Raw genomic sequence first — 113,206 nt, 5'->3', positions numbered from 1 at the left:
GGACCGGAATCCCGGTAGCGCGGCTACAGGAGGGCGAGCGCGAAAAGTTGCTACGGCTCGATGAAATCCTGCACGAGCGAGTGATCGGGCAGGAAGAGGCGGTCCAACTTGTCGCCGACGCGGTGATCCGGGCTCGGTCGGGAATCCGCGATCCGCGCAGGCCGATCGGGTCGTTCATCTTCCTCGGACCCACCGGCGTCGGCAAGACCGAACTCGCGAAGACTTTGGCCGCCACGCTTTTCGATAGCGAAGACAACATGGTGCGCTTGGACATGAGCGAATACCAGGAGCGGCACACGGTGAGCCGGTTGATCGGCGCGCCGCCCGGCTACGTCGGTTACGACGAGGGCGGGCAGCTCACCGAGGCGGTGCGCCGTAAGCCGTACTCGGTAGTGTTGTTCGACGAAATCGAGAAGGCGCACGCTGACGTGTTCAATACGTTGCTGCAAGTGCTCGACGACGGCCGGATCACCGATTCACAAGGCAGGCAGGTGGATTTCCGCAACACCGTGGTCATCATGACCTCGAATATCGGCTCCCACCATCTCCTCGACGGCGTCACCGCCGACGGCGAGATCAAACCCGACGCACGGGATCGGGTGCTCGCCGAGCTACGGGGACACTTCCGCCCCGAGTTCCTCAACCGCGTCGACGACATCGTGCTGTTCACCCCCCTCACGCTGCCCCAGATCGAGCACATTGTGCTGCTGCAGCTCGAAGAACTCCGACAACGCCTGGCCGAACGACAGATCGGGCTCGACATCACCGCGGAGGCCCGCAGGCTCATCGCCCGACACGGATTCGATCCGGTCTACGGTGCGCGGCCGTTACGCCGCTACATCGCACACGAAGTCGAGACGAAGATCGGGCGGGCACTCGTGCGCGGCGATATCGGTCAGGGCGGCACCGTCACTGTCACCGTGACCGGTGACGATCTCGCCGTCGCCTACACCGCGCCCGCGGTCGCGGCCTGAAACGAGGTAGGACTATGGAAACCGCGAAGATCAAATGCCCCAACTGCGGAAAGTTCAACCGGGTTCCGGCCGCGGCGGCGGGCACACCGCGATGCGGCAACTGCCACGAACCGCTGCCGTGGATCGTCACCGCAGGCGACGACGACTTCACCGAGGTGACCGAAAATTCCTCGGTGCCGATCCTTGTCGACCTCTGGGCGAGCTGGTGCAGGCCCTGTCTGCTGGTCAGCCCGGCGCTCGAACAACTCGCGACCGAACGCGCCGGCCGACTGAAACTGGTCAAGGTCGACGTCGATGCCGCACCCCGCACCGCCGAGCGGTTCGTCGTGCGGGCGGTGCCGACGTTGCTCGTACTCGACCACGGCGAGGTGCTGGCCCGGCAGGCCGGCGCCGCTCCGGTGTCGGAGTTGCGGAGATGGCTGGACCACAACCTGTCTGATCGAGCGGAGAAGGACGTGAGTGCATGACTTCGATTGATGCGGATCCCCACGTCGCGGCGATCCGGCCGGTGGTGCCGCGGACTCCGCAGGGCTGCGAAGAGTGTCTTCGGCTCGGCACACCGTGGCTGCACCTGCGGCTGTGCCTGAGCTGCGGGCACGTCGGCTGCTGCGACTCGTCCCCGATGCGGCACGCGCGAGCACACGCCGCCGGGGCCGCCCACCCCATCGTCGAATCGATGGAACCCGGCGAGAATTGGCGCTGGTGCTACGTTCACCAGAACTTCGTCTGATGAACGTCGAAACCCCCGACGATGTCGGCGCGTATCCACGATTGTCGGACGCGCAGGTGGCGACGCTCGCCGTCGGCGGCACACGGCGAGCGGTGCGCGCCGGAGAGAGGCTGGTTCGCGCGGGCGCGCCCAGCGATGAGTTCTTCGTGATCGTGTCCGGCACCGTCGCGATCGTCGACGACGCGGGGCGCGTGCTGCGTGTCCACGGGCCCGGCCGATTCCTCGGCGAGCTGGGCCTGCTGGAAGGGCAGGTCGCGTTCTACAACGCGCGGATGATCGAGGACGGCGAGGTGCTGGTCGTCCCGGTCCGCCGGATACGCACACTGGTCGAACACGATCCGATGCTCAGCGACCTCATTCTGCGCACGTATCTGATCCGCCGCTGCCGGCTGCTCGATATGGTCGCCGGGTTCCGAATCATCGGTTCCCGCTACTCACCCGACACCCGGCGGCTTCGCGAATTCGCCGTACGGAACCGGCTGCCGCACGACTGGATCGACCTCGAGCGAGACAGCCGGGCCGAACGACTCCTGCGTGACCTCGGTGTCGCCGTCGAGGACACTCCCGTCGTCATCTGGGGTGGCGAGCGCGTGCTACGCAATCCGACGAATGCCGAGTTGGGGAGCCTCGTGGGCCTGCCCGTGCCGGACACAGCGCGCGAAGTGTGCGATCTGATCGTAGTGGGTTCGGGCCCGGCCGGCCTGGCCGCCGCGGTGTACGGCGCTTCGGACGGGCTCGCCACCTCGGTGCTGGAGGCGATCGCGGCGGGCGGGCAGGCGGGCACCTCCTCGTGCATCGAGAACTATCTGGGCTTTCCCGCCGGCGTCTCCGGCACGGAATTGGCTGAGCGGGCGGTCATCCAGGCCGGGAAGTTCGGCGCTCGGTTGCTGGTGTCCGCGGAAGTAGTCGAGTTGGCAGCCGCGGATGGATACCACCTGTTGCGGTTGGCCGGCGGTTCCGCGTTGCTCGGCCGCACCGTTGTCCTGGCCACCGGCGCCCGCTATCGCAGACTTGCCGTGACCGGGATCGAGCGCTTCGAAGGCACCGGCGTGTACTACGCCGCGACCCACCAAGAGGCGTCGATGTGTGGCACGGATCCAGTGGCGATCGTCGGCGGCGGCAATTCGGCCGGGCAGGCAACGGTGTTTCTCGCCGGCCGCGTCGAGCACGTGCACCTACTCATCCGAGGCGGCGATCTCGGCAAGAGCATGTCCCGGTATCTGGTCGAACGGATCGAGCAGCATCCGCGCGTGACGGTGCACCACAACACCGAGGTACGCCAAGTAGCCGGGGACAACGAACTCGACGCAATCGTGGTCGAGAACAACCACACTGCAGAACGGGAGACGCTCACGGTGCGTGCCCTGTTCGTCTTCATCGGAGCCATGCCGTGCAGCACGTGGTTGCCGGACTCTGTAGCACTCGATTCCCACGGATTCGTCCGCACCGGCCCGGACGCGGTGTACCCGGCCGAGGGCCAGCGCGATTCCGGGCGGCGGCCGCTACCGCTCGAAACAAGCAAACCTGGCGTCTTCGCGGTGGGCGATGTCCGTAGCGGCTCGGTCAAACGAGTCGCGTCCGCCGTCGGTGAAGGCGCGATGGTGGTACGCCACATTCACGAATACCTAGAACGGAGCTGACCGAAACGCCCGCAATGGGCGTCGTCGTGTCCTGAGCGCGGCGAGATTCCATCTACTGCTTCGATGCAGTATTGGTTCAAATTCGTCCAGAGTCACAAACGTTGGGTTGACGGGTGTAATCTCAATAATCAACGTCCGCAGAATTAATACGTACCTAGATTTTGTCATTCGAAGTGGATCGGTGCGCGTGACGGTTGATCGGCCCAGAATTCGAGGGTGGGCGTGGCATGAGCCGCCGCAACGTCGGGTCCGACCGCGGATGGGTCAAACCCACCATGAATCAGAAATTGCCGAGTTATCCCATTGTCGGTGGGTTGGCGCATGCCCAACTGTTGTCACTGCGCGGGCTGTGCGCGCTGTCGGCGACGCTGTCGAGCGAGCACGAAGCCCTGGAGATACTTCGCACAGCAGGTGCGGCAGTCCCGTCTCTCGGCTCGTGTCGCATGATGGCGAGCTATCGCCGGGTAGATGGCGAACTCCAGCAGTACCCGCAGGCCCGACCCGCGCAGCCCGGCCTGGACGAGCAAGTCAGCGCCCTGGACGGCGCGGGCAGTGTGAAACTGGCCGATGAGAAATGGGGCTGGGCGTTCGCCCTGGGGAGCCTGTCCGGGGCGGTCGGTTCGCTCATCGTCGGTTCCGACAGCGCGCCGCGGCCGGACGAGATAACCCTATTGGAAGTGCTGGCTCAGGTCACCGGAGCCGCGCTGGCCAATGCGAATACCCATGAACGTAGCTCTACCCACGCGACCGAACTCACCGAGATCAACGAGCGCTTGGTCGCCACGGTGTCGCGCCTCGAACGGCAGACACGAGCACTTGAAGTGCTTTCGGGCGCCGCTGCCTACGGAGAGGGTGAACAGGGTATCGCCGACGCGGTCGCTCAGCTGACCGACCTGCCCGTAGCAGTCGAGGACCCCTTCGGCAATCTGCGGGCCTGGTCTGGACCAGGCCGACCGCAACCCTATCCCAAAGCACCGTCGGAGCAGCACGATCAGCTCCTGCGTCGGCTCGTGACCCACAACGCGCCGCTGCGGGTGCGCGGTCGGGTGATCATGCTGGTGAAGCCACGTGCCGAGGTCCTCGGCACTCTTGCACTGATCGACCCGGACGACCGGGTCGCTGAGGCTCAGCTGTTCGCGCTGGTGTATGGCAGCACTATGCTCGCACTCGAACTCGCACATCAACGCAATCTCGCCGAGATCGAACTTCGACTGCGCCGCGATCTTGTCGACGATCTCGCCTCCGGCACCGACAACGACAGCGCCTACGCCCGGGCAGAAGCCTTGGGACATGATCTGCGCGGACCTCACTACGTCGTCTTGGTGCACAGCGCGGGTCGCGCCGACGCGATCGCCGAGACCGTGAGCCGCGTCGCGTCGGCCCTGAGTCTGCAATCCATCCAGGGCCGCCAAGGCGGCATGATCGTGTTGATCACCGACCGCAGACCGGATCCGATCCGCTTCCATAACGCGCTCCGCGAAGGCGTCGACGCCACGCCGGTGGCTATCGGTATCAGCGGCCGATGCGAGCAGCCCAGCGATTTCGCCCGATCCTTCGCCGATGCGCACCGAGCACTCAACCTTCGGCGACGGTCGCGCACCCCGGACGGCGCGACGGCATTCGACGAACTCGGCTTCTACCGCCTGGTCGACGTGGCACACGTCGAGGAATTCGTCCGCGAATGGCTCGGCGCCCTAATGGATTACGACCACAAGCGGCACTCCGACCTCGTCTACACCCTGGCTCAGTATCTCGAATGCGGCGGCAACTACGACGAATCCGCCGCTGTCCTACACATCCATCGCAGCACCCTGCGCTATCGCCTTGGTCGCATCCGCGAACTCACAGGATTCGACCTACGCGATGTGAATATCCGCTTCAATCTGCAAGCGGCGACGCGCGCCTGGCAATTCCTCTCCGTCGTCCCGGAGCTGTGACGAAGCGAGCGCCGGCCATGCCCGGGTTGGGTGACGAGTAGCGGTGGGTACGGAGCACGACGCTCCCGGTGCGTGCCGAAACCAATTCGAGGAAGTCGAGGGGCGCCGTCGGGCACGACGTCTCCAGGGCACCGGATGAGGCGGGCGGCAGTGGCGATGGCATCGGCGCAGCTCCAATCGGTCGGGTTGATCGCCGAGCTGATACAGGTTTCGGAATCCTCTGTGCGGCAGGTGATCTACGACTTCAGCACATTTGGATTCGAGGTGCTGGACCCGCAAAGGAAAGGGACAGCCGACGAAGACCGATCAAGCGACGCGTGATCGGATTAATCGAATCGCGCGGCGTTGCCCCGTGATCTGGGTTGGCGTTCAGTGTGTGGAGTCGAAGCGGGTAGAAGTGTTGCGAGTCAACGAGATCGCCGAGTTTCAGAGCTTATTGGCGAGCACGTCGAGCTCGCTGATTTCGGGCGGGATAGCGAAGAGCTCGTCGGCGCGTTCGCCGAGGGCCTTGCCGACCGGCCCGTCGAGATGGGTTTCACGGGCGGCCTGATCTGGGAATGCGTCGATGATGCCGAACGTCGAGGGGCCGAACCGTACCGCGAACCAGGGTTTCGTGCCAGGCTCTTGCTCGACGAGTGGCAACGCTGATCGGAGGAATTCCTCGACTGCGTTTTCCTTGCCGGGTTTGGCTTCGAGTCGGACCAGCAGCGCCTTGGTGGCCATTTCGGATCTCCTGTTCGAGGTGGTGGACATGGTCCAGCATCACACCATTTACCTGGGAAGGGAAGGAGTCGCCTGAGCCCTCGAATAAATAAAACAATTCTCAACCCCTAGCGATCGCGGAGCTATAAGAGGAGACTTCGTGGTGGAGGGAATGCGACGCCCGAATGCACCCACTGCTCGTCCGCGGTGACACGAAACATGGTGCGTGAAACGTTTTGGTGTGGTTGTCATTCCGTGCGTTGTCGCGTCGTCTGCCCTCAAGAGCACGATTCATTTGGCCGGTCGCTCGCATGTAGCCCCCTGGGGTCGCCGGGCCGGGCATCAACCGGAAACACTCATGTGAGGGAGTGTCGAGATGAAAGCGCTTGTGTACGACGGGCCACGTGAGGTCCATGTGAGGGATGTGCCCGATGCGAGGATCGAGCGGCCGACCGATGTGCTGGTGAAGATCACCAGCACAAACATTTGCGGGTCGGATCTACATATGTATGAGGGCCGCACCGATCTGGAGCCCGGGATGGTCCTCGGTCACGAAAATTTGGGGATCGTCGCTGAGGTTGGCAATGCGGTGGTCAAGGTCTCGGTCGGGGATCGGGTGTGCTTGCCGTTCAACATCGGCTGCGGTTTCTGCCGAAACTGCGAGGAAGGACTGACCGCGTTCTGCCTGACGGTGCACCCGGATCCGAAGATGGCCGGCGCCGCGTTCGGTTTCGCCGGGATGGGACCGTTCTGGGGCGGACAGGCGGAGTATCTGCGGGTGCCATTCGGCGACTTCAACTGTCTTGTCCTGCCCGAGGATGCGCAGGACAAGGAAACCGACTACGTGATGCTCTCCGACATCTTTCCCACCGGATGGCACTGCACCCGCTTGGCCGACATGCAGCCCGGCAATTCGATGGTGATCTACGGGGCCGGGCCGGTCGGTCTGATGGCGGCATACTCGGCGATGATCCAGGGCGCGAGCAAGGTGATGATCGTCGACCGTCACTCCGACCGGCTGCGGCTCGCTGAGCAGATCGGGGTCATACCCATCGACGACTCCATCGGCGACCCGGTCGAGCAGGTCCTCGATCTGACCAACGGGCGCGGTGCCGACAAGGGGTGTGAGTGTGTCGGGTACCAGGCGCACGACCCGCAAGGTCATGAAGACGCCGCGATGACGATGAACCGGCTCGTCGACTCGGTGCGCTTCACCGGCCACATCGGCGTGGTCGGCATATTCCTGCCCCAGGACCAAAACGGCCCCGACGAACTCGAACGCCACGGCAAGATCGTCTTCGACATGGGCAAATTCTGGTTCAAGGGGCAGAAGGTCGGGACCGGACAGGCCAACGTCAAGCACTACAACCGGCAGCTGCGCGACCTGATCCACGAGGGCCGAGCCACACCGTCCTGGATCGTCTCTCACGAGCTCCCGTTGGCCGAGGCCGAGTCCGGATATCAGCACTTCGATGCCCGGGACGACGGATGGACCAAGGTCGTCATGCATCCGTGAGCCGCCCAGGACCGACATGAGCACAACCATGGCAATACCTACAACCATGGCAACGACACTGCAGGCCAAGCGGATCTCGAAACACGTTGCCGCCGGGCCGACGTCGGCGCGGAGTCCACGACGCCTCAAAGGAGCAGATCATGACAGTGAACCAGACCTCGTTGACCCTCGACGATGCGCAGAGGTTGATCGCCGCCGGACAGGCCAAAGCCGACGAGATCGAGTCGCCGTCGAACATTGCGGTGGTCGATGCCGGCGGCAACCTCGTGGCCCACGTGCGAATGGACGGTGCCTGGATCGCCAGCATCGACATCTCGATCAACAAGGCGTTCACCTCGCGGGCGCTGGACATCTCGACCGAGGACCTCGCGGCCGCCGCCGGTCCGGGCGAGCAGTTCTACGGGATACACGCCTCCAACGGCGGGCGCATCATGATCTTCGCCGGCGGTGTACCGCTGCGGCACAACGGCCAGGTCGTCGGAGCGGTTGGCGTCAGCGGTGGCACCGGAGAGCAGGACAAGACCGTCGCCGAGGCTGCCGTGGCCGCGATGTGAGCAGTGAACTACGTCGACACCGTGTTTGCTTGGTCGACGTGGCACGTGGCACCGAGCTGAACGGCGCCAGCCACGCACTGCCCTTCACCGACGTCTGACCACGGGCGTGGCTCAGGCCGTGTGGCGGTCGCAGGTGGAACGGACAGCGGGCAAGGGATGTGACGCACAGCGGTCAGCGGTGGGGGTGCGCGTCGTCTCCATCAGGGTCTCGACCCTGGGCCAGAACACCATTCGTCAACTCGCCGGGATCGACGTCGAACACGTCTTGGCCGACAAGGACGCCACCGACCCGCTCTCGATGAGGTGCTGCCCCTTGACGAACTTGGGCTGCCGCTGGGCTGCGAGCCGGATCGACTGCGGTCGCGCCAATCGTTACTTCGGTTTGACGCGTAGTCGATCGCGTTCGGCGGTCAGGCGAGCGACGGTGTCTTCGAGTTCGAGTATGCGAGCCACCGCGGTGAGATTTACCCCGTCGCCGGTAAGGGTGGTGATGCGGTGCAGCCGCGTCAGGTCCTCGCCGCTGTAGCGGCGGGTGCCACCGGCGCTACGGGCGGGGGTGACCAGCCCGTGCTGTTCGTACAGGCGCAGGGTCTGGACCCCGATGCCGGCCAACTCCGCGGCAACGGAGATCGCATACACCGCCTGCGCTGGTGACGGCCTTGAGTTGTGTGGGGAGACCATCTGCGTCCTCTCGCTTCCACTGATTCTCTCCCAGATTACTTGTTTCTGGTACTTGCACTCATCTAGGTAGAATGCTAGAAAATATCTATGTCAGATGACAGAGGTTATCTGATCATCATCCTAGTGAGAATGGAGTGAGTTGGAGGTGGCGACCATGTTGATGCGCACCGATCCGTTCCGTGATCTGGACCGGTGGACCCAGCAGATGTTCGGCACAGCGGCACAGCCGGCAGCGATGCCGATGGATGCTTGGCGCGACGGTGATGAGTTCGTGGTCGAGTTCGATCTGCCCGGAATCGACCCGGAATCGCTGGATTTGGACGTCGAACGCAATGTGGTAACGGTGCGCGCCTCGCGGCCCAGCCTGGACGCGAATCGGTCGATGATCGCCGCGGAGCGCCCGCGCGGGGTGTTCAGCCGTCAGTTGTTCCTCGGCGAGAGCCTCGATACCGATCAGATCCGCGCGGACTACCGCAGCGGTGTGCTGCGGTTGTCGATCCCGGTCGCGGAGAAGGCCAAACCCCGCAAGATCGAGATCGCTCGCGATCACGACCGTGAACCCCAGGTGATCAACGCCTGAGTCCGTGAGAGAGGTCGACGATGTCAGCCCCGACTACTGACCTGCCTGGTCGAGCGTGGTGGGTCGATACCGCGCTGGTGGCGCTCGATCCCGACTACGTCGCGTTGATCGCCGAGATCGACCTCATCGGTGTCCGGGCAGGTCGGTCCCTGTGTCGCTTGCGGAAGCCGCCGCGGCATCGCGTGAGAACGCCGACGTTGTCGAGGCGCTGGTCACCGAGGTGGCCGGTCGCGGTAGCGCCCACTCAGCGCAGCCCTCCTCGTGCAATGGCATAGCAGCTATAGCGTCATCCGATTCGCGACCACTGAGTACCGACAGTGAGGGAGGTGACGGTATCGAACGATCTCCGAAGACCTTTCGCATGAGCTGAATTCGACTTCCTGCAAGCCGGTGGCCGGGCCTACGGACCCGGCCACCGACTCCGCCCGTCCAACTATCGACCGATTCGAGGAGGACCCGATGACCGTTTTACCGACCGCTTCCGCGGTCTACGCTGACGAGTCCGAGCATGGCGCCGACCTCGCCGACTCAGCCGACCGTATCGACCAAGCCCGGAGTATCCCCTGTGCCGACGACGATGAGCTCTCCTGCCTCGCCTACTGAGCGCCGCGCGCACCCGGACCCACACCAGCACGAGGCCGGGAAAACCCAGTACTGGCAGCCCGGTCACGTGTCCTGGTTCGACACCGCGAAAGGGTTCGGGTTCTTGACCCCCGACCAGGGCGGACCGGCGGTGTTCTGCGACTACACCGCCATCGCCTCACCGGGTTTGAAGATTCTGCACGCGGGTCAACGCGTGATCTTCACCGTGACCGACACCGGTCGCGGACCCGAAGCCATCCAAGTACTGACCTATGACGAGCCCGGCACCGACACTGCGGTCCCGGTTTCGCGGCCACAGGCGTGGGCGCGATCGCGGGTGCTGGCTCGCAAGGGCCGATGACACCGAGCGCACGCAGCCTGATCTCTTGCGGAGGAACAGCAATGCCCACCGATGACGTCGCCGATCGGCAGGAACCAGCTACGCCGACAACCGAAACGACCGTAGTCCGGTGGCCCGAGCCCAGCCCTCTCGACGTGTGGTGGACCGAGATCATGGATGGTGTCTCTCCAGTACACGAACCGCGATTCCGTCGCTGACCGCCACGACACGACCCTTTCGGTGCGGCAACCCGCCTGGACTGTCGCACTTTGGTCAGGTGGTGTTCACCGGTGCCGTGCGTGGAGCGACGACGGGCGGGAGGCGGCTTTCGTGTGGAGCTGAGCAAGGGTGCTGCGCCGTCGCGGTGGGCCTCGGCGGTGCGGCTGGCCGTATTGCTCGGCCGGGCTCGGATACCGTATTCGGCGCACGCTCCTGCGGGGTGAACACAACTGAGTTCGTCTCTGTGGACCCGGCCGTGGTGGCGCTTCATAAGTAGCAGCGCGATGACCGATCTGCCGCGGTTCACGCTGCGGTCTCCGACCCGCCACCAGGCCGACTACCGACTGGCCTGCTTACGCGGGCGCCATGGCTTGCGCCTTGATCGAGCGCCGAAACGCTCACTGCGTCTGCGAAGGGCGCGACGCAGTGAGTATCCGATACACCGTGCATTCGGTCAACGGGGCGGCGACTTCTGACGGTCACGTTTCCGCAGCCACAGTTCAGCTGTTAGTCCAGAGACGCAGTTTCTCCGGGTTGCGGATTGCCCAGATGCGGGTGATGCGGTTGCCGACGATGTCGAAGGCGTAGACCGAGATGACAGTGTTACCAAGCTGGGCGACCAGACCGGGCTGACCGTTGACTGTGCGCTCGAGCAGCTCTACCCGGGGGCCGCGGGTGGCGATTTCGATCCAGGCGCTGGCGATGTGTTCGCTGCCGGTGATCGGGTCGCGGAAGGCCGGAGCGAGACCGCCGCTGTCTGCGGTCGCGATTGCGGTCGGGTCGAGCAATCCGATCAGGGCCTGCATATCGTTTGTTTCCCAAGCTCGTTTGAAGTCCTTGACTACGTCGGCGCGCTGGGCGCTCGATGGGCGCTGCAAGGTATCGATGCGGCGGCGGGCGCTGTAGGCGAGCTGGCGGCATGCCGCGGGGGTGCGGCCGACGATGTCGACGATCTCGGCGAAGGAGTAGCGGAACACGTCGTGCAGGACGAACGCCACTCGCTCGGCCGGCGTCATGGAATCGAGCACGACCAGGAAGGCCATCCCGATCGACTCGTCGAGGGTGACCCGGTCGGCGGGGTCGCCAGGGGCGAGACCACCCAACCACTCGGAGTAGTTGGGTATCGGCTCTGGAATCCATTCGCCCACATACTGTTCCCGCCTGACGCGCGCCGAGCCGAGCAGGTCGAGACAGATGCGGTTGGCGACTGTCGTCAACCACGCCCCAGGGGTCACGACGTCTTGTCGCTGTCGCTCGGAGAGCGCGTACCACCGCACGTAGGTCTCCTGCACCACATCCTCGGCTTCGGCCAGCGAGCCGATCAGGCGGTAAGCGAGATTGATCAGCTGACGGCGTTTGTCGATCACCGCGCGCAGGTGCGGATCGGTCATGGTGTTGGGCTCCTCGTGTCGATGGCACTCACTTATCCGACGAAACAGCGACTCGAAGTGTGAGACCTGACATTTCACCCGGCTACATCGTCGGAAGGTAGTAACGCTTTCAGCAGAGCAGGAGTTTCCGGAAAATGACCAAGATCGGCATCATCCTCGGCAGTACCCGGTCCAACCGCAATGGCCCGCAAATCGCCCAGTGGGTTCTGGACACGGCATCGCGGCGTGGCGACGCCGAGTTCGACCTGATCGACCTACGCGATCACCCGCTACCGCATCTTGACGAGTCCGCGCCGCCGATGTTCGGCCCGTCGGCGCACGCGCACACCCGCGCGTGGGCCGAGCGGATCGGCCCGTTCGAGGGCTTCGTGATGGTGACCCCGGAGTACAACGGCGGCATCCCCGGAGTGCTGAAGAACGCAATCGATCACCTGTACGCGGAATGGACCGACAAGGCGGTCGGCTTCGTCTCCTACGGGGTGAGCGGCGGCGCCCGTGCCGTGGCGCAGCTGCGGGTGGTCTGCAGCGGGCTCGGTATGGCCGATGTGAGCCGTCCGGTAGAGATCTCACTGCTCACCGATTTCGAGAACCACGTCACCTTCATACCGGGCGACCACCACATCGCCGCGCTGAACAAAACGCTGGATCAGGTCATCGCCTGGAGCACTGCGCTCGCGCCGCTACGGGCGGCACAGAAGCAGTCCATCGGGAGTAGATCATGACCGCATCCAACGACTTTCAGTCACGCGCTGACCGTGTCGAGGCCGATGAAGTCGAGATTCGGCGGCAAATCGACAAGGCGATCGAAGGAGTACGAGCAAAGGATCTCGAGGTCCTGAAATCGCTGTACACAAGTGACGTCGTGTCCTTCGATCTCGAGCCGCCGCACCAGCACGTCGGGATCGCGGCGAAACTCGAGAACTGGGCGAGAGTGTTCCTGTTCTTCGAGAATGTGACCTATGAAGTTCGCGATCTGACGCTCAGAGTCGGCGATGGTGTGGCCTTCGGGCACGCCTTTGCACGTCTGCGCGGCACACTGAAGAACGGCGAGGCAACGAACGGTATATGGGTCCGGGTCACCTACGGACTGCAGAAGATCGCCGACACCTGGTTGATCGCACACGACCAGGTCTCGGTGCCACTCGACATGGCGAGCGGCAAAGGCGTGGTCGACCTCGATCTAGGGGGCGCCGAGCACCCCTAATGACCGGTCAGCGACCCGACTGGCGGTGTGACCGGCTAGCACGCTCGTCGCCGAATGCTAAGTCGATGCCGGGATAGGGTTTGCTCGGCTTCGAGGCCGCGGTGGGTGAGCATCCGATGCTCACCCTCCGCGCGGACCTCGCCGAGGTATAGGCCCGACACTGCTGCGACTGTCCTCGGCCACGGGTTGGCGGTTTCTCGGCGCGCCGTGCGGCTAGGAGGGCTCCCGGAGGAGTCATCCACCAGTGCTATGACGGCTTTGGGTGTGGGGATCTTCACGTGTTTCCGGTTGGCGCCGTTCGCCGTGCAATATTGCAGCCCAACGTTGCCTATCGGTGCGTACATCTGCGCGATCGCGATGACAGGCAAAGTTTCTGGTCGATGCTGATTATTCGAGGTGGGAGCGGGTTTCGGTGTCCTGGTGTCGGCCGGTTCGAAACCAGCTGGGACCACCATAAAGTGCAGGTCAGAGCCTTTTTGGTGATGGTCGTGCAATATACGTGTAATAGCGTTCAGGGTCCGGGGCTTCGACGCTGACGGGCAGGGTAACCGAACTTGCTCGACAAGCCCGCCGAGGCGTGGTGCCCGTCACAATCGCTTTCGTCTGCCCGCTCCGCGCGGTGCATCATGCTCGGTAACTTCAGCCGACGAATTGGCCTAACTCGGCGCGGCCGTGTGACGAAATGCGTTGTATCCCAACTCATTGTGGCGGATCGGCCACACCGCTGCGTTGATGTCTTCGATTGCTATCCGGATCTGCTCTCGGAGTCCTCCGTCAAGGGTCGGCACGCCGACTCAACGTGCTGGCCACAAGTCTTCCTGGGTCTGCTGGCTTGAAACCAGCTGGGACGGCACGAAATGGCTGTTCAGGCATGGTTGTCATGTCGGTCGGCCATTCTTGTGCAAAATACGTGCAGAATCGCTTCCCGCGAAACTGCGGTTTCCAGAATTTTGTAGGCAATATGGAACCGGGTGTGTGATTGCAGTCGCACCAGCTGAGTTGCTGCGACCCCGGGACCTTCCCTGCGTGCGGGGCTATTGCGCGCGACCATGGCCGCGCAGCTGCCCAAGCGGCTGAGGTCTGTGGCGCCACGATCAGGCGGGAAAGAATCGGAGCCGGGGATCATTAAATGAGTCGAATCGGTAGTCGACACCGTGCACTTGCCTGCTGGGGTGAGCGCCGACCGGGATTCGGGAGTCGACCGCTCAGTCAGTTGCGGTTAAGGCCGTCGGGCTTGAGCATGCCTCGTCAGGGGCATGCGCGGCGACCGGCGGCTGCACAACTCACAGGGGCCGACCTGACTAGGTGATCAGGCGGTCCCGCAGCGGGCCTTCCGGCGAAGTCTCCACTACCGGTGGCAGCAAATGTTCGATGGTGGGCGGTCGAAGTTGCATCGCGTTGTCGAAATGCCGGTACAAGGTGCCGGTCTCGTTGCAGTGTGGACGCCAGGCGACGCCGCGCCATCCCGGCCGTCGTTTCGGAGCCTGTCAATGCACAACGGGGGATTGCGGCCGAGAATACCGGCTGAATCGACCACGGGTAACCGTGTTACTCTCTTTCGGCCATGTGACAGGCATCATGCTCTGCTTGTCCGGCGATCTGGATCACTGCGGCGACGATGCCGTCAGTGGTGTCGACTGAGAGGTTCTCGATGAAGCGACAGGATCTTCGACGGATGCGGCCGCAGGCCGGGCGCATCGTCGCGGTGTTGGTCTTGGCCTGCGCTACGGCGGTGGCCGGTGTGGTGACGGATGCGGGGGAGGTCTCGGCCGAGCCGATGAACTCGTTCTACACGCCGCCGGCCCAGATTCCGCAGGAACCGGGCGCGATCATCAAAACCGCGCCGATGACCTTGGTCATGACTCCCCCGACCGAGCAGGGATGGCCGGGCCGGGCGCAGCACGTGATGTACACGACGAAACTGCAGGACGGGTCCCCTGTCGCCGTGAGCGGGACCTACATCGAACCGGCCGTTCCGTGGCAGGGAGCCGGCCCACGGCCGACGGTGGTCATCGGGCCCGGCACCTCGGGTCAGGGCGACCGTTGCGCGATGTCGATGGCGTTCTCGACAGGGATGACGGTGTCCACCGAGCCGTTGGGGCTCTCGGCGAACCAGGAGCTGCCGTCGTCGGTGGTGTGGAGCGGGCTGGGCGCGCGAGTGCTGGTGACCGATTACGTCGGCTTGGGCACACCCGGCATTCACACCTACGCCAATCGGTTCGAGAGCGGACACGCGATTCTCGACGGAGTTCGGGCGGCCAACAACCTGGGCGGGGTCGGACCGGAGACCCCGGTGGTGCTGTGGGGCTACTCCCAGGGCGGTGGCGCTACCGCGGCCGCTGCGGAGATGCAGCCCAGCTACGCGCCGGAACTGAACCTCAAGGGCACCTGGGCCGGTGGGCCGGTAGCCGACCTGCCTGCGATCCTGGAAAAGATCGATGGCGCGCTGATCGGCGGCGCGATCGGGTTCGCTGTCAACGGCATGCTCGCGCGCTACCCCGAGCTGCAGCGTGCGGTGGACCAGGTCATGAGCCCGAGCGGGCGCGCGATGCTCGATACGTTGAGCAATGCCTGCATCGTCGACTTGATCACCACCTACCCCTTCCTGAAGACCAACTCGCTGACCAACGATGGTCGCTCACTGACCGAGCATCTCAGGGAAATGCCCGAAGCCGCCCCGGTTCTCGCGGAATTACGTATCGGCAACTCCACCCCGGCCACCCCGGTCCTCATCACCAGTGGTCTCAACGACGACACCGTCCCCTATGGGCAGGCCCGCCGCCTTGCGGAAGATTGGTGCGGCAAGGGCGCCACAGTTACCTTCCGGACTAACGATCTGCCGCCGATCCTGCCTGGAACCACCATCCCGAATCATTTCGGGCCGGAGATCATCGACGGTTTCGGTCCTGACAACGCGTTCACCTATCTTCTCGATCGCCTTGCGGACAAGCCGGTCTCCGGCTGCAGTATCGACTAGATGCGGATCTGTGCTGAACCTTTTCGCCCTGCTCGTTACTGACGGCCGAGGCAACGACGAGTGGGCTGCTGCTGGGTGGTTGTTCGGCGGGTGCGCCGATCGCCCTGCGGGCCCACCGTCATTGCGTGACTTATGAAGCCATCGAGCGGTGGTGATCGGTCGGGTTTGGCGGGGGTGTCAGGCGCAGGCCGGCGTCACAGTGATGGCTCTGGAGTGAGTCGGCGGTGGCCCATTGTTGCAGTGGTCCGTATTGCGAGATCTTCTCCGCGCACCCCGGACAAGCGATTGTTGTGGTGCCACCTCGTAGCCGAGGGTTTCGGAATCTGGATCTCAGGTCGAATCGCTGCGGAGGCACGACAAGCCGAATGGATTATGATGGCGCCGTGGTGAGTAGAGGTGCCGCTGATCCCGCGCGCAAGATCACCGAAGCCACCCTGTCGTTGCTCGAATCGGAGGGGTATGACGCAGTTCAGCTGCGACGGGTTGCCCGCGTCGCCCAGGTGTCGCTGACCACGGTCTACAAGCTGTACCCCACCCGCGACGAACTCGTCCTCAGCGCGATGGCGCAGTGGATGGCCACGAACACCTACACAGCACTCGACCCGCCGCGAGCCAATGAATCGCTCGCCGACGTGTTGAAACGGCTGACCCGCTACGTATTCGAGCCGTGGGAGCGCCACCCCCAGATGCTGGCTGCCTATTACCATGCCCGCTCCGGTCCAGGCGGGCAGCGACTCGATGCGCAGGGTTTCGCAGCGGTGTTGCCCGCGGTTAGCACGATGTTCGCAAGTCTCGACGAGGACTACGTCGCCGATCTCGCGCTCGTCCTGACCAATATGATCTATGCCCTGCTGGGACGTTTCGCGCACGGCCATTTCGCGATCACCGAGATCTTGCCCGCGCTCGAACGCGCTATCGGCCGGTTGACACAGAACAACGCTCCGCTGGCCGCGGCCGCCGAACGAACTCCCGTCCCGCTTGCTCCCCCTTTTGAATGGACTCCCGGCTTCAGCTCCCCGTTCTTGCCGGGAAGCGATACCGACGCGTCGTAATCGTGCTTTGCGTAGAAATTGGCATGCAACAGCGGCACTTTTGTTGAGTCGAGCCGTGAACGGCGACCAGGTGGGGTGGGCACATCACAAGCAAGCCAACTCGCCAGGGCGACAGGCGGTTCACGAGTCGGCCCACCCGATCTCCTGCGGCAGGCTAAGGGAGAGCTGACGCCGAACTACGCGACCGGCCCATCAGACAAGTCGGCGATGCAGGTGGGGCGCTACACCTGGAGTAACTCAAGTAACCGTGTTACTGTACGACGACTTTGCTGTGACGCACCTCATGGTCGACAGCAAACGAGCACACCGAAGCAATGAAGCAAGCGGGTGGCGTACAGGGAGCGTGTCGTATGTGTCGGTTGAGTCAGCGCGAGTTTGCGATGGCAGGACGGCTCGGCGCAGTGGTAACTATTCGCCGTACCTCCGCGGTGTCGGCGGTCGGGGCTGTCGCTGTTAACACGCCTCCGGCCACCCCGTCTGCGAATACTCGACGAGGACACCTTCCTGCTCGGCAGTCTCCCGAGCGACTACTCACCGGCTGACTTTCCGCTGATCGACACCGGGCCGCGGACGCGATCAGTGGAACGCGCGAAGCCCCGAATAACCAAATCCGCTCTGCCCGCTTTTTCAGACAATATGAAGGATCTCGTGATGCCTGCTTTCTCGCGCCGCTCCCTGCTGGGCGGTGTCGCCGCGGCCGGTGCTCTCGCTCTCGGCGCTCGCTCGGTCGGTTCGGCTGCCCCGGCCGCCGCGCAGCCCGGCACTGTCCCGCTGACGCGCGAAGAGCACAGGGTCGTGGTCATCGGCTCGGGATTCGGCGGAGGTGTCAGCGCCCTGCGACTAGCGCAGGCGGGGGTGCCGGTGACGGTGCTCGAACGTGGACTGCGCTGGCCCACCGGCCCCAACGCCGAAACCTTTCCCCGGGCCTCATCTCCGGACAAACGACTTCTCTGGTATCGCTCCAGTCCGAACCTGTTCGGCCGCCCTATGATCTTCGAGCCCTATACCGGCCTGGTCGAAGCCGTGCCGGGAGTGAACATGACCGCCCTGTGCGCGGCGGGCCTCGGCGGCGGTTCCCTGGTCTACCAGGGGATGTCACTCCAGCCCACCAGGGAAGTCTTCGACACCCACTTCCCGGCCGAACTCGACTGGGCGCTGATGGATCGGGTGCACTATCCGCGGGTGGCCAGGATGCTGAAACTGGCCGAGGCTCCCGACGAATTGGTCGCGAGCGAGAACTACCGAGCAGCAAGGGTTTTCGCCGAACGTGTACAGCGCGCCGGCATGCCGCTGTCGAAGATCCCCATGCCCATCGACTGGGATTTCGCGCTTGCCGAACTGCGCGGGGAGATGAAACCGTCCTACACCAACGGTGACGGGGCGATGGGCGTGAACAACGGCGGCAAACATTCGGTCGACGTCACCTACATCGCGGCCGCCGAGGCCACTGGGCTGGTGAAGGTCGAGACGCTGCACGAGGTGACCGATGTCGAACGCGGCGCCGACGGCCGGTGGATCGTGCACGTGCTGCGCCTGGACACCACCGGCGCGGTAGTCGAGAACAAGATCCTCACCGCAGGCACCCTGATCATGGCCGCGGGCAGCCTCAACACGACTCGCTTGCTGGTTCGCGCGGGCGCCAAGGGGCAGATCCCCGATCTACCCGACGGACTCGGCCAGGGATGGGGGACCAATGCCGACCGAATCTATGTCTGGACCGACCCGTCGGCCGAATTCGGCGCGCCCCAAGGTGGTCCGGTGGTCTACGGCAGCAAGAACTGGGACGATCCGCATTCGGCGCACACCGTCATCCAGGCGTCTCTCCCGCCGCTGTCGCTCGACCCGCGCAGCACCATGATGGTCGGTTACGGAGTCAGCGACAGCCGCGGCGCCTTCGCCTACGACTCGGGTCGCGACGACGCGATCCTGCACTGGCCCGCCGACGGCGACAGCTACATTCAGAACGCTCACATCAGCCCCGCCGTGCACCGCATCGCCGGACCCGACGGCATGCTCCTCGATACCAACGCGCTGTTCCCGTCCACCTGGCACCCCTTGGGTGGGGCGAGCATGGGCGCGGTCTGCGACCTCGACGGCCGCGTACACGACCAACCTGGACTCTATGTCCTCGATGGTGCCCTGATGCCCGGAAATACCGCGGCCTGCAACCCGTCGATGACTATCGCCGCGGTCGCCGAACGGGCACTGGACAATATCGTCGCCCGCGATATCGGCACCCTCATCTGACCCATGATTTCCGGAAGACAAGAAATCGTGAAAATTCCCTTGGACGATCGGCCGAAAGTGCGAGTTCGATGATGAAATCCTCCGATATGACAACCCGTCCGCCTCGGCAACGGACCTCATCGGCCTGGCGCGTGCCCTTCGCCGTCGTCGCCACAGCAAGCACCATGGTCCTGGGAGCAATACAACCCGCCCTCGCGCAAGCCCGAGAATACGGTTGCGGTGCAGAACATTTCGTAGCGTCCTGGGCGGCCAGCCCTACCGATTCGGTCACGCCGTTGGATGCATCCGGTGGGCCTATCCCGATGACCGTGAACAATCAAACATTTCGGATGGTCATCACCCCACATTTGGGTGGCACACAGCTACGTGTCCGTCTGACGAACCGATTCGGGCTCACACCTGTCACTTTTGACACGGTCAGCGTCGGTGATCAGGTGTCGGGTGCGGCCGCAGCGAACATCGCGCCGGTTCTATTCGGCGGTCAGCGTTCGACCACGCTCGCTGCCGGTGCCGATCTGCTCAGTGACCCAGTGCCGTTCACTGTCGCCTCGTTCAGTCCGCTGGCGGTCAGTATCCACATAGCCGATCCGGTCGGTCCGCCGACCAAACACTGGAATTCCAACGCCACCTCCTACTATTCCTCCGCCGGTAGTGGCGACCTGACAGGACAACCCGACCCCACGCACTTCACCTCCACGACCAACGCCTGGTTCTATGTCAATGCCCTGGATGTGCTCGCACCCGCCGAGACCCGAGCCATAGTCGCGTTCGGCGACTCCATCACCGACGGCTTCGTCGGTACCACCGCGGCTGCGGTCCCCGCCGACCGCGCGGTGGCCGATACGAATGGGCGCTACCCGGACTTGCTTCAACGGCGACTCGATGACGCGCGCATTCCCCTTTCGGTCGTCAACGCCGGAATCGGCAGCAATCGGCTCTTGACCAGCGGCGAACCGTTACTGCTCGGCCCCAGTGGCCTTTCCCGGTTCGAACGAGACGCACTCGAACAAGCAGGAGTCAGCGGAATCCTTGTCCAAGAAGGCATCAACGACCTCGGCCTGCCGCCACAGGCCGACGCGGTATCAATGATCGCGGGATATCAGCAACTCATCACCACAGCGCGGCAGCACGGCAAGAAGATCTGGATCGGCACATTGCTTCCAGCCTCCGACGCCGGCGTCAACGGCGTCCAGTTGGCCCCCCGCAGCGAGGTCGACCGTCAGCAGATCAACACGTGGATTCGCAGCCAAACCCTCGCCGACGGCATCGTCGACTTCGACGCTGCCCTCCGTGATCCTGCCAATCCCGCAGTCCTGCGAGGCATTTATGCCAGCCCGGACCGCCTACACCCCAACCCCGCCGGTTATCGGGCAATGGCGGAAACGATCCAACTGTCCATGCTCGCGGATACTCGTCCCCCCGCTTGCTGACGCCGCCGACGTGGCGCACCGGCACATAAGTCTGTGAGGCTGCGGGTGCCTGGCATTCGCGGGCTCCTCACGGCCCTGGATGCCGGGTACCGCAGGTGCCCGAGCTCGCTGATCTGACATTGCCCGGTTGGGTGAAGCTCATCGATGTATCCGACGATCTGAGCGGCGACGGCAGCTCCGCGTTTCCGGTGTCGGCGTGCCAGCGGTGATAGTCGGATAGGCCGACAGCGCGGGTCCGGCTCACCGGAGCGGCGAATTCCTCGACGGTCGCCCGGCTCGCTAGCAGGTGTCGAATTTCGAGTGGTGGTGTCGTCTACGCCGGCACGAGGTTGCCGCGCAGACAACGGGTTTGACGACGCATTCATCTATCAGCGCTTGCCTCCATATGGTGGCGATTCATCCCGAAGAAGGAGCGACAGCAGGTGTCCGAAACGACGAGCATGCAGTCCGATGTCGTCAAGACCGAGGTGCGCGGGAACGTGCTTCTGATCGGGCTGAACCGGCCGGAGAAGAAGAACGCGCTGACCGGGGAGATGTTCCAGGCGCTGGCCGAGGCGTATGAGCGCTACGACCGAGATGACGATCTGCGCTGTGCGGTGCTCTACGGCGAGGGCGGGGCATACTGCGCGGGCGCGGATATGACGCAGTTGCGGGAACTCGTCGAGAGTGGCGCGCTTGTCTACGGCGACGGAGACTACGACCCTTTCGGTACCGCGGGTGTCAGGTTGTCGAAGCCGTTGATCGCCGCCGTGCACGGCGTCTGTTTCGCGGGAGGGTTGCAGCTCGCCCTGAGCGGTGAATTCATCGTCGCCGCCGAAGGCACCCTGTTCGGTCAGCCCGAGGTGTTGCGCGGCGTCTTCGCCTTCTTCGGCGGCGCGGCGCGCTGGGTGGAGACCGTCGGCTACGCGAACGCGCAACGGTATCTCCTCACCGGCCACCACCTCGATGCCAGGGAGGCGCACCGGATCGGCTTGGTGCAGGAGGTGGTTCCGGCGGAGGAACTTCTCGACCGGGCACTGCAGCTGGCCGATGAGATTGCGGCCGCGGCACCGATGGGCGTTCGCTACTCGCTGGCCGTCTCCCGCCGCGCCGCCGAAGCGGGGGTTTCGGCAGCCTTCGATCTCGTTCCCCGATTGCGGGCCGAGATCGTCGGCACCGATGACGCCGCCGAAGGCATCCTGTCGTTCAAGCAACGCCGAGCAGGCGTATACACCGGTCACTGAGCCGGAACGTGCCGAGTCCCTGCGGATACCCACCTACGAGCTCGACCTACGGGTCGCAAGTGCGCCGCTCGTCGTCGAGCAGAAAGTTGTGTTATGCGTCAATCATCAACTGTCACCGCGATGCTGTCCGCAGTGGTCTCGGTGCTGGCTCTCACCGCTCTTGCGGCGCCCTCAGCGGCCGAAGACCTTCCCGCGTTACCGGCGGATTTCGAGTTCGGGGTCGCTCAATCCGGTTTCCAGTCCGAAGGTTTCAACCAGGACTCCAACTACCTGCGCTACGGCAACGAGGGGAAGTTGCACGAGCCGGTGGGTAACGCCGTGGACTTCTTCCATCAGTACGAGGGCGATGTCGACAGGGCGGCCTCGATCGGGGTGGACAACTATCGGTTGTCGGTGGAGTGGTCGCGCATCGAACCGCGGCCCGGTGTCGACGACCCGGCCGGTTGGGCGTTCTACGATGCGGTGATCGGTCGCATCGTGGCCTCGGGCATGCGCCCCATGATCACGTTGAATCATTGGGTCCATCCCGGTTGGGCGGTCGATCGTGGGGGGTGGAACAACCCGGACATGGCCGCTGCCCTGACCGCCTTCGGGCGACGTGTCGTCGATCGCTACACATGGGCCGAGCCGATCTGGATAACGTTCAACGAGCCGAGCGAATACGTCCGGCGGGAACTGACCTACGGTGGTCTGGCACCAGCCGACACCGGGATCATTATCGACGGGATCATCGCGGCTCATCGGGCGATCACGACCTACATCCATGCCGTCCAGCCCGGTGGCCAGGTCTCCTCGAACATCGCCTACATCCCGCTGCCCGGTGTGGAGCCGGCGCTGGAAGCCGTGTTCTCCGACCGTATGGTCGATTCCTTCGACTTCATCGGCGTCGACCAGTACTACTCGATCGCGCCGTCGGAACTCACTCCTAGTGGTGTGTCGATGCTGGGCAACTTCAGCCGACAAACGACGCAACGCAGCGCGACTGAGTGAAATACATTGTGTCCCAACATATTCCGTCGGATCTGCCACATCGCTGCGTTGATGTCTTCGATTGCTATGCGGATCTGTTCTCGGAATCCTGCGTCAGGCGTCGGCGAGCCGCCTCGACGTGCTGGCCGCAAGCCGTCGTGAGGTCTGCTGGCTTGAAACCAGCTGGGACTGCACGTAATAGCTGTTCAGGCATGGTTGTCATGTCAGTCGGCGGTTTTCGTGCAATACGCGGACAGAATCGCTGCCCACGAACCTGTGGTTTCCAGAACCGGTAGGCGATATGGAACCGCACGGTATGTGTTTGCGGTCGCGCCAGCTGAGTTGCTGCGATCCTGGAACCTTTCTCGCGCGCGGGGGTTGGGCGGCTGGGTATCGGAGGAGGCTCGGATCAGGGAGCGCGATGGGAGGACCGAAATGTGCCCGCTGCGCGTTGGTCGGAGGCTCTGAGTGCTGATAAGCGTTCTTACCGGTGGTCGGCGAGCCTGATCCCGTTGTCATCAAGGTCGGCGGCGTGAGCGGTTGACCGTGGTGAGCCAAGAAGGTAACGGTTCGCGAGCCGCGAGCCAAGTCTGGGGTACGCCGGTTTCGGTAGCGGTGCCGGTGTAGGCCGCGACGATGCCACCGGTGATCGCGCAAGTGGTGTCGATATCGCCGTCTGCTTCGATGCACGCGGCGACGGCCGCCGGGTAGTCGTCGAGATATGTTGCGGCGGCCCATAACGCGAATGGCACTGTGTCTTGCGCCTTCACCCTGGATCCGTTGCCCAACTGGTGTGCGGCCTCGGCGATGGTCGCGCCGAGCAGGGCGTGAGCGCGACGGACGCCGTGCGTTGTCTCACTGGGTTCGAGATGGCCTAGGATGGAGGTGAGGAATTCCGTTGGCGTGGGCAGATTTCGGGTGTGGCGGGCGTGAGCGGCCTGTCCCGCGGCGACCGCTACCGCGACGGCGCCGGTCACACCTTCGGAGTTCATGTGTGTGACTTGTGCCGATCGGACGGCTTCGGTGACGGCCCGTTGTGGATCGCCGGCGTAGTACGCCCCCAGCGGGGCGACCCGCATGGCAGCACCGTTGCCGCAGGAACCCCGGCCCTCGAATGCCGCGCCTGCTGTCTCTTTCCAAGGTTTGCCGTCGCGGATTCGCCGAAGCGTCGTGACCGTTGCGTGTCCGTAGTCGCGCTCTGGTGAGAACCGGCGCGCGAAACCAGCGGCGAGTCGATCCTGGTCGATCTGCTGGTGCCGGTGGACCTCGGCGACCACACTGCAGGCCATCTCGGTGTCATCGGTCCAGTCCCACGGTCCCAGCGGGGGATTGCCCGACCGAAGACTCGACAGCGATCGTCCCATGATGAAGAACTGAGCTCCCAGCGCATCGCCGACGGACAGTCCGTCGAGCGAGTCGAGCATCAGTCCGACACGATCAATGGCGGGGGACGAACGCCACTTCCATCTCGTCACGATGTCGAGAGCCTTTCAGGTGCGGATACGCTGACCGGCCTGCGCCCTCCGCCGCCGGTACTCGCACGGTGGTTGGGGTGAGCCCTGTGTTGTCAGGAGTTGATCGGGTTGCCGATGGGGTCGAACACACGGCGCCCATCGGGGGCGAGCCAGAAGCCTTCGCTATCGCGGCGGTAGACCACCGCACCGTTCTCATCGCGCCATTCACGTCCGTCGTGTGAGACCGTCCAATTCTCCTGGGGGGTGCCGGACCGGCCGTCATCTTTGATGTAGGTGACGTCGCGTGGGGCGGTGGGATCCAACGCACGCCGTCGCACCTGGGCACGCATCTGTTCGAACTCGTCCAATTGCCGCACTGCCCGTGCGTATTCTTCGTCGTGGGGGGTCGTCATGACTACGGTTACCTCTCGACCATCTGGATCACGACCCGGCCCGTCGCGGGATCGAAATACTTGTTGTGCACGGTGAATTGGCTGTTCGACGGGAACAGTACTTCGTCGTCGGTGCCGAACGGCATGCCAGTGTCAGGGTCGGAGTAGGTCCGGCCGTTCTTGGACACAATCTGCATCTCCACGTTCCGGTTCTCGGCGAAGACGTCGGAGACCCCGCCGGGCTTGTTCGACGAGGACATGAACCCGGGGTCTGCCCATGAACCGCCCCGTTCGAACTCGGCGAGCTGTTCGGGGGTCATGTTGACGTGTCGCACAACCGGACCCTCGTGTTTGGGCAGCTTCTCCAGTGCTTCATTCAAACCATCGATCTGACGTTGCTGCTCCCGCGTCCAGCCCAACCGTGCTGTAGATGACGATCTCCGCTGTGGCCAACTTGGTTGGTACTGGGGGTGGATGGTGCGGGTTGTTAGTGCCAGATTCGAGGTGGAGACCGTAGGGGGTTGTCATCAGAGGGTCATAGCCGATGGCGAGGTTTGGCTTGGGGGCGTCGTGGGCCAGCGAAGAGTTGGATGAGCCAGAGCGCATCTCTTGACATGACGTCTTGCGGCCCGTGATCGAGATTGGTTGATGTCGAACAAGATTCGATACCTGGGCCTGCGGGGCACTGTCCAGTAGTCTGCCCGGTACGGCATCCGTCACGCGGGGGCAGGGGCTGTAGGGAGGGTGAGTGTGGCTGGTAATGCGATCTCGGCGCTAGCTGTTATGGCGGGGGTTCTGCTCGGCGGGTGGTTGACCATCCGGAATCACGACCGGCAGTGGCGTCGTGAGCATCAGCGTGAGTGGCGGGTGATCCGTCTGCGGACCTACAACGAGTTCGTTACTGCGTACCGGCAGTATGTCGCGTTCGCGGTTGATCCGACGGCGCACATCACGGCTGTGCCGCATCCCTGGCACGCTGGCCAACTCATGCCGTTCTTCGACGAAGCGGGACGCCCATACAAGGAGCGACTCGAGTCGGCGTGGGTCTCCACCAGGCTGACCTACGAGTCGATGGAAGCCGCGAGTGCCAGCTTGCGTGTGCTCACCGCCGCGCGGCAGGTCGCCGCGGCGAGGGGGACGTCGGGCGCCAGCGATATTCCTTCAGAGCTGTTCAAGGAGCTATGGGCTGCGCAGGACGCATTCGTCGCTGCGGCAAGGACTGAGCTCGGTCTTGCGGTGCTAGCTGAGGCTCAGGGCGCTAGTTCCGAGGGGCTTACGCCGTAGTCCGCTCGGCGTCGGCCGTCGACCTTTCTATGCCTGCGTAGAGGCATCTCAGCGGGGAGCGGGCGAGCTGAAAGAGGACCCCAGGGGGAGTAATGCGCTAGTGCTATCAAGTCTTTTGGCAAGCGGGGATCTCTACCTTGGGCTAGTTGGCGCCGTTCGTCGTGCAACATACGTGCAATAGCGCAGCCCAATGTTGCCTATCGGTGCGTACATCTGCGCGATCGCGATGGCAGGCAAAGTTCCTGGTAGATACCGGTTGTTCGAGGTGGGAGCAGGTTTCGGTCTCCTGGTGTCTGCCGGTTCGAAACCAGCTGGGACCACAGAAAAATGCAGGTCAGCACCAATTCTGGCGCTGACCTGCATTTTTTGTGCCAGTTTCATGTCGATCGATCGCGGTGTGTAGACCCGGAGGCGCCGACAGTCTCGGTATTAATGCGATTCAAATCATAGTTAGTCCCGTGGCTGAATCGAGGGGCGCAGTTGCCGTCAGCCGGGCACGATCGCGAGCTGACGGGATTGGGCAACGAGGTCGGCGAAGGTAGCCTGCACCCGCATGACCTGCTTGTCGTCCTGGACGAGAGTCGCCGTGCCGCAGGAGGTCCGCCGTCCGGCACGGGCCACTTCGGTGCGGATGCTCGCGGGACCGACGGTCCCGGGCCGCAGAAAGTGGGCAGAGGCGGCCAGTGCGTCGGGGTGAGGTAGTTCCCCGGCGAGCGCGCGTAGGCATGTCGCCAGCAGGAAACCGCCGTTGACCTTGCCGCCCAGGGAGATCCATCGATCCGGCAGCCGCACGTCATAGGCGCCCTCGCCGACCGGGTGTGGCATCGAATCCTTCGCGAACATCGTCGCTGCTTCAGTCATGTCATCCACCGTGCCCGGACCGGCGCGGCTGGTCGATTACCTCACAGGTAATGGCCGGGGTACCGCTCGGCACTACCATCGATGACCGTGACTCCGGAATCGGTCGGCTCGATGGTGCGGCGCTGGCGCCGGGAGCGCCGCCTCAGTCAGCTCGACCTCGCGCTCGGGGCAGGCACGTCGACGCGGCATCTGAGTTTCATCGAAAACGGTAGGGCCACACCGAGTCCCGCGATGCTGGCGCGGCTCGGCGAGCACCTCGACCTCCCGCTGCGCGACCGCGACCGCCTTCTCCTGGCCGCCGGGTTCGCGCCCGTCCACGGTGTGCTCGAGCTGGATTCGGCGGAGATGACCCCGATTCGCGACGCGGTTCGCCAGATTCTCGACGGCTACGCACCGTTTCCGGCGATCGCTGTCGACGGTGACTGGACCATGGTCGATGCCAATGCCGGAGTGTGGGTCTTCCTCGAAGGTGTGGAATCGGAGATCCTCACACCGCCGATCAATGCTTTGCGTCTCACCCTTCACCCCAGGGGTCTCGCGCCCCGCATCGCCAATCTCGCGCAGTGGCGCGGACACGTTCTGGGCAGGCTCATCAGGCAGATCGCCGCGACCGGCTCGGCGGGCCTGGCCGACCTCTACACCGAACTCGCCGCCTATCCCGGTGGCCGTGCCGAACCGGATCAGCACTCGCCGGTGGTCCCGCTGCGGCTGCGCCACGGCGATCACGAACTCGTGATGCTCAGTGCCACAACCGTTTTCGGTGCGCCGCACAATGTGACGACGGCCGAGTTGGCCATCGAATCGTTCCTTCCCGCTGACCCGGAGACCCGAACGATTCTGTCCGGTAGGCACTAGAACTGCACCAACACCCAGGTGTGTGGGTGGCCTCGTCTCCAGTGTCCAGGTCGATCGACTCGATCTCGTCGGAGAGCTGGCCTTCTGCTCGTTCCTTGTGTCGAATGTGCGAGGCGCTAAGTAGATGACCGGATCAGGACCGCTGTACCTGGCCTTCCGGTATGGGAACCGTGAGGCGCGCACCCGACTACAGATGAGTGGCGGGTTCCCGATTACCTTCCTCGCAGGATCGTCGCGGTGGGCGCGGCCGCGACGATGGGGGTGACTGCCGCTTCGGTGGAAGCGGGGTAGTAGTCGGCGGTCTCGGTGCCTGTGAGGAAGTCGCCGGTCCAGCCGAGTGCGAGTGTTCGGAGCATCGTCGTGTTCGCGATGCTCGGTGTGCCGCACAGTAGCGTCCCCAGTGAATCCGAACTGGTGCCTTCGGCGTCGGTGTGCATGCCGTCGCTCACGCTGACGCCGAGGAACGGTCGATGAAGTTGTTGCTGGACTGCCGTGGTGCCACTGCCGAGGTTGTTGCACAGCGACGGTGCCGCGGCGATCGTCAGGATGGGCAGGGCGGTGGGGTCGAGGTCGGCGAGTGCGCGGTCGCTGTTGTCGCCGAGGAAGGATTTCACCGGATCCAGCAGCACCAGGCCGCGCAGGCGCGCGAACACCTCCGGGTGCGCGACATGGAGGCGATGTGCGACGAACGCGACCGCTTCGGCGCCGGCGGAGTGTCCGATGAAAACAAAGTCGCTGGGCAGTGGTGGGGCGACTCGGCCCGCGTGTGCGGCCGCGGCTGTGAGGCTGCGCGCGAGTGCGCCGTCGGGGTCGGTGGCGGTACCGAACAGGGTTGCGACGTTGTCGAGGAATCCGGTGTTGTCGCCGAGATTCTGCAGCGTGCATCCGGCCAGATCCAGGAACGGCAGGGCGGGCGCGAAGACCAGATAGCCGCTGTCGGCGAAGGCGGTCGCCAGCTGTGCGAGGTTGCTGTTGGTGCGGGCGAAGCCGTGCTGGATCCAGACCATGCCCTTGGGGGTGCCGGTCGGCAGGTACCAGTCCGCGCTCTGTTGCAGCGTCGTCGCTGAGCAGGGGATATCGATGGTGCCGGGAAGTCGCGACGCGTCCGCTCCGGCGGTCGGTGCGGAGATGACAAGGGTGCAGGCGGCGATGACGGCGGCGCTTGCGGCGGCCAGGGCCGAACCTCGAAGACTCATGGTGACTCCAACAACGGCGCAATGCTGTTTCGCTCTGCGGAATGTCGTTTCTTGACTGCGATGCTTTATTAGCTCCCCATAGGGGTGTCGATGTCAAGTGTTGGCTTGGCGACGTGTGGTTCGGAATCGGTGCTGGACTGCGCCGGTGTGAATGCGATAAGTTTCGATAGGTGAAACGCTGTTTCGTAATATGAGAGGTGCGGTGAGCGGGTGAGATCGGCGCTGTATGTCCCCGGTAACCGACCGGAACTGTTCGACAAGGCGCTGGCCGGTCCCGCCGACATCGTGCTGCTCGACCTGGAAGACGCCGTCCCGCTGGGACAGAAGGCGACGGCGCGAGCCGAGGTCTCCGCGTGGCTGCGCACGGTCGCCGATGCCGGACAACGGATCTGGGTGCGGGTGAACTCCGGTTCGCTGTGCCGGGACGACTTGCGGGCGGTGGCGCTGCCCGCGGTATCCGCGGTATGCCTGGCGAAAACTGAATCAGCGGAACAGGTTCGGGCGGCGGACGAGGTATTGCGGGAGTACGAACCGCGCGCCGGTGCGATTCGGGTGTGCCCACTGTTGGAGAGCGCTGCCGCCGTGCTCGACGCCAAGACGATCGCCGCCGCCCCTCGGGTATGGCGGCTGCAACTCGGGGAGGCGGATCTGCGCGCCGAGCTGGGGATCGAAACCAGTTCCGACGAATGCGAACTGCTGGCCATCCGCACCCACGTGGTCCTCGCCAGCGCGGCGGCGGGGATCGCGCCGCCGCTGGGGCCCGTCGACACCGATTTCCGCGATCTGAACCGGCTGCGTGAGCGGACGAAAGCGTTGGCGCGGATGGGGTTTCGCGGGCGTGCCTGCATCCATCCGGCGCAGCTACCCGTGGTCAACGAGGTGTTCACCCCCGCCGCGGCCGACCTGGAGCGGGCCCGCGTACTCGTGGGCCGATTCGAATCCGCCGCCGGTGGCGTCCTGCTCGACGAGGGCGGCAAAATGGTCGACGCGGCCGTGATCCGGCAAGCGCGACGCCTATTGGAGGATTGACACGACATGCCGAATTATCTGGGAGTTCTCGCGTGATCGTTTCGGTCCTGTTCGGCCTGCTCGGCCTCGGCCACCTCGTCCTCGCGTGGATCGGTCTGTCCGGGATTCGTGCCGGTGACGGCCGGATGTTAATGCTCCCGACGGTGTTGTGTATGGCGCTGGCCTACGACAACGCCGTCATCGCCATGGGGAGCACAGTGGGGGCCGGGCGACTGCTCGAAACGTTGAGCTGGCCGCGCTTCGCCTTGCACGCGGTGCTCACACCGCTGCTGGTGCTGTGGGCCCGCGCCGCGGTCGACCACGCCGGCGTGCCCGCGGCGCGGCGGACTGGTGTGCGGGTCGGCGCGATGGTACTGACCGCGGCGCTGATCGCGATCGGGATCTGGCACGGCGTCCTCGGGCTCGTGCTGGAGCCGAAGTGGTGGGCCGGGACGCTGCGTTACGGGTACACCGGCGGCTCGGTTCTCGGCGCGTTGCCCGCGATCATCGCGGCGCTGGTCGTGCTCGCGGCCGGGCTCGTGCTCTGGCGTCGGCGCAGCTACCCGGTGCTGGCGGTCGCGGCGGCGACGATGACCCTGGTCGCGGGCGCGACGCCGGTGGTGCCGGTGCTCGGCAATGCGGGCGAGCTGGTACTCGCCGCGGGACTGGTGAGCACCGGTCTGTGGTTGCGCCGAGAATTCAGTGATCCCGCAGCAGCGAACCCGCTCCCTCGATCCGGTCGTTGATGCCGTTGTCGCGCAGTGCCATCCACCAGGTCGCGGCATTGATGGCGATCACCGGTTTACCCAGCCACCGTTCGGCCTCATCGGCCAGTCTCACCATGGACAGGTTCGTGCCGCACTGGACGAGCGCGTCGATATCGTCGCCGTCCACTGCGCGCAGGGCGTCGCGCAGCGTGTCCTCGGTGACATGGGCGATCGATACCGCCGTGGGGCAACGCAGCCCGGTGATCGCGGCGACGTCGAAGCCGAGCTCGCCGAAGAACCGGACCACGTTGTCGTCGCCGATCGGCTGATAGGGCGTGACGACGCCGATTCGCTTCGCGCCGTTGAGCGTCAGCGCTCTGCGGCATGCCTCGGCCCCGGTGGCGACCTCGAGTCCGGTCGCCTCGTGGATCTGCTGGATGAATTTGCGGTTGCCTTCGACGCCGCCCCAGAAGGTTTCGGCCGACATCCCCATCACCATGTAGTCCGGTTCGCAGGTCATGATCCGCGCACAGGTCTCGTCCATTTCGGCGCGGATCTGGTCGAGCAGATGGGACATGCCCGCGTCGTCGCTCATGTTCTGGTCGCGGATGTGGATGCGGCCGAAATGCGCGGTGACCCCTGGCACGCTCATGCGCCCGAAATCCGGTTCGACCACGGTATTCGTCGAGGGGGCGAGTACGCCGAACTTGCGACGCCAACCCAGTACGTCAGGCATTACTTATCTCCGGTTGCTACGGCTTTGTCGGAGGCCGCCAGCCGCCAGGCGGCGGCCAGGAACGCGGCTTGGGCCGCGGTGTTGCACAACTGCTCGATCCACTGCAACGTCACCGTCTGGTCCGGGCGGGAGGCGAGCGGACCGAGGACGTAGAAGCTCAGCAGCTGCACGCCGAACAGGCCCGCGGCCACGGTGTCGCCACGATCGCGGGCGATGCCGATCAAGTAGATGCCCGTGATGGTCGCGAACACCGTGGTGCTCACCAGCATCGGGATCGAATCGCGGGCCAGCAGGGCACCGAGACCACAGGCCACGATGAGCCCGACGACCAGGTACCGGAGCCAGCGCGGCGAGGTTCCCGTTTTGGTGCGGGCCGCGGCTGTACACAGCAGGGCGAATCCCAGCGTCAGCAACGGAAACAACATCTCGCTCAGCCACGGCAAGGCTGGCCCGTCGGCCGCGGCGATCAGTTTCGCACCGGCCTTGGCGAGTCCGCCCGCGCCGATGAACACCGCGGCCGCGACCGGTGCCGGTCCGCCGCCGAGCACTCGGCGCAGCAGCAGTACGCCCGCGGTGGTGAACAGCACCGGCGCGAAATCCTCGATCGCCAGCGAGATCGGGTAGTCGATGGCGTCCGTGCTCATCCGGCGAACAGATCGCGTCGTCGGAAGCCTGCGGTGGCGAAACGGCCGATCACCTTCGGTGTGGTGAGCCAGCGGACGTGGGCGCCGTTGCGTCGGTGAGTCAGGGCGCGCTCGGCCAGCCAGGGCGTCACGGTCTCGACGCGGTCGGCGAGGATGTTGAAGATCTTGCGCGCCTTGGCCAGTTCCTCGGGATCGGCGTAGCCGTGGGTCAGCAGGTCGGTGACCACCATGCCCGGGCTGAGCAGGCCGACGGACACCCCGGCGGGGACCTCTTTCGCCAAGGCCTTGGTCAGGTAGGTCAGCGCCCGTTTGCTGGCGCCGTAGACCGACAGTCCGGGCACCGTGCGACCGTCGCTGCCGAGGCCTTCCATATTCCAGACGTGTCCGCCGCCCGCCGCCGCCATCCCCGCGATCGCGACCGCGGAGCCGTTGATGGCGCCGAGCAGGTTGGTCGAGACCACCTTCGCGGCATCGGCGGCGGGCAGCTCCCACACGGGTGCGCGGGTGTGCGAGATGCCGGCGTTGTTGATCCAGACGTCGACGGCCCCGAAGCGCGCCACCGTCGCGTCCCAAAGTGCTTGCAGCTGCTCGCGGTCGGTGACATCGGCGGGCACCACCAGCAGTTCGGTCTCGGGCAGTTCCGCGCGCAGCGCGTCGATCCGCTCGGTATCGGTGCCGCACACCGCGACTCGATGGTCGCGTCGCAGCAGCGCGCGGGCGATGCCGAGTCCGATGCCGCGGGTGCCGCCGGTCACCACGATGGTGCTGCTCGTCGGCCCGCTCATGCGCGCACCAGCACCCCGTGCAGGACAGCGCTGAGGCTGTTGTGCTCGAACAGTTCGTAGACCACGGCGAGCTGGGTGCCCGCGCCCATGCCGGGTTCGGCGTCCATCATGAACTCCCGTCCGTGGAGTTTGGCGCCGTCGGGGAAGTGCAACACCGGGTAGTTGGCCCGGCCGTACGACGTCGCGTTGCCCCAGGCGCCGGGCCCCTCGTGGAACGAGCGGACGCCGTCACGGCGCACCGTCGCCTGGTATTCGCGGTCGATCGCGCCGCTCCAGGTGACGTGGTGCTCGGCGGTCAACAGGCTCGACGGCGTCACCTCGACGGTGATGCGTACGGTGCCGTGGCGTCGCTGGTCGGCGCCCCACAGCTCGCAGTCGCCGACATAGCGGCAAGCTTCTTTGGTCGGCAGCACGAAAGGGGTGGCTCCGCAGCGTGTTTCGTGCTCGACGAGCTCGTCGGCGAGCGCCGGATCGCGGGTGTAGACCCCGTTGAACACCCCGACCATGGCCGGTCCCTGGTACAGCACCGAGGAGTACACCTGGGTGTCACCGAGTGCCAGGTTCCAGGTGTTCAAGCTCACCTGCCAACCGGGGCCGTAGTAGTGCGCGTCGACGAAGCTGCCATACGGTCGACCGGCACCGTAGAAGTCGGGGCCGGTGTAGAGGCGATCGCTGTCGGAGTCGACGACGCCGAAGGCGAACGGCGCACCGAGCGCGAACCGGCCTGCGAGTTCGCCGCCGCCGGTGAGACCGCCGTCCATGAAGTAGGTCGTCGTTCCGTCGGCGAAGACCGAGGAGCGGCGGATGTCTTCGAATCCGCGCCAGACGCCGTCGGCGGCGAACAGCGACGGCCTGCCGACCCATTCGCCCGCGATGCGCTGCTGCCACTGGCTCGGCGCTTCGGCGGCGGTCATGCGAGCAGCTCCGCACGCACGCACGCGGTCTGATCGTCACCGAGCAGTCGGGCCACCTGCGCCCAGACCGGATCCACTTCCGGGCTGAACAGATTCGCCCTGTTCACGCGGTCGCGCACGGCCGTGTCGGCGTCCACTGCCGGAACTCCCTTGTCCACCAAAGAGAGCCAGTGCCGCAGATAGTCGTCGACGGTGGTGTCGAGCGCGCGGAAGGCGGTTTCGGTGGCTCGACAGACGACCATCCACGGCGACATCATCGCCCGCTGCCGCGGACCGACCGCCGCCGCCGACACACCCTCGAGTTGCCAGGCCGCCTCCAACAGTGGGGTCAGCGGCAGGAACGCGGCATCGAGATAGGTGAGGTTCACCGCCAGATCGGCACGCGGAACGAGATCGAGGTGCATGGCGTAATACTCCCCGCCGTGCACCGAGTCGAGCGTGAAATGCGGGACCGCCGAGTCGGGAGGGGTGAAGGCGAAGAGCATATGGCTGTCGAGGTGGATCGCGGGGACCACCAGATCGACGGTGACGAGCTTGTCGATCCGGTCGCCGTGCAATACCCGCAGTCTGCCGACCGGTTCCGGCGACATCGCGCTGACCAGCGCAATATCCTCGGCGACAGTGAGTTCGAGTGCGGTGCTCAGTGTCTGCAGGGTGCGTTCGCTGAGTGCGGCGGGCAGGCTCATCGCGGTGTTCCTCCGTTGCGGGCTTTGTGCACCCAGGCTTGGGCGAGTTCGGGGTTGTCGCGGCGGGCCGGTGAGGCGATCACGGTGGCGGTTCGGCGCGGTCCGTCGCCGGTGATGGTGTCATCCTCGCCCAGCCACCAGCCGTCCTTGATCAGCTGAGTGCGCCTGCGCCGGTAGGCGATTTGCAGCGCGTCGCTGCGGACATGCAATTCGTCGGCGAGATCGAACGGCAACAACTCCGGGCGCTGCCCCTCGACGATCGGTTTGTCCTGCAGCAGAATCGCTTTGATTCTTCTGCGGGTATCGGCGTCGGCCCATTTGCCGGTGAAGAAGTTCCGGTAGCCGAGGATCTTGATCAGGGTGCGGTCCTGCGACAGCGGGATATTGAAGTCGTAGAGCAGCAGATCGCCGATGGGCAGCCTGATGTGCAGTTTCACCACGTTGGGCAGGTACCAGCCGTTGGTGACCGTCACGAACTCGGGACGTGGCTTGTTACGGAACAGCAGCCCCCACAACCCGCCGGGCGGCGGCGGGCTGAGCTGGATATCGGCCTCCGCGGACCAATCATCTTGGCGAATGGCAAAACTCGGAATCTCGGGCTTGTCCGGATTGCCGAACCTGGTGCCGTGCACGAAGGGCGTGTGCGAGGCGTCGACGACGTTCTCGAAGGTCCGCTCGTAGTTCGCCTCGACCTCCATCTCGAACTGCACGACCCGGAAACTCGGATCCTCGTGCACCGGGATCTCCGGAATCGGCGGGCGTTGATCCTCGGGCAGATCGCCGAGGAAGGCCCACACCATGCCGTAGCGCTCCTGGGTGGGGTAGGCGTCGACGCGGGCCTTCTTCGGGATGATCCGATCCTCGGCATTGGCCGGGATCCGCACGCAGGCGCCTTCGGCGTTGTACTGCCAGCCGTGGTACGGACAGGCGATGCAGTCGTCGGTGACGGTCCCCATCGACAGGGCGCCACCGCGGTGCACGCACAGATCCGACAGGCACACCACCGACCCGGCTGTGGTGCGGTACAGCACGAAGTCCTGGCCGAGGCAGGTCACCTTCTTCGGCGTGCGGTCGACCTTGTCGGCGAATTCCAGTGCGTACCAGAAGTTCTTCAGCATTGTTCTCGCTCCGGTAGATGGGGCCGCAGCACGTCCGCGGCGACGAACTCGGCGAGCTCGGTTCGTGCTGTGCCCGAGTCGCACAGGTGGGCGCGCAGGAACGCGGAGGTCAGACGCGCGAACGGGGTCAGCGCATCCGCGTCGTCGCCGCCGTCGAGGAAGGCGCGGGCAGCGGTCGGATCGGCGTCGGCGATGCCGAAATGATTGGCCCCTTCGATGACGGCCAGCAGGTGCTCGCCCGGTGGCAGCGCCTCGTGGAAGGTGCGGGCCACCGGATCGGGGCGGGTCTCGCCGTCCTCGCCGTAGCGGTCGGCACTGCCCGCGATGACGCCGTCGTTGGTGCCGACGCCGAGCAGGACCGGACATTCGACTTGCGCGGGCAGCACGGTGCCCGCGGGCCAGCCCAGCATGGTCGCCACCATGGTGTGCGCGCCCCACGCGAACACCGCCGCGACGGCATCGAAGAAGCGTGCCGACTGCAAGACCACGGTGCCGCCCGCCGAGTGTCCGCCCAGCGCGATCCGGTTCAGGTTGAGTGCCCCGCGCAGCGGGCCCTGCGCGTTCAACTCGGCGAGGGCCTCGATGACCGCGCCGATGGTCGGGCAGGTCGGGCGGGTGCCGTAGGTCTCCGGGCGGGCGGCGGCCAGGTCGACGCCGCACGTCAGACCGCGCTGACCGCCGAACAATTCGGCCACCCGGTCGAAAGTCACGACGACGAAACCGCTGTCGGCGATCGCGGTGGCGAATCGGCGGTAGGAGTCCTGGCCGACATTGACACCGGACAGGAACACGACCACCGGGTACGGCACCGCCGCGGGATCGGGTGCGAAGACGCCGGTCAGGCGTTCGGCGTCGTCGCCCGTGGCGATCGCGGGGTAGTAGACCTTCAGATGAGCGGTATCGAACGGTGCGGTTCCCGCGGTGCGAGCCGACCACCAGAGTGAACGAACAAGTCTCACGCGGGCACCTCGTCGACGTGGTGTGGACGGATCGGGCGCGGACTCATCCGACGGGCCTGGGCAGTACTCGATCGCCGCCCCACAGGCCACGCACCAGCCGCTGGGTCAGATCCACGCCGAACATCCGCTCGCCCATGGCGTTCGCGGGATCGCGTTCGGCGATATTGCGACGGATCGCCAGGTCTCGCTCCGCCAACCGGGCCCGCTCACCGAGGGGCACCGGCGTCGCCGCGTCCACCCACCCGAGCCACTGCTCGACTCGCGCGGTGAGAATCTCGGCGACCGTCTCGCGATTGGCCTGATTCGGTGGGAAGGAATAGCAATACGCGGTGGGGGACAGGCTGGACCGGATGAAGCCGGTGCGGCTGGTGAACCAGGTGAAGTCGGGATGGTCTTCCTTGAAGGCCAACCACGGCGCGTCATTGTCGGCGTAGTAACGGTCGAAGTAATCGCCGTCGCCGACCAGGTCGCCGCGTGGTACCGCATCGACATAGAACCAACCCTGCGGCCACAGCAGCAGCGCCACGCCCAGATGCGGGACCTGGATCTGTGGTCCGAGCCACGCGGTGAGATGCAGATTGACGAAACCGGTGCGGGGGTCGCCGATCCAGGAATGCACCAGCCAGTCGATCTCCGGGCCGGTATAGGCGGCCAGGCTCCCCGATGGTCCGGTCGCCGCGTCGCCGTAGTTCTCCAGGGCCTCGGTCGAGGGATCTCTGGTCAGCTCGAAGCGCTCGGCGATCCGGGACTTCAGTCCGCTCAACAGCTCTCGCCATTCCTGGAACGTCTCGGTGACGTCGATTCGGGCGGTGGCGTCGACCATCTGCTCGACGTGCTGCACGGTTTCACTCATCGTTGCTCCGGTTCTGTCGTCACTGCGCGGGCTTCGTCATGGCGTCCAGCGGCCACCGGGGGCGTCCGTCCACCAGATCTGTGCCTTTGGATACGTGGCGGTTCATGGCTTGCGCCGGCCGCACGGTCGCCCGGACCTCGGCGGCGTCGGGCGGTGCGACGGTCACGATCGGGTGGCTGATCACACCGGTGAACGGGCCGCTCCACGCGGTCCACAGCGTGAAATCGGGGCTGAGCGCGTACACCGCGCCGCGTAGTCCGCCGTGTTCGTCGCTCCCGGCGGCCACCACATTGAGCCGGTTCTCCGCCGCGCGCTCGGCCAGACCGAGCGCCAATTCCCACGGTTCGGTCGGCGAGCAGGGCACTGCCACGATGTCGGCGTCCTGGAGCGCGGCCAGCCGGAAGGTCTCGGGGAAGAGCGCGTCGTCGCCGACCACGATGGCCAGTCGGCCCCATGGCACGTCGAAGACGGTCAATTCGGCGCCCGGGTCCGTCAGCCACGGGAGACGTTCGGTCGGATGCAATTGAGCTTGACGGCCGAGCACTCCGTCGGCGGTGACCAGCACACCGTGGTGCGCACCGCCGGCGCGCGCACTCAGCACCACGTGTGCCGTTGTGCCGGCCAGTGCGTCGACGATTTCCGGTATCGATATCGTCGCCAGCTCGGGGAGCACGATCAATTCGACTCCGTCGGCGGCGAGCCGGGCCAGTAGCCCTGGGTCGGCGACCGCGAGCGCGGTGCTCAGCGAATCGGCCCCGGCCGCCGCGCGTCGCCCGCGCGGTGCGGCGGTGAGGGGGGTGTAGAGCTCGGGCCTGCGCGCGGCGAGGATGTCGGTGCCGTCCGGTCGCCGTTTGTCATCGGCCAGTGACACGTCGATATCGGCGACGACGATCGCCTCACCGGTGGCAGGCGCTACCGCGACCGGGACGCCGTCGAGGCCGACGATCTGGCTTTCGCCGGCGCCGTGCAGCCGATCCTGCGGCACCCCGAGGCGGTCCGCGATCGAGGGCAGCTGGTCGGCGGGGAGCAGGGGGCCGACCTTGTTGGCGGCCACCACCCAGACCTTGTTCTCCGCGGCTCGTACCGGAATGTGCAGGCTCGCTTCGTCGACGGCGAAGGAGTTGAGGCTGTTGAGCAACAGCTGGGCCCCGCGCAGGGCCAGTGACCGGGTGACCTCGTTGATGACGCCCTCCATGCAGGCGTACATACCGATCCGGCCCAGGGGAGTCTCGAGCACCGGCGATTCGGTCAGGCCCGGATCGAGATAGTCGTTCTCGGCGCCCATCAGGATCTGCTTGTCGGATTCACCGAGCAGTTCGCCGTCGGGGCCGAACAGCAGGCTGGTGCCGGTGGTGCGGCCGTCGGCACGGGCCAGGGTGACGCCGATCTTCACGAACAGCCGATGCCGGCGCGCCCGCTGCGCGATCGCACCGCAGAAGGTGTCGCCGGGCGTGCAGGCCATTCGGCGCGCGTGCGCACGGTCCTCGTACCAAGATAGGTGGTTACAGAATTCGGGAAGAACCACCAGTTCGGCGCCCGCGGCGGCCGCGGCGTCGATCATGCGCAGGCAGGCGTCGAGGTTGACCGCGACGTCGGTTCCCGCGGCGAGTTGTGCGGCCGCGACTCGGGTCATGAACTCGGACCCTCTCACTCGTTTAGCGTTTCGTACAACGAAACGCCGTTTCCAACAGTGCCCTGATTCTGTACCCCTGTGAAGGATCTGTCCAGGGGTGGTTCGACATTTCACGCGTCCGTAATTCGTTGAAACCTCGCTTCTTCTGGCCTGTCTTGACAGTGGTCGGCGCCGCGGGTTCAATGTGGCAATCGTGAAACTGTGTTTCGCTCAGCGGAACATGAGTGGAGGTTGAGGATGACGAGACATCGCGCATCCGTGTCGGCCGCACTCTGCGCAGTCGCCGCCGGGCCGGTCGCCGGTGGGCAGCTGGTGCTGCTTGCCAAACCCCTGGGCGGTGTGGTCGGAGTGCCCGGCGCAGTGGTCGGCTACATCGTGCTCACCGGTGCGGTGCTGGGTCTGTTCGCCGCCTCGCTGTGTCTGTGGCGGGTGCGCTCTTCGGTCGAAATGGCCAGTGTGTGTGGTGTTCTCGCGGGCATCGCCGTGCTGGTGGCGGGTGCCGCGGATACCGTCGCGGTGTTCACCGTCGCGGTGCTGGTGGCCGGTACCGTCACCGGGCCGCTGCTGGTCTCCGGTCGCGCTCTCGCAGCCGATCTCGGACGCCGGAGTTTCGTCGTCATGCACGCGGCGGCGACAGCGGGGCTGGTCGTCGCCGCGTGGCTGGCCGGCCGGTACTACGAGAATCCCGGAGCCGGTGTGATCGCCGCGGGGGCGCTGACCGTTGTTCTCGGCGCGAGCGCTGGACTGTTGCGAGCACGCGCCGAAGCGCCGGTTTCGCGTCGCCCGGACACAATCGGCGCGGTGCCCCGAGCCGCGCTGTCGGGTTATGGCGCCGTCGGGCTCGCGGTCGGGGGTACCGTGCTGCCCGCGCTGCATCTGCTGTTGTTCCGCTGGAACGAATTCGGCGCCGAGCAGCTCACCTGGCTGGTATTCGCAGCCGTGCCCGCGGTATTCGTCGTCGCCCTGCCGGGGCGTCGACCGGCCGCTGTGGCCGTGCTGTTGATCCTGGCGGCGGGCGGACCGGTGCTCGTGGCGACCGCATCGGGGCCGGTGTTGCTGACGGTCGGGCTGGCCGTGACCCTGACGGCGGCGGTCCGCGCGATGACGGCCCTCGACGAGCAGGTGTGCCTGCCCGCTCCCCATGCCGATCGGGCTGCCGCTACCGCCGTTGTCACGGCGATCGCGGGTCTTGCCGGTCTGGGAGTCGTCGATCTGCTCGGTCGGGTCATCGGTACCGGATCGGCGCTGACCGTGCTGGCCGCATGCGTACTCGTCGCGGCCTGGCTCTGCGGCAGGCACGACCACCCCGCGTCACCTCCGCAGGGCGTGCTCAGCTCACACAACGAAGGAGGCGCGCCGTGAACGGTTTCGCCACGATGACCCGAGCGGCCGCGGCCGCACTGCTCGGCGGATGTCTGATCGGCTTTCCGGCAGCGGCCTTCGCGCAGGAGCCCGCGGCGATACAGGTCAGCGCGAGCGCCGACCTGACAGATGGACAGCGAATCACCGTCAGCGGCAGCGGCTTTCGAGCCGGTCTGGCGGCGGTCGCGGTGGGCATGTGTAAACAGGGCTTCACCAATGGGCTGAAGGACTGTGATCTCGACGGCGGCGCGACCTTCGTCAATATCGGCGGGGACGGCACCTTCGGCCCGCTGACCTTGACCGCGCACCACACATTCCACGCCATCGACTGCACCCGGCAGCAGTGCGTGATCGCGGCCGCACCGCTGCCGGGCACCGAACCACCCGCGGTGATCGCAGCCAATTCGGCTGCGGTATCGGTGGCTTTCGCGGGTTCCGGCCCGCCGACGCCGCCGGCTCCTGCCCCGGCTGCCGCGCCGCGGTCGGACTCCGATACCGAAGGCCCATCCACTGTGCTGTGGGCGGTGACCGCGGGCTTGCTGGTGATCGTCGCCGGTAGTGCCCTCGCCGATCGGCGGCGATTATGAAATCCATCAGGAGGAAGATATGAAACGCATCGGTACCCCGCTCGGTATTCTCGGGGCCGTCGCGGTCGCCGCGATCTGGAGTGCGACCCCGGCGACGGCCGCACCTACGTTGCAGGTGAGTCAGTCCACCGGACTGGCAGCCGGGCAGACCGTCACCGTGACGCTGGACGGACTGCCCGCGAATATGCCCGCGGTGGCGGTCGGGCAGTGCAAACCGCAGATCACCGGTCCCGCGGACTGTCATCTCGCCGGCTCGATACTCGGCGCCGCCGACGGGCAGGGGCGGTGGCAACCCAACCCCGGCAAAGAGGCGATCACCCTGGTAACCACCGTCGGTACCACCGATTGCGCCGCGTCGCCCGGTGCCTGCACGATCAGCGTCACCAGCCTGACGAACGCGACCGAGATCCTCGCCTCGGTGCCGTTGACCTTCGGCCCCGCCGCCGGAACGCCGGTGACCACGACCGAAACGGCCGAGGCCGAGTCCGAAGACGCCGACAGCAATACCGCGCTGACGGTCGGTATCGCCGCAGGCGTGGTGGTGATCGCCGCGGTCGCCGTAGCCCTCGTAGTACGCAGGCGCGGCCGAAACAACTGACTCCCCGGACGGCACGGAGGCTTGTCGCCGCCGTGCCGTCCGGCCGATCCGCGAACGGAGGACCCCGATGGCGACCAGCGACCAGGTGCTGACCCATATCGTGCTGATGAAGTTCCAGCATCGAGCCGATGCGCACCAGGCGAGTGTTCTGCTGTCCGCCCTCGACGGCACTGTCCCGCACATCCGTTCGCTCACCGTCGTCCTCGACGAACTCGATACGCCGGTCTCCTATGACCTGTGCCTGACCACCACGCACACCTCGGAAGCGGAATTGGCTGCCTACCAACAGCATCCGGCACACCACGAGGTCGCCCGATGGCTTGTGCCCCGGCTGGCCGGTCGAGCCGTCGTGGACTATCGGAGGTAACCCGCGCTCCGACAGCCCGACGACCGTCCCTCCGGGATGTTGCGCTACGGGCGCTCCGTGGTCGGATAAGCCCTCGCGGGCAGTCCGGTGCCGCCGGCGCGGAAGGCGCCCGGAGCGTGCGTGACGGTCGTCTGGACGTACTCGCGCAGGCCCTCTTCGGCGTACTCGCGGCCGAAGCCGCTGTTCTTGATACCGCCGAACGGGGCCCGCAGGGACATGCCGGTGCGGTTGTGGGTGTTGATGAAGGTGAAGCCTGCCTCGATGCGAGCGGCGAACGCGCAGGCGCGGTCTTCGTCGGCCGACCATACCGAGGCGGCCAGGCCGAGGTCGGAATCGTTTGCCCTGGCCAAGACTTCGGCTTCGTCACGATAAGTGAGGAGCGGGACGGCCGGGCCGAACTGCTCGCGGCGGACCAGGTCGGCATCGTCGGGGATCCCGAGTGCGAGGATCGGGTCGAGGAAATAGCCCTCCGAGGTCGGCGCGGTGGCGAGCGTGACGATGTCGGCGCCCCGATTCCTGGCGTCGGTGACGAGTCCGCGTACGCGTTCGGCGGCCGCCGTGGTGGCTACCGGACCCATGGTGACCTCGTCGTCGAGCGGATCACCGACGGTCAGGATGCGTTGTGCGGCAGCGAGATAGGACTCGACGAACTCGGCCACCCGAGTCTGCGGCACATACAGGCGTTTGGCGGCCATGCACACCTGGCCCGCCGTGGCGAAGGAGGCGAGGACCAAGCGTTCGAAATCCGCTGGGGACAGGGCGAAGTCGTCCAGGAACACGGCCGGGTCGTTGCCGCCGAGCTCGAGCGTCACCGGCTTGATCGCGCGTCCGGCGGCGGCGGCGATCGCGCGCCCGGCGTCCTCGCCGCCGGTGAAGGCGACCTTGCGCACCAGCGGGTGCGCGATCAGCGCGTGCACGGTGTCCGGGCCGCCATGGATCACGGTGGTGGCGGGCAGTAGTTCGGCCGCGGCGGTGACGGTGAGCGGCGCCAGTGGCGACGGTTTGAGCACGACCGCATTGCCCGCGGCGAGTGCGGGACCCAGCTTGAGCATCGAGAGAATGATCGGCGCGTTCCACGGCGTGATGGCGGCGACGACTCCGAAAGGTCTCGCGGACGAGGTGATTCGGCCGTGCGCGTCATCGGTTGTGCGCGTCTGTAAGACCTCGGCCGCATGGTCGCGCACCCAGCGCAGATAGTCGGCGGCGAAGCCGATTTCACCCCGGCAATCGGTGACGGGCTTACCGGTCTCGCGCGCCAGCAGGATCGCCAGGTCGGCGCCGCGGTCGTCGAGTGCGTCCGCGGCGGTGCCGAGCGCGGCGAAGCGGGTCTCGGGCGGACATCGCGACCACTCGCGAAACGTGGCATGGGCCGCGCGTACCACGGCCTCGACCGCGTCCGGTGCGGTCGAGGTCACGGTGCCGACGATCTCGCGCGGGCGGGCCGGATTCTCGCGATCGATTCTCACGGCCGGATCTCCAGCGAGTCGAGCAGGCAGGCCCGCCGTAGATGGGCGCGCGCGGCGATCGGATCGGCGGCCAGTTCGCGCAGGTGCTCGCGGTAGCCGGCGTCGCGGTCGCGCATCCGGTTCCAGTTGTTGTGACTGATGCGCTGAACATGGTCGACGGCAACGTTTCGACGATACGTCGCCACCTCGTCGAGCTGGGCTTCCGGGCCGCCTTCGAGGACATCGGACAGCGCGGACGCCAGCTGGACCGCATCGTGGATTCCGCTGTTCATGCCCATCCCGCCGAGGGGGTTGTTGACATGGGCCGCGTCGCCCATCAGCAGGACCTTGCCGTATCGGAACCGGTCGGTGACCCGCTGATGCACCCGGTACAGGGAGGCGTGGGCCAGTCGCCACGGTCTGCCGAGGTCGGCGACCGCCGCCAGTCGCTCCGGCAGCCGCCGCAATTCGTCCTCGTCCTCGGTGTCGACCGGCGTCGGTAACAGCACTCGCCAGTGTCGTGGGGTGCGCAGCAGCACCAGCCACTCGTCCGGGTCGAAGACATAGTTGATCGGCGCGATACCCGGGAGCGCGTCGGCCAGGTCCTCGTCGACCGAGGCGACCAGGAACCGTTCCGGGTAGGTGCTGCCACCGAATTCGACGCCGAGGCCGCGTCGGACAGCGGAATGCGCACCGTCGGCGCCGATCACCCAATCCGTGCGCACCGGCCCCTTCTCTGTCCGCAGCACCACCGAATCGGCGGTGCTGAGCAACCCGTTCACCGGGTGGCCGAACCGGACATCGGCGTCGGCGCCGAGGGCATCGAGCAGGAGGGGCGTGAGTGTGCTCTGTTCGCACTGCACGCGGAACGGAAAGGGGGTGTCCTCGGCCAGCACGTCGAGATCCAGGGTGGCGATCTCGCCGCCGCCGCGTTCCCGGTACTGGAAGGTCGAGGCGATGATGCCCTTGCGTAACAACGCGTCGACGACGCCGAGGTCGCGCAGCATCTCGAGGGTCGGCGGATGAAAAGTGGAGGCCCGCGACTCGGTGGCCAGTTCGTCGCCCTGCTCGAGCACGGTGACCGGGAAACCCCGGCGGGCGAGCGTGAGTGCGGCGGTGAGCCCGACCGGCCCGGCGCCGACGACGACAACGGTGGGCTTGCTCATGAGGTGTGCAGGGCGAAGCGACCTTCGACGCCGACGACGCGAGCACCGGTGAAGAAGCGCAGCGTCTCCGCCGTGCCCTCTTCGCCGAGCCCGGACAGACCCCACGCGGGACGCGGCGTCATCAGGTGCAGGCTCATGATGGACGAGCCGTTCACCTTCACCTCACCGGCGCGGATCTGTCGAGCGATGTCGAGCGCGCGTTGTTCGTCCGTACCGCAGACGTAGCCCTCCAGGCCGTAGGGCACGGCATTGGCCAGCGCTACCGCCTCCTCGACCCGGTGATAGGTGAGAACGCCGGCCACCGGTCCGAAGACCTCCTCCGGCAGATCACCGTCGAGCAGTGCGGGGGCGAGGAAGTTTCCGGCGTCCGGCACCGCGCCGAAGGTGCGGATCTCGCGGTCGACGAACGATCGGCGCACGGTCTCAACATGTTTCGAATGCAGGAGCGGTCCGAACTCGGTCGACGGATCCAGGGGATCACCGACCCGGAGTTCGGCGAGGTGTCGACCGATCGCGTCGACCATTTCCGCGGCCCGGTCGGCGGGCAGGATCAATCTGCCCAGCGCCCGGCACCATTGGCCGTTCAGGGTGGTCAGCAGTTCGGCGGCCATCCGCGCGGCGGTGGGGAGATCGGCGTCGGGCAGTACCACGAGTGGATTGTTGCCGCCGAGCTCGAGCTGGCACGGGCGAAACATCCCGGCGGACGCGGTGGCGACTGAACGCCCGCCGCCGAGACCGCCGGTGAACGAGACCGCCTTGATCTCGGGTGCGGCGACGAGTTGTGCGCCCACCTCCGCACCGCCCTGCACCAGCTGGAACATGCCGGCGGGCACATGTTCGGCGATCGCCTCCGCCAGCGCCATCGAGCTGTAGGGCGCCAGTTCGCTGACCTTGAGGATCACCGGGCAACCGGCGGCTAGGGCGTTGGCCACTTTATGAGCGGCCATGGGCGCCGGCGCGTTCCACGGCACCAAGCACAGGGCAGGGCCCAGTGGCAGCCGATGCACCTCGACCCCGTCCCGATCCTGGCGCAGTGCTCCCGTGCGCAACTGGTCGGCCGCGAGCCGAAACGATCCCGAGACGATCACACCGAGCAGCGAGGTCTGGGCGATCGGGACGCCGGTCGCGCGCGTATCCAGCTCCGCGATCCAGGGCAGCCGCTTGTCCAGATCGGTGGCGATCGCGTCGAGCATGTCCGGGGTGATCCGTCCCGCCGCCGCGTCGGCGACCGCGACGGCCCGTGCGACGCGCTCGGTCGCCGTCGCGACCGCCCTGGCGACGGGTTGCCCGGTGGCCGGATTTTCCAGCGCGACAGCGAGATCCACCGCCGGGGTGCCCCATTCCCCATCGACGAGGTCGGCGATGTCGGGCAGTTCGGCTGTCATCGGTCCGCTTTCGTCGGTGCGGTGGCGAACAATTCGTTCGCCTTGGCGTCGGTCACGATGCGGGCGACCTCGAGCATGCCGCGCTCGGCCGGGAAGGTCATCACCAATCCCATGGCCAGATCGCGCAGGGCACGCCCGGCCACCCCGCTCATCCCCGCCGCCGAGGTGCCGCCCGCCTTGAACGCGCCGAGCGCGACCTGGAAGCAGGCTTCGGTCACCGCGCCCTTGCCGAGACGCCACTGGGTGAACACCTCCGACTTCGGTTTGAACGGCGGCTCCGCGGTTTCCACGGTCAGCTGATAGCGCAACCAGAGGTAGGCGGTCTGCAGGTGCCGTGTCATCTCACCGATGAGGACCTGATGCACCGGGGAGGAGGCGATCGGTTCGCCGGTATCGGCGAAGGTCTTCGTGGTCGTCACCGCGAGCATCTCGTCGTAGACATTCTGCGCGCAGCCGGTGTAGGCCGCCGCGATGGCGAGCTGGTTGCCGACGAAACTGCCTCTGCTCATGGTGAGCATCTTCGCGAACGCGCCGGGCACCGCCAAGGCTTCGTCGTCGGGGACGAAGACCTCGTCGAGTCGAATGCCGTTGTTGGCGGTGGCCCGCATACCGAGCCCGTCCCAGGGCGCTCGCACGCTCACCCCCGGTGCGTCGCGGGGCACGAAGAAGGTCGCCAGCCCCTCGGCGGTGTCGTACCCCTCGAGCTTGGCCGAGGTCAGGTAGTAGTCGGCCACGCCGGTCGCGCAGCCGAATGACTTCTCGCCCTGCAGGATCCAGCCGCCCTCGACCTTGCGGGCGGTGGTGGCGATGGTGATGTTGGCGGCGGCGGTCTTGATCGCCTCGGAGGCGAAATTCGCCAGCCACCGACCTTCGGCCATGCGGGTGAGGACCTTCTCGGCGAACGCCCGCACGACGGGGATCTCGTCGTCGGCGAACAGTCCGGCGTCGATGGCCTCCAGCGGCAGCAGCCCACGGGAGGCGCTCGTGTTGTGGAAGAAGAACGCCAGCGCCGTGGAAGGGCAGGCGGTGCCCATCGCGAAGGTGGCCGCGGCCAGATCGCGCAGGGTGCCGCCGAGTCCGCCGTACTTCTCCGGTACCACCAGCCCGAGCAGTCCGGCCGAGCGCAACAGTTCGACGTGGCCTGGTGGGAAAGTGCCGAGACGGTCGGCTTCCTCGGCGGCCGCGCGCAGGGCGGGCAGCACATCGTCGACCCGTTGTGCGCGTGCGCGTTCGGCGTCGGTCATGTCCTCGACGAGTCGTGCACCGATCATCGGATGATCCCCTCGTGGTAGTTGCGGTCGTGATAGATGAGTGGCGCGGCGGACCGTGGCGTCGCGGCGTCCTGCACGGACCCGACGACGATGGTGTGATCGCCCGCGGTATGGCAGTCGGCGAGTGCGCAGTCGAGCCACGCGACGGCGTCGGTCAATACCGCCGCGCCGGTGCGCGCGGTGTCCCAATGCCCGGTGCCGAAGCGATCCGCTGGTGCGGAGCCGGCGATGGACGCGAAACGTCTGCCGATGGCCTCGTGATCGTGCCCGAGGACGTTGACCGCGAAAACACCGCTCTCGCGGATCATTCGGCAGGTCGTGCTCGTGGAAGCGAGACAGATCGAGATGAGCGGCGGGTCGAGGGACACGCTGGTGAACGAACTGGCCGTCATACCGTGTCGGGCGCCATCGGCCCCTGCGGTGGTGACGACCACGACGCCGCTGGCCCACTGGGCCAGGACCGCGCGGAGAATGCTCGGCTCCACCTGGACATCCGTTTCGATAGTGGAAACATTGTTCCACTCACGGTAACGCTCGAGACCGACTCGGCGCAAGCGTGATCACGATGGGGATGGTGTTTCCCATCGGGAAATCGACCGCTTAGACTATCGCTGTGCCCGAAATCGAATCCGACAACCAGAGCCGGTCGATCGCCGCGGTCGAGCGCGCCATGGATGTGCTGTTGCTGTTCGGTCGTAGCGGCCGACCCGACCTCGGCGTCACCGAGATCGCCACCGAACTCGGCATCACCAAGGCCGCGGTGCACCGGATTCTCACCGCGCTGCGCAACCGCGACCTCATCACGCTCGAACCGGCCACGCGGCGTTACGCACTCGGGCATGCCGCCATCGCGCTCGGCCGGGCGTATCTGGCGCGCACCGATCTTCGGGTGATGGCCGCGCCGGAGCTGCGCAGGCTGGCATCGGTGACCGGCGAGACCGCCACCCTGTCGATTCGCCGCGGCGACACCAGGTTGTACGTGGATCAGGTGGTGCCGGATCAGGAATTGCGGATGGAGGTCGTGCTCGGTGTGCCGTACCCGCTGTACGCGGGCAGCTCCTCCAAGGTGATCCTGGCGTTCCTGCGCAAGGAGGAGATCGACGAATATCTGAGCAGGCACGAGTTGACCGCGTTCACCGACGCGACGATCACCACGGCCCGCAAGTTGCGCACGGAACTGAACGCCACGAAGAAGCGTGGTCATGCGATCTCGATGGGGGAGCGTCAGGTCGGGGCGGCTTCCATCGCCGCGCCGATCCTCGACCACGACGGCGGGGTCGTGGCCGCGATCAGTGTGTGCGGTCCGCTCTCGCGCTTCCAGCCGCGCATGGCCGACTGTGTTCCGATGCTGCTGAAGGCGGCCGGGGCGATATCGGCCCAGTTGGGCTACACGGTGTAGCCACGTCTCACAGCTGGGCACCGGGCTTGAGTACGCCGAGCGCCGCCGCCGCGAGCACACTGCCCCAGATCAGCCACACATAGGGCAGGCAACCGTCGACGCTGCGCCGCAAGGTGCGCTCGACGGCCTCGCTCGAGCCCTCGCTCATCAGGATGCCGAAGGCTGCGCCGAAGGGCCGCAAGGTCATTCGGATGCCGAGCCCCGCGGCGATCGCCAGGGTGTACAGCAGAATTTTCGCGCCGAGCCAGCGTGGGTCGGTCGTCACGCCGAACGGCTCGCTCGCCAGCAGGGTGTAGCCGCCTGCTCCGGTCATGGCCGCGATCACCGCGATCCGGATGGTGAGGTCGGCGCGACGGATCGAGGCGACCTTCCCGTGCGTGCGGTGTGCCTGCACCGCCAGCGCCAACCAGCCCGTGGCGAAGATCCACACCAGCACGACCGACCACCAGGGAAACAGGGCGATGCCGAACAGGCTCGCGCCGTGCGGTTCCAGTGCCATCAGCGTGAATCCGCTGGGCAGGAACAGGACCAGGCAGATCTTCGGCGCCAGATCCAAGCCGCTCATGATCGTCAGCGCCGTGGCGCGGGCGGGTGGGCTGAGCGCCGGATCGATCACTGACCGGCTGGAATAGAACACGCCGAGATCGCCGCCGAGCCAGAACACGAACAGCGTCAGGTGCAGCACGATCCACCAACCGTGCGGATGTTGGCCCATGGGAATCCTTGTCCTCGACTTTCGGGAAACAGCGTTTCCAAGTACCGTCTCGCCTTAGTTTCATACCGAAACGCTGTTTCTGCAACCGAAACGGGGGGCTCCATGCGCGCCTTCTTCCTGACCGTCTTCTGTCTGCTCTCGGTGGCTGTGACGACACCGGCACCCGCCTCCGCCGAGATCTCCGTCGCACACTTCGAGACCCGTGTCGCCGGTGACGCGACCACGGTCTGGTATCCGCTGGGCGCCGATCGCGCACTACCGGTGGCAGCGGTGCTGCCCGGTGCCGACGTGAAGCGCGAGTACTACGGTCGGTTCGCCACCGCGCTCGCCGAATACGGCTTCGTGGTGGTGATTCCCGAGCACTACCCGCTGCCGTTCGTCGGCCGCAGCCTGGCCGAGGAATACTCGCTCACCGATATCGTGGCGTGGGCGCACGCTCAGCCGGGGGACCCGTCCTCACCGGTGCGAACCGTCATCGACCCGCGAATCCTGGTGGCCGCCGGGCATTCCTTCGGTGGCGCGACGGCCCTCTACGCCGCCGCGAACCGATGCCAGCCGCCGTTCTGCTTCGGGTTGTCGTATCAGCACCCGCGCGAGCTGCGCGCGATCGTCGGCCACGGCACCAACACCACGATCGGCGCAAGCGTGGATCCGGTGCGGGTGAACGACATTCCGACGATGCTGATCAACGGCACGCTCGACGGTGTCTCCGAACCTGCCGAGGCCTACGACACCTTCACCCGATTGACCGGCGCACCGACCGCGGCCTTCGTCGGCCTTGTCGGGGCGAACCATTTCGGGCTCGCCGATCAGAACAATCCACCCGGCGCCGTGCCCGACCTGCACGAGGCGACCATGCCTCGTGATCAATCGGTGTACGCCGCCGCGCGGTGGACCGCACTGTGGTTCCGTGCCCAGCTCGGTGATGCCGAGGCGCGCGGGAGCATCGATCGCGCCGCCGCGGGATCCGACCCTGCGGTGACCATCGAGTTGCGCTGAAACACGTTGCAGCACTGATAGTTCCGTCGCCGAGTAAGGCGGCGGAACCGTCAGCCGCGTGGCCGATCCGAGGGCTCCGGTTCAGCGCAGGACCGCGAGGGCTTCCTCGAGACCGAGGACGTCGGCGTACTTGATGTCGAGGTCGGTGAGGTTGGCCTCGTGCAGTGCGGTGTCACGATCGCCGCAGGCGTCGGCGACGACCAGTGGTCGGAAACCGTGCTGCATCGCATCGGTCGCGGAAGCGCGCACGCAACCGCTGGTGGTGAGACCGACGATGACGAGGGTGTCGACGCGCTGGGCGGCCAGCGTCGCCGCCAGCGGAGTCGCGTGGAAAGCGCTCGGGTACTGCTTGGTGATGACCACGTCACCGGGGGCCGGTGCCGGGTCGTCGAGAAAGTCGCCGAGCGGATTGCCCTGCTCGAAGACCCGGAGTACGGGTACCTTGCGACGGAACAGCCCGCCGTCGGGACCATTCGGCTCGAAGCGAACCCGGGTGAAGATCACCGGCAGCCCGGACTCTCGTGCCTGCGCGACCACGGCGGCGGCAGCGCGCACCGCGTCCTCCACCGGCGCGTGCAGCGGTGAGCCGTCGGTGACGTAGGCAGCGCAGATGTCGACCACCAGCACAGCGGGGGAGTTGCCCGCGCCGAGGCGCGCGCTGTAGCCGGAGCGCCGGTATTCGCCCGCACGATCGGTCATGGCGGCCTCCTTCTCAGATGACGCCGTCGGCGGCGAGTCGGCCGATGGCCTTCTCGTCGAGACCGAGCAGGCCGCCGTACACGTCCTGATTGTGTTCGCCGAGCTCCGGGCCGGGATGGCGCACCGATCCCGGGGTCTCGCTCAGTTTCGGGAAGACGTTCTGCATCGGCAGCTCGCCGAACTCCGGATGCGCGAGTCGCACGATCGCCTCGCGCGCGGCGAAGTGCGGGTCGGTGAACATGTCTCGCGCGGTGAAGATCCGGCCCGCCGGTACGCCCGCCGCGTGCAACTGCGCGAGCAGCTCCTCGGTCTCGAAGGTCGCGGTCCACGCGGCGATCAGGTCGTCCAATTCGGTCATCCGGGCGCCGCGCGCGTTGTGTGTCGAATACCGTTCGTCGGTCGCGAGTTCGGAGCGGCCCATGGCCTTGACGAGGCGGGCGAAGACGGTGTCCTGGTTCGCGGCGACCAGGATCATCTCGCCGCCGAGGGTGGGATAGATATTGCTGGGTGCGACATTCGGCAGCACCGACCCGGTGCGCTCGCGCTGATACCCGGTGACCGCGAATTCGGGGAGCAGTGACTCCATCAGCGCGAGCACCGCCTCGTAGATGGCCGAGTCCACCATCTGGCCGCGCCCGGTGTTCGCGCGGTGGTGCACCGCCGCGAGGGTGCCGATGGTGGCGAAGACCGCGGCGAGCGAGTCGCCGAGCGAGATCCCGGCTCGGGCCGGGGCATGGTCGGGATCGCCTGTCACATAGCGAATTCCGCCCATGGCCTCCCCGATGGAGCCGTATCCGGCGCGCGGCGAGTACGGCCCGGACTGGCCGTATCCGGTGACCCGCACCATGATCAGCCCGGGATTGTGCTCGCGTAGCCGGTCGAATCCGAGGCCCCAGCGTTCCATGGTGCCGGGCCGGAAGTTCTCGATCACGATGTCGGCCCGCTCGATCAGCTGCCGTGCCAGTTGCTGCCCGGCGGGATCGCGAAGGTCGCAGGTCACCGACTTCTTGTTCCTGGCCACCACCGGCCACCACAGCGACTTGCCCGCCGACTGCTCCCGGCCCCACTGCCGCATCGGATCGCCGGTGCCGGGGGATTCGAGCTTGATCACCTCGGCGCCGAGATCGCCGAGCAGCTGGCCGGCGAACGGTCCGGCGATCAGCTGACCCATCTCCACTACCCGCAGGTCGGCCAGCGGACCCGTCGGTGTTGTCGCCTCGACTGCCATGTGGTCGTCTCCATTCCGTGGTGCCTGCGTCGATGTCGCGGTGGACATATTGCGAACCGCCAGATTGGATACAATGTATCCCGTAGCGGAACAGACCGGCAAGACGGCGCGGCTGACCCGCGCCGGGAGCGTTGTGTCGAGAGTGAGCTGGAGGATCTGTGAACGTCACATTGGTCGAGGTCGCGCCGAGGGACGGCCTGCAGAACGAGCCGGTCGTCGTCGCGGTCGAGGACAAGATTCGGCTGGTCGAACGCAGCGTCGACGCGGGACTGCGCCGGATCGAGGCGGTCAGCTTCGTCCACCCGAAGCGGGTGCCGCAGATGGCGGACGCGGAGGCCGTCATGGCGGGAGTGCCGCGGATCGACGGCGTGTCCTACGCCGGGCTGATAGTCAACGACCGCGGCTTGGATCGCGCACTGGCGGCGGGCGTCGACGAGATCAATGTGGTGGTCGTCGCCACGGATTCCTTCAGCCTGCGCAACCAGGGCTGCTCGACCGAGCAGGGGATCGAGCGCTGGGTGACGTTGGCGGCCAGGGCGAAAGAGGCGGGGGTGCGCCGCACGGTGACGATCGCCGCGGCGTTCGGCTGTCCCTTCGAGGGAAACGTCGCCGAATCGGCGGTGCTGGAACTCGTGCGCCGAGTCGCCGAGGCGCAACCCGAGGAGATCGCCCTCGCCGACACGATCGGCGTCGGCGTCCCGGATCAGGTCAGCGCGCTGGCCGCCGGCGCGGCGCGGCTCGCCCCGGACGCGGACCTGCGGTTTCATTTCCACAACACCCGAAACACCGGCTACGCCAACGCCGTTGCGGCACTGAACGCCGGTGTCCGCATCCTCGATACCAGCACCGGTGGCATCGGCGGTTGCCCCTTCGCACCCGCCGCGACGGGCAATATCGCCACCGAGGATCTGCTGTACACACTGGACCGGATGGGCATCGAGACCGGCGTCCAGCTCGAGCGGGTCATCGAAACCGGTTCGTGGCTGGGCGAATTGCTCGGGCAGCCGGTGCCCGCGCTCCTCGGCCGGGCCGGCGTGTTCCCGGAACCGGTCCGAACCGCACCGGTCGACGAGTAGCCGTTGTCGCTGCACCGCGTCGCTATCGCGCCTCGCGCAGCAGTGCCATCACCGCGTTCAGATCGGGCTGACTCGCCAGATCGGCGACCGCCTTGCTGATGTCGTCGGCCCGATCGCCGGAGAAGGTACGTTCGGTGTTGAGCCGGAACTTGGTGGCGAGTTCGGCTGCGGACAGCGGGTTACCGGGGCCACCCCGGTTCACCTCGACGCGTTCGGTGCGGACGCGCCCGTCGTGCAACCAGGCCGTGAGGACAGCGGGGAACTGCCGAGGAAAGATCGCGTCGCAGCGCGGGTCCGCGATACAGGTGACCCGAGCCGCGAGGGCGAGCCGGTCGGGGTCCGCGGCCGCCGCATCGGTGAAGTCCTGGTGGAACACGCCGAGGCCGCCACCGCCGAGTAGCGCGGCCGCCACGGTGTACGGGCCGGAGAAGGCGGCGTGGTAGCCCGATTTCGGGCGGATCTTCTCGGCGTACGGTTCGCCGATGGTGCGCGAAACCGCAGTCGGCACACCGAGTTCGATGCGCTCGATATCGTCGGCGGTGATGCCATCGGCGCGCAGCCGCAGCGCCGCGTCGATGCCCGCGTGGGTGAAATGGTTGCAGGGGTAGGGCTTGAAGAACACGCCGGGCAGCTCCCAGTGCGTACCGAGACCGTCGAGGATCGCGGCCGGGTTGCTCTGCTCGCCGCAGAAGGCCTGCAGCAGGCCGAACCGTCCCTCGAAGACCGTCGGCGGCCCGGTCAGCCCGGCGCGCGCGAGGGCGGCGGCGGTGACCGCGGAGTGCGCGGCCCACCCGCAGTGCACCCGCTTCACCGTGCCGCCGGTGCGGTTGGCTTCCAGCAGACCCGAGCCCATACTCGCCGCGATGCCGATCGCGTGGGCGATGCCGTCGGCATCGGCGCCGGACAGCATCGCGGCGGCCGCGGCGCCACCGAGGGCGCCGCAGATGGCGGTCGCGTGCAGGCCACGTTCGAAGAACACCGAATTGCCCAGCGCTTCGTCGTAGCCCGCCATGCCCACGCGTACGGCGATTTCGACTCCGACGGCGATGGCATCCAGCAGCGCGGCGCCATCGGCATCACGGGATTCGGCGACCGCGAGGGCGGCAGGCACCACCGTCGCCGAGGGATGCAGAACCGAGGGCAGATGCGTGTCGTCGAAATCCATGGCATGGGCGAGGGTCCCGCCGAGGAGCGCGGCACTCGCATCAGGCCAGCGACCAGGTAGGCCGAGTGCCGTGGCCCGCGGTGCGCCGCCCCACTCCGTGATCACCTTGCGCACGGCGTGCGCCGGTGACGTGCCGAGCGCGGCGATACTGTTGCCCAGTACATCGAGCACTCGTCGCGCGGCGTCCGCGCGCAGCTCGTCCCCGACGCCACGCTCGCGCGCCGACGCGGCGAAGGCGGCCAGCCGCGCCACGATGGTGGCGTCGTTCATCGGCTGACCGCCGCGAGCGGGCGAATAGGGGAGCCGGTGCCGCCCACGATGCGCAAAGGAGCGAGCAGGAAAGCGAATTCGCTGATCCCGGCATCGGCGAGATCCTCCAGCGCGAGGTGCTCCATGATGTAGATGCCGGATTCGACGAGCAGCACCCGGTGCACCGGCAAGATACTGTGGCCTGCCCCCGGCGCTATGCACTCGTAGGCGGTGGTGTCGGAACCGGTCGCCGGCACCTCGTGATCGGCGAGCCAGCGGGCCGCGTCGACGCCGATCCCCGGGACACCGGTTTCCTGACCCAGGTAGGCGCCGGGTTCGGCGAACAGCCGCGACCATCCTGTCCGGATCAGCGCGACGTCGCCTGCCGTCACCTGGACTCGCGCCTGCCGGGCGGCCGCTTCCAGATCGTCCACCGTGATCTCGTAGCCACCGGGGAGGGTGTCGGTCTCGTGCACCCGAGCGATGTCGAGCAGAACGCCGCGGCGCAGCATGCCGGGCAGATGTTCGGCGCCGTGCGCGCTGAACCTGCCGCCACGCTGGGCCTCCTGCGCGTCGACTCCGCCGTTCAGTGCGCCGTCCTGGCTGACGTGGCTGAGTGCGTCGATGTGGGTGCCGACATGTCCGCCGGTCACGATGATCTCGTTGGCGGCCGAGCCGCCGTCGGCCCGCACCATGTCACCGTGTCGGCGCGCCAACGTCATGCGGAAGCCGGGATGGTTCGGCGAGCACGGCATACCGGTGAAGAAGGGCTGCCCCAACTCGATCAACCGGATATCGCCTCGCACGGCCACGATCAACGGATCGATGGCGGCTTCTTCGGGCACGGCGGGCTCGTGCGGTCGTGGTGTCGTTGTCATCGGATCACCCCGGCGGCGCGAAGCTCGGCGATGGCGCTCGCGTCGACGCCGTAGCGACCGAGTACCTCATCGGTGTGCGCGCCCAAAGGTGGCCCGGTCCACCGTATTTCACCCGGCGTCTGCGACAGTCGGAACAGGATGTTCTGCATGCGCACCGGGCCCAGCTCGTCGTCGGGCAGCGTGATGATCGATTCGAGTGCCCGGAACTGGGGGTCGGCCAGCACGTCGGCGGCGGTATAGATCGGCGCCACCGCGGCCTCGGCGTCGTCGAAGGCGTCGATCACCTCCTGGGTGCTGTGCTGTGCGATCCAGCCGCCGACCGCCGCGTCCAGTTCATCGGCGTGCCCGGCCCGTTCGCTGCCGGAGGCGAACCAGGGGCGATCGATGAAATCGGGTCGTCCGACCAACCGCATCACCCGTTCGGCGACCGATTGCGCGCTGGTGGAGACCGCGACCCAGCCCCCGTCGGCGGTGCGATAGGTGTTGCGCGGCGCGTTGTTCGACGACCGATTGCCCATTCGGGGTTGTAGCTCGCCGAGTTGGTCGTAGGCGATGATCTGCGGGCCGAGCAGGGTCAGGATCGGTTCGATGATGGCGAGGTCGACCTGCTGGCCGTGACCGTCGTGTTCGCGGGCGCGAAGGGCCGTCATGATCGCGAAAGCGGTTGTCAGCGCGGCGATTCCGTCGGCGAGCCCGAAGGGTGGCAGGGTGGGCGGGCCGTCCGGTTCACCGGTCACGGCCGCGAAACCGCTCATCGCCTCGGCGAGCGTGCCGAAGCCGGGTCGTCGCGCGTACGGCCCGAACTGACCGAACGCGGTGACCCGTGCCAGCACCAGGCGCGGATTGATGGCACGCAGTTCGGGGTAGCCGAGTCCCCATCGCTCGAGGGTGCCGGGCCGGAAGTTCTCGATCACCACATCCGCGTCGGCGACCATGCGCCGGAAGATCTCCTGTCCCTGCGGCGAGCCGAGATACAACGTCACCGACTTCTTGCCACGCCCGAGCATCTTCCACCACAGCCCGATCCCGTCGCGCTGGGCGCCGTGGCTGCGCACCGGATCGCCCTGGGGATGCTCGATCTTGACGACGTCGGCGCCGAAATCGGCGAGCAGGGTGGCCGCCAGGGGGCCGGCGAACAGCGTCGCCACATCGAGCACGCGGATTCCGGCTAGCGACTGCGCCATCGCTCACTCCTTCACGGCGCGAGAGTTTCCTCTACCGAAACAGTCAGGGGGCTCGCGGCATTGACTACCAGCGCATGCTACTGCGATGATCGCAAAAATGGTAATGCTGTTTCGCACAGAGAAACTTGGAGGTTTGCTGTGCCCGCGACCGAACTGCTGATCCGCAATGCCCGCGTGGTACGTCCGGACGGCCCACCGTCGGAGAATCCCGAACCCCTCGACATCGCGATTTCCGGGGGCACGATCGACGCGATCGGCCCGAACCTGCCCGTCGACGACCGCACGCGGGTGATCGATGCCGACGGCCTGCTCGCCTTCCCCGGCGTCGTCGACGCCCATCAGCACTGGGGGATCTACCGCGATCTCGCCGCCGACACCGAGAGCGAGAGCCGGGCCTGCGCCCAGGGCGGCGTCACCACCTCGCTGACCTACATGCGTACCGGGCGCTACTACCTCAACCGCGGCGGTTCCTATCGCGATTTCGTCCCCGAGGTCCTCGACCGGATGGCCGGACGATCCCAGGTGGACTACGGCCTGCACCTGGCGCCGATGACCGCCGAACACATCGACGAAATTTCCTATCTCGTCGAGGAATTCGGCATCGCCTCGTTCAAGATCTTCATGTTCTACGGCGGCCACGGCCTGCACGGCCGATCATCGGACCAGGCCGAGTTCCTGATGATCCCGCCGACCGAACGCTACGACCTGGCCCACTTCGAATTCGTGATGCGGGGAATCCAGCGCGCCCGCGAGAAGTACGGCGACCACATCTCGCTGTCGCTGCACTGCGAGACCGCCGAGATCATGGCCGCCTACACCGCGCTGGTCGAGCAGGACAGCACGCAGACCGGCCTGCGCGCCTACAGTGCCTCGCGCCCAGCGCATTCCGAAGGCCTCGCGATCACGATGGCCTCCTATCTCGCACACGAGACGGGCCTGGCGAACATCAATCTGCTGCATCTGTCGTCGGAGAAGGCCGTGGCGGCCGCGCTGACGATGGCCGAGGCGTTCCCGAACGTGAACTTCCGTCGCGAGGTCACCATCGGCCACCTGCTCGCCGATGTCGACACCGCCCACAGCATCGGCGGCAAAGTGAATCCGCCGTTGCGTGAGCGCGCCGATGTGGAGGCGCTGTGGCGGCATCTGCTGGCTGGCGATATCGACTGGGTGGTCAGCGATCACGCGTGCTGCCGGGCCGAACAGAAGTTCGGCGCCGATCGCGAGGATGTGTTCCTCGCCAGATCCGGCTTCGGGGGCGCCGAATATCTGCTTCCCGGCTTGGTCGGTGAGGGGCGCAAGCGTGGCCTGTCCCTGAACCGCATCGCCGAACTCACCGCGGCCAACCCCGCCCGTCGGTACGGGCTGAGCCGCAAGGGGCACCTGGCCGCGGGATACGACGCCGATGTCGTGCTCGTCGACCCCGGCGCGCGATGGACGGTGCGGGCGGCGGACTCCGAATCCGCCCAGGAATACACACCTTTCGAAGGCTTCGAGATGACCGCGAGCGTCACCGATGTGTTCCTGCGCGGAAACCACATCGTGCGAAAGGGGCAACTGCAGGGCCCCGCGCACGGCCGCTATCTGCGGCGCGGCCCGGACGGCAGCTGATCGGCGCCGACCGTGCCGCCGGGAGCGCGTATCACTGGTACGTGGGGTCGGTCCACTGTCCGATGGAACGGGAGCGGACCGGCTCGACCAGCCGTGGTGCGAGGCTGTGCGCGAAGTCGGGTCCCCAGTTCGTCGCGTCGCCGGATATCTCGATCTTGGCGTTGTCGGTGTACCAGTCGACGAGATCGGCGTCGGAGCGCACGATCCAGGTGCAGCCGTGTTCGGCGTCGGCGGTGAAGTCGCCGTGGCGAATCAGGGCGGGCCGCCAGAAATAGGTTCCGGGCCACATCTTTCCGAAGTTGTAGTCGAAGCCGCCGTCGAGGCAGTAGGCCTCCTCGCTGCACGGATGATGGGCGAGGGGTTCCTCGCGCCATCCGGGCTTGGCCTTGATGAGACGGGTGTAGAAGCCGGTTTTCACATCGCGCTGCAGCAGTTTGATGTACAGGCCGGGGACGGGAGTGCCGCCCAGGTCGAAGCGCATCGGGCTGCCGTCCTTGACGTCGATCCACGGCATCGCCGCGGTGTCGAGGACAACCAGTTTCTGGTCTTCGCGGACGAAATCGCGGTCCGCGTCGGCGATATCGAAGTGCCAGTCGCCCCCTTCGCGGAAGAGCAGGATCTCGGTCCCCTCGGCCACGGAGACGGCCGGGGTCCACACCCCGGTCGGCGCCATCCAGAAACCGTGGGGACCGAGTTCGGTATCGCCGATGGTGACCCGGCCGGACAGCACGTACCACTCGGTCGCGGCGTGGTGTACGCCGGCGGGCCGCGACCAGTCGCTGGTGAAGCGGACCTTGAGCGAGGCGGAGCCGTCTTCCTCGTCGTAGCTGAGATTGCGTTGTTCGGCACTGCCGGTGGCGTGCTGGAACTCGGCGGGGTGTTGGATCAGATCGCGTTCGTCGATGATTTCGACATGTGGACGCATGGGGTCCTCCTGAAGCGAAAGGTAATTCCACTACAGAATGTACTGGTTATTAATAACCAAGACAAGATGTATCGTTTATTGCTGTGAGCAAGCCAGGACGCCCAGCCGGTCCCGCCGCCGAGACCGCGCAGCTCGTGCTGTCCGCGGCCTTGGATCTCCTGCTCACCGAGGGCGGGGCCGCGTTGACGCCGCAACGTCTGCACGCGGTGACGGGCGTGGCCAGGACCACGATCTACCGGCACTGGCCGATGCCACGCGACTTCCTCGCGGCCCTGATCGCCGTCGCCCCGCACCCGGGTCCGCAACCGTCGGGTGACCCGGCCGCCGACCTGCACGCCGAAGTCGATCTGCTGTGTGATCGCTTGCGCGACAAGCCCGTTGCCGCCTTCCTGCGCGCGCTCGTCACCGCCTCGTCGACCGATCCGGACTGCGTGCCGCTGCGTCAGCGTTACGTCATGGACTTGCTCGCACCGATCCATCGTGCGGTCCGCGCGCTCGCTGTCGACGCCGAGTGCGACGTCGAGGAGGCCGCCATGGCGATCGTCTCGCCGTTGCTCGTCGACGCGCTGCTGCTCGACCGGGCGGCCGATCGGAGCCGGGCGCATCGCGCCGTCGACGACCTACTGGCGCGGGCTACCGGTCCGACGCGGCACCCGATCTCCTGAGGATGAGCAGATGAGCAACGCTGTCGGCACCCGAGCCGTTTTCGGCGTGATCGTGCCGAGCACGAACACTGTTGTCGAACACGACTATTGGCGGGCCGCGCTGCCCGGCATCACCTACCGTTCGGGATCGATGTACATCCCGAACCCGGTGATGGGCAACGACGCGGATTTCCGAGCCCTCCTCGGCCAGATCCGCGCCTCGATCGATACCGCGGTGCGCGATGTGCTGACCGCCGAACCCGATCGCCTGGTGATGGGCATGTCCGCCGAGACCTTCTGGGGTGGGGTAGCGGGCAACGCGGCCTTCGAACAGCGCCTGCGCGAACGCACCGGATTGCCCGTGACGACCGGTGCGAGCGCCTGCCGGGCCGCCCTCGGTGAACTCGGTTGCCGTCGGATCGCGGTGTTCTCGCCGTATCAGCCGATCGCCGACAGGGAGGTCGGCCGGTTCTTCACCGAGGCGGGATTCGACGTTGCCGCGATCACCGGCCTGCGCTGCGCCACCGCGACGGACATCGCCCGCGTCGAGGCCGACCGGCTACGCGAGGTCGTCGCCGACATCGACGGACCGGATGTGCAAGCGATCGTCCAGGTGGGCACCAACCTGTCCTTCGTCGCCCTCGCCGACCAGCTGGAGCGGGAACTCGGCAAGCCCGTTGTCGCCATCAATGCCGCCACGCTGTGGCACGCACTGCGTGAGCACGGCCTGGACGACCGTGCCCAGGGCGTGGGCAGGCTGCTGCGCGAGTACTGATCCGCGGTGCGACATCGCGAGTGCTCTTGTTTCTCTCATTGGAACGGTGTTTCCTATACGAAAGCTTGTTCCAGGAACGGAGAATCGCGTGTTCGTATCAACTCGGCGTGTTTCCATACTCGCCCTGGCCGCTGTGGCGCTGAGCCCGCTCTCGGCGGCGCCCGCGGGGGCGGACCCGACCGACTACGGCAACCTGTGCATTCGCGCGCAGACGCAGACCGCGGATCTACACCCGCGCAAGTTCGAACACGAGGGTGGAACCCTCGCCAATGTCGACTATCCGGACGCGGCCGGTTTCGCTGCGTCCAAGCCACAGCTTCGCCCGCTCACCACCACGCGGTACACAACCTATGAGGACAGCGCGAGAACTCAGCCGAAACAGGTGCGGTGTAAGGGGAAATCGGCCGATCACATCGCCGTCGAATACGGTGCGCGCGTCACGGGCGAGGAAGGCACCTGCGCGGAGGTCAACGAGCGGACGGTGCGCGAGGTCACCAAGGAGCTCACCAACGACGAACGAAAAGCATTGGTGTACAAGCCTCGCGACATCGTCATCGACCCCGACACCATCGCGGCGACCGGTCAGGAGTGGGTCGCCGAATTCCCCACCACGACCGTCGATGCCGGCGGAGTCCTGCATATCCCGTCCAAGGCGTTGTACGTACCCTTCGACACCCCCGGTATCCCGGAGGCGTTCAAAGGGCAGCACTACTGCACGCTGGTCGCACACGCCTATTTGAAGCGTGTGATGCTCGGGCAGGTCATGTCGTAGAAAAGTGCCTGATATCCAGTCTTCTTAACATCGGCGGTCCGGTCTGTTTGAATAGATGTATGTGCAGATGGATGGCTTACTCAGGGGAGCCGATTCTCGCTGAAGAACTGTTGTTCAAGCCGCGGCACTCATTGATAGACCAGAGTTTGCATTCACGCCTCGGAGCGACAACGACCAACGGCGACGGTTTCGGGATCGGCTGGTATGGCGAGGGTGACGAGCCCGCGATATTCAAGAGCGTCGAACCGGCGTGGAACGATCGAAATCTGCGTGAGGTCGCCGGTCAGATCCGGACGTCGATGTTGCTCGCCCATATCCGCGCGTCGACCGGGACACCGGTGCAGCGGAGTAACTGCCATCCGTTCCGGCACGGGCGATGGCTGTGGATGCACAACGGAGCCCTGCGCGGGTTCCGTGAGGTCCGCCGCGACCTGGTCACCGCGATCGATCCAGAATTGTTCTGCGACCTCGAAGGATCGACGGATTCGGAGACTCTGTTCTATCTGGCGTTGACCTTCGGCCTCACCGACGATCCCCTCGGCGCCGTCGCTCGCGCGGTCGGCTTCGTCGAAGATGTCGGTCGCCTGCGCCGGGTGGAGAACCCGGTCCAGATGACCGTCGCGACGACCGATGGAAAATCCCTGTGGGTCTTCCGTTACTCGAGTGAACGACAGTCCAGATCGCTGTTCTTCTCGACAAGGATCGCTGACCTGCGGGCCCTGCACCCGGAGGTGGACGTCTTGCACCGCCTCGGCGACCAGACCCGTTTCGTGGTGTCGGAACCACTGCGCGACCTTCCCGGCGCCTGGAACGAAATACCCGAATCCTGTGCCGGAACAGTGCGGGCCGGGGCGGACGAACTGGTGGATTTCCAGCCCGTTTCGCCGGGCTGAGTTCGCGGGATCGATCAGTCGCGGCGGCGGATCAACTGTCCGCGTCGGTTCGATGGTGGAAAGCGTCGACCGCGGCTTCGACGGTGGGATAGAAGTGCGTCCGGTCGAACCGATCGCCGACGCCGAAGCGGATCAGCTTGTCTTTGATCGGTCCCTTCATTTCTGCGAATTTCAATTGAATTGCTTTGCCCGCGAGGTAATTGTCGAGATCGACGAGTTCGTCGACGGCCGTCGTATCCAGATCGGTGATGGGTTCGGCGGCGATGATGACCCATTCGATCGGGGGCGGAGCCTCGGCGACGACCGAGCGAACATACTCGTCGAAGATCTGTCCGTTGGCGAAGAACAGGGGTGCGTCGAACCGCACCAGCACCAGGCCCGGGATGCGCTGCCCGTCGGGGTGGCGCTCGACGTCGTGATAGCCGGGACGGTCCGACGTCCGGACGAGTTCGGTGCGGTAGGGCTGCCAGGCCCGCGCGACCACCGCGACGAAGGACAGACCGATCGCGACGACAATGCCCTGCAATACGCCGACCAACGCGACTCCGACGAACGCGGCTGTCGCGAGGGCGAATTCCACCGAACTCATGTGCCACATCCGGACCATGCCGGGGATATCGATCAACGCGGTGGCCGCGACGATCACGACCGCCCCGAGGGTGGCGTCGGGCAGGTACGCGGTGAGCCCGGGGGCGAGCAGCACGAAGAGCAGAACAGCGAGTGCGCCGACGACACCCGCCAATTGGGTACGGGCGCCGCTCTGTTCGGCGACCGGAGTTCGCGATCCGCTCGCGGAGACGGGAAATCCACCGAACAGGCCGCCCGCCACATTGGCGACGCCGATCGCCTTCATCTCGGTGCTGCCGTTGACATCTTCGCCGTGCCGCGAAGCGAAGGTCCGCGACAGCACGCCGCTGTCGGCGAACGCGATCAACGCTATCCCCGCCGCGGGTCCGATCAGATGCACGATGTCGTCCCAGTCGATGCCGCCGATGGAAGGCAGCGGCAGGCCTTCGGGCAGGGCGCCGACCATGCCGATGTCGTCGGTGAGTCCGGCGGCGGCCGAGATCACGATCGCGCCCGCGACCGCGACCAGCACTCCCGGTACCGCGGGCAGCCACCACCGGAAGGCCACGATGACAGCGAGCGTGCCGATGCCGATACCGGCCGCCACGGGATCGATATCGCTGTGGACGACGGACTGCCCGATCTCGGCGATTTCGGCGAGCACGCCGGTGGCGTCCACGGAGAAGCCGAGCAGTTTGGGAAGTTGCCCGACGACGACGATGAGCGCGATCGCGTTCAGGTAGCCGAGCCGGATGGGTTTGGACAGCAGTTCGGTGACGAACCCGAGCCGAAGGAATCCACCGACGAGCAGGATGAGCCCGACGAGAACGGCGAGGACTCCCGCCAGCGCCAGTGCACGGTCGGGATCGTCGACGGCGGCCAGCGGTAGCACCGCGGCCGCGATCAGCGGGGCGAGGGAGGAATCCGGGCCGAGCACAAGGATTCTGGACGGCCCGACCACCGCGTAGGCCAACAACGGCACGATGGTCGCGTAGAGACCCGCGTACGCGGGAAGTCCCGCTGCTTCGGCGTAGCCCATACCGGCGGGGATCAACAACGCGGTCAGGACGAGGCCCGCGGTGATATCGGCTCGCAGCCACGCACGGCGATATCCGAGGGCTGTCGCGATCCCGGGTAACGCGGTGACGCGGTCCTTCCACGACATGGTCGGGTGCCTCAGCGCACTCGTGCGCGGCCGGAGGCGGTGGCCGCCGGGTCTGCGTGCATTGTGTGCGCGGCCATAGCGGGCCGTCCTTCTCTCAATGGGGACCCTTCGGCAGGGTAGGCGGTTCCACTAGATCGTAGCCATCGACGGGACGCTGTGCGGGTCCTCGCCTGCGACCTCGACCGGGTAGACGCCGACAGCTTGCCGAGCGGCCTTTTCGACGAGCAGCGGAATGAAATCGCGGACACGGGCATCGGCGAACCGTTCATGGATACGCCGCACCAGCAGTTCGATCTCCGCCGGTGACTCCGCGGGGAATCGGGCGATCAGGCGTTCGATCACCTGATCGATCTGCACAGCTTCGTTGTCGTCGCGCATCATCCACCGCCTGCTCGTTCAGGACTCACCGGTCTGGTCATATCGCCCGCTGGGAATCGTCGGCTTCGCACCCTTCGACGGTCAGGCGCGAGAGCACATCCACGACGGCGGCCGGGCCGCCGGCCACCAGGGCACCGCGTTGCCGGACGGCGCCGTTGCCACTGGTGAGTACCTCCGCCAACGCGTCGCGGGTGAATTCGTAGTCACCGGATTCCTCCAGGGCGCAACGGACGTGGCAGAGCAGCTGAGTGAGGGCTGTGGGGAATCGAGTGCCGGAGAGCCCGTCGCGGGCGGCGTAGCTGCACGCTGAGCGCAGGCGCGTGCGGGCGATCGGAACGGCGAGTTGCCCACTGTCGATGGCAGCGACCGAGGTGACCACGAGGGCCCGCACGAAACTCGCCAACAGGGCGGTTTCCACGACGGTGGCGGGCACGTCGCTGATTCGGATCTCGATGGTCGGCAGGTGCGCGGACAATCGCACATCCCAATAGACCATCGCGGGGTCGAGAATGTGTCCGTCCTCGGCGAGGCCCGCGACGATGTCGTCATAGTGGGCCGCTGACCGGAAATGCGGTGGTGGGCCCGCGCTCGGCCACTGCGCCCACACCATATGGCGCCAACTCGCGTGCCCGGTATCGATGCCCTCGGCGATCGGCGAATTCGCTGTCAACGCCAGCAGCGCGGGCAGCCATGGACGCAGATGATTGCTGACCTGCACCGCGAGGTCGCGCTCGGGGACGCAGACATGGACGTGGCAACCGCAGGTCACCTGATCGGCCAGCGCCCCGAAGTGTTCGGCCATGCGCCGGTTTCTCGGCGTCTCGGTGATGGAACCGGCAGGCGGGCCCCAGATCGGCACCCCCACCGCCAACGGAAGCGAACCGGACCGAGCCGCCGCGGCGCTGATCGCGACCCTGGCCCGTCGGACCTCGCGATGTACCGCCTCGATGCTCGCGCAGACGGGAGTGCAGGTTTCGATCTGGCATTGCGAGAGCTCCAGCTGCACATCGATGTCGGTCTCGGCTGCCGCCACGGTGGTGTTGGTCAGGGACGGGCATCCGGTGGCCGGGTCGATCAGCACGAACTCTTCCTCGACGCCGACGGTGTACGCGCGGACATCGTCGGGGTGCAACCGATCGCGTCGGTCGATCGACAGGGACGCCATCGTTCCTCCTGGTCGGCGCCTCGCTCCCCGATGGACGAGCTATCGGGGAGACATCCGAGGAGGACTCAGCGTTCGGGTCGCCAGGTGGAGACAGCCCAGATGATCACGACACTCAGCGCGATGATCACGATGGACCATGCCGGGTAGTACGGCAGCGACATGAAGTTCGCGACAATGACCAACGCGGCGATTCCCAGCGCGCTGTAGCGACCCCACGTCGATCCGACCGCGAGGCCGACGCCGCAGATCAGCGCGAGCGCGCCGAGCACGACGTGAACCCAGCCCCACGTCGTGGTGTCGAACTCGTAGACGTATTCGATGCCGGCGACATACAGCTGGTCGTCCGCGATCGCGGAGATCCCCTGCAGAATCGAGACCGCCGCCAAGATGATGAGCATGAACGCGGCGGAGATGGATATCCCCTCGGCGATGGCCTGCCGCTGGAAGGGCTCGGCCTCGGGCGTGATGTTGTGCACCGTAGACGGGTTGCCGGTGGTCATGGTCGACTCCTCGGTGATGCGGAGGACCGCCCACTCGACACCAAGCGATCCGCCGTTGAATGGAATGCAGGTCCTGTCGAAACTTCTACATGTTCGAATCCATTTGCCAGTGGACCACCGGTGGTGGTGGTTGTGACGACGAGGGTGATGCTCCCTCTTTTTCGCGCGCGAGTATTTCGCTCGGTGTCGTGGTGCATCATCGAGAATCGCATGCCCAGCGAAATTGTCTGCGGGGGTGCAGTATCCGCATTCGTAGGGTTGCTCAGAGTTTACCGGAGTGGATTCCTTTTAACAAGATGCGGTGCAATTGCGAAAGGTGAATGCGATCGGGGGACCGGCTGTTGGCTGGTAAGGATGGGTGTTCACAAGGTGTCACCGTCGCGACCCGAAGTGGGGCGACGACCCGGATCGACCGAGGCTGACGATCGATCGAATCGATTGCCGGGTAATTGCCTCGGATGCTGAAGGTGCTTATTCGGCGGGATTGCCCGATGTCGGTAGTTCGGCGTAGAACTCGCGGAGTGCGGAGGTGACGCCGACGAGTACGCGGTGGGCGGCGGTCAGGTCGGCGTCGGGCAGCGCGGCCAGCGCGGCGCGGGTGCGGGCGCTGAGCGGTCCGAAGAATCCGGACGCGACCGACATGCCGTGGTCGGTATAGCTCAGGTTGACTCGGCGTCGGTCCGTCGGGTCGGACATGCGTTCGAGATGGCCGGATTCGATCATGCGCTCGACCAGGTAGGTGACGGCCGGTGCGGAGACGCCCATCAACTTGCTCAACTGGCCCGCACTCACCGGCGAGCCCTCCGCGTCGGCTGTCGCGACATGCATCAGGGCGCGGAAATCGTTCGGGCGCAGGTCGTGCGATCGCGCGAAGACGTGCCCGATCTGTTCGGAGATCGCGGTCAAGGCACGGAGATCCCTGGCTATCTCGGTCTCCAACTCCGGCCGACCGACGGCTGGTTCTGTGTCGGCGGTGTCGTCATCCACGCGCGATCTCCTGTCTCTGCTCGACAGAGAGCTTAGCTGCCACAACCACCGGCTTTGCCGATTGCTTAAGTTTCTGAAATGATTTTCTTGTGATGCGAGTGAGGAACGGAAACGGATGGGACCGCTTCGCCGGGCTGGTCACCGGCAGACGATCGTGGGCGGTGCTGCTGATTGTCGTCGCGGCCGCCATGGCCGTGATGGGGCTGGCGGGCAGCAACGACAGTGCGGGCCAGGCGCCGGTGTCCCTGCCCCGGTCGGCGGAATCGGCCTTGGCCGCCGAAGCCGCCGCCACCTTCCCCGATGCCGGAACGGCCGCGGCGATCCTGGTGGCGACGCGTACCGACGACGGCACGCTGACGCCCGGCGACCTCGCTGCGGTGAACGCGGCGCTCACCAGGGTCGGTGTCTCGCCGACCGACGGCGCCCGGGTGATCCCGGCTCCCGACGGGCGTGCCGTGCTCGCCCAGATCCCGGTGTCCGCGCAGCTCAACGGGTTCGCGCTCACCGACCGGATCGGTGAACTGCGCACCCAGGTCACCACCGATCTACCCGATACCCTGCGCGTGCAGATCACCGGCGGCCCGGCGTTCGGCGCCGACATCGCCGACTCCTTCTCCGGTGCGAACTCGCTGTTGCTGATCGTCACCGCGATCGTGGTGATGGTCTTGCTCATCGTCACCTATCGCTCGCCGGTGTTGTGGCTGGTGCCGTTGACGGTGGTCGCCTTCGCCGACCGCGTCGCCACCAGCGTCGGCACGCTGCTGGCCGACGTGACCGGACTCTCTTTCGACGGCTCGACTTCCGGCATCACCAGCGTTCTGGTCTTCGGTGCGGGAACCAATTACGCGTTGCTGTTGGTGTCGCGATACCGCGACGAACTGCATCGGCACACCGACCATCGCGCGGCGTTGCGCGCCGCGGTGCGTCGTGCCGCGCCCGCCATCGTCGCCAGCAACGTCACCGTTGTCCTCGCCCTGCTCACCCTGCTGTTGGCGCTGCTGCCCAACACTCGTAGCCTCGGCGCGTTCGCCGCGGCCGGTCTCGTGGTCGCGCTGATCTTCGTGCTCGCCGCGCTGCCGCCCCTGCTGGCACTGTGCGGGCGGCGGGTGTTCTGGCCGTTCGTGCCGCCGGCGGACGGTCGCGATACGGCCGATCAGGGCGTCTGGGCGAATGTCGCGACGCAGGTCGTGCGACGCCCTGCCGTCGTCGCCGGGGCGGCCTCGGCGGTGCTGATCGTCTTCGCGACCGGGCTCGCGACCACCGACATCGGTCTCTCGCGGACCGAGCAGTTCCGGGTCGAGGCCGAGTCGGTCGACGGACTGGAGACGATGGCCGAGCACTTCCCGTCGGGCTCGTCGGATCCGGCTGTGGTGATCGCGCGCAGTGCGACCACCGCGCAGACACAGGCGGCACTGGACGGTGTGGAGGGCGTTTCACGCGCCACCGCCACCGGCACCTCCCAGGGTGGTTCGACACGGTGGTCGGTCGTTCTGAACGCCGCACCGGGTTCGGTGGAAGCGTTCACCACCATCTCGGCGATCAGGACCGCGGTCGGCGCGGTTCCCGGAGCCGAGGCCCTCGTCGGCGGTTCCGACGCCGAGGCGCTCGACATCCGCGACGCCGCCCGCCGAGACCAGGCGCTGGTCATTCCGCTGATTCTCGCCGTCGTGCTGCTGGTGTTGCTGGCACTCCTGCGCGCGGTGCCCGCCGCCGTGCTGCTCGTCGGCGTCACGGTGCTCAGCGCGGTCGCCGCGCTCGGCGCGGGCAGCTGGATCAGTGACACGGTCTTCGGCTTCCCCGCGCTGGACACCAACGTGCCGCTGTTCGGCTTCCTGTTCCTGGTCGCGCTGGGTGTGGACTACACGATCTTCCTGGTGACCAGGGCGCGCGAGGAGGCGGGTACGCACGGCACCACCCAGGGGATGGTTCGCGCTGTCGCCTCGACCGGGGCTGTCATCACCAGTGCCGGTGTCGTCCTCGCCGCGGTGTTCTGTGTTCTCGGTGTGTTGCCGTTGATCACCCTGACCCAGCTGGGCATCGTGGTCGGAATCGGCATCCTGCTCGACACGTTCGTGGTGCGGACGTTGGTCGTCCCCGCGCTGTTCGCGCTGCTCGGCGACAAGGTGTGGTGGCCGGCAGCGCCGGCGAAAGCTGCGGCGACGACACCTGCTTCGAGGAAAACAGCCGACGTGAGCTGATCGTCACCGCGTCCGGTCGTGTTCGGCACCCACGTGGCGAACACGACCGGACGCTGTCCTTCGATCGGTCGGATGCGCGAGGATGGTCGGATGCTCATCCGAATCGTGGGGACGCAGCTGCCGGGGTTGTCCTGCCGACCGCCGGGGATCGAGACGGCGTACTCGAACATCCACGTGGGCGTGCAGCGGAAGAATCGTCCGCAGGAGTTGCTCGACCCGCAGCGTGGCGACGCGGATTCCGTCACGTGGACTGTGGAATGCACCGTCGACGGCGGCAACGATGTCCGCGGACCCTACATCCAAGGCCGACCAGGGGAGCGCTTCCTCTATCTCAGCTGGGGCACCATCGACGACGCCGGAATGCTCACCATGTTCCGGCGGGCCAAACTGATGCTCGCCGACGTGCCTGCCGAGGTTCTGGCTGCCGCGACGGAATCGGGAGTGCTCGAGGCTCGACTCGGTCTCACCGATACGACCGGAAACCCGGTGTGCGCGAGGGTGAAACCAGCCCAGATCCGCTGGACTGCCGCGACCTGACCGCGATGCCCGCCCCGATCGTCGGGTGCGGACAGGCCGCAGACAAGGTCGGTCCCCGGTGGCAGGATGCGGGCGTGGGTGATTTCTTCGAACGGATCGTCGACCTCGAAGTGGCGGACGCGGACGCGGGTGCGTCGGCGGAGCGGATGGTCGACTGGATGGTGTCGCGGCGATGGCTGCTTCGGGAAACCTCGCGCGAGGCGATGTACAGCCTCCAGGTCGACGAAGGGTATGTGGCGGGCCCGGATTGGGCTGAGATCACCCAGAACTGGGGCGAGGACTGGATCCCCGCGCCGGTCGCCGTGATCGTCGGCAGGAACGCCCACTACGCGGGCCAGGGTGACATCGAACCGGCCGCCGCGATCTGTCCCCACTGCGCGGCGACCACCGTGATCATCGACTACCCGCAGGCGTGGGAAGCCGATCCCGCAGTGTGGCAACCATTTTCGGATGCGATCGACGCCTGGATCGAATCCGGGGAAGGCTCGGCAACCTGCGCATCTTGCACCACAGCGAGCCCGATCACCACCTGGCGATGGGCCGACGATTTCGCCCTCGGCACCCTCGCCTTCGACTTCTGGGGCTGGCCACCCCTGACCGACGACTTCATCACCGAGTTCACCGCCCAGCTGGGCCACCGGACCGCACACCACACGGGCAAATTCTGATTCGAGGCCACCTGGTGCTGCGGGCAGTCATGGCATGCGGAGCTCCGGTGTGGCGCTTCCCGCGATCGAGGTGCTGATCGCGCGGTCACCGGCGAGGGTGGCGGCCGTCACACTTCTCGATCGGTTGCGGTCCTCGCCGCATCCGGATCTGTCCCGGCTGGCATGGGATGTCGGGCCCTGAGCGAACCGTCGTGACGTCGGTGCTCGTGCCGGCTGGGTGCGACGCCGATCTCACCGGTGGGGAGTGGTCAACGGTGAAAATTCTGCGCTCACTAGCATCGATGCAGCGGAAATATCGATGAACCAGAGGACGTGTGTTGACTACCGAACAACTTGATCGCTGGAACGCTCAGGAAGCTGCTGCTGAGGCGATGATTCCGATCATCGGGACGTTGTACCGCAGCAAGGGTGTGACGATTCTGCTGCACAGCCGGTCGCTGGTGAACAAGTCGGTGATCAGCATCCTGCGGACGCATCGCTTCGCGCGCCAGATCGGCGGCGAAGAGCTGTCGGTGGACGAGACGCTGCCGTTCCTTCAGGTGATCAGCCGGTTGGATCTGGGACCGTGCAAGATCGACCTGGGTCAGCTCGTGATGGCCTATCACGCCGATGAGCGGGGGCTCTCGGTCGAGGAGTACACCACCTCGGTGCTGGCCGAGGTGAGCGACAGCAACAAGGCCGTTTCGCAGGGACCGCGCGATGTGGTGCTCTACGGGTTTGGGCGGATCGGGCGCCTGGTCACCCGGCTGCTCATCGAGAAGGCCGGGTCGGGCAACGGGCTGAGCCTGCGCGCGGTGGTGGTGCGCCGGGGCGGTGACGACGACCTGGCCAAGCGGGCGTCGCTGCTGCGCCGGGATTCGGTGCACGGGCACTTCAACGGCACGATCAAGGTCGACGCGGACAACGACACGATCACCGCGAACGGCAACGTCATCAAGTTCATCTACAGCGATGACCCGACGACGATCGACTACACCGCCTACGGCATCGACAACGCGATCCTGATCGACAACACCGGTCGCTGGCGTGACCGCGACGGTCTGGAGCAGCACCTGCGCCCCGGCATCGCGAAGGTGGTGCTCACCGCGCCGGGCAAGGGTGACGTGCCCAACATCGTGCACGGCGTGAACCACCGCGACCTGGACCTGTCGCAGCAGATCTACTCCTGCGCCTCCTGCACGACCAACGCGATCGTGCCGCCGCTCAAGGCCATGGACGACGAATTCGGCATCGTTCGCGGACACGTCGAGACGGTGCACTCGTTCACCAACGACCAGAACCTGCTCGACAACTACCACAAGGCCGACCGTCGCGGCCGCTCCGCGCCGTTCAACCTGGTGCTCACCGAGACCGGCGCCGCCTCCGCGGTGGCTAAGGCGATGCCGGACTTCAAGGCCAAGATCACCGGCAACTCGATCCGCGTTCCCACCCCCGACGTCTCGGTCGCGATCTTGAACCTGCAGCTGAAGCAGGACACGACCAAGGAAGACGTGCTCGCCTACCTGCGTCAGGTATCCCTGGCGGGCCCGTTGAGCCGCAACCTCGACTACACCGCCGCCACCGACGCGGTCTCGAGCGACTTCATCGGCTCGCGCGCGGCCTCGATCATCGACGCCAACGCCACCATCGTCGAGGGCGACACCGCGATCCTCTACGTCTGGTACGACAACGAATTCGGCTACTCGTGCCAGGTCGTGCGGACCGTGCAGTACATCTCGGGCATCGAGTACCCGACCTACCCGCAGCTGGGTGCGCAGTCCGACGCGCGCGAGCTGACCGACGCGCGATAACGACGATTCGGTAGGGCGGGCATCTGGTTGCTGACCAGGGCCCGCCCGCCTCGTCGGCTCGGTGGTAGACCGCGCGACTCGAGCCTCACCGCTTGTCGGGTCGCGCGTTGTTGTGCATACTGGCGACATGACATCGAGTCGAAAGGGCGTTCTGCGCCCGGGCCGTTGAGCCCCACGCCGGTCATCGCACCGGCTTCTCTCCCGCGTGAACGCGGGGAATTCACCGAAGATCCGCAATGCTCCCGTGCCTCGTACGACGATGCGCGCGTGAACCTCTGGCTGCGTGTGCGCGAGCTCGCTGTGCCGCCGGCGATGATCGAGGTCGCCACCGCACGCAGGCTCGTCGGCGACTGGTCGGGGGCCTGCGCCGCGGCGCACGTCGATCTCGATCTGGACCTGCGGGCGTTGGCGCGGACCCACGGGCGAGGACTTGCCGCCCGAGTGCGGGCCGACCTGCGAAACCTGTCGCCTGACCTGTTGCGCTGGCATCTACCCAGAATCGCACCGGACGGTCTGTTGCGACCCGGGCTGACAATGGTGCTGGCTCGCTACGACTCCGGGGGCATCGCGGGCTTCGACAACGCAGACGGTGACGTAACACATTGCGGCGGTGTCGATTCCGTGTACCTCGTGGTCCGCACGCCACCGGCCTGGGCGGCCGCCGGTCAGCGAGTCGGCCTCGCGCTGTGGAACATGGCGAGCCCCGCGACCAGCGCGCGCTTGCACCCACACCCCCGACCCAACAGTCGCTACCGGCTCGACCTGCACCGTCACCTGTGGGATTCGCGGCGAGTTCACGAGTGGCGAATCCGTTCCGGCGCAGAACGATGCGTCGGCCCGGAACAGATGCAGGGCGACGAATCCGGGTCCGGGGATTTCGAGTCGTTGCCGCCGGGAGACGGACCGGGCTTCGGTCTGCCCGATTCGGTCGCACCCGCCGGTCGGCCCGACTTCGGCCCGGCCGGATCGCTGCCGCAGGGGTGTGCCCTCGATCGGTGGGCGGAGGAAGCGGCGATTCTGCTGCGGTCGCAGGGGCGTCGGTCCGGGTCGGTGCTGGTCCGGTGTGGTGCGCGCAGGCGGGTGGTGTTGGACGTGCCCGCGGATGACCCATCCGCGGTGCGGATTTCGAGACAACACCCACGCGGCGGAATCTCCGCGCTTCCGGTCCTGCCCGACGCGGCGACCTGGGTGCTCCCCGATCTGGAATTGCTGCGCGCGGGCGCTATCACCGCCGACCGACTGCATCCGCTGGTCGCCTCGGCGCTCGGCTGCGACGGCGCGACGGCCGAGACATCCGAAACCATCGCCGGTCACCAGGTCGTGGAGTGTCGAGGCGAACGCCACCGGATCGGGCTGGTGAACGGCGTGCTCACCGCGCTGGATCACGACCCCACCGAAATCCGGCGCGAAGAACTTCTGGCGGCCCTGACCGGAACCCCGATGCCATGCCTGCAGGCCATCGACCGGTCACTGCGCCAACCGGATTGGCTCGTCGGCGTCTGCGACCGCCTGGACCACGGCGATATCGACGGAGCCCTCACCATCGTCGAAGCCAGGCTCGGCGCCGACGCGGTGCTACGCGACGGACCGCTTCGCGACGCACTCGAAGCTGCTGTACGACAACGGATTACCTATGGCCTGTTCCGGGCGGGCCTACCCGCGCCAGGTCGCGGCCACATCCCTCCTGACCGGTATGACCGCAAGGGTCGTCGCGCACGTCCGAGGCGCGCGGTCTTGCGCTGAGTTGCCATCCGGCCATCAGGGTCATGCCCCGTCGTGCTGACGGGCGGACTCGGGTGGACGTGCGATGACCAGCTGGTCCGCGGGGCACGCGACCGCACTGTGACTGGCCGACCAGCGCGTTCGGCGCCTTCGTACTGCAGATCTTCGCACTTCGTCGACCGGCGTCGGCCCGAGTTCGACCTCGCGCCACCCAACCCAATTCATCGAATTCTTCTGAACCCAAAGGTGATTCACACATGACAGTTCACACCCTCCGCCCGCCCCTCCCGAATCGCGCCGCCGACTCCCAGCTCGACATCGCGAGCGAACTCCTCGCCATGCTGGGCGAAGTACACACAGAGCCGCGTCGCAATACTCAACTGGAAGCGCTCACCTTGGCCGTGGCCGCCGACCTGCCGGTGCTGCTGTGGGGCGAGCCGGGCATCGGCAAGACCTCGGCCTTGACCCAGCTCGCGGAGTCCCTGGACCTGCCGCTGACCACGGTGATCGCGAGCGTGCACGAGCCGTCGGACTTCTCGGGCCTGCCGATCATCGGCGACGACCCGGCGACCCAGGGTGTGCCGATGGCCCCGCCGGACTGGGCGGTTCAACTCGTACGGGCCGGACGCGGCCTGCTGTTCCTCGACGAACTGTCCACCGCACCGCCCGCCGTGCAGGCCGCGCTACTGCGCGTCGTTCTCGAAAGGCGGGTCGGCGCACTGGAACTGCCGGCGGGTGTGCGCATCGTCGCGGCCGCCAACCCCCGCTCGTCGGCCGCCGACGGCTGGGAGCTGAGCCCGCCGCTGGCGAACCGTTTCGTCCACCTGCAGTGGACTCATGAGCACGATGTCGTCGTCCGTGGCCTCGGCGGAACATGGCCGCGCGCGACGGTACCTCGGCTCGCTCACGAAAGCCTCTCGGAGGCAGTCACATTCGCGCGCCGTGCGGTATGCACCTTGCTCGCGGCGCGGCCCAAGCTCGTCCATCAGATGCCCACCACCGAAACCCGGCGGGGTGGCGCCTGGGCGTCACCACGGAGTTGGGAGATGACCGTGCGGCTCATCGCCTTCGCCACCGCGGCCGACGCGAGTCGTGATGTGCTGTCGCAGTTGATCCGTGGCACCGTCGGTGACGGTCCCGGTTTCGAACTGCTGACCAGCATCGATCGGATGGATCTGCCCGATCCGGAAGCACTGCTGGCCGATCCTGTCGCCGCCGAACTGCCGACCAGGGGCGACCTGCGCCAGGCCGTTCTCGACGGTGTGGTGGCCGCGGTGCGCAAACGACCGGAGCGGGCGCGGTGGGATGCGGCGTGGTCGCTGCTGGTGAAGGCCGTGGAAACCGGAGCACCCGACCTGGTGGTCGTTCCCGCGACAACGCTGGCCACGCTGCGCCGCGACAATTGGGAGGTGCCCGCGACGATCGAACAACTCGCCGGGGTGGTGTCGGTGTCGCAGAGTGCCGATCGTGCCGCGGCCCGCGTCGCCGTCCAGGCGGGCCGATGACAACGGACACGACCGGGCTCGATTTCGACAAGCTCTATGCCGCACGGCTGCAAGCGGTTTCGGCCCGTCCCTATCTGGCGACTGCCCTGTACGCCCTGAACATCGTCGAGTCACGAGGGGTGTCGACGATGGGCGTGGACAAACACTGGCGGTGCTACGTCTCGCCACGGTTCGTCGACTACACGCCGGTGGAAGAATTGGCGTCGATACTGGTGCACGAGGTTTCGCACCTGCTGCGCGACCATCACGCGCGCAGTGATCGCTACGCCCACTCCCACGAGCTGACCGGCCCCGGCGAGCGGCTGCGGATGAATATCGCCGCGGATGCCGAGATCAACGACGACGCGTTCGGCGACGGGTTGGTCTGGCCCGAAGGCGCGGTTCTGCCGAGCACCTTGGGGCTGGACCCAGGGCAACTCATGGAGGACTACCTGGGTCAGTTCAGCCTCGGGCATCTGACGGAAAGCATGGCGTGGCTCGACTGCGGTAGCGGCGCGGACGGATCGGACCGCGAGTGGGAGCTGGGACCCGACGGCGCGGACGGGCTCAGCGAACAGCAGCGCGACGGCGTCCGATTCCTCGTGGCGCAGGGCATCGTCGGTCATCCGGGAAACGCGCCACAGGGGTGGCGACGCTGGGCGAACGAGGCCTTGCACCCCTCACAGCCATGGCGGGACCTGCTCGGCGCCGCCCTCCGTGCGGCCGCCTCGGCCCCCGGTGTCGGCGAGGACTACACCTACCGGCGCCCCGCCCGCCGTTCGACCGCGCTCCCCGGCATCGTGCTGCCGAGCCTGCGTTGCACGCCACCCAGGGTCAGCGTGGTCATCGACACCTCGGGATCGGTCAGCGACGACGAATTGGGCAGCGCGCTGCTCGAAGTCGCCGCCATCGTCCGCGCAGTGGGGGGCCGCCGCGACCTGGTCACCGTGTACTCCTGCGACGCCGCGGCACGCATCGCCCACCCGCTGTGCCAGGCCGAGGGGATGTCGCTCATCGGCGGTGGCGGCACCGACCTGCGCACCGGTTTCACCAAGGCCCTGCGCACCCGCCCCGATGTGCTCGTGGCCCTGACGGACGGTCAAACGCCCTGGCCGTCACAACAACCGGCCTGCCGAACCGTGGTCGGCCTCTTCCGCCGGGAACATGCATGGCAGGAGAACAATCCCGATTATGTTCCGGACCGACCACCCGCGTGGGCACGGGTGGTCGACATCGGCTGAAGCCGCGGTCGGCTATCCGCCGGAGGCGGCCCGCCGCGCCCGCAGCAGTGGCGACACCAGCATGACCGACCCCGACAGCAAGAGCCCGGCGAGTGGAATCAATGGCAGATACGACACCCACACCACCGGCTCTTGCTGCGCCAATGCGATGACAGTGGCGACAACGGCGATTACGAACACGACCGCCGACCAACGATGTACCTGACGAACGCGCCCGCCGACCACCGGACCCGTTCGGGAGCCGCGGTAGACCAGCACATAGATCACCGAACCGGTCAGGAACAGTCCGGCCAGTGGAATCAGCGGCAGGTAGACAACCCATTCCGGTCCGCTCAGCGACAACCCGATCACCGTGATGAGTACTGCCGCGAGAAAGCCGATGGCGAGCCATCGATGAGCTCGCCGAACTCCGATGATATTCATCGAAAACCCTTTCGTCGATCCGTGGAAAAACAATGCTGCCACGGCACCGACCTCGGAACTTCTCGATTCCTGACCGTTTCTCCCCGGCGACCGATCGCTGATCGCCCCGTTTTCAATCCGGCAATTCGTGGAAAGTATCAATCCCCTCGGGCCGCCGAAGCCCTGCCAGACTCGTCGTTTGATCAGCGCGATTGTGCGAATGTGTTGGACACGCTGTTGTACGACGCCGCTCGGTGGTTCCGGTGTCGATCCACGCGAGGACGTCGCCGTGCCCGATCTGGCGCGAGGGTAAGCGGGTCACCGACATCGTCGGGTGCGACCCCGGCAATGAACAGGTCACCGAACATGCCCGCCTCGTCATCGGCGCCGACGGGTTCCGGATGACGGCGGGCAGGCTCGGTGGCCGGGAGTTCTTCATCGAGGACAACCTCGACTCGTATCGAATATTCCGATCCGTCCATCGCATTTCCTGATCGAATCTACGCCCACAGTGCCCTGACCTGTGGAAACGGCCGGAAGATCGTTCGGGGAGAGTCGATTTCGGAATTTGCGGTATCCGACACCGAATACCGTTGACCAACGGTGCGAGTGGGTGCTGCGAATATGAGAACGGGGATTGTGATGACCAACGGTGTGAGTTCTTCGACGGGCCGGGAATTGCCGCTGCGCGGTGCGGTGAACGCGCGGGACCTGGGTGGGTTGCGAACGATGGACGGGCGGCAGGTGCGCCGCTTGCGGGTGCTGCGGTCGGACATGCTGACCTCGCTGGACGCCGCGGATGTGGCGTTCCTGCTCACCGAATGCGGGCTTCGCACGATCGTCGACCTGCGTGCGCCGAGCGAGATCGTCACGGACGGAACAGGTGCCGTGGTCGACGCCGTCGCGGACTACCGGAACCTGCACGTCTACGGCGCGGACCGGGTGCGCCTGGACCTCACCGAGGTCTCGCCCGACGGGAGCATGTTCGACCGGTACTGCGAATACCTCGCGCACAGCAGCGAGAACCTCGCCGCCGTGCTGCGCCTGCTCGCCGCGCCGGGTCAGTTGCCCGCCCTGGTCCACTGCGCCGCGGGCAAGGATCGCACCGGAGTGGTGATCGCCCTGCTGCTCGCCGTCGCCGGGGTGCGCGCGGACGACATCATCGCCGACTATGCCGCCACCACCCCGAATATCGCCGCGCTCCGGGCACGCGGGGGACGGGCCGCTCGACCGGAGGGCGACGCGGCAGACCGCCTGCCCGCCTGGGTTTTCGCTGCCGAGGCGAGCACCATGCGCCAGTTCCTCGCCCACCTGGAGGCCGAGTACGGCGGCCCCACCGTGTGGGCGACCGATGCCGGTCTCGACCAGGCGACGCAACGACAGTTGGCCGACAACCTGCTTTGTGACTGAGGTCACAGATCGACGGCGATTTCGTCCCATTCTTCCCGGAACGTTTTCTAATGCTTGGGAAGGTCTTTACTATTGTCAGGACTCTGTGTCTGGAGTCCGAGCTCTTCCGAGCAGTGCTGCAGATCCGCCGTTCGCTCGCAGCTCAGCATCAATTGCCAGTGCATGTTCGACCGATGAACCGGGACCTCATCCGCCCCGGCGAAGGAGAATGATGACCGACAATGATCCGGGCACCACTACTACGGCGACAGCGCGCACGCTGTCGCATGCATCACTGAAATCGGTTCTCCAGCAAGATCTTCCAGCCTCACTCGTGGTGTTCCTGGTCGCGCTACCGTTATCGCTCGGGGTCGCGCTGGCCTCCGGCGCGCCTGTCGTCGCCGGGCTCATCGCCGCCGCCGTCGGCGGGATCGTCGCGGGATTGCTCGGCGGTTCGAAGGTTCAGGTCAGTGGGCCGACCGCGAGTCTCGCTGTCGTGGTGGCGGGAGCGGTCCAGCAATTCGGCTGGGCCGCCATGTGTTTCATCACCGTCGGGGCGGGTGTACTGCAGATCCTGTTCGGGCTCAGTCGCGTTGCGCGCGCCGCGCTGGGAATCGCGCCGGTCGTGGTGCACGCGATGCTCGCAGGCATCGGGGTGGTCATCGCCCTGCAGCAGGTGCACGTGCTGCTCGGTGGAACGACGGTCAGCTCGCCCTTGGCCAGTATCGTCGCGCTCCCGCATCAGGTGATGTCGGCGCAGAAGGGTGACCTGATCGTCGGGCTGCTGGTGATCGCCGTGCTGATCGGATGGCAATATCTACCGCGCCGGGTGCGGGTGGTGCCCGGCCCCCTGGTCGCGGTGGTGGTAGCGACGGTGGTCTCGCTGGTGCTGCCGCTGACGGTGGAACGGGTGCGCCTGGACGGCTCGTTGCTCGACGGCATCGGGTTGCCCGCGTTGCCGCACGGCGGGTGGCTGCCGCTGGTGCTCACCATGCTCACCGTCGCCCTCATCGCCAGTGTGGAGACGCTGCTCTCGGCCGTCGCGGTCGACAAACTGCGCCCCGAGCAGCGCACCGACTTCGACCGGGAACTGCTCGGTCAGGGCGCGGCGAACATGGTCTCGGGCGTGCTGGGCGGTCTGCCGATCGCGGCGGTCATCGTGCGCAGCATCACCAACGCCAACGCGGGCGCTCGCAGTAGGGCAGCCACCGTGCTGCACGGTGGCTGGATCCTGGTGTTCTCGGTCGCGTTGGTCGGCCTGGTCCGCCAGATCCCGACGGCGGCGCTGGCCGGGTTGCTGGTGCTGATCGGGGTGCAGTTGGTGAAACTGGCCCATATCAAACGGGCCCGCCGCACCGGCGACATCTATGTCTACCTGGTCACCGTGATCGCGGTTGTCGCGCTGAACCTGTTGCAGGGCATGGTGATCGGACTGCTCGCCTCGTTCGCCCTGCTGCTGTGGCGGGTCGTGAAGTTCACCATCACCGCGGCGCCGCGCACCGATGGAACCTGGCTGGTGCGGATCGCGGGCACCTGCACCTTCCTGGCCGCGCCCCGGCTCACGGCCGAACTGGCGAAGGTGCCCGCGGGGGTGGAGGTGACGGTCGAACTGAGCGTGGACTTTCTCGACCACGCCGCGTGCGAGTTGCTCTCGGAGTGGGCCGACGTCCGTGAATCCAGTGGCGGCAGAGTCGATTTCGTCGAACTCGGCGCCGCGCGGATGGCCCGCACCCACGACGGTCCGCCCGACCACGGGCACGCGCGCAAGGCGGTCGTCGACCCGATTCGGCCGTGGCGGCGCAGCGGCGGCGTGGACCCGATCGCCGCGGGCATCGCGGCCTATCATCGCGAGCACGCGCACCTGATGCGGCCGCACCTGGCCGGATTGCAACACCGGCCCGATGCCGACACCTTCTTCCTGGCGTGCGCCGACGCCCGCATCGTGCCCAACGTCATCACCAACAGCGGTCCCGGCGACCTGTTCACGGTGCGCAATGTCGGCAATCTGGTGCCGGTCGGCGGCTCCGACGTCTCGGTGGAGGCGGCGCTGATCTACGCGCTGGACAAGCTCGATGTCCGCTCGGTGGTGGTGTGCGGGCACAGCGGCTGCGGGGCGATGGAAGCGCTGTACCGGCAGGTCCAGGCCGGGCCCGGCCTCGATGACTGGCTGGCCCATGCCCAGCCCACGCTGACGGCGTTCCACAGCGGCCACCCCGTCGCCGAGGCCGCCAGGCTGGCGGGCTTCGGCCCGATCGATCAACTCGGCATGGTGAACGTGGCCAGGCAGGTGCAGACCCTGATCGACTATCCGGCGGTGCGAAGCGGCATCCAGGAGCGCGGGGTGGCGGTGTCAGGACTGTTCTTCGACCTCGCGACCGCGCGCGTCATCGAGATCACCGCCGACGGGATCGCCGACTTCGACGACGCCCGTCGGGCCGCGGCCGAGTCCGTGTAAAGGGGGGTAGTTGTGGGTCACACCACAGACTGCCTGCCGTTATGGCGACACCCACTGTTTGTGCGGCACACTGGCTTTGCCAATCCTTTACCAATAGGTTGGATCCGCCCGTACCCGGTTCGCCGTCGCACCGGCTTCGTTCGATGCTCCAGTCCCTTTGCTTCACCGTCCTCGTGATGATCGGCCTCGGCCCAGCGCCGGGAGCCGGCGAAGGAGAGTCATGTCTATCGAGAACGACCTTGCTCCGCCCCGTGCGGACGAGTCATCCCGCCCCGCGTGGCAGCAGACGCTGCTACGGCATGATCTACCCGCTTCCATCGTAGTTTTCCTGGTCGCACTGCCCCTGTCGCTCGGCATCGCGGTGGCCTCCGGCGCCCCGATCGCCGCCGGTCTCGTCGCCGCCGTGATCGGTGGTGTGGTGGCGGGCCTGCTCGGTGGGGCGGTCCTGCAGGTCAGCGGACCCGCCGCGGGTCTGACCGTGGTCGTCGCCGAGTCCATCGCCCAATTCGGTTGGCGCGTCACCTGTTTCATCGTGGTCGCCGCGGGCGTGCTGCAGATCCTGTTCGGGCTCAGCCGGATCGCGCGCGCCGCCCTCGCCGTGGCTCCCGTGGTGGTCCACGCCATGTTGGCCGGTATCGGCATCACCATCGCCCTGCAGCAGATTCATGTCCTGCTCGGCGGCTCCTCGCACAGCACCGCGCTGCGCAACTTGATCGAACTTCCCGGGCAGCTGCTGTCGCTGCACGGTGGTGACGCGCTCGTCGGCGCCGTGGTGATCGCGGTGATGCTCGGCTGGAAGTACGTCCCGCCGAAGCTGCGCGCGGTGCCGGGTCCGCTGGTCGCCGTGCTCGTCGGCACCCTGCTCTCCCTCGGTCTGCCGGAGATCGAGCGCATCGCGCTGAGCGGGTCGGTCTTCGACGCGCTCGGCCTGCCGGAACTGCCGTCGGGCAACTGGTCGGCCGTGGCCATGATGGTGCTGACCATCGCGTTGATCGCCAGCGTGGAGAGCCTGCTCTCGGCCGTCGCGGTCGACAAGATGCACACCGGTCCACGCACCGGATTCGATCGGGAACTGATCGGCCAGGGCACGGCGAATGTCATCTCGGGTCTGGCCGGTGGCCTGCCGATCACCGGTGTGATCGTGCGCAGCGCCACCAACGTGGCGGCGGGAGCACGGACGCGGGCCTCAGCCGTCATGCACGGACTCTGGATTCTGCTGTTCTCGGTGGCGCTGGTCGGTCTGGTGGAACAGATTCCCAAGGCCGCGCTGGCGGGCCTGCTGATCGTCATCGGTATGCAACTGGTGAAACTGGCCCACATCCGGTTGGCCCGGCGCACCGGCGACCTGCTGGTCTATGTGGTGACCGTGCTCGGCGTGGTGTTCACGAATCTGCTCGAAGGCGTGGTCATCGGGTTGGGACTGGCCTTCGGGCTGCTGCTGTGGCGGGTCGTGCGCGTGCAGGTGACGGCGCAGCCGCTGCCCGACGGGCGCTGGCAGGTCCACATCGACGGCTCGTGCACCTTCCTGGCCTTGCCGAAACTGTCGGGCGAACTGGCGAAGGTGCCCGCGGGCGTCGACGTGACGGTCGAGATGACCGTCGACTTCCTCGACCACGCCGCCTTCGAGGCGATCGAGGACTGGCAGCGCCAGCACGAAAGCAGCGGCGGCCGTATCGATTTCGTCGAGATCGGGCACGCCAGGATGGCCGACACCCCGGCCGCGCCGCCGACGCGTGGATTCGGTCGCGCCGCGATCGACGACATGCTCCGCCCGTGGCGGCACCAGAAGTCCGGCGGCGATGCGATGACGGCGGGTATCGCCGCCTTCCATCGCGGCTCCGCGCATGTGGTGCGTCCGCACCTGGACGGTATGCACCAGGACCCGGATTCGTTCTTCCTCACCTGCTCGGATTCACGGATCGTGCCCAATGTGATCACCAACAGCGGCCCGGGTGACCTGTTCACGGTGCGCAATGTCGGCAACCTGGTCCCGGTCAGCGGCGACGATTCGGTCGAAGCGGCGCTGACTTTCGCCTTGGACTCGCTCGCGGTCCGCTCGGTGGTGGTGTGCGGGCATTCCTCGTGCGGCGCGATGAAGGCGGTGCACTCCGCCGCCGACACCGGCGGTGGGCTCGGCTCCTGGTTGCGCCACGCCGAACCGGCGCTGCAGCGATTCCGCGAAGGACATCCCGTCGCCGTGGCCGCCGCGGCGGCCGGGTACAGCGAGGTGGATCAGCTGAGCATGGTCAATGTCGCCGTGCAACTGGAGACGTTGGGACGCAATCCCGCGGTGCGCCGCGCGGTGACCGAGCGCGGGTTGGTGCTGTCGGGGCTGTTCTTCGACATCGCGGGCGCCCGGGTGCTCGAGGTCACCGTCGACGGGGTCGGCGCGATCGACGATCACGCCGCACTCGCTGTCACCGGTGGCTGACAAGGCACGCTGCGACTCGGCGGCGGTCGGACTCGTAGTCTGGACTTCATGACCAGCGATCCGACCGCCGCCGAGCGCGTCACCGACGGTTCCGATCCCGCGGACAACGAGGCCGCCGCCGGTGCGGGGCGGTGGGACCGGTTCAAGGACCGCTGGCGCGCCTTCCGGGAACACATCGCCCAGCGCCCTACCCTCAACCTCGGCTACCGCATCGTCGTCGGCGTGGTCGGTGGGTTGGTGCTGATCGTCGGGATCGTCACGATCCCGTACCCCGGACCCGGCTGGGCGCTGGTGTTCGCGGGATTCGGCATCCTGGCCACCGAATTCGTCTGGGCCCATCACACCTTGAACTGGGTGCGCGGCAAATACCGGATCGTCATGGACTGGTACACCTCGCGCGGCTGGTTCATCAAGGTACTCGGCGCGGTGGGCACCTTCGCCCTCGTCCTGGTGACGTTGTGGCTGCTCGGTACATTTTCGATGGTCGCAGGGTGGATCGGAGTCGATTGGCCATGGTTGCACAGTCCCCTGATGTCGTGAGCACGGTTCCCGGCCTGCTCCTCACCGACCCCGCCTGGGTTTCGGCCCGGATCGACGCGATGAGCCATACCTGGGGCACCGATGTGCCCCGGGTCGCGGGCACCCTGTGGTGGTGCATGGTCGCCTCGACCCTGGTCGAGCAGATCGCGTTCGCCTACGCGGCGGGCACGCCCGCTCCGGTCGCCGCGCTCGGCGAATTCGACTGTGTGGTCCGTCCGGACGGCGGCGTCGAGCACGCGCGGTTCCACCGGATGCCGGTCGATGCCGCCGGGCGCTCCGTGCGTTCGGACGTGGGTGGCGAGACCGGCGCGGCAGCCGCCGAGGAGGTCGCGACCGCCTTGCGCGACACCTTGACCGCCGTGATCTCCCAGGTCGCGGCCGTTTCCGGGGCCGGGATACCCGCGCTGTGGGCGGTCGTCGCCGACGCCATCGGCAACCGGGCCCTCGACGCGGGCGCCCCGGAGGCCGCGACCCGGCTGGCGGCGGATGTGGGCCCGCGCCTGCCCGCGCCACGGTTCGTCACAGTGGCGGGCCGTACTTTCGTCCGCCGCACCTCGTGTTGCCTGGTCTACGAGGCGCCCGGCCGACAGATGTGCACGAGCTGCCCGAAGCGCGCGCCCGCCGATCGAGCCGAACAGCTGGCCGCCGCCGCGCGCGCTCGGTCCTAGGTCCATCGACACGCCCCGTCGGCGGTCCCGATAGCATGGGCGGCGCAGGATCCCCTGCGTGACCGACGCTGTGCGACCTGCCGGATGACCCCGGCACCGACGTCAAGGAGAACATTCCCGTGACCACCTCTGCACCCATCAGTCCCGTCGCTCTCGTTCGGGTGCCGGCCGGGACTACCGCGGGCGCAGCGGTGCGGGAAGCGGGCTTGCCCACGAAGGGCCCGGACACGGTCGTCGTCGTGCGTGATGTCGACGGCGCCCTCAAGGATCTGTCCTGGATCCCGGAGGAGGACGCCGACGTCGAGCCGGTTCCCGCGAACAGCGAGGACGGGCGCAGCGTGATCCGGCACTCGGCCGCGCACGTGCTCGCCCAAGCGGTGCAGCAGGAGTTCCCCGACGCGAAACTCGGGATCGGCCCGCCGATCAAGGACGGCTTCTACTACGACTTCCAGGTCGACAAGCCCTTCACCCCCGAGGATCTGGCCAAGCTGGAATCGCGGATGAAGAAGATCATCAAAGGCGCGCAACGCTTTTCGCGTCGCGTCGTGGAGATCGACGACGCTCGCGTCGAACTGGCGAACGAGCCGTTCAAACTGGAGCTGATCAGCGACAAGTCCGGTATCGACGATCCCGAGATCATGGAGGTCGGCGGCAACGAGCTGACCATCTACGACAACCTCGACCCGCGCACCGGCGAGAAGCTGTGGGGCGACCTGTGTCGCGGCCCGCACATCCCCACCACCAAGTTCATCCCCGCCTTCAAGCTGACCCGCTCCTCGGCCGCCTACTGGCGTGGCGACCAGGACCGCGAGGACCTGCAGCGGGTCTACGGCACCGCGTGGGAATCCACCGAGGCGATGGACGCCTACCTGGAGCTGCTGGCCGAGGCCGAGCGCCGCGATCACCGCAAGCTGGGCCTCGAGCTCGACCTGTTCTCCTTCCCCGACGCGCTCGGTTCGGGTCTGCCGGTGTTCCACCCGAAGGGCGGCATCATCCGCAAGGAGATGGAGGAGTACTCGCGGCAGCGCCACGTCGACGCGGGCTACGAGTTCGTCAACACTCCCCACCTCACCAAGGGGCATCTGTACGAGATCTCGGGCCATCTCGACTGGTACAAGGACGGCATGTTCCCGGCCATGCACCTCGACGCCGAACTCAACGAGGACGGCACCGTCCGCAAGCCCGGCCAGGACTACTACGTCAAGCCGATGAACTGCCCGATGCACAACCTGATCTTCGGCGCGCGCGGCCGTTCCTACCGTGAGCTGCCGCTGCGGATGTTCGAGTTCGGCTCGGTGTACCGCTACGAGAAGTCCGGCGTGATCCACGGCCTGACCCGCGTGCGTGGCATGACCCAGGACGACGCGCACATCTACTGCACCAAAGAGCAGATGCACGGCGAGCTCACCAGCACCCTGCAGTTCGTCCTCGGCCTGCTGAAGGACTACGGCCTCGACGACTTCTACCTCGAGCTGTCCACCAAGGACCCGAAGAAGTACGTGGGTTCGGACGAGCTCTGGGCCGAGGCCACCGAGACCCTCGAGAAGGTCGCCGAGGCGTCCGGCCTGGATCTGGTGCCCGACCCCGGCGGCGCCGCGTTCTACGGCCCGAAGATCTCCGTGCAGGTCAAGGACGCGCTGGGCCGCACCTGGCAGATGTCGACCGTGCAGCTCGACTTCAACCTGCCCGATCGTTTCGACCTCGAGTACACCGCCTCCGACGGCACCAAGCAGCGTCCGGTGATGATTCACCGCGCCCTGTTCGGCTCGATCGAACGCTTCTTCGGCGTGCTCACCGAGCACTACGCCGGTGCGTTCCCCGCCTGGCTCTCGCCGGTTCAGGTCGTCGGCATCCCGGTGGCGGAAAACTTCGTCCCGCACCTGGATTCGGTGATCGAGCGGTTGCGCGACGCGGGCGTGCGGGCCCATGTGGACCGCAGCGACGACCGGATGCAGAAGAAGATCTTCAACCAGACCGCGCAGAAGGTGCCCTTCATGCTGCTGGCGGGCGCACGCGACGTGGAAGCGGACGCGGTGAGCTTCCGGTTCCGCGACGGCACCCAGATCAACGGGGTGCCCGTCGCCGACGCGGTCGCCACCATCACCACCTGGATCGCCCACCGCGAGAACGCCTCGCCCACTGCCGAGGGGTTCGAGATCGTCTCGGCGGCGGTCGGGTCATGAGCGAGAACCTCGCCCCCGACGCCGGCTCGATCGTCGACGCCGGGGCGGGCCAGCCCGACCGCCTCCAGCGGTTGTGGACGCCGTACCGGATGTCCTACATCACCGGTGAGGTCAAGCCCAAGGACGCGACCGGGCATCCGTTCACCGATATCCCGAAGATGTCGGACGAGGACGGCCTGATCATCGCGCGCGGCGAGAACGTCTACGCCGTGCTGAACTTGTACCCCTACAACCCAGGGCACATGATGGTGGTGCCGTACCGCCGGGTAGCCGACCTGGAGGACCTCACGACCGCCGAGAGCGCGGAACTGATGGCCTTCACACAGCGGGCCATTCGCGTGATGAAGCAGGTCTCGCGGCCCGCCGGATTCAACGTGGGCCTCAACCTCGGCGGCGTGGCCGGTGGGTCGCTCGCCGACCACCTGCACCAGCACATCGTTCCGCGCTGGGGCGGGGACGCGAACTTCATCACCGTGGTCGGCGGGGTGAAGGTGATGCCTCAGTTGTTGCGCGAGACGCGGCAGCTGCTGGCGGAGGCATGGGAGGAATAAAGACCGTGCTCAGCTTCTTCGGCCGCCAGACGTTTGCGAAAGCGACTGCGCCGCTGGGCAAAGCGCTCGTCGGGACGGGGCTCACCCCGGACGCGATGACACTGATCGGTACCACGGCGACCATCGCCGCCGCGGTGACCCTGTTCCCCTCCGGACACCTGTTCTGGGGAACGATGGTCATCTGGCTGTTCGTCATGTTCGACATGCTCGACGGGGCGATGGCGCGCGCCCGCGGCGGCGGCACGAAGTACGGCGCGGTCCTCGACGCCACCTGTGACCGGGTCGCCGACGGCGCGATCTTCGCCGGACTCGCCTGGTGGGCGGTCTATCACGAGCACAGCGAGCACCTGTTCGCGCTGACCTTGATCGTGCTGGTCACCTCGCAGGTGATCTCCTACGCCAAGGCGCGTGCCGAGGCCAGCGGCCTGTCCGCCGACGGTGGACTCATCGAACGCCCCGACCGTCTGGTCATCGTCCTGGTCGGCGCCGGACTCACCGGCATCGGCGGGCACTGGGGGATCGACTGGCTGACCTGGGCCGTCTACGTGGCCATGTGGGTGCTGGCGGTGCTGAGCATCGTCACGGTGTTCCAGCGGGTGCTCGCGGTGCGCAATTCGCCCGGCGCCAGGGTGGTCATTCCACCGGCGCCGCGGCCGGACGAGGCAGAGGGATCGGCATCGTGAGCCTCAAGGATCGGATGAGTGACTGGGGCTACGCCGCGGGCTGGGGTCTCGTGCGTTCGGCGCCGGAAGGGCTGGTGCGCAAGGTCTTCGACCTCGGCGCCGATCGTGCGGTGAAGGGCGGCGGACCGCGACAGTTGCGCCGCAACCTCGCCCGTGTCCTCGGTGTGCCCGCCGACCAGGTGCCCGACGACCTGATGCGGGCGAGCATGCGCTCCTATGCCCGCTACTGGCGTGAGGCGTTCCGGCTGCCGTCGATGGACCACACCGCGATCGACTACTACGTCGGTGGCCTGGAGAATGTCGACGCCGCGCTGGAACAGGGTCGCGGCCTCATTCTGGTGCTCCCGCACTCGGGCAACTGGGACATGGCCGGGGTCTGGCTGGTGCAGCACTACGACAACTTCACCACCGTGGCCGAGCGACTGAAGCCGGAATCGCTGTTCGAGCGGTTCGTCGCCTACCGCGAGAGCCTCGGATTCGAGGTGTTCCCGCTGACCGGTGGTGAGCAGCCGCCGTTCGCCGCACTCGCCGAGCGACTGCGCCAGAACCGGATCGTGTGCCTGATGGGCGAGCGCGATCTCACCGGCAAGGGTGTGCCGGTCGACTTCCTCGGGGAGCGCACCTGGATGCCCGGCGGCGCCGCGAAGCTGGCCATCGAGACCGGCGCCGCGCTGGTCCCGGTGCACGGCTGGTTCACCGTCGACGAGGACGGTACCGAAGGCTGGGGTCTGAAAGCCGAACCGGCACTGGATGTTTCCGGTGGCGTGGCGGCCGCGACGCAGGCGCTCGCCGACCGGTTCGCCGCCAATATCGCCGAGCATCCGGCCGATTGGCACATGCTGCAACCGCTCTGGGAGAGCGACCTGTCGCCCGAACGACTGTCGCGGATCACCGCGCAGGACACAGGGGGCCAGCGGTGAAGATCGGCATGATCTGCCCGTACTCGTTCGATGTCCCCGGCGGCGTGCAGGCTCATGTGGTCGAACTCGCCCGGGTGTTCATCGAACGCGGGCACAAGGTGAGCGTGCTCGCCCCGGCATCCGACGACACACCGCTGCCCGATTTCGTCGTCTCGGCGGGTCGCGCGGTCGCGATTCCCTACAACGGGTCGGTGGCGCGATTGTCGTTCGGCCCGATGGCCTACACCCGAATCCGTCGCTGGATCGACAGCAACGACTTCGACGTGCTGCACATCCACGAGCCCAACGCCCCGAGCCTGTCGATGCTGGCGCTCAAGATCGCCGAGGGCCCGATCGTGGCGACCTTCCACACCTCGACCACGAAGTCGTTGGTGCTCAGCACTTTTCAGGGTGTGCTCCGCCCGTATCACGAGAAGATCAGCGGGCGGATCGCCGTCTCCGAGCTGGCCAGGCGCTGGCAGGTCGAGGCGCTGGGATCCGACGCGGTGGAGATCCCCAACGGTGTCGATGTGTCCGCGTTCGCACGCGGTGAGCCCCTCGACGGATATCCGCGCGCGGGCCGCACGGTGCTGTTCCTCGGGCGCTACGACGAACCGCGCAAGGGCATGGATGTGCTGCTGGGCGCGCTGCCCGCGCTCATCGAGCACCACCCCGACGTGGAGATCCTCATCGTCGGGCGCGGTGACGAGGACCGGCTGCGGCGCGAGGCGGGCGAGCACGCGGGGCATCTGCGGTTCCTCGGGCAGGTCACCGACGCGGAGAAGGCCGCCGCGCTACGCAGCGCCGATGTGTACGTCGCGCCGAATCTGGGCGGGGAGAGCTTCGGCATCATCCTGATCGAGGCGATGGCCGCGGGCACCCCGGTGGTCGCCAGCGAACTCGATGCCTTCCGGCGGGTGCTGCGCGACGGGACCGCGGGCCTGCTCACCCCGATCGGTGACTCCGCCGCGCTCGCCACCGCCATCGACACCCTGCTCACCGACGACGAGACCCGCGAACGCCTGGTCAGCACCGCCACCCAGGTGGTCGCGGGCTACGACTGGCCGGTCGTGGCCGAACAGATCCTGCGGGTGTACGAGACCGTCACCGTCGGCGACAACCGGGTGCGGGCCGCCGGATGATCACCTTCTCCGCGACCACCGTCCTCGTTCTCGGGCTGATCGCCCTGCTCGTGCTCGCCCTCGGCGTGTGGGCCTACTCCACCGCGAACCGCCTGGACCGGCTGCACGTTCGCTCCGATCAATCGTGGCAGGCACTCGATGCCGCACTCGCCCGTCGTGCCGTGGTCGCCCGCGCGGTGGCGATGTCGGAAGCCGGTCCGGTGAGTGCCGATCCGCGCCGGGCCGAACGGGCCACACAGCTCGCCTCGCTGGCCGACCGCGCCGAACGCGCCGATCGCGGTGACCGGGAAACGATCGAGAACCAGCTCTCGGCCGCGCTGTCCCTGGTCGACATCGACCACCTGCGACCCCAGTTGGTCGCCGAACTCGCCGACGCCGAGGCCCGCGTTCTCATCGCGCGCCGCTTCCACAACGACGCCGTGCGCGACACCCTGGCCCTGCGCACCCGCAGGCCCGTGCGCATCCTGCACCTCGGCGGTACCGCACCGCTGCCGGACTATTTCGAGATCACCGAGCGCGCGACGCCCGCCGCCGCGACCGGCCTCGTCGTGCACACCACCCGCACCTCCGCGCGGGTGATGCTGCTCGACGAGCAGAACCGGGTTCTGCTGCTGCGCGGCCACGACCCGATGACCCCCGAGGTCGCCTTCTGGTTCACCGTCGGCGGTGGTGTCGAACCGGGGGAGAACCTGCGCGACGCCGCGGTCCGCGAGATCTACGAGGAAACCGGTCAGCGCGTCGACCCCGCGTCGCTGCGCGGCCCGCTGTGGCGACGCGTGGCGGTGTTCCCGTTCAACGGCGAACTGATCCGCTCCGAGGAACTGTTCTTCACTCTGCGCTCACCGGGTTTCCACTGGCGCCCGGCCGACCTCACCGCCCTGGAACGTCGCACGATCACCGATCACCGCTGGTGCACCGCCGACGACATCCGCGCGCTCGACGCCGCGGGCGAAGCGGTGTACCCGTACCACCTCGACGAGTTGCTCGTCGAGGCCGTCAGCGCGGCCGAGGGCGAGACCGAGCACGTGGTCCGCTCCATTCGCTGACGCGCACGCGGATGACCCCGTGCGGCCGCGCCCTGCCGTTGTTCACGGGAGGGCGTGAATTCCGCGGAGGCGTCGAGAAGGTAGCCGTCCGGCCTGAACGCCGTCGGAGGGTGCTCGGCGCGGGCGCGTAATCCGGCGTCGGACGACGGCGGCATCGACGTGTGGTGAATCACGTCGGGGCCCGGCGGTGTCCTCGGACCAGGCCAGCTGGGGGTGGAGTTCGCATTGTCGCTGGTCGTGACAAGGCCAGTGGTGCTCAACTGGCTATGAAGGCCGAATTCGGGCAGTTCTAGAATCGACGGTGACCGAACCCGAGCGACTTGATTGGCGCCCATGACACAGGAGACATTCGTGACTACGCCTGAGACCACCAACACCGTCGGCACCGCCCGCGTGAAGCGCGGCATGGCCGAGATGCTCAAGGGTGGCGTGATCATGGATGTGGTCAACGCCGAGCAGGCCAAGATCGCCGAAGACGCCGGCGCCGTGGCCGTGATGGCGCTCGAGCGGGTGCCCGCCGACATCCGCGCCCAGGGTGGCGTGTCCCGGATGAGCGACCCGGACATGATCGACGGCATCATCGCCGCTGTCTCCATCCCGGTCATGGCCAAGGCCCGCATCGGCCACTTCGTCGAGGCGCAGATCCTGCAGAGCCTCGGCGTGGACTACATCGACGAGTCCGAGGTCCTCACCCCCGCCGACTACGCCAACCACATCGACAAGTGGAACTACACCGTCCCCTTCGTCTGTGGCGCCACCAACCTGGGTGAGGCGCTACGCCGCATCACCGAGGGCGCGGCCATGATCCGCTCGAAGGGCGAGGCGGGCACCGGCGACGTGTCCAACGCCACCACCCACATGCGCACCATCCGCGGCGAGATCCGTCGCCTGACCTCGCTGTCCGAGGACGAGCTCTTCGTGGCCGCCAAGGAACTTCAGGCGCCCTACGAGCTGGTCCGTGAGGTCGCCCAGACCGGCAAGCTCCCGGTCGTGATGTTCACCGCCGGCGGCATCGCCACCCCGGCCGACGCCGCCATGATGATGCAGCTCGGCGCCGAAGGCGTGTTCGTCGGCTCGGGTATCTTCAAGTCCGGCAACCCCGAACAGCGCGCCGCCGCCATCGTCAAGGCCACCACCTTCTACGACGACCCGGACGTGCTGGCCAAGGTCTCGCGTGGCCTGGGCGAGGCCATGGTCGGCATCAACGTCGAAGAGATCCCGCAGCCGCACCGTCTGGCCGAGCGCGGCTGGTGATCGCGGGCCCGAAACCGTTCGGGCACTGAAGAATTCGCCTCGGCGGGCGTCGTGATGATCGCGACGCCCGCCGAGGCGCTTTTCGGGCGAGGCTCAGCGCCGCAGGAGTTCGGCGGTCAAGGCGTCGAGGCGGATCGCGTTGTCCGGGTCGAAGTCCTTGCGCGTCAAGGGGAGTCGGGTCCGGAGCCGGAAGGCGCTCACCGGATCCGCGGGCGGTTCGTCGAGCAGCCGGGCGATCGGCGGCACCGACTGGTCGACCGATCGGCCGAAGACGAATCCCGCGGCCTTGGTCAGGATTCGCTGGGGTGCGGGCAGGGGGTCGGCCATCGCGGTGCGCACCATCATCGGGTTGTAGAGCACGTAGCGGGTGCGCGCGGTCGGGTAGCGCTGGGGAAAGGCGATGCCGAGCAGGTCGTTGGCGCGCGAGGCCTGCATGGCGGCGCGGGTGCCGGTGTAGCTTCGGCTCAGGGTCAGGTCGTCCCAGTGGATTCGGCCGGGGAGGCCGCCGGGGCCGCAGAGGTTCATGGTCACCGGGGCACTCGTGCGTTCCAGCGCCGCGACCAAGCCGTGTCCGAGGACATATCGGCTCAGGTAGTGCAGCGCGAAGGTGAACTCGATGCCGTCTTCGGTCTCGGTACGTCGCGGCTGGAACCGCTGCGCACCGAAGATCAGGCCGTCGACCACCTCGGTGCGCGCGGTGATCCCGTCGAGCGCTGTCCGCATTCCGGCCAGTGTGCTCAGATCAGCGCGCACGAACACGGCGCGCTCGCCCGCGCCGATCGCGGCGGCCTCCCGGACGAACGCCGCGCCTTTGGCGGCACCGCTGGCCAGGGCGATCACCCGGTCGCCGCGTCGCAGAAAATGTAGGCCGAGCCCCTTGCCCATGCCGTCGGTGCCGCCGGTGATGACATATGTGCGCATCGAATCCCGTTCTCCTCGAATCACTGTGGTCTGTGTCATCGGCCGATATCTCGAGGCTAGAAACGGGGACACTGCCAAGTCAACATCTGATGACTTAGCATGACTTCATGGAACCGAAGCCTGAACCACGTCGCCGCGATCGCGCGGCCACCCGCGCCGCGCTGCTCGATGCCGCGCGCATCCGTTTCGCCGCACAGGGTTTCGACGGCACCGGCCTGCGTGAGATCGCCGCCGAGGTCGGCGTCGACCCCGCCCTGGTATCGCGCTACTTCGGTTCCAAGAAGCGGCTCTACGCCGAGGCGATGCACATGGAGATCCCGACCGGAGTGGCCGCGGATCCGCACCGGCCGGTCGTCAGCATCGCCGACGCCCTGCTCCACGACGTCGTGTATCAGGACTGGTCGCAGTACGGCGGCGAACACCCGCTGCTGGCCATGCTCCGATCGGCAGGCCACGACGACGTGCGCGATCAGCTCCGTGCCCAACTCTGCGACGGCTACCTGAGCGAATTCGCCGACCGACTCGACGGACCCGACCCGCACCTGCGCGCGGAGCTGATCGGAGCGCTGCTGATCGGCCTCGGGGTCCTGCGCTCGGTGATCGGCACGCCCGCCGTGAGCGCGGCCCCGTTCGACCGGACCCGGGTGCTCGCGGCCCGCATGGTGAACGCCCTGACCTGATCGCGATCGGTAGGCAGGCGATCGCGGTGGTGGCTCAGAGGATTCCCTGTTCGTGGGCGTAGATCGCGGCCTGGGTGCGGTCGCGGACGCCCAGGCGTTGGAGGATGCTCGAGACGTGGTTCTTCACGGTGCCCTCGCTGAGGTAGAGGGTCCGGGCGATCTCTCGATTGGCGGCGCCGGCGGCGAGCAGGCGAAGGACCTCGGTTTCGCGGCCGGTGAGGTCGATGGTGGGGCGTGGGATACGGGAGCGCACCATGGCGGCCAGGCGCGCGGTGACGGCGGCGGAGTACTGGTCGACGCCCGCGTGCGCGAGGCGGATCGCCTGGGCGAGCTCGGCGGCGGGGAGATCCTTGAGTAGGTAGCCGGACGCGCCCGCGTGCAAGGCCGCGACGATGTAACCGTCGTCGTCGAAGGTGGTGAGCATCAACACGGTGACCCGCCCGCGCAGCCTGGTGGCTGCCTCCACGCCGTCCATTTCTGGCATGCGGACATCCATCAGCACCACATCCGGATCCAGCGCGGTCGCGAGTTCGACAGCCTCGGAACCGTTTTCGGCCGCGCCGAGCACGTCGATGCCGGGTTGCAGGGCGAGCAACGCGGCGATCCCTTCGCGAACCAGGCGCTCGTCGTCGGCGATCAGCACGCGGACCTTCGGGGCGATGCCCGACCCATCGGGATCGCGTCCGCTCATCGCCCCGCCACGGGGATCGTGGCCAGCAGACGAGTTCCGTCGGGACCGGAGGTGATGCGCACCTCGCCGCCCACCAGGCCCAGGCGTTCACGCATTCCGGACAGTCCCTGCCCTTCCGTCGCGCCGGGCGCGAAACCTGTTCCGTTGTCGGCGATATCGAGGACGCCGGTGCTCGCGGTGAGGTCGACGCGGACCGCGACGGCGGTGGCGCCGGAGTGGCGGCGAGCGTTGGTGAGCGCTTCCTGCGCGGCGAGGTACAGGGCGAGGCGGACGGGTTCGCCGACGGTGTCCTCGGTGCCGGTGAGGTCGAGGGACACGGCGAAGCCGGTGTCGTCGAGCCGGGTCGCTAGCGCTCGCAACGCGGTGGCGAGGGTGAACTGCGTGTCGTCGGCGCGCAGGGCGCCGACCGCGCGCCGCACCTCGTCGAGAGCCAGGCGCGTGCAATGACGCCCTTCGGCGAGAGCCCGGTCGGCGACATCGGGGTCCAACGGCCGGTAGGCGGCTGATTTCTCCAGCTGGATCGCGGTCACCACCAGATGGTGGCCGACGCTGTCGTGGATATCGCGGGCCACCCGGGTTCGTTCGGCGACGGTGGCGAGGGAGACCGCCTGGTCGGCGTATTCCCGGAGCCGGGCGTGCGCGTCGGACAGTTCGGTGAGCAGGGATTCGGCGCGCCGCCGCCCGGTTTCCTCGCGCTCGGCGATCACCGCGATCGCGAGGGCGAAAACGACGCCGATCGTGAACATCAGCAGATCCGAGAGCGCTTCGGGATCCGCCCGCAGCGCCGGTCGCCCGAGGACGATGATCCCGGCGAGGAGCAGACCGCTACCGGCGAGTGCGTAGGCGACACGATGCCCGACGGTGAAATAGGCAGTGAGCGGCAGCAAGACGAACAGGACCTTCGCATTGCCGCTGCTGTCGAGCACGGTGATCACCGTGTACAGCACGGCGCGGACGACCAGCCCGGCGATCGCGAGGGTCGTCGACCGGGTGAACCGACCTGCGGCGATCTCCAGCCCTCCCGCGAGCACGAGGACCCCGGCGAACGCGCTCGACCGGACAGGGTCGACAGGCCCGGTCGAGGCGACGGCCAACCCGGCGACCAGCACGGAGACATAGAGGAAGCACGCGACCCAGGTCAGTGCGCGCGGTCGATGCATGCGCTGAGCGTAGGGGGAGATCCGCCGCACGGCCACGGTCGCACGGCGATTGTGGCCGAAGGTCATGGGTCGCCCGGCACTTACCGCCGTGACCACCGGATTCCTACCGTCGAGCTCGACATCGAGAAGGGATTTCGACATGGACACACGAGCACTACTGCGACTGGGCGGCATCTCCGGGTTCCTCTGCGGCGGGGCTATCGCTGCGGCGGGCGTGATCGAACTGATCGCCGCGGGCAAGGTACCGCTCACCCAGGTTCTCAACGGGGCATCCGTCCCCTTCGGGATCGGTCTGCTGGTGGCGTTGTACGCGCTGCTGCACCAGCGGCTCGGCCGATTCGGGGCACTCGCCTTCGTCGTGCAATTCCTGGGCTTCGGCTATTTCGCGGGAATCGCCTTCGCCATGAACTTCGTGCTGGTCTATCTGGACGAGCCGGTGGTCGACGAATTGCTCACCAGCCCGGCGAAATTCGCCTTTCTCGCCACCGCGGTCCTCGCGCTGAGCGGAACGCTGCTGTTCGGCGCCGCGCTGCTGCGTAGCGCGGCGGTCCCGCGCGGCGCGGCGATCCTCTACACCGCGGGCCTGTCCGTGCTCTGCCTGACCTTCCTGCTCCCGGTGACGCTGGTCCGTGCCGGACACATCGCGGCCGGATTCGGCATGGTGTGGCTGGCCTGGGCCGTGTGGTCGAGCGTGACAGTGAACGCGGCGGCTACGGCTCGCGCGTGGCAGCCGACACCCGATCCGGCGCGATAGCGCTACCAGGGGCGCGGCCTACGGCTGACCCGCCGCGCCTTCGGTATCGGTGGTGAGGGCGTCGGCGAAGTTCTCGGCGTAGCCGAGGATGAGCTGGCGCTGGGTGGGCAGGAGAACGGCCAGCTCGTGCCAGGCGATGGCGGTGGGGGAGCCGTAGAGGTGGGTCAGGTCGGTGACCAAGGCCGCGGCCTGTTCGGGGGTGGGGGCGGTGGGGCGGGCGAAGGCGAGCAGGGACGCGCCGATGGCGATGTGGCGGTAGCCGTGGCGGGTCATGCGGCGGATGACGGTGTGGTTGTCGTAGGTGCTCCAGTCGTCGGCGAAGTACCCGTTCGGGATGCCGGCGATGGCGAGGTCGTCGCGGTCCACCGGGACGCGCTGGATCAGGACGACGTCGTCGACCACGCGGTCGGGGCAGCGGTTGGCGGCGACGAGCGCGGCGAGTTCGTCCTCGGACGCGTTGCGGGTGTCGCGCAGGGATTCCCACGGGACGCGCGCGGACGGGGTGTCGAGCAGTGCGGCGATCCGGGCGACCGTGGCGTTCTCCGCGTGGTGGGTGGCGGCGGGATCGTCCGGGTCGTCGTGGCCGCCGCCGTCGCCTTCCACGAGTCCGAGGGTGGCGTGCATGCTCGTGTAGGCGCACTGGCCGAGATCGTCGAGCGTGCACAGGATCCGCGCGTCGGGATGGTCCATGCGGACCAGCTCCAACGCGTCGAGCAGTTGGGCGAAGGTGGTGACGTCGTCGAGGCGGGCAACGGTGTTGGAGTCCAGCCGGTTACGTCGAACGGGTGGTTCGCCCGGCTCGAAAGTCGTCATCTGCACCCCGCCATCCTGGCACGGCCTTCGGCGCGTCGGAGTGATCCCGGCGCCGGTGGGCGCTGTGGGCCGCGTCTGCGCCGTGCGCTGTGCCCTCGCAGGCGCGTCGTTCCGCGATGTCGGCGTCGATTGGCCCAGGATTTGCTGCCAACTGGGCGTACCGTACAGTCGGTCCGTGACCGCGCTCGACTTCTCCTTGCTGGTCGTCGCGGGATTCTTCACCGGCTTGATCGGTTTCGTCACCGGGATGGCCTCGATCGTCTCCTATCCGGCGCTGCTTGCCGCCGGTCTGACGCCCGTCGCGGCCAATGTCACCAACACTGTCGCCATGGTCGCCGTCGGGGTCGGGGCGACCGCGAATTCCGGACGCGAACTCGTCGGACGCGGGTCCACGCTGGTGCGCTGGGCGGTGTTGTCGGCGCTGGGTGGGCTCCTCGGTGCGCTCGCCCTGCTGGTCGCCCCGGACGGCGCGTTCGAGGTGGTCGTGCCGTTCCTGGTAGCCATGGCCTCGATCGCGCTGCTGGTGCAACCACTGGTGCGCCGCCACATCGGTGAGCTCAGCGCACCCTGGATCGTGCCGGTCGGCATCCTGCTCACGTCGGTGTACGGCGGGTATTTCGGCGCGGGCGCGGGGGTGATCTACCTGTCGATGATGCTGCTGTGCACCTCCGAATCCCTCTGGAGCGCCTCGATTCTCAAGAGCTTCCTGCTCGGCATCGCGAACCTGGTCGCCGCGATCGGGTTCGCGGCCTTCGGACCGGTGCACTGGGGTGCGGCGCTGGCTCTCGGTGCGGGTGCGCTGGCAGGTGGCTGGTGCGGCCCACCGGTGGTGAAAGTGATCCCGCCGAGCGTCTTGCGGGTGACGGTCGGGATCTGCGGACTCGGTCTCGCCGTGTACCTGGCTCGATAACCGTCCCTGGGGCAGCCGAGAACCGTTGCGCGTCTGTGCCCCTCCCGGCCGCTGTTTCAGCTGCCGAGAGGCGGTGTGGTCCGTAGCCTGGAGACGGTGCACCGCTCAGATAGTGAAATCGCCATCCACGCAACAGAAGTCGCTTCGGCAGTGATTCGGTCGGCGTTCCACGCTCCGCTCACCCGCTACGCCAAACAGGGCGACGACTTCGCCACGCAGGCCGATATCGCGGCCGAGAAAGCCATCCTCGATGTCCTCGCGACCGCCTGCCCGGGCGACCGGTTCGTCGCCGAGGAATCGGGAGTCACCGGTCCGGCTCGTAGCGACCGCACGTGGTTTGTCGATCCACTTTGTGGCACAAGGAATTTCGCTGTCGACACCGTGCTCGTGGCGGTCAATGTCGCCCTGCGCGTCGGCGACACCGTGACGGCGGCGGCCACCGCCGACCCGTTCGCCGAGGAAGTGTTCTGGACAGCGGGGGAGGGTGCGTTCCTACGCGCCGAGGGGCGCGACGAGCCGTTGCGGCCGCAAGCGGGAAGTCGCCTCGTCGATGTCGACCTCGACCACCCGTTCCCCTGGTCGACCCCGGCACGATTATTCGACGCCGAAGGCTTCGCCGGCGAATTCCATCCGCGGGTGTTGTCGACCTCCCTGGCTCTCGTCTGGGTCGCGGCGGGACGGCGGGCCGCCTACCTCACCGGCGGCGATCTCCGCGACAGCGTGCATTTCAGCAGCGCGATCGCGGTGTGCCAGGCGGCGGGCTGCGTGGTCACCGGCCTCGCCGGGCAACCGCTGCACACCGCACCACACGGACTGATCGCGGCCGCGGACGCGCCGACCCATGCCCGACTGGTCGAGGCGGTGGCAGGTCTGCGCGCCGGGTAGCACTGGGGTGCATCACAATCAGATGCTTCTCACACACTCATGTTGTGTGTATCTCAGAGTTTCCTCAACATCGCTGGGTAGCGTCCGGGGCCGTGGCATCGAGGCCTGCGCTGAGTGGCGCCGGTACGACGCCGTCGCCCAGAGGGCGAGATTCCGACCCGACGTAAGGACGAGTGGATGAAGTTTCGTAGGACCGGACGAGTCGCGATCGCAGGACTGGCTGTGGTCGCCGCCCTCGGCCTGAGTGCGTGCAGTGACGACAAGGGCGACAAGCCCGCCGCCAAAACCACCACCAGCGCCAAGGCTCAGGCTTCGGCAGCCGCGAACCTGCCCGCCGTGCCGACGGTCGAGCAGCTCAACGCACAGCTCGGCACCGCGCTGGATCCGGCGGTCCCCAACGACCAGAAGCTGGACTTCGTCCAGGGCATCGAGGCCGATCCCGAGCTGCCGAACCGCCTGGCACAGGCCGTGCAGGACAACAACGTCCAGGTGCAGGTCACCGAGGTGACCTCCTTCGGCGACAGCGTCAACGCCAAGGCCAACTTCACCGTCAACGGCCAGACCAATGTCGTCGACGTGCCCTTCGTAGCCGAAGAGGGCAAGTGGAAGGTCCAGAAGTCGTGGGCCTGCACCATGCTGACCAACCTGGGCCAGACCTCGGTCGCCTGCGCCTGATCGTTCTCGCCGAAGCCCCGTTCGCTCTTCGCGGACGGGGCTTTCGCATCGGCGTGCCCGGTCCGCCTCGGGTTCGGCGCGCTCAGCCGCGCAGCGCCGCCCGATCGGGATGATCCCAGCGAACGGTCCATGTCGCTTCCTCGGGATTGTCGGCGGTGTGATCGCGCACAGCGGGCAACGTCCAGTGCTGCTCGGCGGGCGTGCGTCGCAGCGCCGCTTGCGCACTGAGCTCCAAGCGGACCGTGAGATCGAAATCCAGACCGCGACCCAGCAGCATCGGCCCGGCGAGCACCAGCACCAGATCGGCCTGCGCCGTGCGGATCGCCGCCCGGGCGGACCTGTCTCGCTGCTCGTCCCACAGCGCGGGCAGCCAGCGCCCCTCGGCGCGCATCGCGTCCACGATCTCGCGCCGTATCGCCTCGTAGTCGAACCATGCTGTGCGATAAGACCATTCGTCATCGCGCCCGTATTCCATGCGCAGCGACGCGGGGCGCACGTAGTCGTGCACCGACACCACCGCCGCCGATCGGCCCCGATCCGCGAGCGTCTGCGCGATCCGGCGGGCGAGTTCGGCGGGCAGCGCGGCATCGGCGCCGTCCACCGCGAGCAGCCGTCGCCCCGGCAGTTCCACGAGCCGGTCGGCGACGAGCCGGGCGAGGGCGGCGGGGGAGGTGGGAGTGAACGTCGGCACCGGACCATCTCAGCAAATTCCGGGCCGCTGCGCAGAGCCGGACATACCGCCCGGTCGGCAAGGCGATAATCTCGAGCGCATGGCGACAATCGAAGAGGCGCTCGCGATCGAGCGACTGGAGCGCGACATCTTCCGCGGTGCTTCCACGGAGTCTCAGCTACCGCGCACCTTCGGCGGTCAGGTGGCCGGGCAAGCGCTGGTCTCGGCGGTCCGTACCGTCGATCGCAGCTTCCAGGTGCATTCCCTGCACGGCTACTTCCTGCGACCGGGCAATCCGGAGGAACCCACCGTCTACCTGGTGGAACGCATCCGCGACGGCCGGTCGTTCTGCACCAGGCGGGTTACCGGCGTGCAGGACGGGCAGGCGATATTCACGATGTCGGCCTCGTTCCACCACGGTGACGAAGGGCCCGAACACCAGGACGTGATGCCCTCGGTCGACGGTCCCGACGATCTGCCCGACGCCAGCGTGACCATGACCCCCGAGCGGCTGTGGGCCATGCGGGAATGGGAGCACTGGGACATCCGCACGGTCCCGCAGGAGCAGGTCGTCGCGCGCGACGGCGCCGTCTCCCCGCAGCAGGTGTGGTTCCGGTACCGGCACCCGCTGCCCGACGACCCGATGTTCCACGTCTGCACGCTGGCCTACATGAGCGATATGACGCTGCTCGGCTCGTCGAAGGTGATCCACCCCGACGAACCGACCCAGAACGCGTCGCTCGACCACGCGATGTGGTTCCTGCGCCCGTTCCGTGCCGACGAATGGCTGCTCTACGACCAGTCCTCCCCCTCGGCCGGTTTCGGTCGCGCGCTGACCGGCGGCAAGATCTGGGACCGCGAGGGCAACCTGGTCGCCGCTGTCGTTCAGGAGGGTCTGATCCGCACGCCCCGCCAGAAGTGAGCGTGAGCGGGCCCACATCGGGCGCGCTCGTAAGCTCAACGGCTGTGAACGCAACCTCGACCCCCACCCGACCGACCATCGGTGTCCTCGCACTGCAGGGTGACGTGCGTGAACACGTTGCCGCGCTGGAGCACTGCGGAGCCGATCCGGTGCTGGTGCGGCGGGAGTCGGAGTTGGCGGCGGTCGACGGGCTCGTGCTGCCCGGCGGCGAGTCGACCGCGATCTCCAAGCTGTTGCAGGCGTTCGACCTGCTCGAACCGTTGCGAGCGCGGTTGCGCGACGGACTGCCCGCGTTCGGGTCCTGCGCGGGCATGATCCTGCTCGCCTCGGAGGTCCTCGACACCAGGGCCGACGCCCAGCACCTGTCCGGCATCGATATGACAGTGCGGCGCAACGCGTTCGGTCGGCAGGTCGATTCCTTCGAGACCGATCTCGACTTCGCCGGCCTCGACACGCCCGTGCGCGCGGTGTTCATTCGCGCCCCGTGGGTGGAGCGGGTGGGTGACGGTGTCGAGGTGCTGGCGCGGGTGCCGCACGGGCCCGCCGAGGGCCGCATCGTGGCTGCCAGGCAGGGCAACGTGGTGGCGACCTCGTTCCACCCCGAGGTGACCGGCGATCTTCGGGTGCACGAGCTGTTCGTCGACCTGGTTCGCGCGGCGGGCTAAAGCCCGCGTCGGCGGGCGTGGCAGACGGTGAGTAGGCTGGATCGAGCTTGTCCGCCCGGGCAGACGCGCAACCGACTTGAAGGAAGTAGGGCATGAGCGGCCACTCCAAATGGGCCACCACCAAGCACAAGAAGGCGGGGATCGACGCCAAGCGCGGCAAACTCTTCGCCAAGCTGATCAAGAACATCGAGGTGGCGGCCCGCACTGGTGGTAGTGACCCTGCGGGCAATCCGACGCTGTTCGACGCCATCCAGAAGGCGAAGAAGACATCGGTCCCCAACGACAACATCGAGCGCGCCCGCAAGCGCGGCGGTGGTGAAGAGGCCGGCGGCGCCGACTGGCAGACGATCATGTACGAGGGCTACGGGCCCAACGGTGTCGCCGTGCTGATCGAGTGCCTCACCGACAACCGCAACCGCGCCGCGGGCGAGGTCCGACTGGCGATGACCCGCAACGGCGGCAATATGGCCGATCCGGGTTCGGTGTCGTACCTGTTCGCCCGTAAGGGTGTGGTGACTCTCGAGAAAAACGGCCTGTCCGAGGACGACGTCCTCGAGACGGTCCTCGACGCGGGCGCCGAAGACGTCAACGACCACGGCGATCTGTTCGAGATCATCACCGAGCCCGGCGATCTGATCGCGGTGCGTTCGGCCCTGCAGGCCGCCAACATCGACTACGACTCCGCCGAGTCCGGTTTCCAGGCGTCGGTGTCGGTCGCGGTGGACGCCGAGGGCGCTCGCAAGGTGTTCAAGCTGGTCGACGCGCTCGAAGACAGCGACGATGTGCAGAACGTGTACACCAATGTCGACATCTCCGACGAGGTCGCCGCGGAACTCGACGACGAGTAGGGTTCCCCGTCCGTCGAACCGCCCCGGCCGTGAATTCGGCCGGGGCGGTTCACGTTCGGGCTACGACGCGCGCTGCTGGTAGTAGCTCGACATCGACGGGTAGTAGTCGGCGAAATCGGGGCGTTCGGTGTGCGTGCTCGCGGCGACGAACATGTCCGCGTAGTACTCCCAGCCCGGACCGATCTGCGGGATCTCCGCCAGCTGGTACTCCGAGGTCAGGTGGTGGACCAGGCGCAGTTCGGTGGCCGCGCCGGTGTCGAGCAGGGTCACCTCGAGCCGCCACACGCCGATCTGGTCGGTCGAGGACAGGCCGAGGTGGATCGGCGCGGTGCAGTCGTCGATGTGCATCGACGACCACGGCTCACCCTCTTCGAATCGCATCTGCACCCGGATGGTGTTGCCGGTGCCCGCGTCGCCCTCCCAGGCGCCGTACCAGCTCGCGGTCAGATGCGGGTCGGTCAACCGCGCCCACACCTCCTCGATCGGCAACCCCAACGACCGGCTGATCACCAGATCCCGCCCGTCGGATGTCGGCACGATGTCACCGGTGGGTATGGCCATGTGGGGTTCTCCTCGTCTCGGACGGACCGACCATGCCTGACTTCCTCGACGGTACCCGTGGTCGACGGCCGACCCCCGGCACAATGGGGATCATGACGCGAATCGATGCGGTCCGGGGCGACATCACCGAACAGCAGGTGGACGCGGTGGTCAACGCCGCGAACTCCTCGCTGCTCGGTGGCGGTGGCGTCGACGGGGCGATCCATCGCAAAGGCGGCCCGCGGATCCTGTCCGAATGCCGTGATCTGCGCGCGTCGCACTACGGCAAGGGTCTGCGAACCGGGCAGGCGGTGGCGACGACCGCGGGGCTGCTCCCCGCCCGCTGGGTGATCCACACGGTGGGCCCCGTGTGGTCGGCCACCGAGGACCGCTCCGAACTGCTCGCCTCGTGTTACCGCGAATCCCTGCGTGTGGCCGACGAATTGGGGGCGGCGACGGTCGCCTTCCCGGCGATCTCCACCGGCATCTTCGGTTGGCCGATGGACGACGGTGCGCGGATCGCGGTCGAGACCGTGCGGGCGGTCGATACGGCGGTGACACAGGTGCGGTTCGTGTTGTTCGACGATCGAGCGCTCGAGGTCTTCGCCGCCGCTGTGGGGTAGGCGCCTGTCCTGGCGGTCGTCAGCGGGTGCTGATCTCGCGAACTTCACGCAGGTGTTGTTCCATGGCGGCAGCGGCGGCCGGGCCGTCTCGGTTGTCGACCGCGAGCAGGATCTGGGTGTGGCCGTGGACGGAGACGCGGCGACCGAGCGGAGTGCGGTGCGAGAGGACGCGGGTGTGGCGGGTCCACTCCGTGGTCATCGTGCAGAGGGTGACCAGCAGCGGGTTCTGCGCGGAATGCGCCAGGAGCGTGTGGAATTCGATGTCGAGGGCCATCGAGTCCGCCGGGCTGAGGGTTTCGTCGGAGCGGTCGACGATCTCGTGCAGCGACAGCAGATTCGATTCGACCGCGCGGAGGGCGGCGAACTGGGCGATGCGTGGTTCGACCAGTTCGCGGAGTTCGGTCGCGTAGGCGAGTTCGGTGTCGAGGTCGGCGAGGTTGCCGCGCAGTTCGGCGGCGCCGCGGGGGAGCTCGGTCACGGTACTGCCCCGGCCCTGTCTGCGGTCGACCAGTTTCTTGGATTCCAGCTCGAACATGGCTTCGCGCAGCGAGGACCGTGACACGTTCAACTGCGCCGCGAGTTCGCGTTCGGGCGGCAGGCGATCACCCGCGCGCAGGGCGCCGTCGATGATCAGCCGCTCCAGATGCGCGGCGACTTCGGCGCTGACGCTGCCGGTGCGGCGGCGTAGCGGGGGGATCGGCGCGACGGTCACCTGACTCCTCTCGACATCTGCTGATTGGTCCGGCCAATTGTAGTCGAGGCAGCATCGGCGGTCCGGTATTGCCGGGGTGTAAAGCCTCGGTTACGCACGTTTCGCCCGTTCGCGGGGCTGCTGATAGTGGAATACCGTTACCGCATCAGATGGTCGGACCAATGTTCGGCCGAGCGTCGCGGAGACCGGAGGAACCACTGTGACCTCGTTGGCTGGGGACCAGATCGCCACCGCATTCCCGGTGTTGCAGCAGGGCATCGGCATCACGCCGGGGACCACCTATGTGCCCGCCGACCCCGATCAGGTGCTGTGGGGCAGGCTGCCGCGTCGCGGGGATACGCCGGTCACCACCGTCGCGCCGGGCACGAGCGTGGTGATCGACACGATCAGTCACGAGGGCATCCTCGACGATCAGGGCTCGGACCCTGTCGCCTACTTCGGCGGACACGGCGTGGCCCGCGATCAGATCCTCGACGACACCGTCGAGGTGGTCGCCCGGCGCGTTCGCGAGGCCGGAGCCGGGCCACACATCGTCACCGGCCCGATCGCCGTCGACGGCGCCAGGCCCGGCGACCTACTCGCCGTGCGGATCGAGCACCTCGCCATGCGCGCGCCCTACGGTGTCATCTCGACCCGGCACGGTCGCGGCATGCTGGCCGGAACGCCACACGACGGTTCCTACGGTCAGTTCTGCACGGTGACCGGGCAGGACGACGAATGGTTCGCCGGCATGCCGATCGGGCCGGGCAGCCCCCACCGGGCGCGCTTCCCGCTCGCCCCGTTCCTCGGCATCATGGGCGTGGCCACCGACACCGGGGACCGTGTGCACTCCGTGCCACCGGGCGCGCACGGCGGCAATATCGACGTCAAACTGCTCACCCCCGGCGCCACCCTGTTCCTGCCGGTGCAGGTGCCCGACGCGCTGTTCTACGTAGGCGACCCGCATTTCGCGCAGGGCGACGGAGAGGTGGCGCTCACGGCGTTGGAGGCGCCGCTGCGGGCGACCGTGACCCTGGACCTCGTTCCGGCGGAACAGGTCACCGATATCGGTTCGGGCACAGGGCCGTTCGCCGCCGGGCACGGCCTCGTCATCCCGACCGGGCTCGATCCGGATCTGGACACCGCGCTGTCGCTGTGTGTGGGCAACGCCGTCGACCTGCTCGGCGCGCTGTTCGACACCGATCCCCGCAATGCCTACCTCTACCTCAGTGCCGCCGCCGATTTCACCATCTCGCAGGCCGTCGATCTGACCCGTGGAGTGCACGGCAAGATCCGCGTCGCCGACTTCGCGCATACCACCGGCACCGATCTGGCTCGCTACATCCTGGAGCGGGCCCGGTGACCGCGATGGCGCGTGCGGCGCGCTTCGGCACCGGAGAGTCACGGGGGGTGGACGCCACGGTGTGGCGCGTGGTCGGTTCGCCGCTGGTGGCGGCGACATCGGCAGGCCCACTCGCCGGGCACACGGTGGCCGTGAAAGACCTTTTCGCGGTCGCCGGACACCCCATCGGCGCGGGTGTCGAGGACTTTCTCGCCGGGCGCGCCCCCGAACCCCGCCACGCCGCGGTCGTCGCCGCCCTGCTCGCGGCGGGCGCCGCCGTCACCGGCATCGCCCGGACCGACGAGTTCGCCTACAGCATCACCGGCGGCAACGGACGTACCGGTATGCCGGTCAATCCGGCTGCCCCGCACCGAGTTCCGGGTGGTTCGTCGAGTGGGCCCGCGGTAGCGGTCGCCCGCGGCGAGGTGAGCATCGGCCTCGGCACCGACACGGCGGGTTCCATCCGTGTACCCGCTTCCTACCAGGGGCTCTGGGGCATCAGGACAACCCATCAGAGCCTCGACACCACGGGCCTACTGCCGCTGGCGCCCTCCTTCGACACCATCGGCTGGCTCGCCCGTGACGCCGTTGCCCTGCTCGCCGTGGCCGATGCGCTGTACGCGAATTCCGTCGTGCCTCAACAGGGCCCGGTCTCCGACTCGGCATCGAGATTCGGTGCGCCGGGTGCCGCCGAGTCTTCGGCGGAAGGGGCGGAACTCGTCGTCGACCCGGTCCTTTCGGCGGCAGCGGAGCCCGAGATCGCCGAACAGAGTCTGCGGGCCGCCGTGGAACTCGGTGCTCGACCGATTGCGCTGCGTGGTGAACTCGACCGCTGGTTCGCCGCGTTTCGGACAGTGCAGGCGCACGAGGCGTGGGCCGGGCACGGTGACTGGCTCGGAGCGCATCCCGGTGCGCTCGAACCCGAGGTCGGCGACCGGTTCGCCTGGGCCGCGACGGTGACCGCCGACGGGGCCGCCGCCGCGCGGAAGGTCGTGGCCGAGGCCGCCGCGCGGATTCGCGGGACCATCGGCCACCGCGTGCTGGTGCTGCCGACGACGGCGGGACCGCCGCCGTCGCGCGAAGCCGATCAGCGCACGCGCGATGCCGTGCGCAGCGCGACCCTGCGACTGACCTGTCTGGCGTCGATCGCCGGCCTGCCCGCGGTCACGCTGCCGCTGCCGAACCGTCACGGTCTCCCCGCCGGGCTGTGCCTGATCGGCGCCGCCGACACCGACCGTGCCCTCATCCACCTCGCGACACGCTGCGCCGCACGACTGGCGAACCTATGAGAAATGGACCCGCAATGCCTGCCTCCGACACGCCGTGGACTGCCACCACTCCCACGATGCATCGCACACTCGGCCGGGTTCTCTCGGCCCTGTTCGCGGCATTGCTCATCGCGACAGGCCTGACCGCCTGCGTGTCGACACCGGGCGGCAACAGCGACCCGGCGTCGGTGCGAATCGGCACGCTGCGGGGACAGCCACATCTCTACGCGCCCTACTTCATGCAGCGTTTCGCGCCCGCGGGCACGACATACGAGATCGTGCTGTTCGAGAATTCACCCGATATCAAGAACGCGATCGCCTCGGGCGCCATCGATTTCGGGGTGCTCGGCGCACCGTCGATGCTGGCGGGCAGTGCCGCGGGGCAGGATGTGAAGATCGTCGCCTCCGCCGCCGACGGCGGGTCGGCACTGGTCGGCAAGCCGGAGATCACCACGGTGAACAGCTTGCGCGGCAAGAAGATCGGATTCCCGCAGGGTTCGTCGCAGGAGATCCTGCTGCGGCTCACCTTGACCGCGCACGGCCTCGATCCGGCCACCGACGTGCAGTTGGTCAACCTCTCCTACTCGGATATGGCCAACGCCTACAAGTCCGGCCGGATCGACGCGTTCCTGAGCGCCGAGACCGCGCCATCGATCGTCATGCAGGTCGGCGCGCACCCGATCGTCTCGCCGTACGACACCGCGATCGGCGCGGTGAACATCGTCTTCGGCACCAGGGGCGCGCTGATCGACCAGGATCGCGACCGGGTGCAGCAGACGGTGCGCAGCTTCGTCCAGGCGATCGAGTACATGAAGGGCGATCACACCGCCTGGGTCGACGGGCTCGTCGACACCTTCGGCCTGGACCGCGCGATCGTCGACACCGCGACGAAGAACGTCTGGTTGCGGTGGGAGCTCGATGACGAGTACCGCGGCCGGGTGGTCGCCCTCGCCGAGCAGATGCGGGCCTTCGACCAGCTGTCCAAGGCACCCGATATGGCGAAGGTGTTCGACACCGGGTTCCTCACCCCCGCGGGTATCGGGCGATGACCGCGCTCGACGCACCACCAGCCGTCCGCACCACCGAGGCGGCACTCGACCGTCGGTGGCGGCTTCCTGACCGGGCGCTGACGGTGCTGTGGGCGCTGCCGGTCCCATTGCTGCTCGGGCTGCTGTGGGACCGCGGTGTCGACGGCGCGTGGACGCTGCCGTTCGGTATCCAGATGCAGTTCCTGCCCACACCGTACGACGTGGCGCGGCGCTCGGTCGACCTCGCGTTCGGCGGCGTCATCGGGGACACCTACAGCGGCACCCTGTGGTTGCACCTCTACGCCAGCACGCTGCGGGTGGCGCAGGGGTTCTTGTTCGCGGCCGCCGTCGCGATCCCGCTCGGGATCGTGATGGGTCGCTCCCGGCTGGTCTACCGGATGCTCGAACCGACCGTCAACCTGGTCCGACCGATCCCGGTGACCGCGTGGGCCCCGCTGTCCCTGCTGATCATCGGCTTCGGCGACCGCTCTACGATCTTCCTGGTGTTCCTCGCCGCGGTGTTCTCGATCCTGCTGAACACGATCGCCGGGGTGCGGGCGGTGCCGAAGCGGCTGCTCGAGGCCGCCGCGATGCTGGGCACTCCACGCGCGCACACGCTGTACAAGGTGGTGCTGCCCGCCGCCGTGCCGAGCATTGTCTCGGGGCTGCGGATCGCGCTCGGCCTGTCGTGGGTGATCCTCGTCGTCGGCGAGACGGTCGGCATCCGAATCGGGTTGGGGGCGTTGATCACCCAGGCCAGAGAACAGTCACGCACCGACCTGATCATCGCGGTGATGATCGTGATCGGGCTGGCCGGATTCGTCGCGGACCTGTTGCTGATGCTGCTGGTCAAGCTTGTCGCGGGCCGCAGGCCACTCCTTCCGTGATCGCGCAGACAGGACCCTCATGAAGATCTACTCCACCCGCCGCCGCCCACAGCGCCCAGCACGCATCGTCGTCGACGGCGTCGGCAAGCGCTATTCCAGTGCACCGGGATTCGCCGTCGATCAGGTCGACCTCGACATCGCCGCAGGCGAATTCATCTGTGTCGTCGGCGCCAGCGGTTGTGGCAAGTCCACGCTGCTGCGGATTCTCGCCGGCCTGGAGGCCGCGACCACCGGCACGGTCACCGTCGCCGACGAACCGGTCAGCGGCCCGGGCCCCGAGCGCGGTGTCGTCTTCCAGGACTACGGGCTGTTCCCGTGGCTCACGGTCGCCGAGAACATCGCCTACGGACCGAAGCAGGCCAGGATGACCCGGCCCGACATCCGCGAGATCACCGACCGCTGGCTCGGGACCGTCGGCCTGACCCGTGTGCGGAAGTCGTTCCCACACCAGCTCTCCGGCGGCATGCAACAGCGCGTGGCGATCGCCAGGGTGCTGGCGAACAGCCCCGCCGTCCTGCTGATGGACGAACCGTTCGGCGCACTCGACGCCCTCACCCGTACGGACATGCAGGTCGAGCTGAAACGCATCCATCGCGAGACCGCCGTGACCGTCGTGTTCGTCACCCACAGCATCGACGAGGCGATCTACCTGGCCGACCGCGTCGTGGTGATGGCCGGTGGCGCGGCCCACGGCAATGCGGGCCACGTGCGCGAGATCGTCGAGATCGACCTGCCCGGCGAACGTGACTTCACCACACCGGAATTCAACGCCTATAAGCGACGCATCGACGCCCTCGTCCACCGCGGCAACAACAACGTGGCCTGATCCGGCGTCGCGCGATCCGGTCGAAGTCGGTGAGCCGTGTGCGTCATCGTGCGGAAGCGCCGCATCAGTGTGTGGGGACCGCAGGGGCGAGGATTTCGGTGACCCGTGTGGTGCGCGCGATGACGCGGCCCGCCTTGATGACATAGCAGCGGTCGGGGCGGTCGAGCAGGGCATCGGCGAGGCGGTGAGTGCCGAGGACGACCAGGTCGGCTCGGGCACCCACACGCAGGCCGTGGCGGTCGGCGATGCCGAGCACCGCGGCCGCGTCGGTGGTGGCCATGTCGAGGACCCGGCGCAGGTCGGCGTCGCCGGACAGATGACCGGTCTGGGCGAGGAACAGACCGATGTCGAGGAGATCGGTGTTGCCGTACGGGGTGAAGGCGTTGCGAATGTTGTTGGAGGAGTAAGCGGTTGTCAGACCGGCCGCCCAGAGTTCACGGACCGGCGCGACGCCTCGACGGACCGCGGTCTGATCACCGCGCCCGCCGAGGTGCATGTCGGTGGCGGGCAGCGCAACCACGGCGACGCCTGCCTGGGCGAGGCGGGCCATGGTCGCCTGTCGCTCGCGCGGGGGACGGCCGGCCAGGGAGGTGACGTGGCCGATGGCGACCCGGCCGCCGAGTCCGGCGCGCTGGGTGGCACCGGCGATGTAGTCGGCCATCGTGAACCGGGGGTCGATGGCATCGTCGGCGAAATCGGCGTGGATGTCGACGGGGACGCCGAATTCGGTGGCCAGTTCGAAGACCAGGTCCACGTGGCGGCGGCAGTCGATGACGTCGGTTTCGTTGTAGGAGCACCCGCCGATCACGTCGGCACCGAGGTCGAGCGCCGCGCGCAACAGGTCGAGGGTGCCGGGCGTGCGCAGGATTCCCTCCTGCGGAAAGGCCACGATCTGGAGGTCGATCAGGTCGCGGTACTCCTCGCGCAGACCCAGCAGCACCTCGACACCGAGCAGGCCGACGATCGGATCGACATCCGGGTGCGCGCGAAGTGCGGTGGTGCCGTGGGTGATCGCCTGATCGAGGACCCGGCGCGCCCGGTCGCGCACCCCGTCGGCGGTGAACCCCCGTTTGAGTTCGCCGGTCACCTCGATCGCGCCCGCGAGGGTGCCGTCGGGCGCGCTCCGTTGGCGATCGAGCAGCGCCTTGTCCAAGTGCACATGGGATTCGATCAGGCCGGGAATGACGACCCTTGTCGCGCAATCTATCTCGGTTGTCGCGAGGCCCGGTAAGGCGGGCCCGATCGCGCTGATCACGCCGTCGGTGACGGCGATATCGACCAGGTCGGCGTCATCGGCGATACACGCGCGACGCAGCAGCAGATCGACCATGACAACCTCCAGTCGTAGAACGGGACTCCGTTTGTATACGACGCAGAGGTTTCGGGCGATGACGGCGATTGCTGCGCCCGTGTTACGTCCTAGGGCGTCGGTACGGACGCGGGGCCGGGCTCGGCTTCGGCTCGTGCTCGCAGGCGATAGGCCGAGGTGGCGTGGGCGATGTGCTCGGCGACCACCGTGCTCGCTCGGTCGGGATCGCGCGCCTCCAGTGCCCGGCAGATCTCCTCGTGCTCGTGCCAGGAATCCTCGGCGCGCCGGGGCAGTTCGACCGCGTACACCCAGGCGATCTTCCAGCTCAGCTGGGTGATCAGCTGGCTGAGCAGCGCGCTGCCCGACGCCTCGGCCAGCACCTCGTGGAAGCGGCTGTTGAGCCGGGCGAGCTCGCCGAGTCTGCCCTCGCGCACCGCTTCCTGGCCGAGCGAGGTGAGTTCCTTGAGCCGCCCCAGTTGTTCGGGAGTTCGGCGCACCGCGGCGCGACCGGCGCACATCGGTTCCAGCAGCGCCCTGATCTCGAGCAGGTCGGCCGCCTCGGCCTCGGTGAGCTCGGCGACGAAGGTTCCCGAATAGGGGCGTGACCAGGCGAATCCCTCGGCTTCGAGGGTGCGCAGCGCCTCCCGGACCGGGACGCGGGAGACGCCGTACCGCTCGGCCAAGGTGTCCTCGGTGAGGCGCTGGCCGGACCGGAACTCGCCACGGATGATGTCGTCGCGGATCGCGCGGCACACCTGCTGCGGTGTCATGCGTCGGACAGTGTTGCTCACGTCGCCCCCAACGGTCGAATGGCGGAGCCGGGCACCGGTCGTCTACCGGCCGGCTTTCGGAGGAATCGCTCCAAATCTACGGCATTCGGGCGGACGTTCCGGCCCGGTATCGCTCGGCGCGAACGTGTGACAACTATCGTATACGATCGCACGACGCTCTGTCGGAAGGAATTCATGGACCCCGTGCATCTAGCGCTGCTGCTGGCCGCAGGACTCGGCGCCGGCTTCTGCAACGCCATCGCGGGCGGCGGCAGCCTGCTCTCGTTCCCCGCGCTGCTCGCACTCGGCTTGCCCCCGGTGACCGCCACTGTCACCAATGCGGTCGCGGTCTGGCCGGGCTACCTGGGTGGTGCGGCGGCACTGCGCAAGCGCGCCGAGGACTACCGCGCCCTGCTGCCGCGGCTCGTCGCGATCAGCGTCGCCGGTGCCGGGCTCGGTGTGCTCGCGCTGCTGGCCGCGCCGGCCGAGGTGTTCGCCGCGTTGGTGCCGTTCCTCGTGCTCGGGGCGACCGCGGTGTTCGCCGCGCAGCCATGGCTCTCGCGCACTCTCGCCGCCCGCCACCCGGATTCGCGCACCACCCTCTACCTCGGCGTCTTCGCGGGCAGCGTCTACGGAGCCTATTTCAACGGCGGCATGGGCATCGTGCTGCTGACCGCGCTCGCCCTCGGCCTCGATGCCTCCGCGCAACTGCTCAACGGCCTGAAGAGCCTGCTCACGCTGACCGTGTCGACCACCGCCATGGTGGCGGTCGCCCTGTTCGGACCGGTGGACTGGCTCGTCGTCGCGATCCTCGCACCGGCCTGTCTGCTCGGCGGTGTCCTCGGCGCGAAGTTCGCCGA

General features: G+C 67.2%; 115 protein-coding genes (2 of these 115 cut by a window edge). 71 read left to right on the top strand and 44 right to left on the bottom strand.

The features are described 5' to 3' along the window. The 6 genes from clpB to QX204_RS21150 all read left to right on the top strand — a co-directional run. Positions 1-974 carry the end of an ATP-dependent chaperone ClpB gene (gene clpB / locus QX204_RS21175; protein ID WP_301901747.1) on the top strand. 1,657 nt of this gene lie to the left of the window's left edge, so 974 of the gene's 2,631 nt are visible here — the last part of the coding sequence; its start codon lies off the left edge, out of view; the stop codon is at positions 972-974. A 14-nt stretch (positions 975-988) separates the two neighbouring features. After that, positions 989-1,441: a thioredoxin family protein gene (locus QX204_RS21170; protein WP_301901746.1), complete on the top strand. Its 453-nt coding sequence runs from the start codon at positions 989-991 to the stop codon at positions 1,439-1,441. Further along, complete coding sequence (locus QX204_RS21165; RefSeq protein WP_301901744.1) at positions 1,438-1,704, top strand: UBP-type zinc finger domain-containing protein; 267 nt, start codon at positions 1,438-1,440, stop codon at positions 1,702-1,704. Before QX204_RS21170 ends, QX204_RS21165 begins: the two co-directional genes overlap by 4 nt. After that, the gene (locus QX204_RS21160; protein WP_301901742.1) at positions 1,704-3,344 is read left to right on the top strand and encodes an FAD-dependent oxidoreductase; all 1,641 of its coding nucleotides are present in this window, start codon (positions 1,704-1,706) and stop codon (positions 3,342-3,344) included. The genes QX204_RS21165 and QX204_RS21160 overlap by 1 nt, the downstream gene beginning before the upstream one ends. Positions 3,345-3,571: 227 nt before the next feature. Next, positions 3,572-5,281 carry a PucR family transcriptional regulator gene (locus tag QX204_RS21155; protein WP_301901740.1) on the top strand — a complete coding sequence of 570 codons (1,710 nt, stop codon included), beginning with the start codon at positions 3,572-3,574 and terminating at the stop codon, positions 5,279-5,281. 150 nt (positions 5,282-5,431) lie between these two features. Then, positions 5,432-5,602: a helix-turn-helix domain-containing protein gene (locus tag QX204_RS21150; protein ID WP_301901739.1), complete on the top strand. Its 171-nt coding sequence runs from the start codon at positions 5,432-5,434 to the stop codon at positions 5,600-5,602. 105 nt (positions 5,603-5,707) lie between these two features. Here QX204_RS21150 and QX204_RS21145 read toward each other — a convergent pair whose 3' ends face one another. Next, positions 5,708-6,004 (bottom strand): putative quinol monooxygenase, encoded by a 297-nt coding sequence (locus QX204_RS21145; protein WP_301901738.1) that lies wholly within the window; start codon positions 6,002-6,004, stop codon positions 5,708-5,710. A gap of 355 nt (positions 6,005-6,359) precedes the next feature. On the opposite strand from QX204_RS21145, the gene QX204_RS21140 reads away from it, so the two are divergent. Next, a complete protein-coding gene (locus QX204_RS21140; protein WP_301901736.1) occupies positions 6,360-7,499 on the top strand; it encodes a glutathione-independent formaldehyde dehydrogenase in 1,140 nt (379 codons plus the stop codon). A 140-nt stretch (positions 7,500-7,639) separates the two neighbouring features. Continuing rightward, positions 7,640-8,053, top strand: coding sequence for a GlcG/HbpS family heme-binding protein (locus QX204_RS21135; protein ID WP_301901735.1), 414 nt, complete (start codon positions 7,640-7,642; stop codon positions 8,051-8,053). Positions 8,054-8,425: 372 nt separating this feature from the next. Here the strand turns inward: QX204_RS21135 and QX204_RS21130 are convergent, their stop codons facing one another. Next, on the bottom strand, positions 8,426-8,734 hold the full coding sequence (locus tag QX204_RS21130) for a MerR family transcriptional regulator (protein ID WP_301901734.1): 309 nt from the start codon (positions 8,732-8,734) through the stop codon (positions 8,426-8,428). A 154-nt stretch (positions 8,735-8,888) separates the two neighbouring features. Between QX204_RS21130 and QX204_RS21125 the strand changes: the two genes are divergently transcribed. The 3 genes from QX204_RS21125 to QX204_RS21115 all read left to right on the top strand — a co-directional run bounded on the left by QX204_RS21125 (position 8,889) and on the right by QX204_RS21115 (position 10,257). Continuing rightward, positions 8,889-9,314 carry an Hsp20/alpha crystallin family protein gene (locus QX204_RS21125; RefSeq protein WP_301901732.1) on the top strand — a complete coding sequence of 142 codons (426 nt, stop codon included), beginning with the start codon at positions 8,889-8,891 and terminating at the stop codon, positions 9,312-9,314. 459 nt (positions 9,315-9,773) lie between these two features. After that, positions 9,774-9,917: a hypothetical protein gene (locus QX204_RS21120; protein ID WP_301901731.1), complete on the top strand. Its 144-nt coding sequence runs from the start codon at positions 9,774-9,776 to the stop codon at positions 9,915-9,917. Further along, the gene (locus QX204_RS21115; protein WP_301901730.1) at positions 9,892-10,257 is read left to right on the top strand and encodes a cold-shock protein; all 366 of its coding nucleotides are present in this window, start codon (positions 9,892-9,894) and stop codon (positions 10,255-10,257) included. Before QX204_RS21120 ends, QX204_RS21115 begins: the two co-directional genes overlap by 26 nt. A 698-nt stretch (positions 10,258-10,955) precedes the next feature. On the opposite strand, the gene sigJ is transcribed toward QX204_RS21115, so the two are convergent. Next, positions 10,956-11,846 carry an RNA polymerase sigma factor SigJ gene (gene sigJ / locus QX204_RS21110; RefSeq protein ID WP_301901728.1) on the bottom strand — a complete coding sequence of 297 codons (891 nt, stop codon included), beginning with the start codon at positions 11,844-11,846 and terminating at the stop codon, positions 10,956-10,958. A gap of 134 nt (positions 11,847-11,980) precedes the next feature. Here sigJ and QX204_RS21105 point away from each other — a divergent pair, with 134 nt between their 5' ends. From QX204_RS21105 to QX204_RS21070, 8 genes are all read left to right on the top strand, one after another. Beyond that, positions 11,981-12,568, top strand: a complete 588-nt coding sequence (locus QX204_RS21105; protein WP_301901727.1) for an NADPH-dependent FMN reductase — start codon at positions 11,981-11,983, stop codon at positions 12,566-12,568. After that, positions 12,565-13,050, top strand: coding sequence for a YybH family protein (locus QX204_RS21100; RefSeq protein ID WP_301901726.1), 486 nt, complete (start codon positions 12,565-12,567; stop codon positions 13,048-13,050). Before QX204_RS21105 ends, QX204_RS21100 begins: the two co-directional genes overlap by 4 nt. A 1,651-nt stretch (positions 13,051-14,701) precedes the next feature. Beyond that, positions 14,702-16,027 carry a lipase family protein gene (locus tag QX204_RS21095; protein WP_301901724.1) on the top strand — a complete coding sequence of 442 codons (1,326 nt, stop codon included), beginning with the start codon at positions 14,702-14,704 and terminating at the stop codon, positions 16,025-16,027. Positions 16,028-16,410: 383 nt separating this feature from the next. Beyond that, on the top strand, positions 16,411-17,079 hold the full coding sequence (locus QX204_RS21090) for a TetR/AcrR family transcriptional regulator (protein WP_301901723.1): 669 nt from the start codon (positions 16,411-16,413) through the stop codon (positions 17,077-17,079). Between the two features lie 651 nt (positions 17,080-17,730). Continuing rightward, positions 17,731-19,326, top strand: a complete 1,596-nt coding sequence (locus tag QX204_RS21085) for a GMC oxidoreductase (RefSeq protein WP_301901722.1) — start codon at positions 17,731-17,733, stop codon at positions 19,324-19,326. 434 nt (positions 19,327-19,760) lie between these two features. Next, complete coding sequence (locus QX204_RS21080) at positions 19,761-20,756, top strand: GDSL-type esterase/lipase family protein (protein ID WP_301901720.1); 996 nt, start codon at positions 19,761-19,763, stop codon at positions 20,754-20,756. Positions 20,757-21,178: 422 nt separating this feature from the next. Continuing rightward, positions 21,179-21,979 (top strand): crotonase/enoyl-CoA hydratase family protein, encoded by an 801-nt coding sequence (locus tag QX204_RS21075; RefSeq protein WP_301901718.1) that lies wholly within the window; start codon positions 21,179-21,181, stop codon positions 21,977-21,979. 120 nt (positions 21,980-22,099) lie between these two features. Further along, the gene (locus tag QX204_RS21070; protein WP_367620140.1) at positions 22,100-22,969 is read left to right on the top strand and encodes a family 1 glycosylhydrolase; all 870 of its coding nucleotides are present in this window, start codon (positions 22,100-22,102) and stop codon (positions 22,967-22,969) included. Between the two features lie 497 nt (positions 22,970-23,466). Here the strand turns inward: QX204_RS21070 and QX204_RS21065 are convergent, their stop codons facing one another. The 3 genes from QX204_RS21065 to QX204_RS21055 all read right to left on the bottom strand — a co-directional run bounded on the left by QX204_RS21065 (position 23,467) and on the right by QX204_RS21055 (position 25,174). Continuing rightward, positions 23,467-24,372, bottom strand: coding sequence for an ADP-ribosylglycohydrolase family protein (locus tag QX204_RS21065; RefSeq protein ID WP_301901716.1), 906 nt, complete (start codon positions 24,370-24,372; stop codon positions 23,467-23,469). Between the two features lie 143 nt (positions 24,373-24,515). Further along, the gene (locus tag QX204_RS21060) at positions 24,516-24,815 is read right to left on the bottom strand and encodes a hypothetical protein (RefSeq protein ID WP_301901714.1); all 300 of its coding nucleotides are present in this window, start codon (positions 24,813-24,815) and stop codon (positions 24,516-24,518) included. An 8-nt stretch (positions 24,816-24,823) separates the two neighbouring features. Then, the gene (locus tag QX204_RS21055) at positions 24,824-25,174 is read right to left on the bottom strand and encodes a hypothetical protein (protein WP_301901712.1); all 351 of its coding nucleotides are present in this window, start codon (positions 25,172-25,174) and stop codon (positions 24,824-24,826) included. 370 nt (positions 25,175-25,544) lie between these two features. On the opposite strand from QX204_RS21055, the gene QX204_RS21050 reads away from it, so the two are divergent. After that, the gene (locus QX204_RS21050; RefSeq protein ID WP_301901711.1) at positions 25,545-26,078 is read left to right on the top strand and encodes a hypothetical protein; all 534 of its coding nucleotides are present in this window, start codon (positions 25,545-25,547) and stop codon (positions 26,076-26,078) included. Between the two features lie 486 nt (positions 26,079-26,564). On the opposite strand, the gene QX204_RS21045 is transcribed toward QX204_RS21050, so the two are convergent. Further along, complete coding sequence (locus QX204_RS21045) at positions 26,565-26,939, bottom strand: acyl-CoA thioesterase domain-containing protein (RefSeq protein ID WP_301901709.1); 375 nt, start codon at positions 26,937-26,939, stop codon at positions 26,565-26,567. An 81-nt stretch (positions 26,940-27,020) separates the two neighbouring features. Here QX204_RS21045 and QX204_RS21040 point away from each other — a divergent pair, with 81 nt between their 5' ends. Next, the gene (locus tag QX204_RS21040) at positions 27,021-27,794 is read left to right on the top strand and encodes a helix-turn-helix domain-containing protein (RefSeq protein WP_301901708.1); all 774 of its coding nucleotides are present in this window, start codon (positions 27,021-27,023) and stop codon (positions 27,792-27,794) included. Between the two features lie 212 nt (positions 27,795-28,006). Here QX204_RS21040 and QX204_RS21035 read toward each other — a convergent pair whose 3' ends face one another. Beyond that, on the bottom strand, positions 28,007-28,990 hold the full coding sequence (locus QX204_RS21035) for an alpha/beta hydrolase (RefSeq protein ID WP_301901706.1): 984 nt from the start codon (positions 28,988-28,990) through the stop codon (positions 28,007-28,009). Between the two features lie 210 nt (positions 28,991-29,200). Between QX204_RS21035 and QX204_RS21030 the strand changes: the two genes are divergently transcribed. Together QX204_RS21030 and QX204_RS21025 are read left to right on the top strand one after the other, a co-directional pair. After that, on the top strand, positions 29,201-30,019 hold the full coding sequence (locus QX204_RS21030) for an HpcH/HpaI aldolase/citrate lyase family protein (protein WP_301901704.1): 819 nt from the start codon (positions 29,201-29,203) through the stop codon (positions 30,017-30,019). Between the two features lie 32 nt (positions 30,020-30,051). Further along, positions 30,052-30,744 (top strand): hypothetical protein, encoded by a 693-nt coding sequence (locus QX204_RS21025; RefSeq protein WP_301901702.1) that lies wholly within the window; start codon positions 30,052-30,054, stop codon positions 30,742-30,744. Here the strand turns inward: QX204_RS21025 and QX204_RS21020 are convergent. From QX204_RS21020 to QX204_RS20980, 9 genes are read right to left on the bottom strand one after another with little or no spacing between them, the layout of a single operon-like run. Then, complete coding sequence (locus QX204_RS21020) at positions 30,698-31,441, bottom strand: maleate cis-trans isomerase family protein (protein WP_301901700.1); 744 nt, start codon at positions 31,439-31,441, stop codon at positions 30,698-30,700. The two genes, QX204_RS21025 and QX204_RS21020, sit on opposite strands and share 47 nt — an antisense overlap. Continuing rightward, positions 31,441-32,085 carry a hypothetical protein gene (locus QX204_RS21015; protein ID WP_301901699.1) on the bottom strand — a complete coding sequence of 215 codons (645 nt, stop codon included), beginning with the start codon at positions 32,083-32,085 and terminating at the stop codon, positions 31,441-31,443. The genes QX204_RS21020 and QX204_RS21015 overlap by 1 nt, the downstream gene beginning before the upstream one ends. Continuing rightward, the gene (locus tag QX204_RS21010; protein ID WP_301901698.1) at positions 32,082-32,870 is read right to left on the bottom strand and encodes an SDR family NAD(P)-dependent oxidoreductase; all 789 of its coding nucleotides are present in this window, start codon (positions 32,868-32,870) and stop codon (positions 32,082-32,084) included. Before QX204_RS21010 ends, QX204_RS21015 begins: the two co-directional genes overlap by 4 nt. Then, a complete protein-coding gene (locus tag QX204_RS21005; protein ID WP_301901696.1) occupies positions 32,867-33,784 on the bottom strand; it encodes a hypothetical protein in 918 nt (305 codons plus the stop codon). The genes QX204_RS21010 and QX204_RS21005 overlap by 4 nt, the downstream gene beginning before the upstream one ends. Then, on the bottom strand, positions 33,781-34,470 hold the full coding sequence (locus QX204_RS21000) for a hypothetical protein (RefSeq protein ID WP_301901695.1): 690 nt from the start codon (positions 34,468-34,470) through the stop codon (positions 33,781-33,783). Before QX204_RS21000 ends, QX204_RS21005 begins: the two co-directional genes overlap by 4 nt. Further along, positions 34,467-35,588 carry an aromatic ring-hydroxylating dioxygenase subunit alpha gene (locus QX204_RS20995; protein ID WP_301901693.1) on the bottom strand — a complete coding sequence of 374 codons (1,122 nt, stop codon included), beginning with the start codon at positions 35,586-35,588 and terminating at the stop codon, positions 34,467-34,469. Before QX204_RS20995 ends, QX204_RS21000 begins: the two co-directional genes overlap by 4 nt. Then, a complete protein-coding gene (locus tag QX204_RS20990) occupies positions 35,582-36,547 on the bottom strand; it encodes an alpha/beta hydrolase family protein (protein ID WP_301901692.1) in 966 nt (321 codons plus the stop codon). The genes QX204_RS20995 and QX204_RS20990 overlap by 7 nt, the downstream gene beginning before the upstream one ends. Before the next feature lie 43 nt (positions 36,548-36,590). Next, on the bottom strand, positions 36,591-37,400 hold the full coding sequence (locus tag QX204_RS20985; RefSeq protein WP_301901691.1) for an oxidoreductase: 810 nt from the start codon (positions 37,398-37,400) through the stop codon (positions 36,591-36,593). Positions 37,401-37,419: 19 nt separating this feature from the next. Next, entirely contained in the window at positions 37,420-39,033 is a 1,614-nt protein-coding gene (locus QX204_RS20980; RefSeq protein ID WP_301901690.1) for a carbon-nitrogen hydrolase family protein, read from the bottom strand. 237 nt (positions 39,034-39,270) lie between these two features. Here QX204_RS20980 and QX204_RS20975 point away from each other — a divergent pair, with 237 nt between their 5' ends. The 4 genes from QX204_RS20975 to QX204_RS20960 all read left to right on the top strand — a co-directional run bounded on the left by QX204_RS20975 (position 39,271) and on the right by QX204_RS20960 (position 41,947). Continuing rightward, positions 39,271-40,395 (top strand): hypothetical protein, encoded by a 1,125-nt coding sequence (locus QX204_RS20975; protein WP_301901687.1) that lies wholly within the window; start codon positions 39,271-39,273, stop codon positions 40,393-40,395. Further along, entirely contained in the window at positions 40,392-40,982 is a 591-nt protein-coding gene (locus QX204_RS20970; protein ID WP_301901686.1) for a neocarzinostatin apoprotein domain-containing protein, read from the top strand. Before QX204_RS20975 ends, QX204_RS20970 begins: the two co-directional genes overlap by 4 nt. Before the next feature lie 19 nt (positions 40,983-41,001). Further along, positions 41,002-41,580 (top strand): neocarzinostatin apoprotein domain-containing protein, encoded by a 579-nt coding sequence (locus QX204_RS20965; RefSeq protein ID WP_301901684.1) that lies wholly within the window; start codon positions 41,002-41,004, stop codon positions 41,578-41,580. Positions 41,581-41,647: 67 nt separating this feature from the next. Then, entirely contained in the window at positions 41,648-41,947 is a 300-nt protein-coding gene (locus tag QX204_RS20960) for a Dabb family protein (protein WP_301901683.1), read from the top strand. 44 nt (positions 41,948-41,991) lie between these two features. Here the strand turns inward: QX204_RS20960 and QX204_RS20955 are convergent, their stop codons facing one another. From QX204_RS20955 to QX204_RS20935, 5 genes are read right to left on the bottom strand one after another with little or no spacing between them, the layout of a single operon-like run. Next, complete coding sequence (locus tag QX204_RS20955) at positions 41,992-43,413, bottom strand: aldehyde dehydrogenase family protein (RefSeq protein WP_301901682.1); 1,422 nt, start codon at positions 43,411-43,413, stop codon at positions 41,992-41,994. Continuing rightward, entirely contained in the window at positions 43,410-44,558 is a 1,149-nt protein-coding gene (locus QX204_RS20950) for an FAD-dependent oxidoreductase (RefSeq protein WP_301901680.1), read from the bottom strand. Before QX204_RS20950 ends, QX204_RS20955 begins: the two co-directional genes overlap by 4 nt. Beyond that, the gene (locus QX204_RS20945) at positions 44,555-45,943 is read right to left on the bottom strand and encodes an aldehyde dehydrogenase family protein (RefSeq protein WP_301901678.1); all 1,389 of its coding nucleotides are present in this window, start codon (positions 45,941-45,943) and stop codon (positions 44,555-44,557) included. Before QX204_RS20945 ends, QX204_RS20950 begins: the two co-directional genes overlap by 4 nt. After that, positions 45,940-47,214: an acyl-CoA dehydrogenase family protein gene (locus tag QX204_RS20940; RefSeq protein ID WP_301901676.1), complete on the bottom strand. Its 1,275-nt coding sequence runs from the start codon at positions 47,212-47,214 to the stop codon at positions 45,940-45,942. Before QX204_RS20940 ends, QX204_RS20945 begins: the two co-directional genes overlap by 4 nt. Then, a complete protein-coding gene (locus QX204_RS20935) occupies positions 47,211-47,699 on the bottom strand; it encodes a flavin reductase family protein (protein ID WP_301901674.1) in 489 nt (162 codons plus the stop codon). The genes QX204_RS20940 and QX204_RS20935 overlap by 4 nt, the downstream gene beginning before the upstream one ends. Positions 47,700-47,827: 128 nt before the next feature. Here QX204_RS20935 and QX204_RS20930 point away from each other — a divergent pair, with 128 nt between their 5' ends. After that, positions 47,828-48,613, top strand: a complete 786-nt coding sequence (locus tag QX204_RS20930) for an IclR family transcriptional regulator (protein ID WP_301901672.1) — start codon at positions 47,828-47,830, stop codon at positions 48,611-48,613. Positions 48,614-48,620: 7 nt separating this feature from the next. On the opposite strand, the gene QX204_RS20925 is transcribed toward QX204_RS20930, so the two are convergent. Beyond that, the gene (locus QX204_RS20925; RefSeq protein WP_301901671.1) at positions 48,621-49,328 is read right to left on the bottom strand and encodes a hypothetical protein; all 708 of its coding nucleotides are present in this window, start codon (positions 49,326-49,328) and stop codon (positions 48,621-48,623) included. A 102-nt stretch (positions 49,329-49,430) separates the two neighbouring features. Between QX204_RS20925 and QX204_RS20920 the strand changes: the two genes are divergently transcribed. Next, positions 49,431-50,327 (top strand): poly(ethylene terephthalate) hydrolase family protein, encoded by an 897-nt coding sequence (locus QX204_RS20920; RefSeq protein WP_301901668.1) that lies wholly within the window; start codon positions 49,431-49,433, stop codon positions 50,325-50,327. An 81-nt stretch (positions 50,328-50,408) separates the two neighbouring features. Here QX204_RS20920 and QX204_RS20915 read toward each other — a convergent pair whose 3' ends face one another. Beyond that, complete coding sequence (locus tag QX204_RS20915; RefSeq protein WP_301901667.1) at positions 50,409-51,026, bottom strand: isochorismatase family protein; 618 nt, start codon at positions 51,024-51,026, stop codon at positions 50,409-50,411. Between the two features lie 13 nt (positions 51,027-51,039). Further along, on the bottom strand, positions 51,040-52,254 hold the full coding sequence (locus QX204_RS20910) for a CaiB/BaiF CoA transferase family protein (RefSeq protein WP_301901665.1): 1,215 nt from the start codon (positions 52,252-52,254) through the stop codon (positions 51,040-51,042). A 158-nt stretch (positions 52,255-52,412) separates the two neighbouring features. On the opposite strand from QX204_RS20910, the gene QX204_RS20905 reads away from it, so the two are divergent. Then, entirely contained in the window at positions 52,413-53,330 is a 918-nt protein-coding gene (locus QX204_RS20905) for a hydroxymethylglutaryl-CoA lyase (protein ID WP_301901664.1), read from the top strand. A gap of 22 nt (positions 53,331-53,352) precedes the next feature. Here the strand turns inward: QX204_RS20905 and QX204_RS20900 are convergent, their stop codons facing one another. Genes QX204_RS20900 through QX204_RS20890 form a run of 3 tightly spaced genes read right to left on the bottom strand, consistent with a single transcriptional unit; the run spans position 53,353 to position 56,806 of the window. Further along, a complete protein-coding gene (locus QX204_RS20900; protein ID WP_301901663.1) occupies positions 53,353-54,765 on the bottom strand; it encodes an MmgE/PrpD family protein in 1,413 nt (470 codons plus the stop codon). Next, on the bottom strand, positions 54,762-55,622 hold the full coding sequence (locus QX204_RS20895; protein WP_301901661.1) for a cyclase family protein: 861 nt from the start codon (positions 55,620-55,622) through the stop codon (positions 54,762-54,764). The genes QX204_RS20900 and QX204_RS20895 overlap by 4 nt, the downstream gene beginning before the upstream one ends. Continuing rightward, entirely contained in the window at positions 55,619-56,806 is a 1,188-nt protein-coding gene (locus QX204_RS20890; RefSeq protein ID WP_301901659.1) for a CaiB/BaiF CoA transferase family protein, read from the bottom strand. The genes QX204_RS20895 and QX204_RS20890 overlap by 4 nt, the downstream gene beginning before the upstream one ends. A 138-nt stretch (positions 56,807-56,944) precedes the next feature. Between QX204_RS20890 and QX204_RS20885 the strand changes: the two genes are divergently transcribed. Further along, complete coding sequence (locus tag QX204_RS20885) at positions 56,945-58,414, top strand: dihydroorotase (protein ID WP_301901658.1); 1,470 nt, start codon at positions 56,945-56,947, stop codon at positions 58,412-58,414. Between the two features lie 31 nt (positions 58,415-58,445). Here the strand turns inward: QX204_RS20885 and QX204_RS20880 are convergent, their stop codons facing one another. Continuing rightward, positions 58,446-59,339 (bottom strand): DUF4437 domain-containing protein, encoded by an 894-nt coding sequence (locus QX204_RS20880; protein ID WP_301901657.1) that lies wholly within the window; start codon positions 59,337-59,339, stop codon positions 58,446-58,448. An 83-nt stretch (positions 59,340-59,422) separates the two neighbouring features. Here QX204_RS20880 and QX204_RS20875 point away from each other — a divergent pair, with 83 nt between their 5' ends. From QX204_RS20875 to QX204_RS20860, 4 genes are all read left to right on the top strand, one after another. Next, a complete protein-coding gene (locus QX204_RS20875) occupies positions 59,423-60,004 on the top strand; it encodes a TetR/AcrR family transcriptional regulator (RefSeq protein ID WP_301901656.1) in 582 nt (193 codons plus the stop codon). 10 nt (positions 60,005-60,014) lie between these two features. Next, entirely contained in the window at positions 60,015-60,758 is a 744-nt protein-coding gene (locus QX204_RS20870) for a maleate cis-trans isomerase family protein (RefSeq protein ID WP_301901654.1), read from the top strand. Positions 60,759-60,846: 88 nt separating this feature from the next. Continuing rightward, the gene (locus QX204_RS20865) at positions 60,847-61,530 is read left to right on the top strand and encodes a pterin-binding domain-containing protein (protein WP_301901652.1); all 684 of its coding nucleotides are present in this window, start codon (positions 60,847-60,849) and stop codon (positions 61,528-61,530) included. A 71-nt stretch (positions 61,531-61,601) separates the two neighbouring features. Beyond that, on the top strand, positions 61,602-62,423 hold the full coding sequence (locus QX204_RS20860; RefSeq protein WP_301901650.1) for a class II glutamine amidotransferase: 822 nt from the start codon (positions 61,602-61,604) through the stop codon (positions 62,421-62,423). 31 nt (positions 62,424-62,454) lie between these two features. Here QX204_RS20860 and QX204_RS20855 read toward each other — a convergent pair whose 3' ends face one another. From QX204_RS20855 to QX204_RS20835, 5 genes are all read right to left on the bottom strand, one after another. Continuing rightward, positions 62,455-64,155 (bottom strand): SulP family inorganic anion transporter, encoded by a 1,701-nt coding sequence (locus QX204_RS20855; RefSeq protein ID WP_301901648.1) that lies wholly within the window; start codon positions 64,153-64,155, stop codon positions 62,455-62,457. A 129-nt stretch (positions 64,156-64,284) separates the two neighbouring features. Beyond that, positions 64,285-64,536, bottom strand: coding sequence for a three-helix bundle dimerization domain-containing protein (locus tag QX204_RS20850; protein WP_367620139.1), 252 nt, complete (start codon positions 64,534-64,536; stop codon positions 64,285-64,287). Between the two features lie 34 nt (positions 64,537-64,570). After that, positions 64,571-65,698: a carboxylate-amine ligase gene (locus QX204_RS20845; RefSeq protein WP_301901646.1), complete on the bottom strand. Its 1,128-nt coding sequence runs from the start codon at positions 65,696-65,698 to the stop codon at positions 64,571-64,573. A gap of 65 nt (positions 65,699-65,763) precedes the next feature. Further along, on the bottom strand, positions 65,764-66,198 hold the full coding sequence (locus QX204_RS20840) for a DUF7144 family membrane protein (protein ID WP_301901644.1): 435 nt from the start codon (positions 66,196-66,198) through the stop codon (positions 65,764-65,766). A 471-nt stretch (positions 66,199-66,669) separates the two neighbouring features. Beyond that, positions 66,670-67,185: a MarR family winged helix-turn-helix transcriptional regulator gene (locus QX204_RS20835; RefSeq protein WP_301901642.1), complete on the bottom strand. Its 516-nt coding sequence runs from the start codon at positions 67,183-67,185 to the stop codon at positions 66,670-66,672. 92 nt (positions 67,186-67,277) lie between these two features. Between QX204_RS20835 and QX204_RS20830 the strand changes: the two genes are divergently transcribed. From QX204_RS20830 to QX204_RS20795, 8 genes are all read left to right on the top strand, one after another. Then, positions 67,278-69,383 (top strand): MMPL family transporter, encoded by a 2,106-nt coding sequence (locus QX204_RS20830; RefSeq protein ID WP_301901640.1) that lies wholly within the window; start codon positions 67,278-67,280, stop codon positions 69,381-69,383. Positions 69,384-69,473: 90 nt separating this feature from the next. Beyond that, positions 69,474-69,920 (top strand): DUF5990 family protein, encoded by a 447-nt coding sequence (locus QX204_RS20825; RefSeq protein WP_301901638.1) that lies wholly within the window; start codon positions 69,474-69,476, stop codon positions 69,918-69,920. A gap of 74 nt (positions 69,921-69,994) precedes the next feature. After that, positions 69,995-70,588 carry a hypothetical protein gene (locus tag QX204_RS20820; protein ID WP_301901637.1) on the top strand — a complete coding sequence of 198 codons (594 nt, stop codon included), beginning with the start codon at positions 69,995-69,997 and terminating at the stop codon, positions 70,586-70,588. Between the two features lie 34 nt (positions 70,589-70,622). Then, positions 70,623-70,769 (top strand): hypothetical protein, encoded by a 147-nt coding sequence (locus QX204_RS20815; RefSeq protein ID WP_301901636.1) that lies wholly within the window; start codon positions 70,623-70,625, stop codon positions 70,767-70,769. 136 nt (positions 70,770-70,905) lie between these two features. Next, entirely contained in the window at positions 70,906-72,378 is a 1,473-nt protein-coding gene (locus QX204_RS20810) for a glyceraldehyde-3-phosphate dehydrogenase (RefSeq protein WP_301901635.1), read from the top strand. A 267-nt stretch (positions 72,379-72,645) separates the two neighbouring features. Next, positions 72,646-74,121: a hypothetical protein gene (locus tag QX204_RS20805; protein ID WP_367620138.1), complete on the top strand. Its 1,476-nt coding sequence runs from the start codon at positions 72,646-72,648 to the stop codon at positions 74,119-74,121. A 236-nt stretch (positions 74,122-74,357) separates the two neighbouring features. Then, positions 74,358-75,605, top strand: a complete 1,248-nt coding sequence (locus tag QX204_RS20800; protein ID WP_301901634.1) for an AAA family ATPase — start codon at positions 74,358-74,360, stop codon at positions 75,603-75,605. Then, on the top strand, positions 75,602-76,825 hold the full coding sequence (locus QX204_RS20795; protein WP_301901633.1) for a vWA domain-containing protein: 1,224 nt from the start codon (positions 75,602-75,604) through the stop codon (positions 76,823-76,825). Before QX204_RS20800 ends, QX204_RS20795 begins: the two co-directional genes overlap by 4 nt. Before the next feature lie 12 nt (positions 76,826-76,837). On the opposite strand, the gene QX204_RS20790 is transcribed toward QX204_RS20795, so the two are convergent. Then, a complete protein-coding gene (locus tag QX204_RS20790; protein ID WP_301901631.1) occupies positions 76,838-77,248 on the bottom strand; it encodes a hypothetical protein in 411 nt (136 codons plus the stop codon). Positions 77,249-77,490: 242 nt separating this feature from the next. Here QX204_RS20790 and QX204_RS20785 point away from each other — a divergent pair, with 242 nt between their 5' ends. From QX204_RS20785 to pdxS, 13 genes are all read left to right on the top strand, one after another. After that, on the top strand, positions 77,491-77,721 hold the full coding sequence (locus tag QX204_RS20785; RefSeq protein WP_301901630.1) for a hypothetical protein: 231 nt from the start codon (positions 77,491-77,493) through the stop codon (positions 77,719-77,721). Positions 77,722-77,881: 160 nt separating this feature from the next. Further along, on the top strand, positions 77,882-78,637 hold the full coding sequence (locus QX204_RS20780) for a tyrosine-protein phosphatase (RefSeq protein ID WP_301901629.1): 756 nt from the start codon (positions 77,882-77,884) through the stop codon (positions 78,635-78,637). A gap of 211 nt (positions 78,638-78,848) precedes the next feature. Further along, on the top strand, positions 78,849-81,071 hold the full coding sequence (locus tag QX204_RS20775) for a SulP family inorganic anion transporter (protein WP_301901627.1): 2,223 nt from the start codon (positions 78,849-78,851) through the stop codon (positions 81,069-81,071). A gap of 220 nt (positions 81,072-81,291) precedes the next feature. Then, on the top strand, positions 81,292-83,502 hold the full coding sequence (locus QX204_RS20770) for a SulP family inorganic anion transporter (protein ID WP_301901625.1): 2,211 nt from the start codon (positions 81,292-81,294) through the stop codon (positions 83,500-83,502). Between the two features lie 48 nt (positions 83,503-83,550). After that, the gene (locus tag QX204_RS20765; protein ID WP_301901623.1) at positions 83,551-84,042 is read left to right on the top strand and encodes a TIGR02611 family protein; all 492 of its coding nucleotides are present in this window, start codon (positions 83,551-83,553) and stop codon (positions 84,040-84,042) included. Next, on the top strand, positions 84,039-84,710 hold the full coding sequence (locus tag QX204_RS20760; protein ID WP_301901622.1) for a (2Fe-2S)-binding protein: 672 nt from the start codon (positions 84,039-84,041) through the stop codon (positions 84,708-84,710). The genes QX204_RS20765 and QX204_RS20760 overlap by 4 nt, the downstream gene beginning before the upstream one ends. A gap of 119 nt (positions 84,711-84,829) precedes the next feature. Next, positions 84,830-86,893 carry a threonine--tRNA ligase gene (gene thrS / locus QX204_RS20755; protein WP_301901621.1) on the top strand — a complete coding sequence of 688 codons (2,064 nt, stop codon included), beginning with the start codon at positions 84,830-84,832 and terminating at the stop codon, positions 86,891-86,893. Further along, entirely contained in the window at positions 86,890-87,444 is a 555-nt protein-coding gene (locus QX204_RS20750) for an ATP adenylyltransferase (RefSeq protein ID WP_056810869.1), read from the top strand. The genes thrS and QX204_RS20750 overlap by 4 nt, the downstream gene beginning before the upstream one ends. Positions 87,445-87,449: 5 nt before the next feature. After that, a complete protein-coding gene (gene pgsA / locus QX204_RS20745) occupies positions 87,450-88,127 on the top strand; it encodes a phosphatidylinositol phosphate synthase (protein ID WP_301908053.1) in 678 nt (225 codons plus the stop codon). Beyond that, positions 88,124-89,047 (top strand): phosphatidylinositol mannoside acyltransferase, encoded by a 924-nt coding sequence (locus tag QX204_RS20740; RefSeq protein WP_301901618.1) that lies wholly within the window; start codon positions 88,124-88,126, stop codon positions 89,045-89,047. The genes pgsA and QX204_RS20740 overlap by 4 nt, the downstream gene beginning before the upstream one ends. Further along, positions 89,044-90,168, top strand: a complete 1,125-nt coding sequence (locus tag QX204_RS20735) for a glycosyltransferase family 4 protein (RefSeq protein WP_301901616.1) — start codon at positions 89,044-89,046, stop codon at positions 90,166-90,168. The genes QX204_RS20740 and QX204_RS20735 overlap by 4 nt, the downstream gene beginning before the upstream one ends. Then, positions 90,168-91,214, top strand: a complete 1,047-nt coding sequence (locus tag QX204_RS20730) for an NUDIX hydrolase (protein ID WP_301908052.1) — start codon at positions 90,168-90,170, stop codon at positions 91,212-91,214. Before QX204_RS20735 ends, QX204_RS20730 begins: the two co-directional genes overlap by 1 nt. Before the next feature lie 333 nt (positions 91,215-91,547). Next, on the top strand, positions 91,548-92,468 hold the full coding sequence (gene pdxS / locus QX204_RS20725) for a pyridoxal 5'-phosphate synthase lyase subunit PdxS (RefSeq protein ID WP_056810852.1): 921 nt from the start codon (positions 91,548-91,550) through the stop codon (positions 92,466-92,468). A gap of 93 nt (positions 92,469-92,561) precedes the next feature. Here the strand turns inward: pdxS and QX204_RS20720 are convergent, their stop codons facing one another. Further along, positions 92,562-93,389 (bottom strand): SDR family NAD(P)-dependent oxidoreductase, encoded by an 828-nt coding sequence (locus tag QX204_RS20720; RefSeq protein WP_301901613.1) that lies wholly within the window; start codon positions 93,387-93,389, stop codon positions 92,562-92,564. Between the two features lie 107 nt (positions 93,390-93,496). Between QX204_RS20720 and QX204_RS20715 the strand changes: the two genes are divergently transcribed. After that, positions 93,497-94,069 (top strand): TetR/AcrR family transcriptional regulator, encoded by a 573-nt coding sequence (locus QX204_RS20715; protein ID WP_301901612.1) that lies wholly within the window; start codon positions 93,497-93,499, stop codon positions 94,067-94,069. A 34-nt stretch (positions 94,070-94,103) separates the two neighbouring features. Here QX204_RS20715 and QX204_RS20710 read toward each other — a convergent pair whose 3' ends face one another. Together QX204_RS20710 and QX204_RS20705 are read right to left on the bottom strand one after the other, a co-directional pair. After that, entirely contained in the window at positions 94,104-94,760 is a 657-nt protein-coding gene (locus tag QX204_RS20710; protein WP_301901611.1) for a response regulator, read from the bottom strand. Then, positions 94,757-95,920 (bottom strand): sensor histidine kinase, encoded by a 1,164-nt coding sequence (locus tag QX204_RS20705; RefSeq protein ID WP_301901609.1) that lies wholly within the window; start codon positions 95,918-95,920, stop codon positions 94,757-94,759. The genes QX204_RS20710 and QX204_RS20705 overlap by 4 nt, the downstream gene beginning before the upstream one ends. A 139-nt stretch (positions 95,921-96,059) precedes the next feature. On the opposite strand from QX204_RS20705, the gene QX204_RS20700 reads away from it, so the two are divergent. Then, positions 96,060-96,674, top strand: coding sequence for a hypothetical protein (locus tag QX204_RS20700; protein WP_301901608.1), 615 nt, complete (start codon positions 96,060-96,062; stop codon positions 96,672-96,674). 18 nt (positions 96,675-96,692) lie between these two features. Here QX204_RS20700 and QX204_RS20695 read toward each other — a convergent pair whose 3' ends face one another. Continuing rightward, positions 96,693-97,487: a hypothetical protein gene (locus QX204_RS20695; protein WP_301901607.1), complete on the bottom strand. Its 795-nt coding sequence runs from the start codon at positions 97,485-97,487 to the stop codon at positions 96,693-96,695. A gap of 175 nt (positions 97,488-97,662) precedes the next feature. Here QX204_RS20695 and QX204_RS20690 point away from each other — a divergent pair, with 175 nt between their 5' ends. The 3 genes from QX204_RS20690 (at position 97,663) to QX204_RS20680 (ending at position 99,957) form a co-directional block, all read left to right on the top strand. Further along, positions 97,663-98,397 (top strand): sulfite exporter TauE/SafE family protein, encoded by a 735-nt coding sequence (locus tag QX204_RS20690; RefSeq protein ID WP_301901606.1) that lies wholly within the window; start codon positions 97,663-97,665, stop codon positions 98,395-98,397. A 96-nt stretch (positions 98,398-98,493) separates the two neighbouring features. Continuing rightward, on the top strand, positions 98,494-99,282 hold the full coding sequence (locus QX204_RS20685; protein ID WP_301901605.1) for an inositol monophosphatase family protein: 789 nt from the start codon (positions 98,494-98,496) through the stop codon (positions 99,280-99,282). A 177-nt stretch (positions 99,283-99,459) separates the two neighbouring features. Next, positions 99,460-99,957, top strand: coding sequence for a WKL family lipoprotein (locus QX204_RS20680; protein WP_301901604.1), 498 nt, complete (start codon positions 99,460-99,462; stop codon positions 99,955-99,957). Between the two features lie 82 nt (positions 99,958-100,039). Here the strand turns inward: QX204_RS20680 and QX204_RS20675 are convergent, their stop codons facing one another. After that, positions 100,040-100,648 (bottom strand): nucleoside/nucleotide kinase family protein, encoded by a 609-nt coding sequence (locus QX204_RS20675; protein WP_301901603.1) that lies wholly within the window; start codon positions 100,646-100,648, stop codon positions 100,040-100,042. A 79-nt stretch (positions 100,649-100,727) separates the two neighbouring features. On the opposite strand from QX204_RS20675, the gene QX204_RS20670 reads away from it, so the two are divergent. From QX204_RS20670 to QX204_RS20660, 3 genes are all read left to right on the top strand, one after another. Continuing rightward, positions 100,728-101,549 carry an acyl-CoA thioesterase gene (locus tag QX204_RS20670; protein ID WP_301901601.1) on the top strand — a complete coding sequence of 274 codons (822 nt, stop codon included), beginning with the start codon at positions 100,728-100,730 and terminating at the stop codon, positions 101,547-101,549. Between the two features lie 44 nt (positions 101,550-101,593). Next, complete coding sequence (pdxT, locus tag QX204_RS20665) at positions 101,594-102,214, top strand: pyridoxal 5'-phosphate synthase glutaminase subunit PdxT (protein WP_301901599.1); 621 nt, start codon at positions 101,594-101,596, stop codon at positions 102,212-102,214. Between the two features lie 92 nt (positions 102,215-102,306). Further along, positions 102,307-103,062, top strand: a complete 756-nt coding sequence (locus QX204_RS20660; protein ID WP_062987270.1) for a YebC/PmpR family DNA-binding transcriptional regulator — start codon at positions 102,307-102,309, stop codon at positions 103,060-103,062. Between the two features lie 60 nt (positions 103,063-103,122). On the opposite strand, the gene QX204_RS20655 is transcribed toward QX204_RS20660, so the two are convergent. Then, the gene (locus QX204_RS20655; RefSeq protein ID WP_301901598.1) at positions 103,123-103,623 is read right to left on the bottom strand and encodes an SRPBCC family protein; all 501 of its coding nucleotides are present in this window, start codon (positions 103,621-103,623) and stop codon (positions 103,123-103,125) included. A gap of 92 nt (positions 103,624-103,715) precedes the next feature. Between QX204_RS20655 and QX204_RS20650 the strand changes: the two genes are divergently transcribed. After that, complete coding sequence (locus QX204_RS20650) at positions 103,716-104,225, top strand: O-acetyl-ADP-ribose deacetylase (RefSeq protein WP_301901597.1); 510 nt, start codon at positions 103,716-103,718, stop codon at positions 104,223-104,225. A gap of 19 nt (positions 104,226-104,244) precedes the next feature. Here QX204_RS20650 and QX204_RS20645 read toward each other — a convergent pair whose 3' ends face one another. Next, complete coding sequence (locus tag QX204_RS20645) at positions 104,245-104,937, bottom strand: FadR/GntR family transcriptional regulator (protein WP_301901594.1); 693 nt, start codon at positions 104,935-104,937, stop codon at positions 104,245-104,247. A 199-nt stretch (positions 104,938-105,136) separates the two neighbouring features. Here QX204_RS20645 and QX204_RS20640 point away from each other — a divergent pair, with 199 nt between their 5' ends. The 5 genes from QX204_RS20640 to QX204_RS20620 are packed head-to-tail and all read left to right on the top strand — an operon-like array spanning position 105,137 to position 110,267. After that, positions 105,137-106,279 (top strand): acetamidase/formamidase family protein, encoded by a 1,143-nt coding sequence (locus QX204_RS20640; protein ID WP_301901592.1) that lies wholly within the window; start codon positions 105,137-105,139, stop codon positions 106,277-106,279. A gap of 47 nt (positions 106,280-106,326) precedes the next feature. Next, a complete protein-coding gene (locus QX204_RS20635; protein WP_301901591.1) occupies positions 106,327-107,547 on the top strand; it encodes an amidase family protein in 1,221 nt (406 codons plus the stop codon). A gap of 14 nt (positions 107,548-107,561) precedes the next feature. Continuing rightward, positions 107,562-108,575 (top strand): ABC transporter substrate-binding protein, encoded by a 1,014-nt coding sequence (locus tag QX204_RS20630; protein WP_301901589.1) that lies wholly within the window; start codon positions 107,562-107,564, stop codon positions 108,573-108,575. Beyond that, the gene (locus QX204_RS20625; RefSeq protein WP_301901588.1) at positions 108,572-109,441 is read left to right on the top strand and encodes an ABC transporter permease; all 870 of its coding nucleotides are present in this window, start codon (positions 108,572-108,574) and stop codon (positions 109,439-109,441) included. Before QX204_RS20630 ends, QX204_RS20625 begins: the two co-directional genes overlap by 4 nt. 19 nt (positions 109,442-109,460) lie before the next feature. After that, the gene (locus tag QX204_RS20620; protein WP_301901587.1) at positions 109,461-110,267 is read left to right on the top strand and encodes an ABC transporter ATP-binding protein; all 807 of its coding nucleotides are present in this window, start codon (positions 109,461-109,463) and stop codon (positions 110,265-110,267) included. Positions 110,268-110,331: 64 nt separating this feature from the next. Here the strand turns inward: QX204_RS20620 and QX204_RS20615 are convergent, their stop codons facing one another. Both QX204_RS20615 and QX204_RS20610 read right to left on the bottom strand, forming a co-directional pair. Then, positions 110,332-111,597: an amidohydrolase family protein gene (locus tag QX204_RS20615; protein ID WP_301901586.1), complete on the bottom strand. Its 1,266-nt coding sequence runs from the start codon at positions 111,595-111,597 to the stop codon at positions 110,332-110,334. 89 nt (positions 111,598-111,686) lie between these two features. Then, positions 111,687-112,346 carry a GntR family transcriptional regulator gene (locus tag QX204_RS20610; RefSeq protein ID WP_301901584.1) on the bottom strand — a complete coding sequence of 220 codons (660 nt, stop codon included), beginning with the start codon at positions 112,344-112,346 and terminating at the stop codon, positions 111,687-111,689. Between the two features lie 195 nt (positions 112,347-112,541). On the opposite strand from QX204_RS20610, the gene QX204_RS20605 reads away from it, so the two are divergent. Then, positions 112,542-113,206, top strand: partial view of a sulfite exporter TauE/SafE family protein gene (locus QX204_RS20605; protein ID WP_301901583.1) — the 5' portion only. Its footprint extends 82 nt past the window's final position; only the first 665 of its 747 coding nucleotides appear in the window; it begins with the start codon at positions 112,542-112,544; its stop codon lies off the right edge, out of view.

The sequence above is a fragment of the Nocardia sp. PE-7 genome, from assembly GCF_030486425.1.
Lineage (GTDB): Bacteria > Actinomycetota > Actinomycetes > Mycobacteriales > Mycobacteriaceae > Nocardia > Nocardia salmonicida_A.
The sequence above is the reverse complement of the archived record's forward strand: the minus strand, read 5'-3'. Positions and strand labels throughout refer to the sequence as shown.

Bases quoted from the DNA above. Each gene is read 5' to 3' on its own strand.
- sigJ (WP_301901728.1), bottom strand. From the start codon at position 11,846: ATGACCGATCCGCACCTGCGCGCGGTGATCGACAAACGCCGTCAGCTG.
- QX204_RS20710 (WP_301901611.1), bottom strand. From the start codon at position 94,760: ATGAGCGGACGCGATCCCGATGGGTCGGGCATCGCCCCGAAGGTCCGC.
- QX204_RS20840 (WP_301901644.1), bottom strand. From the start codon at position 66,198: ATGACCACCGGCAACCCGTCTACGGTGCACAACATCACGCCCGAGGCC.
- QX204_RS21085 (WP_301901722.1), top strand. From the start codon at position 17,731: ATGCCTGCTTTCTCGCGCCGCTCCCTGCTGGGCGGTGTCGCCGCGGCC.
- QX204_RS20670 (WP_301901601.1), top strand. From the start codon at position 100,728: ATGGCGACAATCGAAGAGGCGCTCGCGATCGAGCGACTGGAGCGCGAC.
- QX204_RS20910 (WP_301901665.1), bottom strand. From the start codon at position 52,254: ATGGCAGTCGAGGCGACAACACCGACGGGTCCGCTGGCCGACCTGCGG.
- QX204_RS20975 (WP_301901687.1), top strand. From the start codon at position 39,271: ATGACGAGACATCGCGCATCCGTGTCGGCCGCACTCTGCGCAGTCGCC.
- QX204_RS20920 (WP_301901668.1), top strand. From the start codon at position 49,431: ATGCGCGCCTTCTTCCTGACCGTCTTCTGTCTGCTCTCGGTGGCTGTG.
- QX204_RS20940 (WP_301901676.1), bottom strand. From the start codon at position 47,214: ATGATCGGTGCACGACTCGTCGAGGACATGACCGACGCCGAACGCGCA.
- QX204_RS20870 (WP_301901654.1), top strand. From the start codon at position 60,015: ATGAGCAACGCTGTCGGCACCCGAGCCGTTTTCGGCGTGATCGTGCCG.
- QX204_RS20615 (WP_301901586.1), bottom strand. From the start codon at position 111,597: ATGGTCGATCTGCTGCTGCGTCGCGCGTGTATCGCCGATGACGCCGAC.
- QX204_RS21065 (WP_301901716.1), bottom strand. From the start codon at position 24,372: ATGCTCGACTCGCTCGACGGACTGTCCGTCGGCGATGCGCTGGGAGCT.
- QX204_RS20830 (WP_301901640.1), top strand. From the start codon at position 67,278: ATGCGAGTGAGGAACGGAAACGGATGGGACCGCTTCGCCGGGCTGGTC.
- QX204_RS20925 (WP_301901671.1), bottom strand. From the start codon at position 49,328: ATGGGCCAACATCCGCACGGTTGGTGGATCGTGCTGCACCTGACGCTG.
- QX204_RS21170 (WP_301901746.1), top strand. From the start codon at position 989: ATGGAAACCGCGAAGATCAAATGCCCCAACTGCGGAAAGTTCAACCGG.
- QX204_RS21105 (WP_301901727.1), top strand. From the start codon at position 11,981: ATGACCAAGATCGGCATCATCCTCGGCAGTACCCGGTCCAACCGCAAT.
- QX204_RS20770 (WP_301901625.1), top strand. From the start codon at position 81,292: ATGTCTATCGAGAACGACCTTGCTCCGCCCCGTGCGGACGAGTCATCC.
- QX204_RS20650 (WP_301901597.1), top strand. From the start codon at position 103,716: ATGACGCGAATCGATGCGGTCCGGGGCGACATCACCGAACAGCAGGTG.
- QX204_RS21145 (WP_301901738.1), bottom strand. From the start codon at position 6,004: ATGGCCACCAAGGCGCTGCTGGTCCGACTCGAAGCCAAACCCGGCAAG.
- QX204_RS20610 (WP_301901584.1), bottom strand. From the start codon at position 112,346: ATGACACCGCAGCAGGTGTGCCGCGCGATCCGCGACGACATCATCCGT.
- QX204_RS20995 (WP_301901693.1), bottom strand. From the start codon at position 35,588: ATGCTGAAGAACTTCTGGTACGCACTGGAATTCGCCGACAAGGTCGAC.
- QX204_RS20850 (WP_367620139.1), bottom strand. From the start codon at position 64,536: ATGATGCGCGACGACAACGAAGCTGTGCAGATCGATCAGGTGATCGAA.
- QX204_RS21130 (WP_301901734.1), bottom strand. From the start codon at position 8,734: ATGGTCTCCCCACACAACTCAAGGCCGTCACCAGCGCAGGCGGTGTAT.
- QX204_RS21040 (WP_301901708.1), top strand. From the start codon at position 27,021: ATGACCGTGACTCCGGAATCGGTCGGCTCGATGGTGCGGCGCTGGCGC.
- QX204_RS20630 (WP_301901589.1), top strand. From the start codon at position 107,562: ATGCCTGCCTCCGACACGCCGTGGACTGCCACCACTCCCACGATGCAT.
- QX204_RS20800 (WP_301901634.1), top strand. From the start codon at position 74,358: ATGACAGTTCACACCCTCCGCCCGCCCCTCCCGAATCGCGCCGCCGAC.
- QX204_RS20915 (WP_301901667.1), bottom strand. From the start codon at position 51,026: ATGACCGATCGTGCGGGCGAATACCGGCGCTCCGGCTACAGCGCGCGC.
- QX204_RS20765 (WP_301901623.1), top strand. From the start codon at position 83,551: ATGACCAGCGATCCGACCGCCGCCGAGCGCGTCACCGACGGTTCCGAT.
- pdxS (WP_056810852.1), top strand. From the start codon at position 91,548: ATGACACAGGAGACATTCGTGACTACGCCTGAGACCACCAACACCGTC.
- QX204_RS20680 (WP_301901604.1), top strand. From the start codon at position 99,460: ATGAAGTTTCGTAGGACCGGACGAGTCGCGATCGCAGGACTGGCTGTG.
- QX204_RS20795 (WP_301901633.1), top strand. From the start codon at position 75,602: ATGACAACGGACACGACCGGGCTCGATTTCGACAAGCTCTATGCCGCA.
- QX204_RS20750 (WP_056810869.1), top strand. From the start codon at position 86,890: ATGAGCGAGAACCTCGCCCCCGACGCCGGCTCGATCGTCGACGCCGGG.
- QX204_RS21070 (WP_367620140.1), top strand. From the start codon at position 22,100: ATGCTGTCCGCAGTGGTCTCGGTGCTGGCTCTCACCGCTCTTGCGGCG.
- QX204_RS21095 (WP_301901724.1), top strand. From the start codon at position 14,702: ATGAAGCGACAGGATCTTCGACGGATGCGGCCGCAGGCCGGGCGCATC.
- QX204_RS20720 (WP_301901613.1), bottom strand. From the start codon at position 93,389: ATGCGCACATATGTCATCACCGGCGGCACCGACGGCATGGGCAAGGGG.
- QX204_RS21100 (WP_301901726.1), top strand. From the start codon at position 12,565: ATGACCGCATCCAACGACTTTCAGTCACGCGCTGACCGTGTCGAGGCC.
- QX204_RS20815 (WP_301901636.1), top strand. From the start codon at position 70,623: ATGCGGAGCTCCGGTGTGGCGCTTCCCGCGATCGAGGTGCTGATCGCG.
- QX204_RS20695 (WP_301901607.1), bottom strand. From the start codon at position 97,487: ATGACGACTTTCGAGCCGGGCGAACCACCCGTTCGACGTAACCGGCTG.
- QX204_RS21155 (WP_301901740.1), top strand. From the start codon at position 3,572: ATGAGCCGCCGCAACGTCGGGTCCGACCGCGGATGGGTCAAACCCACC.
- QX204_RS21160 (WP_301901742.1), top strand. From the start codon at position 1,704: ATGAACGTCGAAACCCCCGACGATGTCGGCGCGTATCCACGATTGTCG.
- QX204_RS21010 (WP_301901698.1), bottom strand. From the start codon at position 32,870: ATGAGCGGGCCGACGAGCAGCACCATCGTGGTGACCGGCGGCACCCGC.
- QX204_RS21060 (WP_301901714.1), bottom strand. From the start codon at position 24,815: ATGACGACCCCCCACGACGAAGAATACGCACGGGCAGTGCGGCAATTG.
- QX204_RS20790 (WP_301901631.1), bottom strand. From the start codon at position 77,248: ATGAATATCATCGGAGTTCGGCGAGCTCATCGATGGCTCGCCATCGGC.
- QX204_RS20825 (WP_301901638.1), top strand. From the start codon at position 69,474: ATGCTCATCCGAATCGTGGGGACGCAGCTGCCGGGGTTGTCCTGCCGA.
- QX204_RS21140 (WP_301901736.1), top strand. From the start codon at position 6,360: ATGAAAGCGCTTGTGTACGACGGGCCACGTGAGGTCCATGTGAGGGAT.
- QX204_RS21045 (WP_301901709.1), bottom strand. From the start codon at position 26,939: ATGACTGAAGCAGCGACGATGTTCGCGAAGGATTCGATGCCACACCCG.
- QX204_RS20655 (WP_301901598.1), bottom strand. From the start codon at position 103,623: ATGGCCATACCCACCGGTGACATCGTGCCGACATCCGACGGGCGGGAT.
- QX204_RS21135 (WP_301901735.1), top strand. From the start codon at position 7,640: ATGACAGTGAACCAGACCTCGTTGACCCTCGACGATGCGCAGAGGTTG.
- QX204_RS20700 (WP_301901608.1), top strand. From the start codon at position 96,060: ATGGACACACGAGCACTACTGCGACTGGGCGGCATCTCCGGGTTCCTC.
- QX204_RS20890 (WP_301901659.1), bottom strand. From the start codon at position 56,806: ATGGCGCAGTCGCTAGCCGGAATCCGCGTGCTCGATGTGGCGACGCTG.
- QX204_RS20620 (WP_301901587.1), top strand. From the start codon at position 109,461: ATGAAGATCTACTCCACCCGCCGCCGCCCACAGCGCCCAGCACGCATC.
- QX204_RS20705 (WP_301901609.1), bottom strand. From the start codon at position 95,920: ATGCATCGACCGCGCGCACTGACCTGGGTCGCGTGCTTCCTCTATGTC.
- QX204_RS20945 (WP_301901678.1), bottom strand. From the start codon at position 45,943: ATGACAGCCGAACTGCCCGACATCGCCGACCTCGTCGATGGGGAATGG.
- QX204_RS20775 (WP_301901627.1), top strand. From the start codon at position 78,849: ATGACCGACAATGATCCGGGCACCACTACTACGGCGACAGCGCGCACG.
- QX204_RS20715 (WP_301901612.1), top strand. From the start codon at position 93,497: ATGGAACCGAAGCCTGAACCACGTCGCCGCGATCGCGCGGCCACCCGC.
- QX204_RS21005 (WP_301901696.1), bottom strand. From the start codon at position 33,784: ATGACCGCCGCCGAAGCGCCGAGCCAGTGGCAGCAGCGCATCGCGGGC.
- QX204_RS20965 (WP_301901684.1), top strand. From the start codon at position 41,002: ATGAAACGCATCGGTACCCCGCTCGGTATTCTCGGGGCCGTCGCGGTC.
- QX204_RS21120 (WP_301901731.1), top strand. From the start codon at position 9,774: ATGACCGTTTTACCGACCGCTTCCGCGGTCTACGCTGACGAGTCCGAG.
- QX204_RS21000 (WP_301901695.1), bottom strand. From the start codon at position 34,470: ATGAGCCTGCCCGCCGCACTCAGCGAACGCACCCTGCAGACACTGAGC.
- QX204_RS20855 (WP_301901648.1), bottom strand. From the start codon at position 64,155: ATGTCGTGGAAGGACCGCGTCACCGCGTTACCCGGGATCGCGACAGCC.
- QX204_RS21035 (WP_301901706.1), bottom strand. From the start codon at position 28,990: ATGAGTCTTCGAGGTTCGGCCCTGGCCGCCGCAAGCGCCGCCGTCATC.
- QX204_RS20880 (WP_301901657.1), bottom strand. From the start codon at position 59,339: ATGCGTCCACATGTCGAAATCATCGACGAACGCGATCTGATCCAACAC.
- QX204_RS20950 (WP_301901680.1), bottom strand. From the start codon at position 44,558: ATGAGCAAGCCCACCGTTGTCGTCGTCGGCGCCGGGCCGGTCGGGCTC.
- QX204_RS21015 (WP_301901699.1), bottom strand. From the start codon at position 32,085: ATGAGCACGGACGCCATCGACTACCCGATCTCGCTGGCGATCGAGGAT.
- QX204_RS20980 (WP_301901690.1), bottom strand. From the start codon at position 39,033: ATGACCCGAGTCGCGGCCGCACAACTCGCCGCGGGAACCGACGTCGCG.
- QX204_RS21125 (WP_301901732.1), top strand. From the start codon at position 8,889: ATGTTGATGCGCACCGATCCGTTCCGTGATCTGGACCGGTGGACCCAG.
- QX204_RS20625 (WP_301901588.1), top strand. From the start codon at position 108,572: ATGACCGCGCTCGACGCACCACCAGCCGTCCGCACCACCGAGGCGGCA.
- QX204_RS20845 (WP_301901646.1), bottom strand. From the start codon at position 65,698: ATGGCGTCCCTGTCGATCGACCGACGCGATCGGTTGCACCCCGACGAT.
- QX204_RS21115 (WP_301901730.1), top strand. From the start codon at position 9,892: ATGAGCTCTCCTGCCTCGCCTACTGAGCGCCGCGCGCACCCGGACCCA.
- QX204_RS20985 (WP_301901691.1), bottom strand. From the start codon at position 37,400: ATGAGTGAAACCGTGCAGCACGTCGAGCAGATGGTCGACGCCACCGCC.
- QX204_RS21165 (WP_301901744.1), top strand. From the start codon at position 1,438: ATGACTTCGATTGATGCGGATCCCCACGTCGCGGCGATCCGGCCGGTG.
- QX204_RS20960 (WP_301901683.1), top strand. From the start codon at position 41,648: ATGGCGACCAGCGACCAGGTGCTGACCCATATCGTGCTGATGAAGTTC.
- QX204_RS20860 (WP_301901650.1), top strand. From the start codon at position 61,602: ATGGCTTACTCAGGGGAGCCGATTCTCGCTGAAGAACTGTTGTTCAAG.
- QX204_RS20900 (WP_301901663.1), bottom strand. From the start codon at position 54,765: ATGAACGACGCCACCATCGTGGCGCGGCTGGCCGCCTTCGCCGCGTCG.
- QX204_RS20895 (WP_301901661.1), bottom strand. From the start codon at position 55,622: ATGACAACGACACCACGACCGCACGAGCCCGCCGTGCCCGAAGAAGCC.
- QX204_RS20660 (WP_062987270.1), top strand. From the start codon at position 102,307: ATGAGCGGCCACTCCAAATGGGCCACCACCAAGCACAAGAAGGCGGGG.
- QX204_RS21020 (WP_301901700.1), bottom strand. From the start codon at position 31,441: ATGCCTGACGTACTGGGTTGGCGTCGCAAGTTCGGCGTACTCGCCCCC.